Genomic DNA, 115,343 nt, shown 5'->3' with positions numbered 1-115,343 from the left:
CAACCATCGGTGGCCCCGGGTTAACAGCCGTCGGGCCACTGGCCAAATCAGTTGCCGCAGCCGGTGGTCGGCCGGGGCGTCGGCGGCACTCCTGTGCCAGTATAGATTTCAAATACGGGGGCTGCCGACCGTAATGGCAGCGGCGTGGCGGGCGTTAGTACTGATGGTACTATGAGGGGAATCAGAGTGACTGCGCCAGGTGGCCGCCGTCCACCGGCAGGGCCACGCCATTCACAAACGAGCCGGCGTCGCTCAGCAGCAACAGCAGTGGCCCGTCCAGTTCCGGCAGGTTACCCAGACGCTTGGGTGGAATGCGGTGCAAATACGCCTGACCCTTGTCCGAGGCGAAGTAGTCGCCGTTCATCTCGGTTTCAAAATAACCCGGGCAGAGGGCGTTGACGCGAATGCCATTGCCGATCAGCTCCAGCGCCATGTTGCGGGTCAGCTGCACCACTGCCGCCTTGGAGGTGGCATACAAGGATTCGCCGAAGCCTGGCTGGAGTCCAAGGATCGAGGCGATATTCACAATACTGCCGCCCTTGCCGGCAGCCACCAGCCGCTCACAGCAGCTGCGGGCTACCTGCCACACCGCTTTCAGGTTGGTATCCAGGACAAAATCCCAGTCCGCCTCGGCGGTTTTGATAAAGCGTTTGGAGGCGGCCACACCGGCGTTATTCACCAGCAGGTCGACTGTGCCGAGCTGCGCCTCAATAGCATCGAAGGCCTCTCCCACCTGTTGACCATTGGTAACGTCGAGACTGACGGCCATGGCGCGGCCGCCAGCGGCCTCAATTTCCGCCACCAGTGCCTGCAGGCGCTCGGCCCTTCGCGCCGCAACGGCTACCGCGGCGCCCTGGGCCGCAATCACCCTGGCGAAGTGAGCACCGAGACCGCTGGAGGCGCCGGTTACCAGCGCCGTATGGCTGGTCAGGTCGAACGGATTGTGCATGGCGAATTCTCTAGTCGTTATTGGTTGTCGCGTTGCGGTTTGCTTTCGGCTGGCTGGCGTCGGGTACCATCAGTGCCAGGGTGCGTTTGCAGTTTTCCAGCAGCTTGTGCAGGTCGATTTTCTCCGGGTTCACCAGCCACTGGTAAATGGCGCCAAACACCAGCGAACAGTACTGCTCCGCGTAGTCCTCGGGGGTGAAATCGGTCACCACCTGGCCGCTGTCCAGTCCCTCCTGTAGCCACTGGGCGGCGAGGGTACGCTGGATGGTCTGCAGTTCATCCAGTTTCTGGGTGGTTTCGGAGTGGTGGTCAATGGAGTCGTAGTAGAGCTTGTACATCGCGCGCAGGTGGTCCGGGTGGCTGCGCACAAAATTTTGCAGGGCGGTGACGGCGGCGGCGGTACGACCGATGCCTCGCAGCGGTTTTACCGTGCGGTCCAGCTCAGCCACCCACAGGTCGTTGAGGTGTTCGATCAATGCCTTGAAGAACACATCCTTGGTGCCATAGCGGTAGGCTGCGAGGCCACGGCTGTAGCCCGCCAGTACGCCGATATCGGTCAGCGTGGTCTTGCTGGGTCCCCGATCCACAATCAGCCGCACGGCGGTTTCGAACATCTGACTGTCGGATTGGGCTGATCGCTCCGCCTGGGTCTGGCGGACTTTTTTGGTTGGCGAATCGCCGTTCATCTCAAGAGCTCCCGCGTAGGGTGGTCAGTCCTGTAGCTGTTTCCTGTTGTTTATTTTCAATAAAAACAGCGTCTTATCACTATTTATTTGTCGTTTGTGAAGATTTGTTGAGCGCCATTGTCGCCGATGTCTGGCAGTTAATCAAAAAAACATGCTTGCAGCAAACAAGTTTATAGGTTTAGGATATTTCCAGCCTGAGCGGTTGCAGCTGTGCAGCCGCCACCCGCTCCAGCCGGGAGCGACACAACAATAAATCCAGACTCCGGAGTTGATGATTCATGCAGCGCAAGATTTTTGAAGAGGAGCACGAACTGTTCCGGGAATCGGTCAGGCGGTTCCTGCAGGCCGAGGCCGTGCCCCACATGGATGAGTGGCGGGAGCAGGGCGCGGTGGATCGCCAGCTGTTCCGCAAGGCCGGCGACAACGGTTTCCTGTTCATGTGGGCGGAAGAGGAGTACGGCGGTCTGGGCGTTAACGACTTCCGCTACGATCAGGTGATCCTGGAGGAGTTTTACAACGCCGGCTGCGGCGACATTTTCCTCACCACACACAACCGCCTGGTGGGTCGCTATCTGGGCAACTTCGCCAACGACGAGCAGAAGCGTCGTTTCTATCCCGGCTGTATCTCCGGCGAAACCATTCTCGGTGTGGCTATGACCGAGCCGGGCACCGGTTCCGACCTGGCGGCCATGCAGACCCGCGCGGTGGACTGCGGCGATCACTGGCTGCTGAACGGCTCCAAGACCTATATCTCCAACGGCATCATCGGCGACCTGTTTGTGGTAGCGGCCAAAACCGGTGAGCGGTCGCTGGGACTGTTCCTGGTGGAGCGGGGCATGCCCGGCTTCGAGCGCGGTCGCAACCTTAACAAGCTGGGCATGAAAGCCCAGGACACCGCCGAACTCTTTTTTGATGATGTCCGTGTTCCGAAAAGCAATGTGCTGGGCGAGGCGGACAAGGGTTTCTACTACCTGATGCAGAACCTGGCGGAAGAGCGTTTGCAGAGCGCCATCTGCTCACTGGCCAACGCCCGCGCGGCACTGGAAGAGACGCTTACCTTCACGCTGGAACGCAAGGTATTCGGCAAGCCGGTGGCGAGCTTTCAGAACAGTCGCTTCCAGCTGGCCACCATGCGCACCGAAACCGATGTGGCGCAGGCGTTTATCGATCGCTGTGTGCAGGACCATAACGACGGCCACCTGCCGGCGGAGGATGCGGCCAAGGCCAAACTCTATTGCAGCGAACTGGAAGGGCGGGTGGTGGACAGCTGCCTGCAGCTGCACGGCGGTGCCGGCTACATGGATGAGTACATGATCTGCCGTCGCTATGGGGATGCGCGTATCTCCCGTATCTACGCCGGTACCAGCGAAATCATGCGCGAAATTATCGCCCGCAGCATGGGGCTGGATTTTCGCGATTGAACGGCCGGGTAAATCACTCCGGCGTCTGTTCCCAAAACCTTTAAGAAGAACTCTTAACCATAAAAATCACAGAGGTGTGTCATGGATATAGCAGGAAAAACAGCAGTCATTACCGGCGGTGCGTCCGGTCTCGGTCGCGCCACCGCAGAGCGCTTTATTGCCGACGGTGCCAACGTTGCCATCTTCGACCTTAACGACAAGTTGGGTAACGAAGTGGCGGAGCTGCTGGGTGAGCGGGCCATGTATATCAACGTTAACGTGGCTGACGAAACGTCGGTGAGAAATGCCCTGGATGCCGTGATGGACAAGTGGGGTGCCCTGCACATTTGCTGCAACTACGCCGGCATTGGCGTGGCCATAAAAACCTATTCCAAAAACGGTCCGCACCCGCTGGACGATTACACCCGCGTACTCACCGTCAACCTGATTGGTACCTTTAATGTCAGTCGCCTTGCGGCAGAGAAAATGGCGTCCTGTGAGCCCTACAACGAAGACGGTGCCCGCGGGGTGATCATCAACACTGCCAGTGTGGCAGCGTACGAAGGTCAGATCGGCCAGGTGGCCTACTCCGCCAGTAAAGGCGGCGTGGTGGGTATGACTGTACCCATGTCCCGCGAACTGGCCAGCTTTGGCATTCGCGTCAACACCATTGTTCCCGGCCTGATTCACACGCCCATGTTCGAAATGCTGGACGAGAAAGTCTACAAGGCGCTGGAGCAGTCCGTGGTCTTTCCGCACCGTCTCGGTCACGCCGAAGAGATCGCCAAGCTGGCGGCCTATCTGGTGGACAACGATTACATGAATGGTGAGTGCATCCGTATGGATGGCGGCGTACGCATGTCGCCACGCTAATTGTCATTGCTCCTGAGGTAGTTATTAAAGTTGTCACGTTCTTTGTCACAACACGCGGTTTCAGTAAGAGGGTTTCGGGGCCACCGCGCCCCGCTTTTTTTCATAACTACCACAGCGCATGGTTACCGGAATGTTTACAGGAGTTGTAGCAGTGACTGTCTCAGCAGACACAACACAATACCAGACACTGACCGTCGCCACTGAAGGGGTAATCGGTCAGGTCCAGCTTAATCGTCCCGCCTCGCTCAATGCGTTTAACAGCGGCATGCGGCACGAGTTACTGCAGGCGCTGACCCGCCTGAGCGAAGACGACAATGTACGGGTGGTGGTGCTGGGTGCCGTTGGCAAGGCATTTTGCTCCGGAGCCGACCTGGCAGAAGGCCTGCCGGTGGAGATCACCGTTGAGCAGCAGATCCTCGATGAGTACGCCCCCATCCTGCAGCAGATTGCGCAGATGCAAAAGCCGGTGATCGCCGCGGTCAACGGAGTGATGGCCGGCATTGGTGCCTCCCTGGCCATGCAGTGTGACCTGATGGTGATGAGCGACAGCGCCCAATTGGGAATGGCGTTTACCAACATCGGACTGGTGCCCGACGGCGGTGCCTGCTGGCACCTGTTGCGCTACATGGGTTACCAGCGCGCCTACCAGTTGATTGCCGAAGGTGGCCGCCTGAGTGCGCAGGAGTGTCAGCAACTGGGTATCGCCAATCGCCTGGTGCCCGCCGACGATGTCAATCGTGTGGCACTGGAGTGGGCTGAATCACTGGCGCAGCGTGCGCCGGTTGCCCTGCGTGAAGTGAAGGCTCTGTTGCGCCGCGCCGCCAGCCAGTCGTGGGAGCAGACAGTAGTCCAAGAAGCGAAGGTGCAACAGCGTTGTGCCAGTACCGAGGATGCCCGCGAAGCGGTGACCGCCTTTATGCAAAAGCGCGCCCCGGTATTTGTCGGGCGTTGACCAAATAACAGAAACCAGATCAGACAAGAGAGAAGGTTATGCAACAGGAATCCCTGCAAGCCAATGCCGAACTGTTGGTGGATGTCGCAGATGGCATTATGACCATTACCATCAATCGCCCGGCAGCGAAAAACGCCATCAATGAAAATGTGGCCCAGGCCATTGCCAATGCGATGGATGAGCTGGACAGCAATCCCGCTATCCGGGTGGCGATCCTCACCGGCGCCGAAGGCACTTTCTGTTCCGGTATGGATTTAAAAGCGTTTGTGGCCGGAGAGAAGCCGGTGATCGAAGGGCGCGGTTTTGCCGGCATCTGTGAGGTACCACCGAAGAAGCCGATTATCGCAGCCATTGAAGGCTTTGCCCTGGCAGGTGGTTGTGAAATTGCCGGTGCCTGTGACATCGCCATCGCCGCCAACAACGCCCGCTTCGGCATTCCTGAAACCAAGCGCGGTCTGGTGGCCGCCGGAGGCGGCCTGATGCGTTTGCCGCGCCAGATTCCCCGCCGCATTGCCATGGAGATGGCGTTGACAGGTGACCTCTATCCGGCTGAACGCGTCTACGAACTGGGCTTTATCAATCGCCTCACCGAGCCCGGCCAGAGCCTGGCAGTGGCGCGGGAGATGGCGGCCACCATTGCTGCCAATGGACCGCTGGCGGTGGCGGAGAGCAAGCGCATTATCAATGAGTCTCAGGATTGGTCTTCGGATGAAATGTTCGCGAAGCAGGCGGCCATTACCGATCCGATTTTTGTCAGTGCGGATGCGTTGGAGGGGGCGAGGGCGTTTGCGGAGAAGCGGGCGCCGGTGTGGCAGGGAAAGTGAATTCTGGTTGAGGGGTCGAGTTAACTCGGCTCGGCAGATGGCTCCACACTAATGTCATTCCCGCGCACAAGGTGCATTGCAGCTCGGCTGCAAGAGAGGGCGCTCTGGGGTGGGCGGGAATCCAGAGGAGTACGAGAGACCGAGGGGTTGGTGTTAGTGGTCATTCCCGCGAAGGCGGGAATCCAGAGTGGTCTGGCTTTGAGGTTTGAATTTCGCCCTGCTGGGCGAGTCACTTTTCTTTGTTTGGCCAAAGAAATACCGATACAGCGGGCACACGTGAGTAACCAAAAGAAAGTCCACCCCGGGTTCGCTGGTCGGTTGGTAAAAAGCACCAACCGACTTCCCTCTCTCCGGACTGTCTGCGGGGGCCGGAGTCCGTGCCATACATCGGTAAACATCAGGGCGCCGATTTACTGTAGGAGCGCACTGGCCCAGACCACCCTCTCTTGCAACACGGTTGCAATTCACCTTGTCCCGTGCGCGAGCTTTTTTAACCCTGGCACCAAAGGTGGATCAGGAAACACAAATACAATTGCTGCGGTAAACAACCGGGCACCCAAAATGCAACAGAGGAATAAAGCCATGAACGAAGTCTGGATTGTTGACGCCTGCCGCACCCCGCGCGGCATCGGTAAACGCGGCAAGGGTGCGCTGTCATCCTTTCATCCGCAGCAGCTGGGCACGGCGGTGCTGAAGGCACTGGCGGAGCGCAACAGTATCGATACCCGCGACGTGGACGATGTGATTTGGGGTACCAGCTCCCAGCGCGGTGAGCAGAGCGGTTGTCTCGGTCGCATGGCGGCGCTGGGCGCCGGTTATGATATCCGCTCCAGCGCCGTCACCATTGATCGCTTCTGCGGCTCCGGTATCAGCACTGTGACCATGGCTGCCAACGCCATTGCCGGCGGTATGGAAGATCTGGTGATCGCCGGTGGCAGCGAGATGATGTCCAACTACGGCCACGCCGGTAACAATCCATCGCTGTTGATGGACAACGGTAACCTGCAGCTGCGTGCGCTGCACCCGCAACCGCACCAGGGCATCTGCGCCGATATGATTGCCACCATTGAGGGCATTGAACGGCAGGCGCTGGATGAGCTGGCGCTGGAGAGCCAGAAGCGCGCGGCGGCGGCCATTGCCAACGGCAACTTTAACCGCAGCCTGATTCCCGTTTATCACGCCGATGGCAGCCTGGCGCTGGCGGAAGAGGAGTTTCCCCGTCCAGGTACCACACTGGAAGGTTTGTCGCAGCTGGCGCCGGCGTTTGCCGAAGCTATCGACATGCCACTGGACGAAGCCGGTACCACTTACCGTCAGCTGGCGGAGCAGAAATTTCCCGGGCTGGTGATCAATCACGTGCACCACGCCGGTAACTCTTCCGGGGTGGTGGATGGTGCGGCAGCGCTGTTGATGTGTTCGCCGGAGTACGGCAAGCGCATGGGCTGGAAGCCCCGGGCGAAGGTGGTGGCCATGGCCAACATGGGCGACTGTCCCAGCCTGATGCTCAACGCGCCGGTGCCGGCGGCGAAGAAAGTGCTGCACAAAGCGGGGCTGACGCTGGCGGATATCGATCTGTTTGAAGTCAACGAAGCCTTCGCGGTGGTGACAGAAAAATTCATCCGCGACCTGGCTATCGATCGCGACCGCATCAACGTCAATGGCGGTGCCATGGCGCTGGGCCACCCCATCGGTGCCACCGGCTCCATCCTGATTGGCACCATGGTGGATGAGCTGGAGCGCCGCGACCTGCAGCGGGGTCTGGTGACCATGTGTGCGGCGGGTGGTATGGCGCCCGCCATTATTATCGAGCGTGTGTCCTGAGAGGGGAGGCGGCTATGAAAACTCGCATTACGGAAATGCTGGGTATCCGCTACCCCATTATCCAGGGTGGCATGCAGTGGGTGGGGCGGGCGGAGCTGGCCTCCGCTGTCTCCAATGCTGGAGGCCTGGGCATCCTGACCGCCCTGACCCAGCCGACGCCGGAGGACCTGGCGCGGGAGATCCGCCGCTGCCGGGAGATGACCGACCAGCCTTTCGGCGTCAATCTCACTATCCTGCCCACCATCAACCGGGTGCCTTACGCCGAGTACGCCCAGGCGGCGATTGAGGGAGGGGTGAAGGTGGTGGAGACCGCCGGTCGCAACCCGGAGGAGTTTATTCCGCTGTTCCGTGAGCACGGCGTCAAGGTGATCCACAAATGCACCTCCGTGCGCCATGCCCTTAAGGCGGAGGCGATCGGCTGTGACGCCGTCAGTGTTGACGGCTTTGAGTGTGCCGGTCATCCCGGTGAGGACGACGTCACCAATCTGATCCTGCTGCCGGCGGCGGCGGCCAAACTGACCATCCCCATGATCGCGTCCGGCGGTATCGGTACCGGCCAACAGCTGGCGGCGGCGCTGGTGCTGGGGGCCGAGGGGGTCAATATGGGCACCCGTTTTGTGGCCACCGCCGAGGCGCCCGTGCATCACAACGTCAAGCAGGCCATGGTAGAGGCCGATGAGCGCAACACCACCCTCATCTTTCGTACCCTGCGCAATACCGCGCGGGTGTTCAACAACTCCATCGCCAGTCAGGTGACCGCCATCGAAGCCAAACCCGGTGACACCGACTTTTCCGAGTTGCAGCCGCTGGTGGCCGGTGTCCGCGGGCGTGAGCAGGTGCTGGAGCAGGGGGATGTAGAGGGTGGTATCTGGACCGCCGGCCAGGTGATCGGCCTGATCAACGACATCCCCACCTGCGAGGTGCTGCTGCAGCGCATGGTGGCAGAGGCGCAGGAGATCCTGCAGCGTCGTGTGGCGGCCATGTTTGCCTGAATACAGGGGGCGGGGCGGGAGAGGGGTTGCCCTGCCCGATGCAGCTGAGGGCGTCTGCCGGTCGTCAGCGCAGATTTGCTGACAGACAGTTGACAGGAAATGTGGCTGCTCTAAGCTTGCTTGCAGGTAACAAGTAATGTGGTGCGGTTGCCGGTTCGATGCAGGCCCAGGTGGCTGGAGACAGGATCCGGGCCGCTGCACCACAGCGCCAATAACAACAATAAACAGCTATTCGACAGTTCCGTCGCCAGGCGCCTGCCACTGGTGGGTAATTCACGGGGGAACAGATCAGGGAGCGCAATGTGAGCCTGCCCGAAGTGACCACATCATCCGGCTTTTCCGGCCGCAGCCCTGCTGCATCGGAACTGGCGGGAAACGGTTGCCACAGCATACCGCAGCTGGCGAAGATGACACCGCCTGCGGCGGCTGAGGCTGTGCCCCGGCCGGAGTTGTGTGCAGAGCTCTGCAGCCTGTCGGCCCCACGGGTCACCCTGGTGCGCGCGCCGGCGGGTTTTGGCAAGTCCACGCTGATGCAGCAGGCGTGTCGTGAGCTGGCGGCGCAGGGGGTGCCGGTGGCGTGGTTGACGCTGGACTCGGCCGACAACGATGTCTCCCGCCTGCTGCAGTTCCTCTCCTATGCCATGGCCGTTGTCAGCGACCAGGACGGCGTACAGGATAACGGCTTTGGTGTCGGCAACCTGGCACTGGCCCTGCTGGATCAGGTGGCGGCCACGGCGGCGCCGTTTGCCATTTTTCTCGATGACCTGGAAGTGCTGCAGAGTGCGGCGGCGGTGGCCCTGTTGCAGCAGTTTATCGAGCGCCTGCCTGCCGGCGGGCGAGTGGTTATCGGCTCCCGGGTGCTGCCTAACCTTGGCCTCTCGCGCTGGCGTGGCCGTGGCCAGTTGCTGGAGCTGGATCCCGCCCGGCTGCGTTTTTCCATGGATGAATCCCACGCATTCCTGCAGCGGGTGTGCGGCAATCAGCTGGAACAGGATGAGCTGCAGCTGCTGCACGGTACTACCGAGGGGTGGCCCGTGGCGCTGCGACTGGCGTCGCTGCTGTTGCGGGACTGCCCCGACCGCTCCGCATTTGTGCGGGACTTCTCCGGTACCAACGCCCTGGTCGCCGACTACCTGACCGAAGAGGTACTGGCCCGGCTGCCAGAGGAAACCCTGGCGTTTATGCTGCAGACCAGCACCCTGCCGCAGCTGACCGCGCCGCTCTGTGATGCGGTCTGCGGCATCAGCAACAGCCGCGATATCCTGGAGTCGCTGGAGCGGGCCAACCTGTTTCTGGTGACCCTCGACAGTCAGCGCCAGAGCTATCGCTATCACGGGCTCTTTGCCACCTTCCTGCGCGCCGAGGCCGAGCGCCGTTTCCCCGAGCGCTTACCGCAGCTGCACCGCGCCGCCGCCCAATGGTATATCGATGCGGGTCGCCAGGTGCCGGCTATTGAACAGGCATTGCTCTCCCGCGACTGGGACTTTGCCTTGCCGCTGTTCCAGCGTCATGCCGAAAGCCTGTTGTGCCAGGGGCGTTCACGCCTGCTGGTGCGGTTGCTGGCGAGTGTGCCAGCGTCGCAGCTGAGCCAGTGGCCGCAATTGCAAATTGTGCACATGTGGGCTGTGGCCTTCACCCGTGGTGCCGAAGAGGCAATGGGCCTGCTGGCCCGTTACGAAAGTGACAGCCGCGCGGAAGTGGGCATGGTGGCCCATGTGCGGGCACTGCGGCCGATGCTGCTCTCTATCCTTGATCGTCACGACGAAGCTTACGAGTCCGCCGCCGGGCAGTTGCAGGCGGTGGCGGATGAGTATGTGTTCCCGAAAGCGATCCTGCGCACCTCACTGGCGTTTGTCGCCCTGGTAATGGGGCGCTACGGAGAGGCGCAACAGTTGCTGGATGAGGGGCGGGGCAGCAGCGAAACCGATGCCGGTCCCTTTACCCACATCTATGCCCAGTGTGTGGAGGGCGTGCTGGATCTGTTACAGGGGCGCTTGCGCCAGGCCAGCGCCCATTTTCGTCTGGCGGCCAATATCAATGTGCGGGGTATCAACAGCACCACAAACGGCAACACCATGGCTGCCATCCTGCTGTCGGAAGCCCTCTATGAGAGCGGCGACCTGGCGGCGGCCGGACGCCTGCTGCAGGTGTATGCGCCGCTGATGCGCGAACAGGGTGTGCCGGATCACACCATCAGCAGCCACCGTAACCTGGCCCGTATCCAGCATGCCGCAGGAGACCGGGAGGCGGCGCTGCAAACCCTCACCGAACTGGAGTACTGCGGTCACGTCAACGATCTGCCGCGCATGGTAGCCAGTGCCCATCTGGAGCGGGCCAGCCTGCTGATTCAGCAGGGTGATGCCCTTGCCGCGGGTGAGGAGATCAGCCGCGCGCGGCATTTGTGTGATTGGGACAAGCTGGAGAGCTGGTGGCTGCTGGGTAACGATACCGAATCCCTGCTGGTGACGGAGTTGCGCTGGCAAATCCATTTTGGCGAAGCGCAGCAGGCCCTTGCCCGGCTGCCACAGTTGGTGGCGCGCGCAGAGAGTGAACGACGTCAACGGCGCGCATTGAAGTTACGGGTCCTGCAGGCCCTGGCCCTGGCCGCGACGGATGAGCATGAGCAATCATTGGCCCTGCTTGGGCAGGTGTTGCAGAAGGTGGCCCAGGAGCCCTGTGTGCGCTGCGTGATGGACGAGGGTCGCCCGCTGCAGCAGTTGCTGGTGCGTTACGCGACCGCTTGCGCCACTGTCATTGACGATGCGGAATGGCAGCAGCCGGGACAACTGCTGTTGCGCCTTGCCGCCCTGCCGCTCATTGGCGGGGACGGTGCGGAGGAGGAAGCGCTGGCGGAGCTGAGTCAGCCACTTACCAAAAAAGAGTTGCAGGCGCTGCGCCTGCTGGCGGACGGACTTTCCAATGCGGCCATCGCGGCGCGTATGTTTGTGTCGGAAAACACCGTGCGTACGCATTTACGTAACATCAATAACAAACTGGAATCGGGCAATCGTACGGAGGCGGTTGCCATCGCCCGGCGTCACGGCCTGTTGTGCTGATTGTCCGGAGCCGGATTCCCTGACGTCAGAGTGGCGTGCTGCCACCTTTTGTATGCCCTTCATTACTGTCGCAATAACCGGTCGGTGAGAAAAAAGAGAATAAATTCATCGGTTCGGACGAGGTTTTCCCCCTGCCCAGTCCGTAGTATCCAAACCATCAGAAATTGTTGAGAGAGGCTGTGTTCGCCCACAGGCCTGCGTAAACAGATAACAATAAATCGCAAAGGAAATAAGAGATGATGCCTGCCCACCAAGACAAACGCCGTTCCATCCTGCGCCCGAGCGCGTTGGCGGCAGCGGTTATTGCCACCTTGCCGGTGGCGTCCATGGCCGCCACCGCCGAGCGCAAGCTGGCGCTGGAAGAAGTCATCGTAACTGCCCAGCGCCGCGAAGAGAGCCAGCAGGATGTACCGGTGGCGGTGACCGCCGCCAACTTCGATGACATGGTGGCGGCGCAGGTGGACAGCATCGCCAACATTGAGCAGATCTCCCCCAGTATCAAATTTGATGTCACCAACAGTGCCGCCAACAGCGCCAACATCCTGATCCGCGGTATCGGTACTGTGGGCAACAGTCGCGCCTTTGAAGGTGCGGTGGGTGTGTTTGTGGATGGTGTCTACCGTACCCGTGCCGGCCAGGCGATGCAGAACTGGCTCGATGTCGAAAGCCTGCAGATCCTGCGCGGCCCGCAGGGTACCCTGTTTGGTAAAAACACCTCTGCCGGTGCGCTGCTGCTGGAGAGCAAGCGCCCCGACAGCGAAGCCTTTGGCGGCGACTATGAAGCGACTATCGGCAACTACGGCAAGAAACTGGCACGGGTAGGAGTGAATGTGCCGGTCGCCGGTGTTGGTGCCTTCCGCATTGCGGGTCTCGTTGGTGAAGAGGATGGCTACATCGAAGATCCCAATGGTGGCGACTACAACGGTCGGGAGCCTCGCGCTGTGAAGGCGCAGTTCTTGCTGGACGGTATTGAGGATTTTACCGCGCGCCTGATCGTCGACTGGTCCAAGGAAGAAAATAACTGCTGTTACGGTCAGGTGGATGCCATTGATGGTCCTTTCCAGCCACTGATCGACAACGTGTTTATTCCCATGCGCGGTCTCAAGGCGCCATCGTCCGACTTTGACGATTACGAGCAGGTTCTGAGCAACGACACCGAGCAGACCATTGAGGACCAGGGAGCGGTTCTGCAACTGGAATGGGCGCTGAGCGACACCATGACCCTGAAGTCGGTCACCAGTTATCGCGACTGGGAAATTAACCAGCAGGGCATGGACGCCGACTTCAGTGGCGCCAACGTCCTCACCATCAACGAAGGGTTGAAAACCGAAACCATCTCCCAGGAGTTTACCCTCAGTGGTGAGCTGGATGAGTTTGCCTTCTTCCAGTCTGCCGACTACGTGTTGGGTCTCTATTACGCGGATGAAGAGATCGAAGCGCCACACCAGTTGTTGTGGGGTGACCAGGCGCAGATGTTCTTCGATATCCTGATCGGCGCTGCAGGCGTTGCGGATGCTTCTGAAGGTCTCTGGAGTGATGCCTTTATGCCCGCCTCCAGTGAAACCAAGGCGGCCTTTATGCACTGGAACCTGGAACTGACGGATCGCCTCGGCTTCTCGGTGGGTCTGCGTTACTCCAAAGATGAGAAAGAGGGGGCGCTGGAGCGCAACTATTTCAACCCTTCACCGGTTACCCCGTTCCGCCTGCTGGGTGTGCAGCCGGGCCCAACCTACAGCGACAGTTTCGAGGATGAGGCGCTCAGTGGCTCACTGGCGGCCCGTTATCACATCACCGATGACGTTATGGCCTACGCCTCCTACAGCCGCGGCTACAAGTCCGGTGGTGTGAACATCGACAACACCGCTGCCGGTACCGTGATGAATAACCCCGACGAAGTGCCGGGCGCGGTACCGCTGGATCCTACCTATAAGTCCGAATTTATTGACGGCTACGAGCTGGGTGTGAAGGCGGATTACTGGGATGGTCGTGCGCGTACCAACGTGGCGGCTTTCTACAACGATATTACCGACCTGCAGATCGCCCAGTTTATCGGTACCCAGTTCACCATTGATAACGCCGCTGATGCGGAAGTCTACGGACTGGAGATGGAAAACCAGCTGCTGCTGACGGAAGCCATCAAGCTGAACTTCGATGTCACCTACCTGGCGGAAGCGAAGTTTGGTGATGACCCTGCCCTTGGCGCGCTGGCGGATCGTGAATTTGCCCAGGCACCGGAGTTTACCGGCAACCTGGCGCTGTCGGCGGAAGAGGAGGTTATTCCCGGCCTGCTGTTGTCCGGGCGTATCGGTGTCAGCTATGCCGGTGAGGCCTACACCAACACCTCCAATGACTACACCCGTGACGCGCAGACAGAATACACCGCCAGTGTCGGCATCGGCTCGGTATCCGGGCTCTGGTCGGTCACCGCCTGGTGCCAGAACTGCTCCGACGAGCGCTATCCCACCCAGCATTTCAATTCCCCTCTGCAGGGGCCGGATGCCAATGCCTATGTGTCGGCGCCGCGTACCTATGGCCTGACGCTGCGGGGCTCTTTCTGAGCCCCCGGCAGTGGGCGTCCTGGGGTATGCCACGCCGTCGGGCAGGCAGTTTGTTCCTGACGGCGGCTCAACGCTTCTTCCCTGTCTTGCCGGCTTGATCGCCGGGACGGGTTGGCAGCGGTTACTGAAATGTGAGCAGGGATTGAATGATGAATCAGCACTGGCATAGCGGTACTTCCGTGGCGCAAAGCGCCTGCCGTGATGGTGGTGCCGGTGGCGTGCAGCCGGCGGCTCCCCTGCCGCTGCTGCGATCCGCTGCCGAACTGTCGCAGGCCTGGGTGCAGCGCGCACTCTGCTTCTACGACAACACCTTGCCGCCGGTCTCCGTCATGCAGCAACAGCGATTGGCAGCCGGTATCGACAATGCCACTGCAGGCAGCAGCACCCTGTTGCAGCTGCAGTTCAGTGGCAATGCCGGGCAGCCCATGATGATGCTTTTACGTATTGCTGAAGATCAGGCGCAGGAGGGGTTGGCGGAAGGTGACTGGCTGCACAGTGAGCGGGAGCTGGCTGCCTATCAGGAGCTGCACCAGCACCACAGCTGCCGTGTGCCGAGAGTGGTGTTTTCCATTGCCCGCGATCGTTTGCGCAATACCTTCCTGCAGTACGACGGCGGTTTGCCCGGCAGCTATGTGGTGGCTGCCCGTAACGATCTCGCCCAGGTGCGGGCGGTGCTGCGTGAACTCGCCGGCCTGCACGGCTGTTTTATTGGCGCTTCGCCGGCGGCGGCGCCGGAGTGGTTGCTGCGCCTGCGCAGCGTCGCGGAGGACGCCGAAACAAAGTACCAGCGGGGCCTGCAGGTACTGCTGGCGCCTGCCGCCCGCCACTGGCAGCAGGATGAGATTGAGCTGCTGCAACAGCTGCAGCCGCTGGTGGCGGCCTGGCACTGCTACGAGCGACATACGCTGACCTTCAGTCACGGAGCTGCCAGCGTTGACAGTGCACTGCTGCTGCAGCAGGGCGATAAATTCCACGCTGCATTGATCAATTGGCAGCGTTGCGGTTTGCGCAACCCGATGTACGACGTTGCCAGCCTGCTGCTCCGCAGTCTGGAGGGCAGCGTCAGGCGTCGCAACGAGCGCTTGTTGCTGGATGAATACCGGCGCCTGTTCGAGCAGGCGGGACGCCACTACAGCCTGGAAGAGCTGGAACAGGACTACCGCTTCAATTTGTGTGGCCCGCTGATCGATGCGGTGATTGCCGCCGGCGAAGGCGCCGGGGCGCCGGACGATGGCGCACTGGAGTTGATCGGACGCTGTCTGCAGGCCGTCAGTGACTGGCGCTCCGTGGCGCTGGCAGCCGCCAGATTGCAGCAGGCCAGGCCCCGATAGTTTTATGCAAAAGACAAAATTTTAACCGGAGGTAAATATGTTACCGCGTACATTGTTCAACTCGGATCACGACGAGTTCCGCCGCATGGTACGACGTTTTATAGAGCAGGAGATTTCGCCGCATCACGAGCGCTGGGAAGAGCAGCAGCACATTGATCGTGAGGTGTGGAACCGTGCCGGGGAGCTGGGCCTGTTGTGCATGACCATTCCTGAAGAATACGGCGGCCTGGGTGTAGATCGCACCTACAGCACCGTACTGATGGAAGAGCAGAGCTACGCCGGAGCCACAGGCCCGGGCTTTGCCGTGCACTCGGATATCGTTGCCAACTATATCTATAACTTCGGCACCGAGGCGCAGAAACAGGAATGGTTGCCAAAAATGGCCAGCGGCGAAGCCGTAGGTGCTGTGGCGATGACCGAGCCAGGCACCGGTTCCGACCTGCAGTCCATTACCGCCCGGGCGGTGAAGGAGGGCGACGAGTACGTCATCAACGGCTCCAAGATCTTTATCACCAACGGCTACCTCTCCGACATTGTGGTGGTGGTGGTGAAAACCGGGGACAGCGGTGTCGGCGCCAACGATCTTTCCCTGGTGCTGGTGGAGACCAGCCGGGAAGGATTTTCCAAGGCCAGGCCGCTGAAGAAAGTGGGCATGAAGGCACAGGACACCTGTGAGCTCTATTTTGACAACGTGCGGGTACCCTGCAGCAACCTGCTCGGAGAGCAGGAGGGGCTCGGCTTCAAACAGTTGATGAAAGAGCTGGCCTGGGAGCGGTTGATTATTGCCATCCTGTCGGTGGCCACTGCCCAGGGGGCGTTTGATACCACCCTCGCCTACACCCAGGATCGCAAGGTGTTTGGCAAGTCAGTCGCCACCTACCAGAACACCCGCTTCAAGCTGGCTGAGATGAAAACCGAAATCGCCGTGGGCCAGCAGTTTGTCGATCGTTGCATCGAATTGATGTTGCGTGGCGAGCTGAGCCAGGAAGCCGCTGCTGCTGCCAAGTTGTGGACCTCCGAACTGGTTTGCCGGGTGGTGGATGAAGGCGTGCAGCTGCACGGTGGTTACGGTTATATGCTCGAGTACCCCATCGCCAAGGCGTGGATCGATTCCCGCGCAGGTCGTATTTATGGCGGCACCAACGAGATTATGAAAGAGATTATTGCGCGCGGCTTCTGAAGCCGGCCGCAGGCAGAAGGCAACGCTATGAACGAGATGGCCAACTCAGGTGCAGCGCTGACACAGGTGCAGGGAAAGGAGTACAGCAGAACCATGCAACAGTTGTTTGACAACTGCCGTGCAGCATTCTGTTCGCGGCAGGAGCCGTCCTCCTGTGCAGAGCGACTGCAGGCGCTGGATAAACTCTCTCAGGCGCTGTTGCGACAGCGGCAGCAGTTGGTGCGGGCGGTGGACGAAGACTTTGGCGGGCGCTCGGTGGCCGAGACCCTGCAGCTGGAGCTCTACGGTCTACTGGATGAAATTCGCTATATGAAAAAGAACCTGCGCAAGTGGATGAAGCCACAGCGGGTTGCCACCAATGCGCTGTTCCGTCCCAGCCGTTGCGAAATTCGTCACCAGCCGTTGGGTGTGATCGGTATCATGGGGGCATACAACTACCCGTTACTGTTGACCCTGAGTCCGTTAATCGGCGCACTGGCCGCCGGCAATCACGCCCTGATCCGCCCTTCGGCCAATACCCCGCACACGGCAAAAGCATTGGCGAACCTGGTGCGCGGTATTTTTCCTGAAGAGTTCGTGTCGGTGGTAGAGCCTGATGCCGGTGCATCGCGGGAGTTCTCGGCCTTGCCTTTTGATCACCTGATCTTCACCGGCTCGGCGCCGGTGGGTCGCAAGATCATGGCGCAGGCAGCCGCCAACCTGACACCGGTGACGCTGGAGCTGGGTGGCAAGTCGCCGGCCATCATTGCACCGGGGTACGACTTGCAGAAAGCCGCCTCCGAGATTGTATTCGCCAAGTTTATCAATGCCGGACAAACCTGTGTGGCGCCGGACTATGTACTGGTGCCCGAGGCCCTGCTGCCGGCGCTGGTGGAGCAGATGCAGTTGTGTTTGTCACAGAGCTATCCAGCGCTGGTTGACAACAATGACTACAGCCGAATAATCAATGCCAAAGAGTATCAGCGCCTGCAGGACTGGGTTGACCAGGCAGAGCAGGGTGGCGCAGGTGTGTTGCGCTTTAATCCCCGGGAAGAATCGTGCGGCGTGGACAACGGTGTGTTTCCCCCTACCCTTGTGTGGGGTTGCGGGCAGGACTGCTCACTGTTGCAGGAGGAGATCTTTGGGCCGGTGTTGCCACTGGTGGGATACCGCGACCTGCAGGATGCTATCGAGCGGGTAAACCAACTCGATCGCCCCCTGGCGCTGTACTATTTTGATAATGATAAAAAACGTATCGACACTCTGCTGGCGGCCACTTTATCGGGTGGCGTGACCATCAATGGCTGTGTCTATCACGTGGCGCAACACAACTTGCCCTTTGGCGGTGTGGGCGCCAGTGGGATCGGTCACTATCACGGCGTTTACAGTTTTGAAGCTTTCTCCAAGAAACGGCCGGTGTTTTTTGCCAGCCGCTGGATGAATACCAAATTGATGAAGCCACCTTATGGGCGGGCGTTTGCCTGGTTGATAGGCACATTGCTGAAGCGCAAGGTCTCCCGCGAGCAGTTGGACGGTTACCGGACATGAACCAGATGATGAACAGCACAGCGATTAATTATCAGATCTCTCCGCTGGAACGCCTCACCTACTGGGCGGAAGTGAAGGGTAACGATGTTTACCTGACGCAGCCGTTAGCGGACGGCAGTGTGGAGGAGCTGACATGGGCCCAGGTGGATGACCAGGCGCGGCGCATGGCACAGTACCTGCGCTCCCTCAATCTGCCTGAGCACAGCAATATTATCCTGCTGGGTAAAAACAGTGCCCACTGGATCGTGGCGGACCTGGCCATCTGGATGGCGGGCCATGTGAGTGTGCCCCTGTACGCGACGCTGAGTGCAGAGAGCGCGCGTTACGTCATGGATCACTGCGAAGCGCAGTTGCTGATTGTCGGCAAGATGGGTGGCCAGGATGACAACTGGCAGCAGATCCGGGCGGTATTGCCAGAGGGCTTGCCGGCAGTGGCATTGCCGTTTGCACCGCAGGGAGATGACTTCCAATACCAGCAGCAGTGGTCCGAGATCATGACACACTGCTCGCCCCTGCAGCAGGTCGACGAGCGCGATCCGGAAGCACTGGCCACCATCATCTACACCTCCGGTACCACCGGCAAACCCAAGGGTGTAATGCACTGCTTCCGCTCCCTGTGCGCACCGTCCATGGTTACCCAGGAGTTGTGGCACACCGGCAGTGATGATCGCATGCTCTCCTATCTGCCCCTGGCCCATATTGCCGAGCGGGTAGCGGTGGAGATCCCGTCATTGATGTTCGGCTTCCAGCTGTTCTTCAACCACTCGCTGGAAACCTTTCCGCAGGACCTGCAGCGTGCGCGGCCAACGCGGTTTTTCACCGTGCCGAGGCTGTGGGGCAAATTCTACCAGGCTGTGTGCGCGAAAATTTCTCCGGCGAAACAGAAAGTACTCTTCGCACTGCCGGTAATAGGCAAGCAGTTGAAGCAGAAAATCCTGCGTCAACTGGGACTGGATTGTGTGCGTGCCGGACTCACCGGCGCGGCACCACTGGCCGCTGATATTATCAATTGGTACCGCACCCTGGGCCTGGACCTGCTGGAGGTGTTTGGCATGACAGAAAACGCCGCCACCTCTCACAGTACCCGCCCCGGTGACTACGTCTCAGGCTATGTGGGCACGCCGCTGCCCGGAGTGACCTGCGTCATTGCCGACAACGGTGAAGTACTGACACACAGCCCCGGACAGATGCTGGGCTATTACAAAAATCCCCAGGCCACCGCCGAGAGCTACACCGCCGATGGCCTGTTCCACACCGGTGATCGCGGCGAGCTGGACAGTGAGGGACGTTTGCGGATTACCGGTCGCGTGAAGGAGCTGTTCAAGACCAGCAAGGGAAAATACATCGCGCCGGTACCCATCGAGAATCGTCTCGCCAGCTCACCGCTACTGGAAGTGGTGTGCGTTACCGGGCCGGGGCAACCGCAACCGTTTGTGCTGGCGATGTTGTCTCCGGGGGTGAGCCAGGATGAACAAGCGCTGTCGGCGGAGCTGGGTAAATTACTGGATTCGGTAAACGCACAGCTGGAAGAGCACGAACGCCTGGACTACATGGTGGTGACCCGCGATCCCTGGACTATCGAGAGTGGCATGTTGACCCCCACCATGAAACTGCGTCGCGACAAAATCGAAGAGGTGTATCTCGGTTTTGCGGATCAATGGCGTGAACAGGGCCGCAAGGTTATCTGGCATTAAAGCGATCTGGGATTAAAGCAATCTGGCACTGAGGTTGTCTGGCACCAGGGCTATCTGACACTGATAACGGATTCATTATGAAAATTCACGCTGCGGTCACTACCCGCGACAATCCCTTCACCATTGCACCGGTAGAGATCGGTGAGCCACAGGCCGGTGAATGCCTGGTGGAACTGGAGGCCTGTGGTATCTGCCACACGGACCTCACCGCCGCCAGCGGCGCACTGGGAACGCCCCAGCCCATTGTGCTCGGGCATGAAGGGGTCGGTCATATCGTGGCTACCGGTCCCGGTGAGCATGAGTTTGCCGTGGGCGACCGTGTGGTGCTGAGTTTTGGGGCCTGTGGTCAGTGCTCTCCCTGTCAGCACCATACCCCGTCTTACTGTGAACAGGCGGCGCTGCTGAATCTGGCCGGTTGCCGCGCCGATGGCAGTACCGCGTTAAGCCGCAGCGGCGAACCGCTGGCGGCACACTTTTTTTCCCAGTCCTCGTTCGCTACCCATGCGGTTGCCCGCACCACCAATATGGTGAAAGTCGGCAGTGACCTGCCCGCCGAACTGTTGGCGCCACTGGGGTGCGGGGTGATGACCGGCATGTCATCGGTGATGAATGTACTGGCACCGGCACCGGGTTCGCGCATCGCCATTTTTGGCTGCGGCACCGTTGGCCTGGCGGCAGTGATGGCCGCCAGACTCAGTGGCTGCGGGGAGATCATTGCCGTGGACCTCAACCCTCAGCGCACAGAACTGGCCTGCGAGTTGGGCGCTACGCGGGGTGTCGTGCCTGGCCGCGATGACCTGGCAGCGCTGGTAACGGAACTGGGCGGCTTGCACTACGCGTTCGATTGCACCAGTCACCCGGCGGTGATTGAACAGGCCCTGGGACTCTTGTCCCAGAGGGGCGTGTTGGTGTGTGCCGGCTTGCCGGGGACCCATGCGCCGCTGCAGGTGGACCCGCTGGCACTGGTGTTCAAGGGGCTGACCATTCGCGGCACCGTGGAAGGGGATGCGGATCCGCGCCAGTTTATTCCGCGGATGCTGGATTGGTATCGCCAGGGTGAGCTGCCACTGGAGAAGCTGGTCAGTCGCTACGATTTTGCCGATATAGAAAATGCTGTTGCCGCCATGAAGGCCGGTGACGCAATCAAGCCGGTACTGATGATGCCGGATCAGAATTGAGGAGAGGGTCATGAGTACAGCCAACAGCGCCAACCCCCTGCTGGACAGCAGCCAGCGTCACGACGCCGGGGAACTGCTGGCGTTTTTCGATACGCTGGAGCCCATCCCCGCTGAATTTATGTTGGGCCAGTGGCGCGGCGAGGTGTTGCTCAGCGGACACCCTGGTGAGCCACAACTGCAGGGACTGAACTGGGTGGGCAAACACTTCCATTCCGTCAACCATGTGGACCCGATCATCAGCGCCGATGCCAGTGGTGCACGGGTTGTGAATCCGGTACTGGGTACCGCCAGCTTGCGGGAAGTGGTGTTTCGCGGCCAGCCCACCGCCACCATGGTCTATGACCAGCACCCGGTGTTCGATCACTTCCGCAAGATCGATGACGAGCGGGTACTGGGTGTGATGGACCGCAAGGGCGATAACGCACTGCTGTTTTTCTGTCTGCAACGGCTGGATTAACGCGTTGCTGTCAGCCGCCGGTGAGGGCCTGGAAAATATAGAGGGTGCCGCCCTCCGGCACCCTGTCCGAGAGAGTCCGGCGATCAATCACCAGTGCATCATTGATGGCAGCGAATACATGGCGTCGTAAAGCACCACGTTCGTCCAGGACATAGTCCGTAAACCCTGCCGCCAACTGCTCCACCTGCTGCAGCACTTCTGCCACAGACCCGGACTGCACCTGCACCACGCGATTCTCCAGCTGCGGGAAAAAGCGGTACAGGTGCGAAGTCATCTCCACCGTTACCATGACCTCTGTTCCCCGCCTTCAACCGCGACCAAAGCGCACCGAATAAATCGGTGGGAAGTTGTTGCCGAGGCACTGCCAGCTTTCGCCCCGGTCTTCGGACAGATAGACATTGCCGGTGGTGCTGCCAAAGCAGAGCCGGTCACCGCTGATATCCAGTGCATGGCGCAGGACGATGTCGTAGGCGTTCTCCTGCGGCAGGCCATTGCGGAACGCCTGCCACGACTCTCCGCCATCGCTGGTGCGGGCCACAAACAGGCCGCCGCCGATGGTCATGCGTTCCATGTCGGAGCGGGCAGGCACTACCCAGGCGGTGCGGCCGTCCTGCTCATCGGCAGCGATGGGAAAGCCGAAATGCACGCCGGCCCCGGGTACACTCACCTTCTTCCAGCTGGCGGCGCCGTCACTGCTGTAGAAAACACCGCAGTGGTTCTGCTGCCAAAGGTGATCCGGTTGGCCGGGGCAGTGGGTGATAAAGTGCGGGTCGTGACCCCACGGAGCCTCCGGGTTGGGCAGGTAGTCCATGCGCATGCCGCGATTGCTGCCGCTCCAGCTGCGGCCGCCATCGGCGGAGCTAATCACCCCGGCAGAGGAGGCGGCCACATGGATGCGATCCGGATCGCGGGGATCCACCACAATGGAGTGGATCCCGGGTTCGAACACGCCGTAATCGATACTGGCCGGGGTGCCGCCCCAGCAGTTGTCGCTGGTGGCATCACCGGCAAACAGGTCACCACCGCGGCTGTCGTGGTTCCACAGCGGGCGGTTCAGTTCCCAGCTGTCGCCACCATCATCGCTGACAAACAGGCCGCCTGGGATGGTGCCGGCGTAGAGGCGGCCGGGCTGGGTGTGGCTGCCAAAGCCTATGTTCCAGATCTTGTACACCGTGGCGTCGGTGTACTCCGGCGCTCCGCTGGGGGCGTCAGGATCGAAGTCCGGTGTGGGCAGGTACTTGGTGATATAGCGAGCCCCGGCCGGGTACTTGATGGGCGGTGTCTCCTCCCAGCTGCTGCCACCGTCGCGGGAGCGGGACAGTTTGGGACCCCAATGGCCGTGATCCAGCGATGCCCACAGGGTGCCGTCGCGGGGATCGCAGGCGGCGTAGCAGACCGGGATGCCATCGTGGGCCATGGGGCGCGGGCGCCAGCCGCTGGTGGTACGGTCCACCAGCACCGTACCCTTGCGGGTGCCCAGTAATAGCAGGTTGTTCATGCGCACTCCCTCGCGTCACAGACCAGAACTGAAACCTGAGTATAGGCTTCAGGCATCCCCCCTGCAGTGGTGTCTCACGCCAGTGGCTGTTCGGTCTCAGCCGCCTGGGTAACCTCGAGAATAGAGAGCTTCCTGAGCTTGCCGGAGGGCAGGGGCCACTCAATATAACCATTGGTTTTGAGTCCCAGCAGGGCGCTGCCCACCGGCGACAGGACGGAGATCCTGCCGTCCTGCACACTGGCGTCCGCCGGCAACACCAGCTGCACCCGGGTCTGCTGCCCGCTCTCCTCATCCACATAGGTGACGGTGGCGTTGAGGCAGGCAACGTCCTTGCCCAGCTTGCGGCCGGGTACAACTTTCGCCCGGCTCAGCTCCTCCTCCAGGGCGGCGACAGAATCGGTGTACTCCATCCGCTCCAGCAGTTTCAGCAGCAGGTTGTATTCCGACTCTTTCAGGTAAATCTGGCTGTTACGACGCTTGCGCATATCCGTTACTCCACACAGGCAACGCTGAGCCGCTGGCGGGTGCTATGCGGCAGCAGGCCCGGGATGGCGACTCAGAACAATAGGTTCAGAAATGTGATTCAGAAATAAAAAACGAACGGGTTCGGGCGGTTAAGCGCAGGGAGACTTAACCGCCACAGACGGGAAAGGCGCAGCAGCGGCTGACCAGCTCAGCCGTGGCGCGGGAAAGATGTTTGTTCAGGACAGTGTTCATGGCGGCAATATAGCAGGATGTTGCGGGAGTGCAATATGGTGGTCCCGCAGGAGCGCAGTCCCCTGCGCGATCTTTTGAAAGCGGGAGAAAGCGGTGGCTCTCTCAAAAGCCTCGCCCGGAGGACCGGGCTCCTACATCCGGGGCCAGGCTTCCGCGCATGGGACCGGGTTTCCGCGATTGGAGTCATGATCCCACGTCGGGGGAATTCACCTTATCCCCTGCGCGCTCTTTGGGGAAGGGGGCCAAGCCTGAATCGGTAGCTGGTCTCAAGCCTCAGCCATCAGCCATCCTGCCCCAAGCTCTTGATTAGCGCCTCCATATCCGACTTCTCCCACAGGTTGAGGAACACCGTCAGGATCAGCAGCTGGGAGCGGGCGCGCTCGCTCTGCTGCACCAGCGGGTCAAAGCGGTTGCGGGCAGCGGCCACGTCCGGTGCGTATTTGAGGATCAGGTAGGGGGCATCCAGCATCCACGCCAGTCCCATCATGGCGACATAGGCGAGCAGGTGCTGGTGCAGCTGCCCGATATCAAGCCGGGGACCGCCTGCATCGGCAAACTCGTCAGTAAACAGTTGCAGCAGGTGTTGCAGGTGGTCGTCCCACAGCTCCGGTTCTGCGGCGCTCAGGCAGCCCCACAGGGCCATGGCCACGTTCATCTGGCTCACATTGCCCCAATCCATCAGGCCGCACTGCAGCAGCTGTTGGTCGTCCTTCCAGAACCAGGCGTTGTCCACGTGGGCGTTCCAGTGGCACAGCGCAATCATGGATGGCTGGCTGCGCAGCAGTTGGTGTATCCGGGCCAGCCGGGCCTGAAAGCGCGGAGCCTCGTCAGCGAGGCGGGCGAGAAACGCCGCTGAGCCCAGGTGCGGGGGCATCAATTGCGGATGCTGTTGCACAAACTCGGCGTAGCGAGCGACTTTTTTGCTGATCTCTGCCGGGGTGTAGGGCGCCCGTTGGCTGACCACCAGTTTGTCCGGCTCAAAGGGGAAATAGTCTTCCACCAGAGGCGGCAGTCTGCCGGCCTTGTGGCTGCCCGCCAGTCGCGCCAGCGCCCGGATCAGCGCCTCGTAGTGGGCCAGGGGCTCCGGCATCAGGAAGTCCTGGCTTTTGGGGTAGTGGGGCTCTACACCATCGCAATCATAGGGAATGCGCTGTGTGATCAGGATGCCGGTGCCACTGTCGTGATGAAAATCGGAGAAGTAGCAGACCGGTACCTCGATGGGGAAGTCCGGGTCGCGGGAGAGCAGGGCAAAGTGTACCTCCAGCTCCATCTGCACCCGCGCGGCGTCGCGATGGGTGTCGTCAAAATCGCGGGAGAACTTTACAAACAGCTGCTGGTGCAGGTGGGGCAGGGGCTGCTGGTAGTTCACCGCCAGCAGCAGTTTGCGTCCGGTACTGCCGCCCTCAATCTCGCGGCATTCGGTGATGGTTGTGACGGCATTGTCGCTGTCGATAATACCGCTGGCGCGGAAGGCGCGGGTGAGAAAGTCGCAGCCACCAGCGGCCAGGGCGTCACTGTGGGCGGGAATGTCGAGGCCAAGGCTGTCGCCCCGTACCCAATCGAGTCTGGTCATGCAGGCTGCCCTGTTATCTGTTTTTTGATATAGCCGCCGCTGTGGGGTGTCCGGGAGCGTGGCGCAATGTCTTGCCGTCTTTATAACATGGCTTGGGCCGAGAGAATGGTCAGGCTATGGTTGTAATGTGACAGGCAGGCAGAATAATCGGCGGGTGTTACAGCTGGTAGAGCTCCAGTGGCAGGCCGTCGGGATCAGCGATAAAGGTAAAGCGCTTGCCGGTGTACTCATCCACCCGTACCGGCTCCGCAAGGCAGCCATGGGTGGCCAGCGAGTCGATGGTGGCATCAAGATCAGTGACGCTGAAGGCCAGGTGGCGCAAGCCGCAGGCCTCCGGCCTTGAGGGCCTCGCCGGTGGTGCCGGAAAGGAGAAGAGTTCTATCCGGCTACCATCCGCTAATCCCAGGTCCAGTTTCCAGGAATCCCGCAGGGGGCGATAATTTTCGGCAATCACCTCCAGCCCCAGTACGCTGGTGTAGAAGTATCTCGACACTGTGTAGTCCGAGCAGATGATGGCGGTGTGGTGAATGCCCTGCAGCATGGGTTTGGTCATGGTGACAGCACTGTCCGTGAGCGGTTGGAATCGGTTGCGGTGCAGGCGCGAGGCTTACAGCAGGCGCGGCGGTTTCTGTTTCAGGGGCGGCAGGTCTTCCAGTTCGAAGCCCTGCTCCAGGGTCTCCTGCAGTTCGATAATGTTGCCCTCGGGATCGCGACCGTAGATGGATTTTACCGGTCCCATATTGACCGGTTGCGGTTGGCCGAAACTCATGCCCAGTACCCGCAAACGTTCCATCTCCCCTTCGATGCCCACCACATCGACACAGAAGTGGGTGTAGCCTTTGTCGTTCGGTCCCTTGGGGTGGCGATTGTCGGGTGCCGGTTGCGCGTACTCAAACAGCTCCATATAGCAATTGCCGGAACGCAGCAGGCAACAGCGGCCGGCGGTGTTATCCAGGTTAACGGCGGCGTCGAAGTTGGCGTCCTGTTGCCAGCGGTAGGGATCACTGAAGCAGGTAAAGCCGAAGGCATTGCGGTAGAAGCGTGTCATGCGCTCGAGATCGTGTACATGTACCGCAATGTGGTGAATGCCGCGTATCATCATCTGCTTCCCTGGATGGTTGCAAAACCGTGTTGCATTAATGCAACAGATTCGGACGGTTTCTGTTTTTATATTGAAGGTCACCGTTTTTATACTAGCAGTTGCCGATGATTTTACCGCCCCGGCCACTGACCATAACGCTAATAATAAAACAGGAACTGCAGCATGAAGTTTTGTCTCTACATTCCCGTTGGCAATGTTACCCCCGGAGAGTTCCAGTCGCTGGATGCGGTGCAGGAGATGACAGCCGCACTGGAAACGGCCGGGATTGACGGCTGCTGTGTCACTGATCACCCGGCACCGGCATCGGCGTGGCTGCACGCCAACGGTCACGATGCGCTGGACCCGTTTACGGCGCTGGCCTTTGTTGCCGCCCACAGTCGCACCCTGCAGCTGCTGACTAATATCGTGGTATTGCCCTACCGCAACCCGTTTATTACTGCCAAGGCGGCGACTACGCTGCAGGTGCTCTCCGGCGGGCGTTTTATCATGGGGATCGGCTCCGGTTACCAGAAGGCGGAGTTCGAAGCGCTGGGGGTGGACTTCCACAAGCGTGGCAAACTCACTGACGAGGCGCTGGAGACCATTCGCGAGATCTGGCGCGGTGGCAGAATTGTAAAACGCGGCATGGGCTTTGAGGCCCATGGCAACGAGCCGAGGCCGGCACCCGAGCCGGCACCGAAGATCTGGATTGGTGGCAGCAGTGACAAGGCGCTGCAACGTGCCGTGGTGCAGGGAGATGGCTGGTGTCCGTTTTTTGCGATCTCCCATCACAGCAAGTTGAATCAGGACTCCGGTATTCAGTCGGTGGCGGACCTGCAACAGAAGATTGCGTGGATAGCAGAGCAGCGCGAGGCGCAACAGAGACCGGCGGCGTTTGATGTAAACATTGCGATCAGTTCCACCGATAACTTCACCAATCGCAGCCGCGCCGAGGCGGAACGTTTTCTCGATGAAGTGGCGCAACTGCAGGAGGCCGGCGTGAACTGGGTGACGGTCAAACTGTTACATCCGGATCGCCGCGCGTATCTTGATAACGTGCAGTGGTTCAGTGAAGAGGTGGTACGCAAACTCTGATCCTGCTTTACAGCCTTTGTTTTACAAGTACCGGGGCAGGTCGGCGACAGAGTCCAGCAGCAGGTCCGGCTTCACGGCAGAGGCTTCGGCCTGCGCCTGCCGGTACTTGCCGGTCTTCACCAGTGCGCCGCGCATGCCACAGCGCTGCGCGCCGCCCACATCTGACTCAATATCGTCACCAATCATCAGCACCTGTTGCGGGCCGCACTGCAGCGCTTGCAGGGCCGTGTCAAAAAACGCCGCTGAAGGCTTGCCGATCACCGTTGCAGTGACCCCGGTGACATACTCGATGCCGGCCACAAAGGCCCCGATATCCACCTGCAAGCCCTCTTCCGTCTGCCAGAAGCGCCCCTTGTGCAGGGCGATCAGTTCGGCGCCTTCCATCACCTGGCGCGCGAGGCGATTGATCAGCGCGTAGCTCCAGTTGGGGCCTATATCGCCAATCACAATGGCATCCGGTGTCTCGGTGTCACTGTCAAAGCCGGCAAACTCCGGGCGGATGGCATCGCCAACCACGCAGTGGCAGGTGTGGTGGTGTTGCTGTTGCAGGTAGGCCGCGGCCGCCGCCGGGGTGCTGAGGATTTCCGCCGCCTGAATGTTGAAGCCCATGGCTTGCAGCCCGGCAGCCATCTGTTCCCGGGAGCGGGTGGTGGTGTTGGTGACAAAGCGATGGGGAAGGCCGCGATCCGTGAGCAGCTGGATGGTGTCGGCAGCACCGTCAATGGCGCGGTCACCCACATACAGTACACCATCAATATCGATCAGCAGTCCGTGCAGATTGGGCAGGCAGTTCATGCAGGGTGTTTCCTCCGGGTGGACAGCAAAAGGCGGTTTGCAGCAAAAAGGAGTTAACCGAAAATGGCGTCGGCCAGCGCGTATAAAGCTTTGCCAATACGCTCAAACAGGCTCGGTTTGACGGGGGGGTTGTTGGCGTGCTCCTCAATCTCCCGGGCTGCAGCTTTGGCCTTGCGTACGCCGGAGCCGTCCTGTCGCTCTATCTCCTCGCTCACACCTTCCAGTGCCCGTGTTGAGGATTCGAACATATCCCGTGTCCAGAGGATGTTATCCACTACGCGGCGGTGTTTATCCGGTAGTGGGACGCGACGCAGGGCGTCCGGCAGGGTGTCGCGCTCCTGTGCCCAGATGGCAGGCCCACGGCTGCTGGCGCCGAGGGCAGCTAACTGGTTTGAGAGGTCAAGCAGGGGTGCCAGCTGCTCAGCCGTGCCGGCGTCTATCTGCATCGCTGGTGCAGCCAGGGACTCTGCTGCGTGCAGGCTTTCACACTCCGGCAGCAGCCCCAGACCACTGAGCAATGTCTGTAACAGTGCTGTACCTTCGGCCTGCAGGGCGGGCACCGCAGCGTCCTCCAGTGCCTGGAGGCGCTCCGCATGACTGGCAAGTTGGCTGGCAAACCGGTGGCTGGCAGTAATCCATTCATCGGTGAGGCTCATATGTCCCTCCTGACTGGGGGCCGGCGACGACTACCATTAAGCATAGTCAAGCGAGGGCGGGGAGCCAGAGACTCTGTGGTGACTGGCCTGCCTGCCGGTCACTGGCGGCGGGTTGAAGGTGTATATGCTTCCGGACATCGGTATTGGATATTGGTCAGGGTTGTGGTGGCAGGCCTGGTGTTGGTGTTCTACTGTGCTGTGATAATCCGCCTATAAAAACTCAATAATCAGGACAAGAGTCATGGGAAATTTCCGCGTTTTCCGCACCCCCCGCGCGTCGATTCGGGCGTGTATCCAGTCAGCAGCCTCTGCTGCCGCAGTCATGGCGGTCTGTGCCACCGGTTCATTGGCGACCGCTGCTGATCCTGAAAGCAGCCTGGTGGCTCCCGGTGCGGTGACCGATGAGGCCTTCTCCCCGCCGCTGCGTGTACCTGCGGAAAACAATCTCTACTGGGGTGACCTGCACCTCCATACCCGCCTCTCGGCCGACGCCTACATCAATGGCGCCCGTCGTATCGGTCAGGAAGAGGCCTACCGCTTTGCTATGGGTGAAACCGTAACTGCTGACAATGGCGTCGAGGCCAAACTGCATCGCCCGCTGGATTTCCTCGCGGTTGCGGATCACGGCGAAAACCTGGGGCTCTACGCCCGCATCGAAGCGAAGGACCCGCTGGTGGTGGGGCAGCCGGTGGGAGACCGTTTCGGTGAAGTGCTGGACCTGTATGAGAAGGTAGGTCTGCGCAACGCGTTTATGCAGGTGATTCGCAAGTATGGCCCCATGCCGGAAATGCCGAAGGAGGTGCAGCAAACCATCTGGAGCGACGTGACCAAAACGGCGGATGAGTACAACCAGCCGGGCCGCTTTACCACCCTGATCGGCTATGAGTGGACTTCCATGATCAACGGCGACAACCTCCATCGTGTGGTGCTGTTCCGGGATAGCGCCGACAAGGCCAGCCAGATGCTGCCGATCAACGCCAACGAAGACCCGGATCCCGAGGCCCTGTGGGCCGGGCTGGCGGCCTACGAGGAGAAAACCGGTGGCAAGGTCATGGCCATCGCCCACAACGGTAACCTCTCCAATGGCCGCATGTTTTCGCCACAGCGGGTCAACGGTGACCCCATGGATCGCCAGTACGCCGAGACCCGTATGCGCTGGGAACACGTCTACGAAGTTACCCAGATGAAAGGCGATGGCGAGAGTCATCCGGCGCTGTCACCGACCGATGAGTTTGCCAACTTTGAAACCTGGGACAAAACCAACGTCGCTTTCAGCACCCCGAAAGAACCCTGGATGCTGCAGTATGAGTACGCCCGCTCGGCACTGCTGGACGGGCTGGCCCACCAGCAGAAACTGGGCGCCAACCCTTTCAAAATCGGCCTGGTTGGCGGTACCGACTCCCACACCGGCATGGTGACCACCGAGGAGAACAACTTCTTCGGTAAATTCCGCGGTTCCAACCCGTCGCCGGATCGGTCTCACAACAAGATGGGCGGCCAGTTTGAGGCCAACGTCGACCTGGTCTCCTCCGGCCTCACTGCGGTATGGGCCAGTGAGAACAGTCGCGAAGCTATCTTTGATGCCCTGCGTCGTCGCGAGGTCTATGCCACCACCGGCAGTCGTATTCGCCTGCGCTTCTTCGGCGGCTGGAATTTTGCCAGTGATGATATCGCCCGCCCCGATTACGCCCGCTACGCCTATAGCCACGGTGTTCCCATGGGCAGCGACCTGCCGGCCCGTGACAGGGGCGCAGAGGCGCCCACCTTCCTGATTCACGCCGTACATGATCCGGACTCTGCCAACCTGGACCGGGTGCAGGTGGTCAAGGGCTGGGTCGATGCCGAGGGAAAAACCCACGAGAAAATCTTCGACGTGGCGCTCTCTGACAATCGCAAGCCGGACTGGAGGGGACGTGTGAAGCCTCTGAAATCCACCGTGGATGTGGAGAAGGCAACCTATCGCAATTCCATCGGTGACCCGGAGCTGGCCACCTGGTGGCAGGACCCGGATTTCGACCCCGCCCGGCAGGCGTTCTACTATGTGCGTGTGCTGGAGATCCCCACACCCCGCTGGAGCACCTACGACTCGGCTTACTTTGGCGGTGAGTTGTCAGCTGATGTGCCTGCCGAGCTGCAGGATCGCGCCTACAGTTCACCCATCTGGTACCAGCCATGAAGCCTTTGAGTCCTCTGCTAAACGGGTTAGTGAAAGACCCCTTGGTGCTGTTCCTGCTGGCGGGCCTCGCGATCTACGTGGCGATGGATGTGGCCGGGCTCAACCGGGGTGATGAGCGTGTGATCGTGGTGGATGAGCAGGCACTGTCTGTCTACCTGACCGATCGCAGTGGTCAGTTCAGTGACGCCACACTGGCCAGTCTTTCGCCACAGGAGCGGCAGGCACTGGTGGATCAGTATGTACGCGATGAAGCGCTGTTCCGCGAGGCGCTGGCGCTGGGTCTGGACCGGGATGATGCTGCCATACGCCGGCGCCTGATCCAGTCGCTCAGGTTCAGTCTCAGTGCGGCGGGTTCAGAGGAGACCGGCGACGCGGCTGTCTCCGAAGAGGAGTTACGGAGCTACTACGACGCCAATCGCCAGCGCTATGTGCAAAGCGCCAGCATCAGCTATTCGCAGATCTTTTTTGACAGCGACCGGCGTGGTCGCGATGCGGCGCTGGCGGCGGCCCGTGATGCCCTCACTGTCGCTGACGGCAGTGATTGGCTGGCCATGGGCGATCGCTACCCGTACCAGCGCAACCGCTCCGCCGTGACCGAGTCGTCGCTGCAGTCCGAGTGGGGTGAGGCGGCAGCGCGGTTGTTTGCGCTGCCTGCCGACGGTCACTGGCAGGGCCCGATTGAATCGCCCCATGGTATCCATCTGGTACGTATTGACCAGCAGCAGCCGCGGCAGGAACCGGACTTTGAACAGTTGCGGGCTAGCCTGACCCGCGGGGTACTGCAGCAGCGTGAAGAGCAGGCGCAGGCACAGGCGGTGGCGCGTATCGCCGAGGGCTATCGGATCGAAGTGGCACCGGCGCTGGTGGATATGTGATGGCGCGGTTTGCAAATCGACGCCTGTCGGCGCTGGTGGCTGTTCTGCTCCAGGTGCTGCTGGCACAGTTGCTGGCGTTACCAGCCCGGGCGCATGAGTCACTGCCCATTGTATTCAGCCTGACCCAGCTCAGTTCTACCGGCTACAGCCTGTCGGCACAGTACCCGCCCACCTGGCCGCAGGGCGCGCTACCGCAGGTGGGTGTGACCGCACCCTGTACGGTCACCGCAGCCAAAGGTACGTTGCTGCACATTGGCTGCCCTGCTGATATGGCTCCCGGCCGCCTGACACTGGCCTATCAGGGCTATACCGGCAGTTCTCCTATCCTCCTGCGCAGCAGCTATATCAGCGGACAGCGCAATACGGTGGTCGCTTCATCCGGAGCGACAGAGCTTCAGTTGCACGGACAGCAGACACCGCTGGGTATCTTCACCGGCTACGTGAGCGCCGGTGTGCATCATATCCTTATCGGCTTCGACCACCTGCTGTTCCTGATCTGCCTGCTGCTGATTGCGCGTGCACCGCGCAGTATTGTTATGACCGTCACCGGCTTTACGCTCGGACACGCGCTCACCATCAGCCTGGCGACCCTCAACCTGCTGGTGCTGGACAGCGGAGTAGTGGAGGTACTGATCGCGTTAAGCATCGTGTTTGTGGCGGCGGAGATTGCCCGTGGCCAGAGCAACAGCCTGATGTGGCGCCGTCCCTGGCAGGTAGCAACCCTGTTTGGTCTGCTGCACGGCCTGGGGTTCGCCGGTGCGTTGCGGGAGATCGGTCTACCGGAGCATGAACTGCCGCTGTCGCTGCTGGCTTTCAACCTCGGCATTGAGGCGGGTCAGTTGTTGTTTGTGCTGGCGATGGTGTTGCTGGCGTGGGGTGTGCGTCGTGCGGCGGACAAGCTGTCGGCGGGCATTCCTGCCGGCGTCACCAGTGGCCGCTGGCTGTCATGGCCCATCGGTGTGATTGCCAGCGTCTGGTTTGTGGGGCGGTTGCTGAGTCTGTAGGCAACTCCACGTTTCAGTGTTTTCCGCAGCCGCGCCATAAATTCGTTTGGCTGCGGGTTACATTGAAATCAGCTGGTCCCGCTACACGCTAAGCAGCAAATGCTGTCGCTCCCACGGGGAAATCTCGCGGTGGAACTGCCGCAACTCCTCTTTCTTGATCTCGCCATACAGCTGGCAGAAATCCTCGCCCAGCAGCTGGCGAATCTCCTGCGCCTCGGCAAAATTGCTCAGGGCTTCGTTGAAGGTGGTGGGGATAGAGACTTGCGCCTTCTGTTCCTCGTCCACTTCCCCGGCCAGGGCCTCGCTGGGTTCCACCTTATTGATCATGCCCAGGTAGCCACAGGCGAGACTGGCGGCTATCGCCAGATAGGGATTGGTGTCCACGCCGATAACCCGGTTTTCCAGCCTGCGATCCTGGGCGCCGGAGTTGGGGATACGTAAACCGGTGGCCCGGTTGTCGTGTCCCCAGGCGATGTTGGTGGGGGCGCTGGAGTTGGCTTCCGATTCGAAGCGGCGGTAGGAGTTTACGTTCGGCGCGATCAACGGCATCACCTCGACCAGATGTTTCTGGGTGCCGCCGATAAAATAGCGGAACAGGTCAGTGGCATCACCGTTGGCGTCGGAGAAAATATTTTTGCCAGTGTGAATGTCCACCACGCTCTGGTGCACATGCATGGCACTGCCGGGTTGGTCACGCATGGGTTTGGCCATAAAGGTGGCAAACAGGCCGTTGTTGAGGGCGGCCTCCTTGATAATGCGTTTGAAATAGAAAACCTGATCGGCCAGCAGCAATGGGTCGCCATGGCTGAGGTTGAATTCCACCTGGCCGGCGCCATCCTCCTGGATTACCGAGTCGATGTGCAGGCCGGCGTCTTCGGCGTAGTCGTAGATGGCGTCGATTACCGGACCATACTCATCGACGGCGGACATGGAGTAGGACTGCAACGCCGTGCCGGAGCGTCCGGTACGCCCCACCGGCGGTTGAATCGGTTCATTGGGGTCGATGTTGGGCTGGATCAGGTAAAACTCCAGCTCCGGCGCTACCACCGGTTGCCAGTCGGACTGGCGGTACAACTCAATAACCCGCTTGAGGATATTGCGTGGTGCGCAGGCGATGGGATTACCCTCGTGGTCCTGCAGGTCGTGAATAATCTGCAGGGTGGCTTCCTTGGCCCAGGGTACCGCCATGGCCGTGGACATGTCCGGCACCAGCACCATATCGGTTTCCGCCCACTGGTTACTGATCTCCATATCCACATCCTGGCCGGTAATGGTCTGGTAGAAGATGGAGATGGGCAGGAAGATGGGGGTGTCCGGTGAAAATTTGTTCAGTGGCATGGCCTTGCCGCGGGACATGCCGTTCAGGTCGGGGACAATGCATTCCACTTCATCGATCTTGCGACCGTTGCGATATTTCTGGAACGCCTGTGGCAGTGCGTCCAGCCAGGATTGTTCTTTGGTGCGGCTCATGGGTACTCCGGTGCCTGAAAGCAGAGGAGTCAGTGTAGCGAAATGCGTGCAGGTCGCCCAGACTGGATGCCGTCGGGTAGTTTCGACTGCATCATGGATCGTCAAGCTCCATTGCCTGATCCGTTCAGGATGGGGGCTGTCCAGCAAACATGGTTGCCAGCTGCACGAAAAGTGGAACCCGTGACAGCAGTTCTATCACTATACCCATTGAGACCAGCGTGGCAGCGCCCCAGTAGTAGGCCGGGTGTACGCGTTTGTTGATCAGGCGATCGGCCAGCATGGCGATCACAACATAGCCGAGCAAGGCGCCCACATCATTCAGTGTGGTCATCATATAGCCCGCCAGTACAATCAGTCTTCCCCACGCGGGAGCGATCAGGCTGATGGTGGCGCACAGCATCAGGCGTCGGTGCCAGTCGGTGCGCTTGCGGTTAATAATTGCGGCATAGAACAGCACGGCGAAAACCGTGATGTTGGTCCAGTCCAGCGCCAGAAAGTAGGCAGATGTGAAAAAGGGCGGCACCCGACCCACGGCGAGGGTGACTGGCGTCAGCACCAGTCCCACCAATATTACCCACGCTGCATAGACCGCACCCAGACGCCCGAGCTTGCGGTGGTATGTCAGGTTGTCCCTGTAGACGAAGATATTCTGTGTCAGGTAGAGGCCGATCCAACCCATAAAAGAGACCGCGTGCAGGTGCACCCACCAGGGTGCGCTGAAACTGGAGTAACCGGCTTTAAAGAACAGGCCAAACGCTGATGCGACGGTAACTGTAATAAACAGTGCCATGCCGAGGAAAAAGAGGCGCTCTCTCTGTTCCTGACCGGAACGGCTTTGTGCGGATGTGTTCATGACCATGCCCCCAATGATTGCCAGCCGCGACTGGTCGTCGCGACACGCTCACAGGATTCAGGCCGGCTGATCCGACCCTTGCCTGTACCATTTAACCTCGCCGGTGAGCAGGCGCCGGGACCGAATCACTCCTGTATGAAGCGCTATTGGGCTTGTTGCAGGATATTAAGCATAGATGATTCAACCTCTTCCGCAATGGCAACCAGTGCCGGGTCGCTGGACAGTGAACTGAGCATGGCACCCGGATCAATGTAGCCGATTTTTACGCTTCCCCGGTCGGTATACACGGAGATCCGGCAGGGCAGGGCCATATTCAGGCGTACATCGATGGCCAGTACTTTCGAAGCCTGGACCGGGTTGCAAACCTCAAACACCTTGCACTCTTCGCTGTAGGTGAGTCCCTTGCTTCTCAAGGTGTCACCCAGGTTGTGGATGTGCAGAACCCCAAAGCCGTTGTTTTTGACAGCCTCTTCCAGGTCCTGACACAAGCTATCGAATGTCTTGCTGCTGTCAGCGATGGTGTACATGGTGACTCCCTTGGTGGTGGTGTTAATCCTGACTGTCTGGCTGCATGCCCAGGCGGGATTTTGCCGCATGAATCAGTGCTTCCCAGGCGCCGTCGGGTTGCCAGATTTCTGACATGGGATAGGCAGCCCGCTCTTCCGGAAGCCCGAGCACCATGGATTGATAGAGATAGACGAAACATGAAACCCGCATGTTGAGGGCGCAGTGCACCCAGACCTTCTGCGCCTGTGCTGCCTGCATAACGTCAAAGAACCGGTACAGGTCTTCCAGTTGGGGCTCTTCCCAACTGACGGGAATGTGTGCGTATTCCATTCCCAGGGATTCAACAATTTCCTGCTCGTTGGCAACCGCGTGGCTGCTGGTAGGCAGGGCCAGGTTGATGACCAGGGAATAGCCGGCAGCGGCGATCCCGGCAAATTGTTCTGCGGTTGGCTGCCCGGAGGTGGCCAGATGTTCGTCGACTCTGAAATAGGCCCTGATGTCATCCATGTTGGAATTACCGATTGTTTACTGGTTGTTGCCGGTAGCGGAGCGAGATCAGGAATTGCTGAAACTCTCAGCTGCTTCACTCCCCGGACCTCAGAAGGTATCGTCTTCGGTCTGCACCACGACCTCTATGTTTTCCCCGGGGTTGCCCCAAAGGTGAAACACAATTGGCCGGCAGCAGACCTGACAATCCTCAATATACTCCTGGCCAACTTCCTGGGTATCTATCAGCACACTGATCTGCTCGCCGCAATAGGGGCAGCTGATCGCTTTTTCGAATATCTGCTCCACGGGTAGCCTGCCTTGTGGTTGTCATTGCAAGGGATTGCCCTGTGCGTGGTGGGGCTTTGCTGCCGTTAACGCAGTGCCCTGATCAGGGCGTTGGCCACCGCTTCAGATGAAGCTGGGTTTTGTCCGGTGATGATCAGGCCATCGACCACTGCCAACGGGTTCCAGTCATCGACCTTCTGGTACAGGCCTCCAAGGCTGCTCAGTTGCTCTTCAAGAAGGTATGGTACGACGTCGGTCAGACCTACTGCCGCTTCTTCGGCATTGCTGAAGCCGGTTACCTTTACCCCTTTCACCAGCGGATCACCGTTGGCTTGTTTGGCTTGCAGCAATACCGCCGGCGCATGGCATACGGCGGCAACCGGTTTGCCGGCGGCCAGGAAGGCTTCGATCAGGGCTATGGAGTGCGAGTCACTGTGCAGGTCCCACAGCGGCCCATGCCCGCCGGGGTAGAAGATGCCGTCGAACGCTTCCGCCTTCATGTCTGCCAGTTTATGGGTATTGGCCAGTTGTTGCTGTGCCGCCGGGTCATTATCAAAACGACGGGTATCATCGGTCTGGAAGTCTGGCGCGTGGCTCTTGGGGTCCAGTGGCGGTTGTCCGCCGTTGGGTGAGGCGAGGGTGATCTCCGCGCCGGCGTCCAGCAGGCGGTAGTAAGGGCAGGCGAACTCTTCCAGCCAGAATCCGGTTTTTTCACCGCTATTTCCCAGTTGGTCGTGAGAGGTCAGGACTATCAGTACTTTCATTGCCGGGCTCCTTTGTAAGTCTGTTGTCTTGTAACTGTCGTTTTCAGTCGCTCAGCCTGGCAGGCCAGGCACTCGTTAGCAGAGTGTTCGTAGTCTATGGGCAGCGGTCTACATAAATCGTTCCGCGCGCACATCTGCGTAGCTGGATCTTGGAAACCAGCGGGCGATAGTGCGGGTCAGGTGGCTGGAGCCGCTGACCAGCAGCGTCTTATCGCGAATCGCCTCCCCGACGCCGGAGTCTCCCATCCACAGTTCGGCCAGTACCGGCAGCGATCCGGTCAGGTAAATATCCACTTCCCGGCCCGGGTCTTCGTTACACAGGTCGACCACTTCCTGGCCTGCGATCAGCCACCATTTCACGCCATCCAGAATGACACAGAAAATGGTTTCACCTTCCGGTAGCTCATCCGTCTTGAGCGTGCGGTGAAAATCCCACATAAAACTGCCCGCATCGAGATCGGCGTTGCACATGTGATCCCGCGCCCAGCGCAGCCCCCAGCGGGCCAGTCCGTCCACTACCGGGCCCAACTCCCGGCCACACTTGGTGAGACGGTACTCCACATTTTTCTGACCGGCAGCGGATTTGCGCACGATAAGACCGCTGTTCTCCAGGTGCTTCAAGCGCTTGCTGAGCACCGTGGGGGATATGCGTGGCATGGCACGCTGAAACTGGTTGTAACGGTATGAGCCAAAAAAGAGCTCACGCAGGATCAGCAGCGTCCACTTGTCGCCGACAATATCCAGCGCCTTGACCGTAGGGCACAGGCTGCCAGGGGTATTCATGATGGGGGTTCCCGGGTTACTACGTTTTACGTAGCGCTTTGCTACGTGTGGAAGATCCGTTTGCTACTGATGGTGCACTGCTTCGGGCGCAGTCCCGGCGATATTCTGCCAATGACACTTTCCTTTGGAGATTAACGCCATGAACCTTACGAATAACGTTATAGCACTTGCCTGTGATTCCACCACCGAGTGCATGAACAAGCGCCAGGCTCCCCTGACGCAAGCCTACCGCTCCGGGCCGGAGGGAGCGGCCGGCGCCATGGTGGTGGACTACGCCAGCACCTCCAGTGAGAGGGTACCCGCGGCGTCGCCACTCTATGCCGAAGTCCGGCTTACCCGACACCTGCCGCATTCCGTTCCCGTGGGGGTACACACTGCGGTGGGTGGCGAGTGCGACTTCCCCACCCCCGGTGACCTGCTGTGTGGTGCGCTGGCTGCATGCCTGGACAGTACCCTGCGCATCATCGCCAACAAACTGGGGTTGGTGCTGCGGTCATTGGCCGTGCAGGTAGAGGGACGGGTGGATGTGCGTGGCACCTTGCGGGTGGACAAGGAGACCCCGGTAGCGTTCCAGGGCTTTGACGTCTGTGTGGATATTGATGCCGGTGACGGGGACGGCAAGTTGGTTGAGCTGCTGATAAACGCGGCGGAGCAGAGTTGCATCGTTTTGCAGACCTTGCGTAACCCCGCCGCCTGCACCCTGACCACCCGGGTTGCAGGCGGCCTGGCTCCCGCGAATACCCTTGAAGTCAGGCAGCAGCAACCGGCGTAAACCCACTGCACCCGATGGCCGACTGGTCATCGGGTGTCGGCGCCGGTGGGGAGGTGTTGGCTTCCCGGGGTTTACACGGCACTGCCATGTGGTTAATATAGTTGTATATACAACTAAATGGCAGCAGGAGGCGCTGGTGTATGTCCGGATATACGCACACGCAATCGCTGGGGCACCAGACAGGACTGGCGAGCCGGTTATTCAATAAGCTCCTTACCCGGCGTTTCCGGGAGGCGGGTATTGAAATGACCGCTGAGCAGTGGGGCGTGATCCAGGTGCTGATCAATGGTGGTGCGATGTCCCAGGGGCAGTTGGGCGAGATGCTCTATCTGGAGAAGTCGACCATCAGCCGTTCGGTCAGCGGGCTGGAAAAGCGGGGCTGGGTAGCCTGGCAGAAGAGCGCCGAAGACGCCCGGCAAAAACTTATTGTGCTGACGCCTAACGCCGAAAACGTGGCGAGGCAGTGCTACGACATCGCCAGGGGTGTGCTGCGTGATGCGCAGGCAGGCCTGGATCCTGAGGCGCTGACCCTCAGCCAGCTGCAGCTCGCGGACGTGATCAATAACCTCAGGACATTGAATCAATCCTGAGTCCGGATGCTTCAATCCGGCAGTGGCTTAACCAAAGACAGGCTTAACCAAAGAAAGACTCAACCCCAGATGAACGCTTCAGGAGGTAACATGACAAAACGCAATGCTCTTATCACAGGCGGTGCACGCGGTATTGGGGCAGCTTCTGCCAGGGCTCTGGCCGCAGACGGCTATCGGGTGTTTATTAACTATGTAAACAGTGCCCAGGTCGCAGAGGATCTGGCGGCAGAAATTAACAGCAGTGATGGCGAAGCCTATCCAGTGCAGGCGGATGTGCGCAACGACGACCAGCTGCAGACGATGTTTGCCGGCATTACTGAGCAGTACGGCGGTGTGGATGTGCTGGTTTCCAATGCCAACATGAATTTTGTTCCCAAGCCGTTTATGGAGCAGACGTGGGACGAGTTCGCGCAGAAGCTGAACGACGAGATGCACGCGGCTTTCGCCACAGCCAAGCTGGCCACTGTGAGCATGAAAGAGAAAGGCTTTGGTCGTCTGGTGTTTATCTCCAGCACCCTGTCAGAGATGCCGGCCCCCAGCTTTATCTCCCACGGCTCGGCCAAGGGCGCGCTGGACAGCTTCAGCAAGTACCTGGCCCAGGAGCTGGGTCCGTTGGGAATCACGTCGAACATAGTTGCCCCTGGACTGGTAGCCACCGATGCGACTAAAGACGCGCCGGAAGAGTTCAAGGAGTACATTCGCATGAGTACCCCAACCCAGAAAATTGCCACCCCGGAAGACGTGGCCAACACCGTACGCTACCTGGCCAGTGAAGCCAGCGCGCACATTACCGGAACCTACAATCCGGTCTGTGGTGGCGCCTACATCCAGTAAGACGCTGTCAGTGGCAACGATATGGCGGCAGCTGTGCCGTATCGTTGTCATGTTCCGTTCTACCCCCCCCTCGTGCAATTAGCGGTGCCCTGTGTCACCGGCGGCGCAAAAAGTATTCCCGGATATCCGGTAACTCTTCATCTGTATACCAGTAGGTATTCTCGTCGATGAAGTGGGCTTTTACCTCGGTGCCTTCAAACTCCGAGTCCTGAATCCTTATGGTTACAGAGGCATCGTCGCAGGCGATCATCTCGTAGTTTGCCGATCTCTCTTCCGACCTGAGTATGCCTGTCTGGCCGTATATCTCGACCTCCACCGGTTCCTTGCCATGGTTGCGGATGGTGCTGTCGGTGTAGGTGATCTCTGTACGTCCCAGAATCTGTTCTAAAAAATGTCGCACTTCTGCAATGGCGTCGGGTGTGCTGTCGTAATACTGCAGGCTGATCTCTTTTGAAGATTTCCAGGTTCCAATAAGGTCAGGGCAGGCGAGAGTGGCTTGGCTCAGTGTGAGTGAGCCGATAAGCAGGGGCAGGAGAGCAAGGGTATGGGGTGGTGAGAGCCGGATAATCATAAACAGCCTTTTTCCTCTGGTTGCCGGTTCGATGCAGGTTAACGTACTTCTTCTGCATATATTGGACGGACAAGCGAGTAAGGTGCCTGCGGTGAACGAGGCTGTCGGGGCTACACAACAGGCTGGCTAGTTGGAAACGATATCCCAGCGGGTATGCCACATATCGCAAATGGCGGTGACCTGCTCCAGTACCACGCTGGCGGTGCTGGCGGTAATAGTGAGTTGGATCCTGCTGCCAACGGTGGTGATGTGATCAGCCCCGTCGATATCGGTGAGACGCTGGTAGAAGATATCCTCTTCAGTTTGGCACCGGGAAACTGGTTTAATGATTTCGATAATCATAAATGCACCTGCCAGATCGATTCGGAAGAGGAATTATCTGCCAGCTATGGGTAACGTGATGAGCTGATTCAGGTTCTGTCCCTTCCTGTATAGACCAGGAGGTTGCGCAGAAGGCTTCCATGATCTTGCGTGTTTCTGCAATAAACTGTTGGTTATCGTGTGCCAGCACAACGGTTCCGGGAAGGAAGCTGTCGTAAAAGCCGCGACTGAACCCGTCCCTCGTACTGTTCCGCTGACTGGCGCTTAGGCAGGCAGCTTGTCAGCTTCAAGCTCGAACGCGTTATATAGAGTGCTTGCATCCTGCGGGGTTGAGGCAGAGGCCAGTGATTGCCCCATGGTCTCGATTTCCGCATGTATCTGTTCAAATTCGTTATCGTCGATGGGGCGGGCATGATTGCCCATGTACTGCATGGCTTCCACAAACGTCTCTTCCCATTTCTGGCCGCAGGAGCATTGGTACCAGGCATCCTCGTACCAGCTGCCGCCGCCGGCGATAAGGGTGAACTGGCAACCCTGGCGTTCGAGGTCCTTTATGCTCCTGGGGTAACCCTTGTGGCGCCCGGATGCCCTGAGTCCCTCAAATGTACAACGGCATCTCAGGAGGGAAGTGTTTACCTGGTCGAAATTGTAGTCCCAGAGCTCATCCCACTCCCATTCACCCGACAGGTAGAGATCCAGGTCAGTGATGTCTGATCTGGTGGTTTCCTTAAAGCGCTGGATGTGACCTTTATCCCTGGGTGTTAGCTCTTTCATCGTGTCCTCCATGATCTTTTCAAGACAGGTCGCATGTCGATTATGCCTCGCTCCCTGTGGCGCTTTCTTTTCAATCTGATTGGGGTGGGTATGTCACCCCTTCCGCTTCACTGCGCCGCGGTGCGAGAGGGCCATCCATGGACCTGTGCCTGGATGCTCGTTATTAAAATTTCAAATCCCGGATCTCTGTTCCACAAGCTCCGCAATGGCGAACAAAAAAGGGCATAAAAGCACTGCAGGTCGGGCAGCTAAAGCCAGTATTCAACCTTGTTGGAGCGGGGTGCTTCTTTTGGCAGTTGTCACAATAGTAATAATCTGATTCGGGAATGTTATCAGCGCTGTCCTCTGCTGGAAATAGTCCGGACCGATAGACGTGAGTGTATTCCATGGATGAGTAGCGGTATGGCTCAACACCTTCGCCGCAGTGGGTACAGTGGTTCAGGGTTTTTGCCGGCGACCTGGCTGGTGGAATTTGGTTCGGGTCAACAGGTGGCGGTACGTGAGGAAAGACCGTCGTTGGGGCGTCTGTCCCGGCGTCGAATGGAAATGCTGTATGATCCTTAACAGTCTGCGCTGGACTCCGGCGGGAATCGCTGGTCATGGGCAGGAGATGGGTCGCGTTAGCGTTGCAGGCGGAGCAGCTGAGGAGCACCCAGGAGGAAGGCCCGGAGTCATCCCTGTCTCCGGGCATATCCAGGACAAGGCGTGAGAGGGTAAAGGTGTTGTGACCACATTCATCGCAGTGGTAATTGTGTCGTGCAACCAATTTTAAACTCCTGTTGTTGTCTGGCAGGGGGCGGATCATCAATGTAAGAGTAATGGGAAAAGTTGATAAGGTATTGTTGCTGTTCCTGCGGGAATAAGCTCCTCTGTTTCAAAGGGGCATGAATCCATAGGTCCTGATTGGACGGACTAACTAACAGCTTGCCTCACCGTCGGGCGCGCGGACTCATGGATGCGGTTGTCTCGATATCCGGCAGCTCTTTTACCAGCTTCGCGTAAGCCAGGGACATACTGGATTCCTCAATGGCTGCAACCTTCCATTGTCCGTCTTCCAATGTAAATGACCAGACGGTTTCCACATCTTTATAGCGCTTGCTACCTTCAACAATCTTCCCGGTTCTGCGGTCCTGCAGGTAGTCCTGCATAGTCGCGGATATGGAGATTACCACCATGGAGTCCTCATGCTCTGCGCCCTGGTTTCTGTGCACAAAGAGCAGCGGCTTGATATTGGTGATCTTCTTTACGTTGCAGATGTTCTGCAGCCCTGCCTTCTGCCACCTGTCCAGATGTGCCAGCTGTTGATTCTGCCAATACCAGTCGGTCATCCATCCGGAGGTATCAGACAGGTCTTCGGTCCCCCAGCCGGAGTGAACGCGGTAGAAGCACTCCACTGCCCGCCCCTGCACCCTTAACCATTCAAAGTTCGGGCTGTATGTGGACATAAACCGCAGGTCCTTTCTTGCGCGACGCTCAGCCACCTTTTCCCGCCACAGCACGCTGACAATCAAGGGCATAAAGACTACGAACAACACTGCGAGTATGATTTTCCCCCAAACGGTTTCAAACGCTGCACTGGCAATCTTCCCGCCCGGGCCCGCCAGCGCGGGGTCTGCGATCAAGAATATAGCCGCCGTGGTAAGGGCTAGAAATGAGAGTTTCTTGCTGATCATGCTGTGTGTCCCTGCTGGTGTTATCCATAATGGGGTGGATGATCTGGTTAGACGGCCAAAAAGCAGATTTGAATGATTCCGGGGATTAATGGGATCTGGGTGAGTGATGGCCATTTCAACCCTATTGGTCGATTTTTCCACCCCATGGGCCCTGTATTGGCCCATGGATCTTTTATCCAATTCCCAGTCTTCGTAGTACAGAGCGAACCGGGCTCTCTGCTGAGTAGTTATCTTTAGAAGTTAGAGTTTGGTTGTCGGCATAGGAGTTAACGCCAGCTTCAACTTCTGCATGCTTTTCGAAGCCAATAGCTTCTAGAAATGCAGGAATAATATTGTTCCTGCACCTCATCTGTTCGTCATAGTCAATAATATGAATGTTGTCTTTCCCGAATTCATCCTCGTATACCTTCAGAAGACTGTCGTAATCAGTAAGCCAGGTATCATCTTCAACATAGAGTGCTGACCAATAATCCTTTGAGGGCTTTCTTCCTTTTTTCTTTTTTAGCTGGAGCCGGTAGGAATTAAGGTAGTCCGCTCGGTTTCTTAGGGCGACAATAACTGTTGCCGATTCATAATTGGTTCCTAAGATCTGGCGTAACCGCTTGATCTCGTCCTGATGTCTCAGAAGCGAAAGGCCTTCCGTGGATAATAATACCTTCTGGCATTCAGACTCTTCCAGGAATCTTTTCACTCGAGAGGATGTAGAGTTCGTGTAATCTTCATCAAAAATGACGCCGTCCATTGACTGTTTTCCGAACGAGTCCCGGTCATATCGCATGGCAGCCAAGTACAGCTCAACATGGTTGTTGCGGATGTGCTGCCCATGATAAAAGCTGTAGCCGTTATCCTGTAACAGAGGCTCATGTTCTAGCAGCCATCTTTGCAGCGATGTGGAGCCGGTTTTGTGTGTTCCTATGTGGAGATATATTTTTTTCAAATGGTCTTCCATTTTGGCTAAAGCCCTGATCTCGTTGATATGCATGGGGCTATCATTGGTTCAGATAACGTTTATGATTTGTCTCGTGACGATCTCAGTTTCCTGGAAAAGTCTATGAACCCACTTTTGGCTGCGGAGCTACTGCTGTCACTAAAAACACCTTCTAAGTAGGTGTTCTCCAGGTCAATCCGTACGCGGACGTCTTTGGCGCTCACGATGGAGTTTAGAAGCTCTTCGGTAATCAAAAAGTATTGAGCATGCATCTGATTTATCACATTTGGGGAGAAGTATGTGTCTGAATGGGTGCTGGGATGGAAGTTGGGTATGCTTTCTTTCATTACTGCTGCATAAGTATTAATGTTGCCGTTTATGTTGAAGCTTAATTTTGCTCCAGTCATCGGTGGGGTGTCTTTGTGCGGTAGCACGATCAAAATTACGCTTGATCCACCCAGAGATGAGCTCCAGTATGCTCCCATTCTCAAGTCGCTACCGGAAATTCCCGTGTTGCTCCTGTAAACAAATCCCGGAGTAAGTAGTACTTCTTTTTCACCATTAAAGGTCGATTCATGCTCTGATGCGCAATTTATTGAACAAAATGGAGAGGTGGAGCATCCGGAAATTAGAATCGATGACACTATTGCAAATATAATTGCTCTCATTTTTCTAGCTTTTAATTGGATTGATGAATTCTCGAAACTTGGCCGAGAGTTGTAATTTTTTAGACAGGACTGACGGGGTCTGAGTCTTTGTGTGTTCTGGAAAGATATGGTGGCTGCATCTGCAGGATTCTGTTGCTCTATTTTAAGTGACGCTGATCCCATTGATCCGCGGCTTGTTTGACCTCTCGAAGGTCTATCGGCTTGTGTCCTTTAAAATTTCCCATTTGGCATAGTTAATAGAATTAGGGCTGTCGCGCCCGGATGGTGTTCCAAGTGCTGAGGTCAGCAAATGCTCCGACTTTGGGTGCGCCGTTATTACCAATCCTCTTTGCAGTGGTTTTATATAAATACTGCCGCCACCTACTTTTATAGAGTAGTCGTCAGATGTTTCTCTGTAATGGCCGCTGAATGTGCCCGGTTGAGGTGTGTTTTCTGTCTCCGAAAAGCTACTCGCCTCTTCATTCAGGCCGCTACACCTGTGAGGTTCTGGTGTGGTCTGATCTGTTTTGTCTTTCTGTGAAGCCAGTGCATTCTTAAAGTCAGTGTAGATCTGATATACAAATTTCTCACTTCCTTCAACTTCAAGTATTCCTTTGGAAATATCTAGTGTAAGTTTGGTTGTCACTTGAAGCTCCTCTCTACAGGTGTACAAGCCCAGCTTCTGGGGTTGAACTGACTAAGTTGAATGGGCCGGGAACGGAATTTTCCATCCTTAAGGTTGCCCCCAATTCTGATGGCGGTTGCAGAAAAAGTAGCCCTGCACCCAAAAGTTACTGCACCTCCCCCATAGTCCGCAACGCCACACTGGCCGCCGCCGTCCGGTTCTCCACCCCAATCTTCTGATAAACCTGCTCCAGGTGTTTGTTTACAGTGCGCGGGCTGATGCTGAGAATCTCGCCAATTTCACGGTTGGTTTTGCCGCAGGCGATCCAGTGCAGGACTTCGGCTTCGCGGCCGGTGAGGTTGAGTTTTTTCTGGAACAGTTGCTGTTGCGAGAGTTCGTCGTTGCCAGAGAGACGCAGCAGGTACTCTTCGCGGCCCCGTTGTTCCACAAAGGCCAGCACCATGGTTTCCGGCAGTTCCGGCAGGCGCATTTTCTGTTGCGGGGTGGGGTGGTTGGCGAGCCATTCGGCAATGCGCTGGCTCTGTGCCTCGCTCAGGGGAGGCTGGCCGGGGGCGTCGGTGATGGCCAGTTGTTGTCTTACCTGAGGGGTGGACCACAGCAGCTGGCCGCGGGTGTCGACGGTGAGCAGGTATTGGCCGGCGGAGTCGAGGGCGGAGTGGGCGCTGCTGGTGAGGCGGGCGTTGGAGAGGTGTACTTTCATGCGCGCCAGCAGTTCGGCGGGCTTGATGGGTTTGGTGAGGTAGTCGACGCCGCCGGCTTCCAGTCCCTTGACGATGTTGTCGGTGTCGGCGAGGCCGGTCATAAAGATGACCGGGATGGAGGCCAGGTCGGGATCGGCTTTGAGGGTGCGGCAGGCTTCGAAGCCGTCCATCTTTGGCATTACCGCGTCCATGAGGATCATGTCGGGGCGCAGGCGGCGGGCGATGGTGATGGCCTGCTGGCCGTCGAGGGCTACCAGCACGCTGATGCCGGCCTCTTCCAGCGCGTCACTGATGAGGCTGAGGGAGTCCGGGGAGTCGTCCACTACCAGGATGATGTCTTGTCGGTCCATGTCGCTCATGCGTGGTTTGCCTCCAGCAGTTGTTCCAGCTCCTCAAAACGCAGGGCGTAGGCGTACTGGCGCAGCAGTTCCAGTTGCGGCTCGCTCAGTAGCGCGGCCGATTGTATCTCATCCAGCGTATCGAGCACGCCTTTGCGGTGGCCCACCTGCACTTTGCGCAGCAGTTGCTGCAGCAGCGGGTGTTCCGGCAGCTCGAGGGCGGTGGGTTCCTGCGGGGGGAGGGCGGATTCGCTATCGTCGCTGTCGGACCAGTAGAGCCACTCCAGCTGCAGCAGTTGGCCCAGCCTGTCGAGGAACAGCTGGTTGCGGATGGGCTTCACCATATAGTCGTCGTGGGCTAGCCCATCGTCGTCTGGCAGTGGGGCGCCCTGGCGCTGGTAGGGCGGGGTGCGGTGTTTTTCGTTGGCCTCGGCGGACATCATCATGATGGGACCACTGAAACCCTTGTCGCGGATCAGTCGTGCCAGGTCCAGGCCGCTGAGGTCCGGCATGTTGACGTCCAGCACAAAGGCGTCGGGCATCTGCTGGTCGCGCTGCAGTTGCTTCAGTTGTTCCAGGCAGTCGCTGCCGTGCTGCGCTTCGATCACGGTAAAGCCCAGCGGGGCGAGGATGTCGGTGAGCAGGCCGCGGTGCAGGGGTTCGTCGTCCGCCACCATGACGGTGCGGCGGGGGCCGGAGTAGCCACGGATCACCTTGTTGGGCGGGATTTCGGTGGCGTCGCCGGTGACCCAGGAGAGCATCATGGAGACGGTAAAGCAGCTGCCCTTGCCGGGGGTGCTGCGAATGTCCAGGTTGCCGCCCATGATTTCGGTCAGCAGGCGCACGATGGTGAGGCCCAGGCCGGTGCCGGGAATGTGCGACGAGTGGCGGTTACGCACCCGCTCAAAGGGGGTAAAGATGCGCTCGATGTCGCGGCTGTGAATGCCGATGCCGGTGTCGATAACGGCGAATTCGGCCACCTGGTTGCGGTAGTAAACGTGAAAATCGACGCGGCCTTTTTCGGTGTATTTGACGGCGTTGGAGAGCAGGTTGGTGAGGATCTGGCGCAGTCGCTTCTCATCGGTGATCACCACCTGTGGCAGGCGGTGGTGCTGGTGGAAGTGGAACTCGATCCCTTTCAGTTGCGCCTGCTGGCGGAACATCTCCACCAGCTGCTCCAGCAGTTCCGGTAGCCGTACCTGGTTGCGGTAGATGTCGAGGCGGCCGGCTTCAATCTTGGAGATGTCCAGCAGGCCCTCGATCAGACCGGCCAGGTACTCGCCGCTGTTGCGGATGATGTTGAGGGCGTTGTTGTGTTGGCGGGGGATATCCTGTTTCACGGAGAGCAGCTGGGCGTAGCCGAGGATCGATTGCAGCGGCGTGCGCAGCTCATGGCTGATGCCGGAGAGGTAGCGGCTCTTGGCGTCGTTGGCGCGTTCGGCCTGCTCCTTGGCAGCCTGCAGCGCCTTGTCGGTCTCTTTGTGGGCCTCGATCTCGTCCATCAGCAGTTGCGTCTGGCGGTTGGATTCCTGCTGGGCTACCAGGCGGCTCTCGTGGGCCAGCAGGATCAGCCAGGAGATCACCCCGGAGATAATCATCAGGGCGTAGAAGATCATCCAGATGGTGGTGCGCAGCAGCTCTGCCTCGGCGGCGTTGTCCGGTCGCAGGTGGCTGTAGATGGCGGACAGGAAGGCGGCGTTAATCAGGCCCACCGCTGCCAGGATGCCCATAAAGCGGATGATGCGGGAGTTAAACAGGCGCATCACTGATGGCGGCGCAAAGCCTTCCAGCCACTGGTTGAGTTGTGCCCGCAGGCCGGCGTCCGGTTTGCAGGCGTCCAGGCAGCGGGCGTCCAGTGAGCAGCAGAGGGAGCAGATCGCGCCCTGATAAGCGGGGCAGTGGCTGATGTCCTCCAGCTCAAACTCGCTCTCGCAGATACAGCACTGAGCCTTGCCGTTGGCGGCAATGTCGCTGTCGCCCAGCAGCAACTGGGCAGTGGTGGCATCGTCGCTGGAGTCGGCGGGTTGCCACTCGGAGACCGGGATCAGCGCTGGCGAACGGGCCAGGTAGAAGCGGCCGCCGGTGACCCAGGCGATGGCGGGGGCCAGCACAAAGCAGGCGCCAAGGCTGATGAAGTGGGCCAGGTAGCTGGCGTTCTGGCCGAAGTAGCCGAGGTAGCAGACCAGCCCCAGCGCCGAGGCCAGCAACATGGAGCCGACACCCACCGGGTTGATGTCGTAAAGGTGGGCGCGGCGGAATTCGGTCACCGGCGGGCTCAGTCCCAGCGGCTTGTTGATCAGCAGGTCGGCGGCGAGGCTGGCCAGCCAGCTGATGGCGACAATGGCAAAGATCCCCAGCACCGCTTCCAGCACCTGGTAGATGCCCACCTCCATCAGGATCAGGGCGATGCTGACATTGAACACCAGCCACACCACCCTGCCGGGGTGGCTGTGGGTGAGGCGGGAGAAGAAGTTGGACCAGGCGATGGAGCCGGCGTAGGCGTTGGTGACGTTAATCTTCATCTGCGACAGGATCACCATCACCCCGGAGAGGATCAGTGACAGGTGCGGCATGTCGGTGATGTAGCTGAAGGCCATCTGGTAGAGGTGCACCGGGTCAGTGGCCTTCTCGATGGGCATGGCCTGGGTAATGGCCAGGTAGGCGAGGAAGGAGCCCAGCAGCATTTTGATGATGCCGATAAAGATCCAGCCGGGGCCGGAGAGAATCAGCCAGAACCACCAGCTGACCCGGTTCTCCTTTGTCTTCGGCGGCATAAAACGAAGGTAGTCCACCTGCTCGCCGATCTGGGCAATCATGGCGAAGAAGATCGCCACACAGGCACCGAACAGCATCAGGTTAAAGCCCTGGTGCTGGGGGTATTCCCGCGCGGTGTACTGGGTCCAGTTCTCCAGCCGCGGCGCCTCGAACCACACTACCGCCGCCAGCGCCACAATCTGCAGTAGCAGCCACATGGGTTGGCTGCCCACCTGGAAGCGGCTGATGGCCTTGATGCCGTGGGTGACGATGGGCACCACCATCAGGGCGCTGATGATGTAGCCCAGCCACAGGGGGATAGCGAAGAGGGCTTTTAGTGCCGAGGCAAAGATCGCCGCCTCGATGGCGAAAAAGATAAAGGTAAACGAGGCGTAGATAAGCGAGGTGATAGTGGAGCCCAGGTAGCCAAAACCGCCGCCGCGGGTGAGCAGGTCGATATCGAGGCCGTGGCGGGCGGAGTAGTAGCTGATGGGAAAGCCGACGATAAAGATCGCCAGCGATACTGCCAGCATGGCCCACAGCATATTGATAAAGCCGTACTGGATGGTGGCCGCTGCCGCCAATGCCTCCAGCGCCAGGAACGCAGTGGCGCCGAGAGCGGTGGAGCCGATATGAAAAATGCTCCAGCGGCGCGCGCCCTTAGCGGTAAATCGCAGGGCGTAATCTTCCAGGGTTTCGTCGCCGACCCATTTATTGTACTGGCGCCGGACGCGGAAGATGGATTGTGTGGCCCGCATAGTATTTCCTGTTTTATGGACGGGTACCGGCGAGGTATCCCTGTCCGGCTTGCCCTGCATTTCACGCAAAAGTCGCGCCATTCTACCAGTGTGCTTACAGGGATAGGAGGCGCCAATGGGGCGGTTTGGTCAGCATTCCCCGTGTGAAGGAGTCATCTGCGGCCATAAGCGTGTGTAGTGATGCTGTTTACCGCCTGCCCGGGCTATTTACTGCCTGCTCCCGCCCGTTGCGGCGTTTCCCGCCAGCTGGTGGTTGTTAATGCCAGTTAACACCTGCAGTGACAGGCTAAGTATCTGATTCGGCAAGGCTTGTCCGTCGCCGTCGCCGAATGTTGTCTCTCGCTTAACAGCTTTCCGCCCTCGCTGGCGCCGCTCACCTTATTCATTGCCCCGGGCTTTGTGGGCCGGCTGCGTAACCTGTTGGCAAATTACTTGTAAATCAGGCGCTTGCCAACTCTCTTCCGGTGAGTGGTACACATTCTGCTCTTCCCTATGCCGGGTCGTTGTAACGCGAGAGCAAGACACCGGCGTGGCAGCGACACAAAGGTGCGACCGCAGGAACGCGGTATCTAAAAAATCTGGTTAGATTTAAGGAGAATTAAGATGATGGACTTCAAACGTAATCTTCTGGCTGCTGCCATTGCGGTAGGTATGTGTTCCGCAGTGCCTGTATGGGCAGATGCGGACAACAACAATGTGGCGGGCTATGGTTCAGTCGCTCAGGATGACGGTACTTTCGACGCCTCTGACAACTCGGATAATTCCGACAACTCGGACAACAGTGCCAACGCCAGCGACTCTTTCAAAACCTCGGATTCGTTCCAGGACAATTCCGACAACTCCGATAATTCGGATAACAGTGACAACTCCGATAACAGTGATCAGGGCAATACTGACCTGGCGGTGAATGAGTCCTTCCAGGATAACTCCGCGGAAGATAACTCAGACAACTCAGACAACAGTGACCAGGGCAACACTGATCTGGCAGTGAATGAGTCCTTCCAGGATAACTCAATGGAAGATAACTCAGACAACTCAGACAACAGTGACCAGGGCAATACTGATCTGGCAGTGAATGAGTCCTTCCAGGATAACTCCATGGAGGATAACTCCGACAACTCCGACAACAGCGATCAAGGCAATACCGATGTTGGTATCAACGATTCGTTCAAGGCGGACAATTCAGACAACTCGGACAACTCTGATAACAGCGACAACAGTGATCAGGGCAATACCGATGTAGATCTCGCTGTCAGTGACTCCTTCCAGGACAACGATAATACCGACAACTCTGATAACAGTGACAACAGTGATCAGGGCAATACCGATGTTGACCTTGCTGTCAGTGACTCCTTCCAGGATAACGACAACACCGACAACTCTGATAACTCTGATAACAGCGATCAGGGCAATGTTGATCTGGCGGTGAGTGATTCCTTCCAGGATAACTCCATGGAAGACAACTCCGATAACTCCGACAACTCTGATAATTCCGATAATTCAGACAACTCGGACAACAGCGTAGCAATCAACGATTCGTTTAAAGCTGACAACTCAGACAACTCAGATAACTCGGACAATTCAGATAACTCCGATAATTCCGACAATTCTGATAACTCTGACAACAGTGTTGCCATCAACGACTCGTTCAAGATGGACAACAGCGACAACTCCATGACTGATAACAGCACCAATATCGGCGATATCGATATCTCCATGGCGCTGAATGAGTCCGAGTTGAGCGGGTCTGTCTCTGGTAACACCTACATCGGTTCTGCCGCTAACAACGGTGGCGTAGTGAATAACCAGAACACCATTAATGGTGGAGTCAGCCACACCGGTATTGCGGTTATCAACCAGAACAGCGGCGCCGGAGCCCTTACCCAGGGTAGTGTGACTGTGCAGTCCAACCTGTCGTTGTAACAACCCTGTGACGCGCAAGCGTCATTGCCGGCCAGTGGCTACACCGCTGGCCGGCCTTGCAACACGACAGCCAGGGAAAGGAGCCCGTTATGTGTAGACTAATGAATTCCAACTGCACATCGGCTGACATCAGTGAGCGGAAACCTCGTCAATCTCTGTGGGCGGCCGTACTGCTGCTGGGTTTTCTCGGACAGTTGCCGTTGGCAAATGCTGACGGTCAGTTGCTGCAGCTGGATGCTGAGGCACTGGATGGTGATCAGCTGGCCGGTCAAAGTGCCGCAGCCGGTGTGTCATTGGACATGACGTTTCAACTCAATAAATCAGAGCAGAACGCTCTGTTGCGGGATAACCACATCAGCGACTCGGTCACCGGTGACAACACCATCTCGGATAATGCCTTTTCCGGTGCTTCGGGAATTACCTCGGTAATCCAGAACAGTGGCAATGGTGTTGTTATCCAGAAATCCACCATGGTAAATGTGATATTCCAGCAGTGACAGGTGATGATGTGCACGGACGACTTGTTAAAGCAGGTGGCAATCCGGGGAGGCAAATAGTTGGTTGTTGCCTGCTTTTTTTCTGTCTTGCAGGTAATGCCGCCGCCGGCGGGGTATTGCTGCCGGGTATCGGAGGTTCCTATCAGTTCCCCGTAGAGAGCTACAAGGAGCGGCGTTTTCGGGATGTGATCAAGCAGCAGTACGATTTCAGTTGTGGTTCCGCCGCGCTGGCGACGCTGCTGACCTATCACTACCAGTTCAGGGTCAACGAGCAGGAAGTGTTTGAAGGCATGCTGGAGCATGCCGATGCAGAAAAGGTCCGGCGTGAAGGGTTTTCCATGCTGGACATGAAGCGCTACCTGCAGGCCCGTGGCTACAAGGCCGACGGCTTCCGCCTGACCCTGGATCAGCTGAACGGCACGGTGAAGGTGCCGGCGGTCACGATTATCAACACCAACGGTTACAACCATTTTGTGGTAGTGCGTGGCGTGCGGGAGGACCGGGTGCTGGTGGCCGACCCCGCCGTGGGTGCGCGGGTGTTTACCCGCGAAGAGTTCGAAGCGGGCTGGAACGGCTTGGTGTTCCTGATCCGCAGTCACGCCGATGCCGGGCGCAGCAGCTATAACACCGACCTGGCCTGGCAGGGACACAATGAATTTCGCTATGGCAATTTTTTACGACGTCAGAGTGTTTCGCAGTTCCTGGTCGGCTTGCCCGGCCAGGGTAACTACTGAGTTGCGAAGGGAAGGGGGCTGTGCCCCGTAACAGAAACACCGTTTATAAAGTGTGAGGAGCGTTGCGCCAGGAGGCATTCCATGAACCGCGCATTACGAAATACCGGCTGGGGAATTTGCCTGTTACTGGGCACCCATAGCCTGCAGTCACTGACGGCGGAGCTGTCGACCGGGCGTGCCCATGCCCTGTTGCAGAATTTGCCCCGACCTCTGGCAGAGGCTGAACTCAATGAGCAGCGTGGCGGCTTTCTGACCGCCGAAGGCTTTAACGTGCGTATCGGTTTCGAGCGGGTAACCCTGATTGATGGCGTAGTGGTGGCCCGCTCCACGCTGACGCTGCCTGATATGAACAATCGCATGCAGGCAATGGATCAACAGATGCAGGCCATGAGCCAGGATATGGAGGCCATGAAAAACACCATGCAGGAGAATATGGCCACCAGCATGAATGCCATGGAGTCCGCCCTGTCCAATCCGCAGGTACAGAATCATCCCGGGCTGGATGCCAGGGGCCAGCAGGCACTGGCCACCACAGCACAGGCGCTGCAGGCGAACCCGGCCGTGGATACCAGCGGTAGTGGCTTCGACCTGCAAGTGGATTCCAATGCACAGGCAGGTGTGAAGCGTGATACCGCAACCCTGAGTCTGGTGGATGCGACGCAGGTACAATCGGCGTCGAGTCTCACCCCTGCCAGGGCGTTGTCGGCAGACGCCGGTCAAGCGGTCAGTATGGCGTTGAATACGCCGGTGCATGTCAGCCAGTCGATGACCAATATTGCCCAGACGGCCACCACCACTCTGATCCAGAATGCCGCCGACAATCGCATGATCCAGACACTGGAGACCCTGAACATCGAACTGTCGGGACTTGGTCCTCGCGGTGTGCCGGGGCTGGGACGTCACATGTTGCCCAGCCTCCAGTACTACAGTCGTTGATGACCGGGGGTGTGCTGGCGGGCGGAGAGAATTTCAGAATTGCAGTGGCGCCTTGAGGGTGATCTGTACATCAGGGCTCTGCTCGGTGACGCCCACCGCCAGTGACAGGTTGATGGTTTGCTTGCGGGTCACCTGTTGGGTGAGGCCAAACAGCAGGCTGCCGGCGTGGAAGCGATCGAACTCCGCGTCGGTCACGTCGGAGTGCACCTCAACGGTGGTGCGATCTATGATGTTATGTTCGTAGCCCAGGCTGAAGGAGGTGCGTTCGTTGACCGCAAAGCCCATGCCGAAACTGAAGCCGATAATGTCACCCGGGTTAACGGTGCCGCCAAACTCCGGACCCTTGTCGTCCTTGATATTCCACAGGTAACTGATGCTGCCGTAGACCACCGCCGGATCCGACGGGTAGAGCAGCGTCAGTCCCGGCTGCACCGCCCAGAAGCCGGAGCCGGTGGGCTGCTCATCAAAGATCACTCCTACAATTGCGCCCTGGTCGTTTACCAGTGTGCGGCGATCGAGGTCGAAAATGCTGGTGCCGCTGTCGCTCTTGATGCGCAGATTGCCGATAAAGTAGGGCAGGCCATAACCGCCGTCGTTGAGCTGGTAGTTAATGCTCATCTCCAGGTCACCCCAGCCGTCACCGCTGGTATCACTGATGAGGTCTATCGGCGTACCGTCCAGCGCCTGGCGCTCACGGATGCTCTCGTCAATATCGAGATAGGGCGCGCGCAGGCTCACCTCCAGTCGCGAGGTGATGCCATAGCGAAAGGTCAGCGCGTAAGTGAGGATGTCCCTCTCCGCCTGACTGATGTTGATCAGGCCGATGATCAGCGCCGGCAACACGGTAAAGCCTTCGATGGCGACAACCGTTGAGGAGCTGTGGGTGTAGCTGAAAGAGGGTTCCACAATCAGTGAGCCCTGGGTGGTGAGAATGCCGCGGCTGGTGACACTGGAAACCACCTCACTCACCTGTTGTTCGCGGGCTTTGTTCTCCGTGCCAACGCTGGAGCCGCTGGATGCTTGCTGTGCGGCGAGCGGGCAGCTGATTGACAGGATGCCCAGCGCCAGCAGCAGGGGGGCAGGACCGGGTGGTTGTATACGGTCGGTAAGGGCAGAGAACATCAAGGCCTCCTTGCCGTTAAGGATTGCAGTCAGGAATTTTTTTTATCTGCGGGTTCACCCGGCGCGGCGGCTGTGCTCCATGCCGGGGGTGATCGGCTGGCGCCCGGGGTACTCCTCGTGGTCGGGCGAAATGTTGTGCCGGCTCATGAGTTTGTAGAGCGTCGGTCGCGAGATCTGTAACAGCCGCGAGGCTTCGGAGACGTTGTTGTTAGTGTAGCGCAGGGAGGCGAGGATGCTGTCGGCCTCGGCCTGTTCCCGGGCCTGGTTAAGGGTGCCGGGGCGGGGCAGCTGTGGTGCCTGCTCCAGGTCCAGGTCAGCGGTGGTGATCACCTGCCCCTCGGCCATCACCGCCGCCTTGAAGATGCGATTCTTCAGCTCCCGCACATTGCCGGGCCAGGGGTACAGGCGAATGGCTTTGGTCGCCTGGGGTGAAAAGCGCAGCGGCCGGATGCCGGGCAGCTGCTCCTGCAGGAACTGTTCGGCCAGCATGACACAGTCGTCATCACGTTCGCGCAGGGGCGGCATGTGGATGTGCAGTACATTGAGCCGGTAGTAGAGGTCTTCGCGGAACAGTTGTTCACTGATGGCACTTTCCAGGTCGGCGTTGGTGGCGGCAATGATGCGCAGGTCCACATCAATGCTCTGCCGCCCGCCCACACGCTGGATCACGCCGTCCTGCAAAAAGCGCAGGAAGTTCACCTGCTGCTCCAGTGGCAGTTCGCCGATCTCATCGAGAAACAGGCTGCCCTGGTGGGCGGACTCCACTTTGCCGATCTGACGTTCGGTGGCGTTGGTAAACGCCCCTTTCTCATGGCCGAACAGTTCTGACTGTGTCAGCCCCTGGGGAATGGCGCCGCAATTGACGGCAACAAAGGGATTGTTGCGCCGCGGTGATAAGCGATGCAGCTCCCGCGCCACCAACTCCTTGCCGGTGCCGCTTTCGCCGGTGATCAGTACCGGAGCATCCACCGCCGCGGCCCGTTCAATCAGATGATGAATGTGCTGGATGGCGCTGCTGTTGCCGCCCAGCAGTGAGCTGCCGTTGTGGCTCGCCTGGAAACGGGTGTGGTGATAGCGGCTGGGTTGCCGCAACTGGTGCATGGCGTGGGCGTGGCGCAGCATGTGGTCCAGGGCGCCGGCGTCCACCGGATGTAACTGGAAGCCAAGCGTGAAATCCGTGACCAGCTGTCGCAGCCGCGGTTGCTGCAGTCCATCGCTGTTAAGCAGGGCTACCCAGGGAAGCTGGGGATTGTTCTGTAGGGTATCGGTCAGGTCATGGAGTTGCGCCTCAGTCATTGCGGACGAGAGACAGACAATGGCGGCTGCCATGGGCCGATGGGAGAGGTTAATGGGCAGTGAGTGAGGCAGGTGTACCGGAACAAGACGCCAGTGTGGCAGCTGCTGTGCCAATGCGCGGGTCTCTTCCGGTTTACAAAACCCCACATGCCAAACGCCGAGGTTTTTGCTGAACATAGGAATCCCTTCTTCTGTAAACCACTACATATGACCGGCATCCTGCGGTCAGTAACTATCGGTTTTCAGCCGGTCTGGTTAGAACTTTTTACAAGTGCTCCGAAGCATAGTAGTGGTCAAACTAAAGTGAAAAGACGAATTCAGTATAAAAACATGGCTGCATAACCGGATGGCAGCGCGCTCGACATTTTACGGAGAAAGAGTGGATTGGCGTGTCAGTGAGGGGCGGGGTGTACGGCAAGGCGGCTGCGTGTGACCGCTCGCGGTGGTCACACGCAAGGATGATCAAGCGCCGAACAGGCCCTTGAAGAAGAAGAAAAACAGGATTGCCAGGCCGGCGCCGGCGGGCAGGGTGATGAGCCAGCTGGTGAAGATGGTGCCGATCACACCCAGGTTCAGCGCGCCGATACCGCGGGCCAGGCCCACGCCCAGAACCGCACCAACGAGTGTGTGGGTGGTGGAGATGGGCAGGCCGGTACCTGAGGCCAGCACCACGGTGGCGGCGGCACCCAGCTCGGCAGCGAAGCCGCGACTCGGGGTCAGCTCGGTGATCTTCTTGCCGATGGTGGCGATCACTTTCCAGCCGTAGGTGGCCAGACCGACGACGATACCGATACCACCCAGCAGCAGGATCCAGCTGGGCATGACAGATTTGGAGGCTACTGCGCCGGTGGCGATGACGCCGTAAACCGCGGCCAGTGGGCCAACGGCATTGGCCACGTCGTTGGAGCCGTGGGCAAAGGCCATGGCACAGGCGGTAAAGATCATCAGTACGCCGAAGACACGCTCAACGCTGGCAAAGCGGTTGCCCTTGTTGCCCTCGTCCTTGATGTTGCGCAGCAGCAGCATACCGATACCCATCACCAGCAGGCCGATCAAGAACGCGATGCCGGCGTCCTGGGCAAAGCTCAGCTCCACGCCCATGTCCTTGAACACGTGCTTGAGGCCCTTGAGCATGGTGACCATGGCCATCAGGAAGCCCACGGCGAACATGTACAGCGGGATGTAGCGCTTGGCGTTGGCGAAGGGGTTTTCGGTGTTGAGAATCAGTTTCTGCACCGTGCGGAAGAGGAAGAAACTGATGGTGCCGGCCAGCAGTGGCGACACTACCCAGCTGGCGACAATGGTGCCCACCTTGCCCCAGGCCACGGCGTCTACCGAGATGCCCACGGCGGCGAAACCAACGATGGCGCCGACGATGGAGTGGGTGGTGGAGACCGGCCAACCGAGCAAACTGGCGATCAGCAGCCAGGTGCCCGCCGCCAGCAGCGACGACATCATGCCGAACACCAGCAGTTCCGGTGTGTCCGTGAGCGTTGCAGGGTCGATGATGCCCTTGCGGATGGTGGAGGTCACTTCACCACCGGCCAGGTAGGCACCGAGGAATTCGAAGATCATGGCGATGACGATCGCCTGTTTGATGGTGAGGGCTCGTGAGCCGACGGAGGTGCCCATGGCGTTGGCCACATCGTTGGCACCTACGCCCCAGGCCATGAAGACACCAAAAATACAGGCCAGGATAAGTAGGGTCTGGCCGTGCTCTGCAAGAATAGACATGGTGAGTCGTACCTATTTGAGTCGTTATCGTTCTCTGGCTGATCCCGCGTCAGCGGGCCAGCAACAGTTGCAGGCGGGATCCGACCTTTTGTGCCCGGTCGGCCACGTCTCCTACCCACTCAATGACCCGGTAGAGGAAAATCACATCCACCGGTGGTAGTTCCTTCTCGATTTTGAACAGTGTGCTGCGGACAGTGACTTCAAGGTCGTCCGTCAGGCTCTCCAGGTTGTCCAGCTCCTGGATCAGGTTTTCCACGATCTGCAGTTCGCGGCCGGCAAAACCGGTCTCCAGCAGTTCGTCGAGTTCGTTAATGGCCGTCAGTGCCTGGGCACTGGTGGCGATGCAGGTCTCGACAAACTTGAGCATGTCGGCTTCGATCGCCGTGGGCAGGGACATTTCACGGCCGAGCATGATGCCGGCGATATCCTTGGCGCGGTTGGCGATACTGTCCTGCATGGAGAGCAGTTCCAGCAGGTCCGAGCGGGGCACGGGCAGGAACAGGCTTTTGGGAAGGTGACGGCGGATTTCACGCTTGAGCGTATCGCCTTTGTTTTCCAGCTCGCCGATGTCTTTCTGAACCTTGCCGGCGGCTTGCCAGTCGTTTTTGGTGACGGCGTCGAAAAACGGCGTCAGCAGCTGTACTGCCTGGTGGGCCACTTCCATATGCTCCTGAATGGGCTTGATGGGTGACTTACCAAACAGGTTGCTCAGGGGGTTGGAGATGGGCATGACTAGGCTCCCTCTGTTTGCTGGCGCGGAGTATAAAGAGTGCTGCGCCAGAACTCATTAAAAAAATGACATTTTTCTTACGCCGCCGCCGACCCCGCCAAAGGCGGGTTGTGGACGTGAGAACTGCCTCCCGCTGCGGTCGGGCATCGCTGCCGCAGGACTGGAATTGAGACTACAATGGCTGTCATCATGCAGATTACAAATAAAGAAGCATAGCGCTTACTGAATATCAGGGTGTTACAGGGCAATCTATGAATAAAGCGGTCATGATCGGGCGCGTACTGGAACTGCGCAATCTGTTGGATGATCTGGTGGCGGACGGGCGTCTCAGCGCCACTGACGCCAACTTTGTCGCCGGCCAGAGCCGCACCCGCGAACAGGCCACCATGCACCCGGTCAGCTATGTGGCCAGCCAGCGCCTCGAAGACCGCTCCCAGCCTGGCCGCACCCTGGACGAGCAGCGTATTTGCCAGTGGCTGGCGGAGCGGGCAGGGCTGGCGCTGGTGCACATTGACCCCCTCAAGATTGACGTGGCGAAGGCCTCCGAAGTGATGTCCTACGCCTTTGCCAAGCGCCACGGCATCCTCTGCGTCAACAGCAACAGTGACGAGATCCAGGTGGCCTGCAAGCAGCCCTACCTGGATGACTGGGTACCGCAGCTGGAGCATGTCTCGCGCCGTCGGGTCAAGCGGGTGTTTGCCCTGCCGTCCGATATCGACCGCTACATGGTGGAGTTCTATACCCTGTCCCGCTCCATCAGTGGTGCCGCCGGCATGGCGGGCCCCTCGGCGGTCACCAACTTCGAGCAGTTGCTGGAGCTGGGTACCAGCAAGGACCCGGAAGCCAACGACCAGCACATCGTCAATATCGTAGATTGGCTGCTGCAATATGCCTTTGACCAGCGTGCCAGTGATATCCACCTCGAGCCCCGTCGCGATATTGGCCGCGTGCGCTTCCGCATTGATGGTGTGCTGCACCAGGTGTACGAGCTGCCTGCGTCCATTACCGCGGCGGTCACCAGTCGCCTGAAGATCCTCGGTCGCATGAACGTGGCCGAGAAGCGCAAGCCCCAGGATGGCCGTATCAAGACCAAGCGCCCCGATGGCACCGAGGTGGAGTTGCGTCTGTCCACCCTGCCCACCGCCTTCGGCGAGAAGCTGGTGATGCGGATCTTTGACCCGGATGTGTTGCTGCGCAGCTTTACCGAGCTGGGCCTCACCGGCGAAGACTATGAGCGCTGGCAATCCATGCTCGGGAGTCCCCACGGTATCGTGCTGGTTACCGGCCCCACCGGTTCCGGTAAAACCACCACCCTCTATTCCTCCCTCAAGCGGCTGGCCACCAGCGAGGTGAACGTCAGCACCATTGAGGACCCCATCGAGATGGTGGAGGAGGCCTTTAACCAGACCCAGGTGCAGCACAATATCGGCCTCGATTTTGCCACTGGCCTGCGCACCCTGATGCGCCAGGACCCGGACATCATCATGGTGGGGGAGATCCGCGACCTGGAGACGGCGCAGATGGCGGTGCAGGCGGCCCTCACCGGCCACCTGGTGATCTCCACCCTGCACACCAACGATGCCCCCACCGGTATCACCCGCCTGCTGGACCTGGGTGTGCCCTCATATCTGCTGCGCTCCACGGTGCTGGGTATTATGGCGCAGCGACTGGTGCGTACCCTCTGTCCCCACTGTAAGGCGCAGGGTGAGGTGGACAGCGACGCCTGGCAGCAGCTGGTGTCACCCTGGCGGGCGCCGGCGCCAAAGGCGTTCTACAAACCGGTAGGGTGCCTGGAGTGCCGCAATACCGGCTACCTCGGCCGTCAGGGCATCTACGAAATCATGCCGTTAAGTGAGTCGTTGCAGGGGCTGGTAGAAGCTCCCTGCGACCTGTCGGAGCTGCGCAAGCTGGCCATGCGTGAAGGCATGCGTACCCTGCGTTTGTCCGGTGCCCAGAAAGTGGCACAGGGCATTACCACCATTGAAGAGGTTATGCGGGTGGCGCCACCGGTGGAGTACTGATCCCCGGCCCGGCCCGGCCCCGGTGGCCGGGTGATAGCCCTGACTGCCCACCCCAGACCCGTAATTGAACCCTGCCAACAGGATCATCATGCTTCCCGTCGATTCCATTCCCCCGTTTCTTCATTCCCGCCTGCAGCAGAGCCAGGAACTCTGGCAGCACCGTGCCCCGGCGGATCAGCAGCAACAGTTAGAACAGCTCTTGCAGCAGCACCCGCAGCTGCCGCCACAGCTGGCACGTGTGTTTGTCGCCAGTGATTTTGTGCTGCAGTCCGCCTGCGACCGGCCGCAGGCGTTTGTGGAGTGGGTGGCCAGCGGCCTGTGGGAGGCGCCACTGACCCAGGACGGGATGCAGGCCCTGCTGGGCCAGCGGCTGGCCAGCGTCGGCGACGACGACAAGGCCTTCGACCGGGCCCTGCGCCAGTTCCGCCGCGACATGATGCTGCGCATTGTCTGGCGGGATTTCTGTCGCCTGGCGCCCATGACCGAAACCACCGCCGATATGACTGCCCTGGCCGAGGTGGTGATCCAGGCCTCCATGGCCTTCCACGACCGCTTGCTGCAGGCGCGCTACGGCCAGCCCATAGGCCGCTACAGCAAGCAGCCGCAGCCGCTGGTGGTGCTGGGCATGGGCAAAATGGGGGGCTATGAACTCAATGTCTCCTCCGATATCGACCTGATCTTCTCCTACCCCGAGAGCGGCGAGACCGAAGGTGGTCGCAAGTCCATCTCCAACCAGGAGTACTTCATCAAGCTGGGGCAGAAGATCATTACCAGCATCGACAGCACCACCGTGGACGGCTTTGTCTTCCGGGTGGACATGCGCCTGCGCCCCTACGGCCAGAGCGGCCCGCTGGTGGCCAACTTTGATTCGCTGGAGGAGTACTACCAGACCCAGGGGCGGGAGTGGGAACGCTACGCCATGATCAAGGCACGGGTGGTCTCCGGGGACCAGCGCACCGGCGACGTGATGCCCGGCGGCGTCAAGGCCGGAGAGCAGCTGATGGAGATGCTGCGGCCGTTTACCTACCGCCGCTACCTGGATTACAGCGCCATCGAGTCCATGCGTGACATGAAGGCGCTGATCAATCGTGAGGTGCAGCGCAAGGGCATCAACAGCGATGTGAAGCTGGGGGCCGGCGGCATCCGCGAGGTGGAATTTATCGTGCAGGTGTTCCAGATGATCCGCGGTGGTCGCGATGTGCGCCTGCGCGAGCGTCAGGTACTGAAGCTGTTGCCGCTGCTGGAAGAAGAGGGCTTCCTGCCGGAGGGGGCGGCCGATGAGCTGGCACAGGCCTATACCTTCCTGCGCAATACCGAACACGCCATCCAGGGCTATCAGGACAAGCAGACCCAGTCGCTGCCGGTGGACAAGGCGGATCTGGAGCGGCTGGCCTGGGTGATGGGCTTTGGGGCCGCGAACGATTTCCTGGCCGAGCTGGATCGCCACCGGGCGTTGGTCAACGACCACTTCCAGAAGGTGATCGCCGAGCCGGAGCGCGAGCAGCAGCAGGGCGATGAGCTCAAAGAGTGGGAGAGCCTGTGGCCCAAGGGTGTGGGGCCGCAGCTGGAGGTGACCGACCTGGAGGGCTGGGCCCGTCACCTGGAGCAGGCCGGACTGCAGGATGCCATGGACGTTGCCGGTGTGCTGCAGACCCTGGCCACCAGCCGTGCGGTCTCCGTGATGCAGCCGGAGGGGCGGACGCGACTGGACGCGCTGATGCCGCGCCTGCTGAAACTGTTGGCCGAGCGCCAGGAGCCGGTGGAAACCCTGCGCCGGGTACTGTCGATGGTGGAGGCGGTCACCCGACGCACAGCCTATCTGCTGTTGCTGGTGGAGAACCCCGGCGCCCTGCAGCAGCTGGTGCGCCTCTGCAGTGTCAGCAGCATGATTGCCGACCAGCTGGCCAAGCACCCGGCCCTGCTGGATGAACTGCTGGACCCCCGCGCCCTCTACCAGCCGCCGGACAAGGCCCAGCTGCGGGACGAGCTGCGCCAGCAGATGCTGCGCATCAGCTGGGAAGACCTGGAGAGCCAGATGGAGACCCTGCGCTACTTCCGCATGGCTCATGGCCTGCGGGTAGCTGCCAGCGAAGTCGCGGACATGCTGCCGTTGATGAAAGTAAGTGATTACTTAACGTGGTTGGCGGAAGTGATCCTTGAGCATGTGGTAGAGCTTGGCTGGCAGCAGATGCAGGTTCGTCACGGCCGCCCCACTGCCGGCGAGGGCGAACCGGAACCGGAGTTTGTGGTGGTTGGCTACGGCAAGCTGGGAGGCATTGAGCTGGGGCACGGTTCCGACCTGGACCTGGTGTTTATCCATAACGCACCGGCCAATCGCTACAGCGATGGCGACAAGGAGCTGGATAACCAGACCTACTTCACCCGCCTTGGGCAGAAGGTCATCCACATCCTCAATACCCAGACCGTCTCCGGTCAGCTCTACGAGGTGGATATGCGCCTGCGCCCCTCCGGCAACTCAGGATTGCTGGTGTCGTCGCTGACCGCGTTCGAGAAATACCAGCGGGAAGAAGCCTGGACCTGGGAGCATCAGGCCCTGACCCGCGCGCGGGTGGTGGCCGGTGGTGGCGGTTTGGCGGAGCAGTTCGAGCAGCTGCGGGCAGACCTGTTGGCCCAACCCCGGGAGCTGGACAAGCTGCGACAGGAGGTGGTGGAGATGCGCGAGAAGATGCGCAGCCACCTGGGTACCAAGGGTGGCGAGGAGGAGAAGGCTGCCCAGTTCCACCTCAAGCAGGACGCCGGTGGCATCGTCGATATTGAATTTCTAGTGCAGTACTCGGTACTGGCCTGGGCCCATCAGGACCGCAGCCTGACCCGCTGGAGCGACAACATCCGCGTTCTGGAGAGCCTGCAGGCGGCCGGTTTGATGGAGGCCGGGGATGCGGAACAGTTGATTGAGGCCTACAAGGCCTATCGCTCCGCCGGCCACCTGCTGGCGCTGCAGCGCCAGCCCGGGGTGGTGGCGGGGGATCAGTTTGTGGTGGAGCGGGCTAATGTGACCCGGATTTGGGGGAAGTATTTGGGGGCTGAGTGAGTTGCCGGGCCCGGAGGCAGAGCCACGTTCTGCTTCGATATTGAGACCAAAAGATCGCGCGGTGGACCGCGCTCCTACGGCGCACGATCTGATTCTTGTAGGAGCCCAGTCCCCTGGGCGAGCCTTTTAATTCCACAAAGTGGAGATTGCTGAGGAGTAATCGAACCCGGTACGCCCTTGAACCTGTGGACAAGTCAGCAGCTGGAAACGCAGGTCAGCCAGCCGTGGGTATCCTCGGCACGCCCCCACTGGATGTCGTTCAACGCCTTGCGCAGCTTGTTGGTGGTCGCACCGGCCTTGCCGTCACCCACCTGATACTCCTTGCCCTTGTGCAGCAGGGTGCCCACAGAGGTCAGTACCGCCGCGGTGCCGGAGAGGGCCGCCTCGCAACCGGGCTTCTGGCTGCGCTCCAGCAGTTCGCTGACGCTCAGGTCGCGCTCTTCCACGTTCATGCCCAGGTCCCGGGCGATGGTGAGGATGGAGTCACGGGTGATGCCGTGCAGGAAGCTGTCGTCCAGCGCCTTGGTGATCAGGGTGTTGCCGTCGATCAGCAGGAAGTTGGCGGCGCCGGTCTCCTGTACATCACCATCTGGGCAGAAGAGGATCTGGTCTACCTTCAGATCGCGCTTGGCGTTGAGGGTCGGGCGCAGGGCACTGGCGTAGTTACCGCCGCTCTTGATACGGCCCATATGCGGCGCGCAGCGCATGCCGTCCTCTTCCAGCAGCAGTCGCAGGGCGACATCAGAGCCGCCGGCAAAGTAGTCGCCCACCGGTGACAGCAGCACGTACTGCATGGAGGTGAGAGAGGGGCCCGCGGCCTTGCCCACGGCAGGTTCGGTGCCGATATGGGTAGGGCGGATATAGAGAGAGCCCGGTACTTCAGGCACCTCACCGGCAAAGCTCTTCACCGCCATAACGATCATGTCGCGGGTCTGGGCGGTGTCGATGGCAGGCAGGGCCAGCAGTTCGCTGCTCTGGGCAAAGCGGGCGATATTGGCGTCCATACGGAAGATCTTGACGCTGCCATCGGCGTGACGGAAGGCTTTCAGGCCCTCGAAACAGGTGCTGGCGTAGTGCAGGACATGGGCGCCGGGGTGCAGGCTGATGCTGTCACTGGGCACCATGGCGGCTTCGCTCCACTTTTCTCCGTCAAATACGGTCAGGGCCATTTCTGGCATGAAAACACTACCGAAGGCGGTCATAGGGCGAAACCTCGAAAACTGGGTGCGGCGGGGGACAGATCAAAATCAGACCGCGAATTGTAATTAGACCCCGGCAAAATTGGAATACTGGGCTCCGTTCATTAGAACGCTTTCAATGGCATTTCCCGGGGCGTCGCCCCGGCATTTCAGGGCGATCAGCCTGGTCCGCCCGGTGTTGACGGGGCGTGGCCGTGTGGTTGGGGGCTGGCGTCGTTCAGCCTGCAATGCCCGCAAACAGCTCTGCATACTGCCGGCTGATGCTGGCTGTGCTGTGGTGCTTGCTGTATTCGACACGAGCGTTGTCGGCGAGACAGGTGGCTTGCCGGGGGTTCTGCAGCAGTTGATTGATGGTGTCCGCCAGTGCGGCATACTCGTCAACGGGCGTCAAAAGGCCGGTGTGGCCGTTCTGGATCAGCTCGGAGGGGCCCTGGGAGTTGGTGGCGATCACCGGGCACCCGTGTAGCCAGGATTCAAGCACGATACCGCCGAGCCCTTCATGGCGTGACGGGCAGATAAACAGGTCGGCGGTTTGCATCAGGCTGGCCACGTCGTTACGCCAGCCGAGGAAGCGAACCCTTTCGCTGATGTGCAGCTCTTGGCTGAGGGTCTCAAGGTTGCTCCTTTCGGGACCGTCTCCGGCCAGCCACAGGGTTGCTTCAGGCACCCTGGCCAGGGCTCGCAACAATGTGTCAAAGGCCTTATTGGTGTGCAGGCGCCCGGCAGCCAGTAGCAGCGGGCGATCAGGCGGGGTGCCGAAACTGTCCCGGGGCAGCGGGGCGGCCGGGGCTTCGTCGGCGAAGTTGGAGATGTGTACCACCCGTTCAGCAGGCATGCCGCCTTTGACCAGATAGTCACAGATACCGAGGGTGTTGCCAATCCAGTAGTCGGCGTGCCGGTAATACTTCAGGTTGTAGAAGTGGCCCAGGCGACAAACCATTCTGTAATTACCCGCAGGCGTAATGTCGCTGGCACGGCTCATGTAGGTGAGTACAACATCCGGGTCCAGTGCTCGCAGGGTCTTGCGATACGAGTGACGATCGAGCAGATCCAGCGGGCTGCCAAAACGGAAGGTTTGTACGGACACGCCGGCGGCCTGCAATTGCGAGATCCGCTGGGGGTTGGCGCGGGTTAAGGCGGTCTGCTGCAGTGCGGGGTTTTGTGCGAGGGCGCACACCAGCCGGGTGTAGAAACTTTCCGCCCCGCCAAAGGGGGCGCCCGCCAGGCTCTGTACAACTCTGATGGTATTAGCCATGGGCCTCCCGTGCGGCGGGGAGGCTGCTGTGCATGACTGGAGGGGCCAGCCGTTCTCTGTTCTGTGTGATATTGGCGTCCATGCGAAATATCTTTGCGTTGTGGTTGGCGTGACAGGAGGCTTGCTGGCCTTCCTTTCAACTGCTGGTTCTGTGCTGGCGTGAACCGGATCTGGACTCAGGCTGTTGCTAACTGCCACCTTTCGCTGCCAGTCCCGATCCGTGGGTACATCTGCTGCCAAGCGGCTGCAGCAAAGCACCGTTGCGCAGGGCCAGGTGTACAGCGCGTTGCAGGGAGGCAACTCACGACCGGACTGGAAAGTGTAATCAGGCCCTGTTGGAATTGGAATAGTGGTCGGCGTCCGGCAGCGTGCTTTCACTGGCGTTTCCTCTGGTCTTCGGTATCATCCGCTCCTGATTTCACAGGCTTTCAGACCGGTTTTCTCCCGCATGAGTAACAGAATACTTGTTGTCGCGCCCGAGAGCCTGGAGCAGCTGCTCTGGTGCCATGGGTTGCTGCGCCAATTGCGGTTGCAGGCTCCCCGAGCCGAGATTGATTTGCTGGCGGCCGGGCGCTTTCAGGCACTGGTTACACTGATGCCTGAGGTGACAAATTTCATTGCCCGGCCGGTGCCAGCAGGGCAATGGCGCCCGGAGGCGCGCTGGCAGCTGGCGCAACACATCCGCCAGCGCGGTTATCAGCAGGCGTTTGTCTGCCCGGATGACCTGCCCTCGGCGCTGGTGCCCTGGCTGGCGGGCATACCGCTGCGCACCGGCTGGCTGGGTCGGATGCGATACTTCCTGTTAAACGATCCGCGCCGCTTTGACAGTCGGCGTATGGCCCTGCACCAGCGCTATACCGCATTAGCGGCAGATGCGGGGACTGTGAGCCCGGCGGGTCTGCTGCCGCAATTGCAATGGTCTGGGGAGCAACGTCAGGCACTGTTGCGGGAATGTGGGTTGCAACCAGAGAAGCTGGTGGCGCTGTGTCCTAGAGCTGACAGCGATGATTGGCCGGAAGAGAGCGTGACCGAGACAGCACTGTTGCTGCTGGAGGCCGGTTGGCAGGTGATCTACCTCGGTTGCGCCGAGGATGCCGAAGTTATTGCCTCCGAGCTGGATGAACCATTGGCCGCGCACTTCTGTGACCTGAGTGGCCGTCACCAGGATAATCGTCACCTGAGCAATACGGATATGCTTTGGACGCAGGCGCTATTGCTCTCTGCCTGCGAGGTGGCCTGCGGCGATGACCCAGACAGTATGTTGCTGGCGGCCAGTGTTGGCATTGCCTGCCTGCCCTGTAGCGACACGACCGCAGAGCAGTTATCGTTCTTTGGGGCGGGTGACAAAGCAACAGCCGCACCGGACGGGCTGACCGGCAGCAGTGACTGTGATGACGGGTGGGTAGATCGCCGGGCATTTCATACCTTGACCCCGTCACAGCTGGCAGATCATGTGCAGCGGGTTTGGGGCTAGGCCGTGGGCAGCAGGGGAGGGCGATGCTGCGGTTACGGCAGGCCTCACCCGGAGGTGCCCGAGACGATATCAAATGCAGACAGGAAGGATCTGAGTGTTGCGCACTGCAATTAGTGATGCCCACAACGTGAGCAAATTGGATAGTTGGGCGCGCTGGTGGTCTTTGTTGGCCGTCTGTGGATTTGTTATCGCGTTCTTTGTCATCCCTGACGAGGGGGCACAGCGGGAGCTGTTTCAGGGCTTGCTGGCCGTACCCTGGCTGATATCCCTGTTTCTGGTGAGCTACCGGCCGATATGGTCAGAACGGTTGATACAGCTGATGTTGGTCACCGTCCTGTACCTGGGTGTGACAGCGCTGTGGTTTGATATCAGTGATTCACGGCACCTGCTGAGAGCACTGCGTGAAGTGTGCTATGTCATCTGCTGGCTGTTACTGGTCGGTTTTGCATGCACCCGCAATCCGGGGCTGGTGCAGAAGCTGTTGCTGCCCTTGTATCTTGTCGCCTCACTGGCTGCCATTGTTTTCATCCTGCAATATGGCCTGCACAACGACTGGAGCATTGATGAGCCCATGGTGCCCGGGTGGAAATTTGGCAACCAGAACCGGTTGGCGAAAACCTACGGTGTGATGCTGTTTCTCGGGGTGGGCGGTCTCTACCTGTTACAGGGTGCCTGGCGCAAAGGTCTTGCGCTGTTCAACATTTATTTGGCGGTTGCTGTGATACTGTTGACCCGCTCAAAAGGCGCCGCTTATGCCGTGGTACTGACGCTGCCTTTCCTGCTGTTGATGGATGAGCATATCAAGAGTGTTTTGAAGCGCCATTGGCGCAGTCTGTCGGTACTGCTGCTGATTGCGGCCGGTTTGGTACTGGCCCTCGGTGTGGTGTCAGACTTTTCCGGCGATGGCTGGTCGAATCGGAATTTTATCTGGCCGGCGGCGCTGCAGGAGTGGCTGCAACACCCCTGGTTTGGTTATGGCTACATGCGTGATGCTGAAATTGTGGGTACCAATGGCGAGATATTCTCCCATGAGCACAACCTGCCCCTGGCCTTGCTGAGGCAATCAGGCCTGGTGGGCTTTGCGCTGTTCCTGGGGCCGCTGCTATGGCTGGTGGTTTTGTGTTTTCGCGGCCCGACAGTCATGCAACGGATGTGGGGGGTGGTGCTGGTGTACTGCCTGTTTGCTTCCTTGTCCGGTGGTAAATTTCCATTGGTGCGTCCGGAGGATTCCTGGTTCTGGACCTGGGTTCCCATTGCCTTTGCGCTCGCCGCCAATATGCAAAAGAAAGATCTGGAGAATCGCTTAGGATGACTTCCGTAGGTGACAAGAGGGTGCGGATCAATATCTGTATCCTCACTTACCGCCGCCCCGACCTGCTGGGTAATTGCCTGCAATCACTCACCGGCTTGCGTGAGATTGACGGTGTCGAATTACTGGTGACGGTGATTGAAAATGATACTGAGCAGCTCTCCAGGGCGCTGGTTGAGCAGTTTGACACCCAGGGTCGGTTCGGAATCCACTACCGTTGCGAGCCGCAGCGGGGCATCCCCGTGGCTCGTAACAATGCGCTGGAATTCTGCCTGGCTGAAGCCTGTGACTATGTGGTCTTTATTGACGATGATGAATGGGTCGATGCTGACTGGCTGTCCGAGCTGTACGGCTACTGCCAGCAGCAGGGTGGCGATATCGTTGTTTCCGGTAAAGTGATCCCGATTTTTCCGGAAAACACTCCTCCTGAGATCAGTGGACTGATCAAGGCGAAGGAGCGGCCTACCGGTACTGACCTTACCGCCTGTGCCACCAATAACGTGATACTTCCCATACGCCTGGCGCGGGAGCTGGGGCTGCGCTTTGATATCTCTGTGCCCCTGGCTGGCGGCACAGACACCAAGTTTTTCTTCGCCGCACATCAGCTTGGTGTGCAGATTAAAAAATGCGATGAGGCGGTTGTTTTCGAACGTATTCCCGAGTCCCGTGCACGCATCAAGTGGATGCAGGGGCGCAAGTACCGGGCTGGTATTACTGAAACCTGGCGGCGACGCCAGCAGGGACAGGGGGTGGTAAAAATACTAACCTCCGCGCTGTTCTCGATTATCAGCAATCTGATAAAAACATTGGTATTTACATGCGTTGGACGCAAACTGAAACGCAACCAGGCGTGGTTGCGTGTGCACAAGGCGCTGGGTGCCTGTGCCGGTCTGAGAGGCAAGGAAGTAGAAAGTTATAAGGTAACCGACTGAGCGTCATGGCTATAAAGAACCTGATTGTCTTCTCCAAAAATCTGCCTCCGGCGCACGTGGGTGGTATTGAAACCAGTGCCCACTACATGATTCGCAACCTGGCCAGGGCGGCAGCCTACAACCTTCTGGTGGTGACTGTGGGCAGGGCTTTCTGGAGGTCCCGGCGGCCGCGCCTGCGTGATTTCGACGGTGAGCAAGTGTCAACGGTTTACCTCAGGAAAAGCGAAATGAAAGATCAGTCCGTGATGGAGCGGGTTTTCCGCAGTGCCGGCTTCAAACCGGAGGAAACCCTTATCTACCACAATACGCTCGATCTGTTCCCCTTTTACGCGAGTTATAAATCGGCGGGATACCGCCAGGTTGCCCGCTCCGGTGGCAACGACATATTTTTTATGGATCGTACCAGCGGTGCGTTTATCGACGCTGTCAATCAGCTCGACTTTCTCATAGTCAACAGCGTCTTTAGTCTGCGCCGTTCCGCGGAGCTGGGTATTGAGGAGAAACGCCTGAGGGTGATCAAGGGCGGTTGTGAAGCGGCGCCTGATCAAACCCCCGCCCTTGAGCTTGCAGACGATCGGCCGGTCATTCTCAATTGTGGCCGGCTGGTGGATTTCAAGGGGCTTGAGGATGCCTTGCATGCGCTGGCTGAGGTGAAGCGCCAGGGCTTGAGTTTTCTTTTTGTGATTGTCGGCGAGGGGGAACTGGAAAAGGATCTCAGAAATCTGGCTGGTGAACTGGGCCTCGCTGATGATGTCTGCTTTTATGGCAAGGTCAGTCCATTGATGGTGCAGGGCTTTTATAAGCACAGCGCGCTGTATCTGTCGACATCAAAAGATGTGATGCGGGAGTCGAAAGGGCGTCGCTACCTTCATACTGAAACCATGGGACGCAGTATCTGTGAGGCTCAGGCCAACGGCGTGCCGCTGGTAGCAACCGATGCCGGCGGTGTCCCGGAGATGCTGCAGGATGGTACAACCGGGTTGCTGGTGCCGCAGGGCGATGTCGGAGCCATTGCCGGGGCTGTTGGACAGCTGCTCGCTGATGAGCCTTTACGCCGGCGGATGGGTGACAAAGCCCGCGAGTTCGCCGAGACCGAGTTTGGCTGGGACAGGGTGGTTTCACAATCCATTGATCTGGTGGCGAGCATAAAGCTGGATGAAAAATAATCCTGTTCCCGTAGCCGGTTCGCAGTCAGCGGAGCCACCCGTCTTCGTGGTAGGAGCTTCCCGCTCCGGTAGCAGCTTGCTGGCGGCCATGTTGAACGCCCACAGTCGTATCGCCTGTGGGCCGGAGTCACAGCTGCTGAATAAACTGAAGCCGGCGGTGCTGAAGAGGATGTTTCGGGACCGTAACTGGCCGGCTCTGGCTGTGGAGCGGGTCAGTAGGGTGGTTCTGGCAGAGCAGCGGGTAATTGATCTTTTTGGTGTCAGCGAACAGGAGTTGTTTGCCGCGCTTAAAGATCGGGAGCCGTCGGTGGCGGCGCTGTTTGATGCGCTGGTCGGTACCTATGCCGCGAAGAAAGGTAAGCCTCGCTGGGCGGAGAAAACACCGCGTCATTTGCTGCACCTGGATACCTTAAGGGCCGCCTACCCGGAGGCAAAAATTATCAGGATAGTGCGGGATTTTCGCGATTCCGCGATTTCCATGAGGCAACTCCCCTGGGCCAGTCGCCAGGAATTGGTCAATTGCTATATTTGTAGCGAGTGGTTCGAAAGGACAGGTGACTTCTTCCTTCAGGACGACAAAAGCCTGACCGTGAAGTATGAAACCCTGGTGCGGGAGCCAGAAAAGGTGCTGACGGAGATTTGCAGTTTTATTGGCGAGTCTTTCGAGAGCGGAATGCTTGATACCAGCTCCTCGGGGATGGATGTCATGTCCCGCAACGAATCCTGGAAACAGCAGGTGACTGGAGAGTTGGATGAAAGTCGCCTTTATCGTTGGAAAGGCCTGTTTACACAGGAGCAAAAGGTGGCTTTCGACCTGTGTGCAGGCGGCTTGTTGGCCGAATTCGGTTATGAGGTCGAGAGCCGGCCGAGGAAAAAAGTTAGCCTGTTGTCAATTGATCGGGCCTTTCTGGAAGAGCTCGGCGGACAGATCGTCAGGGTCGCGAATAAAGGTGTGGCGATTGAGTATTGCCCAAATTCGGCGTTGGCGGGTCCTGCCCTGGTTGATTTGCGTAAAGGCAAGTCCGTGTCCAAATACTTGCGGACATTGAAGGTTGTTTTGAGTCGTGTGATCAGGGGTAAAACAACATTTGGCTATCTGGGCGACGCCCCTGGCGGGAGTGCTGTATGGCTTAGGCTCTGCTTTGGTGTCACCGTGATTAAGAGCCTCGATGATCTGGTGTGACAGGTGATTGTGGGCAGGATAGCTGGATGCGCTGCGTTTTGATTCGTTGGCTCGTCCCGGTGCCGTCATCTTCTGCACCTGATGGATTTTATGCCGGCCCTACTCCGTCGGGACATTGATTAGGGGTTCACGTATGATTACGCTCCTTCCGGGTCAGATGGCCCGCCAACATTAAGCTGGTCTGAGCAGCTGATCGCTAAATTAGGTTGATTGATATGAAAGCTACTGAGTCCGGGAATGCTTTTCGCACTTACCTGCGACTATTGAAGTACCTGCGACCGCTGATCATACCCTTTGTGGTCAGCATTGTGGGCTTCACCATGTTCGCCTCCAGTCAGGCCATGATGGCCAAGATGATGGAGCTGATTATCGAGGCCCTGAACCAGAAAAACAGCGACGCGCGTCTCTACCTGCCGGCGGCAGCGGTTGGCATCTTTATGGTTCGTGGCCTGGGTACCTTTCTCGGTACTTACTACAACGAGTATGTGGGCGCGAAGATTATTCACTCCTTGCGCGAGGATATTTTCGCCAAGCTGCTGGTGCTGCCCGCGGAGTATTACGATCGCACCAGCCATGGGCAGATTATGCACAGGGTCAGCTCCGGGGTTGGACAGGTAAAAGCCGCGGTTACCAATGCGCTGAAAAAGCTGATTCAGGAAGGCCTTTCGGTAATCGTGCTGTTGGGTTATGCCTTTTACCTCAATTGGGAGCTGTCCCTGGTGTTTCTGGTGGCCGCTCCCATTTTGGGATTGCTGGTTTCCCGTACCGGCAAATACTTCCGCAAGTACGCCCGCAGGAATGAAGCGGCCCTGAGTCAGGGGTTGCAGATTCTTAAGGAAACACTCAGCAACTTTATGGTGGTCAGAACCTTTGGTGCGGAAGGCTACGAGTCCAAGCGTTACAACAAGGCTTTGAGTGCGGCCTTCAAGACGCAGATGAAGATCCGCCTGGTGCAGGCTTGTTACTCGCCAATTTCCCAAACCATTATTGCGATGGCCGTGGCGGCAATTGTGGCCCTGTTATTGGATCCGGCCATTCTGGAGAAGTACACCACCGGTGAGTTGGTCGGCTACCTGACGGCAATTGCCCTGATTCCCAAGCCAATGCGTCAGTTGAGTGGTGTGGGTGTGATTATCCAGCGGGGTATTATCGGTGCCGAGCTGGTGTTCGAGGTGCTGGACGCTGACAAGGAGCGCGATACCGGTACCCATGAGAGCGAGCGGGTTAAGGGAGAGATTGAGATCCGCAACCTCACCTTCAGCTATCCGTCACTGGATAAGCCGGTTCTCAATAGCATAAGCCTGAATGTCAAAGCCGGTGAGATGGTGGCTCTGGTGGGGCGTTCCGGGAGTGGCAAGACCACCCTGGCGAGCCTGCTCTACCGCCACTATCAGGTACAGTCCGGGGCCATTTTTGTGGATGGCGTGGATGTAAATGACTACCGCCTCGGCAATCTTCGCCAACAGTTTTCTGTGGTCGGCCAGGGGGTCACCCTGTTTGACGATACGGTATTCAATAATATTGGTTACGGTATGGCGCAGTATGGCGAGGAGGAGATTCGCCAGGCTCTGGCCAGGGCCGAGGCGCTGGATTTTGTGGAGCAGCTGCCGGATGGTATCCACAGTGTGGTGGGGGAGAACGGTTCCAAACTGTCCGGGGGCCAGCGTCAGCGGCTGGCGATAGCCAGGGCCTTCCTGAAAGATGCTCCTATCCTGATTCTCGACGAGGCGACGTCGGCACTGGACAACGAATCGGAAGCGAAGATTACCGCCGCTATTGAAGAGCTGGCGAAGTCGCGCACCACCATTGTGATCGCGCACCGCCTCTCGACCATTCAGCGTGCGGACCGGTTGATCGTGATGGAAGACGGCGTGGTCAAGGAGGAGGGCAGCCATCAGCAGTTGTTGCAGAATGGCGAATACTACAAGCGGCTCTATTCAGCCGAGTATCTGCAGCAGGGCAGCGACTGAGGTCGCTGTCAGTGCCCCTGTACATTTTTGTAGGCGTCTACCTTGACGCCCAGGGATCCCAGTCCACAGCCAATAGTTTTGCAGGCTTTGAACCAATAGCGAATATTCTTTTCCTTCCGCTGCAGCAGCAGGGTGCGGGCGAGGTACTTGGTGAGGCATGAGGTGGCCTTGCCGGATTGCCGCAGAAAGTGTGTGACCTGGTTGGCGTCGGCTCCTTGTGAGGCCTGCTCTCCCATAGTCAGCCCGATGCGGAAGTTGCGGTGGGAGAGCCATCTGACGTTAGCTCTCTCCAGTGGTATGTCCTCGTAGATGACTGCCTCGGCACAGCTTTTGATAGGAACGCCCAATGCATGGGCTGCCCGAAACAGCTTGCTATCGGTGCCTCCTGCCAGGGGTTTGGATTCATCAAACCAGAGCCCATGGCGGGTCAGTACCGTGAGCGGCAGGATCACATTGTTGGTGCGGCAAAAATCCAGCGCGGTGTCAGTGGGTTCGATCTGGCGCTGAAAAAAAGCCTCGTAGTATGTGGGGGCCGATGGCGGCAGCACGGAATAGACGGCGCCGTGCACGACGGTCTCCTCGGGCTGGCTATTGAGGTAGGCCCAGATGTTCACCAGCCAATCAGGGTCAAAGCGCTCATCATCATCGACGAAAGCAATGTGGCTGGCTTGCCTGCTCAGTGCTGCATGGATACTGGTATTGCGGGCGCAGGGAATGCCGAGCTTGGGCTGGTGATGATAATAGGCCGGGTGGGAGGTGGTGCCCGCGCTGGTGACCAACCCTTGCATATGCTGTTGCTGGTCGTTTTCTACCACCTCGAGACTGATACTGAGCCCCGCCGGCAACTTCAGTTGCAGGTAGCTTTCGATAAACCTGGAGAGCATCTGTGGACGTTCCCTGGTGCAGACACAAATGCACAGGTGAGGGACGTGGGCTCTTTCTGTTGCCATCTGGCTTTTTACCTCGGTGTCGCTGGCCGTGGGACATGGCCGGCCTGAACAGGATGTATAACGGGAGTTAATAGCTGTTATTACCTCTGGTCATTATAGGAAGTGGGGGCAATTAACAGAAGGGCTGCGATCCCATTATTTGCCGAAACTGCCACGGCGGCCACAAGCTGGCTGCTCCGGAGCGCCAGTGGCAGCTAGTCGAAGGGGGGACTGGGGGGGTTAGCTATCCTGCGGGGGGCTGGCAGCCTCACTGCGAGCCTCATCCGTCAGCCAGCCGTGATAGCCGTATTTAAGGTTATGAGCCTTTTTGTACAGCAGCTGGTCGATAGCCTTGTGGATCAGGCGCACCTTTCTGGCGGCCTTGCGGCGGGCCAGGGCCTTGATCCAGTAGGCAACAGGGATGGTGTCCGACCAGCCCAGTCCATCAATGACGATCAGCTTTTGAGGCTGACCCTGCTGGCACTGTACAACCACATTGTGCAGCAGCAGGTTGCGGGAGGGCATGCCCAGCTCGCTCCAGCGCTGGGCAAAGCGTTGCAGGCAGGCACTGATGGCCGGGGTCTCCCCCTGTTGCCAGAGGTATTGCTTGAGGGTAATGGAGATCTGGCCGTCGTCATCCCGTATCAGTTCGCTGCTGAGGCCCTCACCCAGATTGGTGTCGACCATGCCGTAGCAGCGCGGCACCAGCTCAAAAGCGGCTTCGCCCACGTGCCTTTCAATCAGCTGATAGGTGCGCAGCTCCTGCAGGTTGTCGTTGAAGTTGTCCAATGGCTTGAGCCGTTTCAGCAGGGATTTCTCCCGCCGCTTCTTCTCCGGGCTGCGATCCGGTCTCAGCACCTTGATGCAGCGTCCCTTGTTGCCCGGATCGACAAAGCAGAGGCGGTTACCGCCTTTGGAGAAGGCGTCACTGCTGTCACCAAGGTGCAGGGTGGGCTGCATGGGGGTGGACTCCATTCGGGTCAGCTGGTGATGCGCTCAAAAAGCTCGGCGTACTGCCTGGCAATGGTGGCCTTGCTGTAGTGCTGGTCGTAATGGGCCTTCGCATTGCTGGCCAGGGTGGACGCCAGTTGTGGATCCTGCAGCAGACTGTTAATGGCTGCCGCCAGTGCCCCGGCATCATCAATGGGGGTGATAAGACCGGTACGTCCGTCCTCGATCAGTTCACCGGGCCCCTGTGAGTTGGCGGCAACAATCGGGCACTCGTGAAACCAGGACTCCACCACAATACTGCCGAGGCCTTCGTGGCGCGAAGGGCAGATAAACATGTCTGCGGTTTGCATCAGGCTGGCGACGTCGTCCCGCCAGCCCAGGAAGCGCACACGCTCCTGCAGGCCCAGCCGGGCGCTTTGCTTCTCCAGCGCTTTTCGCTCCGGGCCGTCACCAGCCAGCCACAGTATGGCGTCGGGAATCTGCGGCAGGGCCTGCAGCAGCACATCAAACGCCTTGTTGGTGTGCAGGCGCCCGGCTGCCAGCAGCAGTGGCCGGTCGGTGGGAGTATTGAAGCTGTCGCGTGGCACCGCCTCCACAGGGCTTTCATCGGCGAAGTTGGGAATCTGCACCACGCGCTCGGCAGGTATGCCACCCTTGATCAGGTGGTTGCAGATACCCTGGGTAATGCCCACCCAGTAATCGGCATGACGGTAGTACTTGAGGTCGTAGTAGTGCCCCAGGCGGCACACCAGCTGGTAATCACCTGACGGTGTAATCTCGCTGGCGCGGTTCATATAGGTGAGTACAACATCCGGTGCCAGCTCCCGCAGGGCGTGGCGGTAGGCGGCGCGATCCAGCGGATCCAGCTTGTTGCCAAAACGGAAGGTTTGGACCGGCACGCCGGCGGCCTCAAGTTGCGGCACCCGGTGGGGATTGGCGCGGGTAAACGCCGTTTGTTCCAGGCGCGGGTTCTCCGCCAGTGCGCACACCAGCCGGGTGTAGAAATTTTCCGCGCCGCCAAAGGGGGCGCCGGCCAGGCTCTGTACGATTTTGATGGTGTCAGCCATGGTTCTCCTGCCAGACATAAGGGTGACTGAAGGGCAGTTGCATACTGGCCTCGACGATGTACTGGGCGTAGAGCTTGTTGTTGATCTCGCGGTGGAAGTACTGGCGGCAGTTGCCGGCCCAGTGGCGGCGCATGTCATCGTCGTGGTGGAAGGCCAGCAGTTTTTCTTTCAGCTCTTCCACGGAATCAAAGTAGACCAGTGTCTCTGCCGGGAACATCGAGGCAAAGTCTGCGCTGCCGTCGGTAAAGGTAAGAACGCCGTTGCCCGCCATCTGCGCCATGCGCGCGGAAGAGTACCAGTGCAGGCCCTCCTGACGATTGAGGTTCAGTCCCATGGCGCTGTCGGCCAGGGCCAGGTCGTAGTCACGGCCCCAGACTCCGGGTACGCCGAAACTGCCGGGAGTGTGGAAGCGAATCCGGTTTGCAAGATTATCGTGGATATCCTGCACGATGCGGCCGCGCTCGGTGTATGCCTCGGATTTGCTGCAGAAGATCAGGTCGTGCTTCAGCTCGGCTGCCGGCCTGGCGCTGGCGTCGTAGAACTCGACGGAGGGGTCAACCGGATTCGGCATGTGCAGCAGGCGGGCGCGGGCGCCGGCATAGCGCTGCAGCTCCCGCTCGCCGGTGGAGACAAACATGGCATCCACAACGTCGCAGCGGTGGCGGATTTTGGCGTCATTCTCTGGCACAAACAGGGGATCATTGTTACAGCCCACAATCACCACGCCGGGGCAGAGGCGGCGAACCTCTTCCAGGGTGTCGTTGCTGATGATGTCGCAGTGGCCGACGATCACCAGTTCCGGCTGGTAGGCTTCCACCGTCTGTAGCAGGCGTTTGTTGGACTTTTTCACGCCCAGGTCGCGGATGCCAAAAGGCGCTTCGAAGGCCGCTACGTCACGGTCACTGAAGGGCTGTACATGGTGGTCGTTTTTGATCAGGCCGTAGAAGAGTTTCTGCGCCCAGTTGACCCGGGTGTAGCCGTACTTGCGGTACTGCTGGTGGGCGACGTGAACGATGCGCATGAGGGAAAACCGGCTGCAAAATAAAGCCGCGATGATAGCCCAGATGCCGCGGCCAAGTACAGCCGGCCCCGGGCTGCAGCCCCGCAATGGTGCGTCGGTCACAGAGGTTGTTGCGGAGCCGGTGTCAGCTCCGCTGGTGCTGATAGCGGGGATTCCCCTGCAGCGCCTTGTCATACACCGCCAGTGTGGCGCGGGCCTGGTGTTGCAGGGTGAATTGCGGGTCGAGGGTAATGGCCGGACGACTGGCCAGGCAGCGGGCGACGGCGTCACAGAGGGCCTGTTGGTCTCCTACCGGTACCAGTCCGTCGGGGAAGCTGTTGCCGAGGGATTCCGCTGGCCCGCCGTAGTCGTAGCTCACCACCGGGGTGCCAATGGCCAGGGCTTCAATAACGGTGCGGCCAAAAGGCTCGGCGTGCTGGGAGAGATTGCACACCGCCGAGGAGATGGCGTAGAGGTTGGCCATCTGGTCGCTGTAGCCGAGAAAGGTAATGTGATCCTGCAGTTGTGCGCTGGTCACCATCTGTTGCAGCTCTGTCAGGTACTCTTCCTTACCGGGGTTGGGACTGCCCACAATGAGCCCGTGGCAGGATACCCCCTGGCTAACCAGCTGGCCAATCATGCGGATAAACTCAATCTGCCCTTTCCAGCGGCTGAGGCGCCCCGGCATCAGCACGATGTTGCCGGCGCGCAATTGCGGGAAGCTCTGGTAGAGCTGCCCCTGCCAATCGGCATCCACTTGATGGGCGGGGCTGAATTGGTCGGTGTCCACGCCGCGATGGATCAGGTCAATCTTGCCCGGATCAATCTTCGGGTAGTTTTCCAGGATGTAATCCTTGACGCACTGGCTGATGGCAATCACCCGGTCGCCGCAGCCCATAATGGCGCTGTAGGCGCTGACGGAGTAGAGCCCGTGGAAGGTGGAAACCAGAGCAGGACGCTTCTCCATGGGGATCTTTTTCAGGGCCAGCCACACCATCCACGCCGGTATGCGCGAACGCACATGAATCACGTCCGGTTCCAGCTCCAGCAGGCGACGGCGCAATTCGCGCACGCGGAGCAGCGAGCTGAGTGACTTTTTATGTACCGGAAAGGCGATATGGCGACTGCCTTCCTGCTCCAGCAGTGTCACCATGCGACCGCCGGCTGACATCACCAGCGACTCGTGCCCCTGGCTCACCAGGTAGCGGGCAAAGTCGACGGTGCCGCGCTCCACGCCACCACTGTTCAGCTCCGGCAGTACTTGTAACACTTTCATGGTTTATTCCTGTTCGGCGGGCCAGCGGGCCAGCAGAAGTTTGGCGATGCGGTCGGCTTCCTGCAGGGGCGCAAATTGCCGTGTCGGATCGGCACTGCCAATCTGCATCAGGCGACCGGCTTCTGCCAGGTGTCTGAAGCTGTCGCTTAAGCGATTGGCCTTCAGCAGCGGCATTTGCAGCAGGCCGACCCGGGCGCCGCTGCTGAGGGCTTCATAGACCATGGAGACGCTGTCCTCGGTAACCCAGATCACGCCGCACTGCCGGAAGTGATCCAGCAGCCATTGGTGATCTGTCTCCTCCAGCGGGACAACGTCAATGCCGGCGGCGCGCAATTGCGGTATGGCGGCAGGGAAAGTGTCCGGTGTACGTCGTGAGGTGGTCAGTGTCCAGCGTATCTGCGGCTGGCTCGCCTGCAGCTGCAGCAGCTGCTGCACCAGCGAGTCAGTGTCCCAGCCATAATAGTTGGAAGGGCCTCCAATCAGCAGCAGGCCGCGGTCCGGATCCGCCTCTGTCGAGGGCAGTATGGGATTGAGGGCCCCCTCGGTATTGACCACCCGGCGGCTCTCCTGCTGGCCATCGTGACGAGGCAGTACGCAGAGGTCAAACAGCCATTGGGGCAGGGTGGGCTTGGAGAGCAGCACCACTCTTCCGCCGCGGCGGAGTTTCATCTTCAGTGCCGGCCAATGGGTACGGCGACCAGCGCCGAGAATCAGGTCGGGCCGGAAAGACGGGTCCAGCCCGGAGGGTTGGTAAATGCTCTGCCAGCGGGTGTCCGTTGGCGTCAGCCGGCCCAGTGCTTCCGCCAGTCCGCGCAATTGGCTGACGTGACCGGATTTGTCATCGGTGACACAGAGTATATTCATTAACGCTTCTGGCAGTCCTGTTCGTTAGCGGGGCATATTACCCTGAAATGGACGGATACTCGATTGGCGTGTGGTAGTATGAGCGCCTTTCCGGAGCCGGTTCACCTTTCAACACCTGACCGATAGCTGACGCGGCCCGAGTGGCCACCAATGGCACCAGCAGCCGAAGACACTCCCAGATGCTCGCACGAATTCTCTATACCACTGTTTTCTACCTGATCCTGCCGCTGGTGCTGTTGCGGCTGCTGTGGCGTGCCCGTAAGGCGCCGGCCTATGCCCGCCGTTGGCGCGAGCGCTTTGGCTGGGTGCCACCGCTGGCGGCCCCTGTTGCCCCGCGTGTCTGGGTGCATGCGGTATCGGTTGGTGAGACCCTCGCCGCGCTGCCGCTGATGCACCGCTTGCTGGACAGTGGCTATGACCTGGTGGTGACCACCACCACGCCTACCGGCTCTGAACGGGTGCGGGCGGCGCTGGGGGATTCGGTCTATCACGTCTATGCGCCATACGACCTGCCAGACTGTCTGGGCCGCTTTCTGCGCCGCACCCGGCCACAGCTGGCAATCATTATGGAGACCGAGCTCTGGCCCAACACCATCGCCGCCTGTGCCTCCCGGGAGATCCCGGTGCTGGTGGCCAATGCCCGTTTGTCGGCCCGCTCGGCGGCGGGCTATGGGCGCTTTGCCAGTCTCGCCTCGCACATGCTGCAGCAGCTCACCTGTGTGGCTGCGCAACACGCAGAGGATGGTGAGCGGTTTGTGGCCCTGGGGTTGCCGCCGGAGCGGCTGGCCATCACCGGCAATATCAAGTTTGACCTCACGCTCAATGATGCGGTGCGCAACAAAAGCAGTCAGATACGTGAGCGCTGGCTGTGCAGCGGTGAAAGGCTGGTGCTGTTGGCGGCCAGTACCCATCCCGGTGAGGACGAGTTGCTGTTGCAGGTGTTTGCAGCCTTGCGGGCCGAATGCCCGCAATTGCTACTGGTGCTGGTGCCGCGTCACCCCGAGCGCTTTGATGCGGTGGCGCAGATGGCGGCGAGGGAGTTTGTGGTTGCCCGCCACAGCGGTGGCGAGGCTATCACCGCGGATACCCAGGTGATCATTGGCGATACCATGGGTGAATTGATGGCCCTGCTGGGCGCCAGTGACCTGGTGTTTATGGGGGGCACGCTGATTCAGCACGGCGGCCACAACTTCATTGAGCCGGCAGCATGGGGGAAACCCCTGGTGAGTGGCGATTCACTCTACAATTTTGCCGAGGTATCGCGCCTGCTGATGGCGGCGGAAGGGTTGCTGGTGGCCAGTGATGTGGACGAGCTTACCCGTCACGTGCGCGATCTGTTGCAGTCGCCGCAGCGGCGCTTGCAGGTTGGGGAGGCTGCCCGGGGGGTGGCGGAGGCTAACCGCGGTGCCCTGCAGCGCCTGCTGCAGGAAGTGGAGCGCCTGCTGCCTCACGCCTGAACGGTGTGAGGCAGCAGGCCCCGTCTCTTACTGGTACTTCTGTTACTGGTATTTGCTGCGCTGGACCTGATTGCCGGCGTCCAGCCACTGGTTCAGCTTCAGCACATCTTCCGGTGACAGGTTACCGGCCACCTGTTTCAGGCGCAGCATATTGATAACGTAGTCGTAGCGGCTGTTATCGTAGTTACGCTGTGCCTGATAGAGGTTGCGCTGGGCTACCAGCACATCCACCAGGTTGCGGGTTCCCACTTCGTAGCCCGCCTGTGTCGCTTCCAGGGCGCTGCTACCGGAAATGATCGCCTGTTTGCGGGCGCGAACCTGAGCCACATCGGTCACCACCTGCAGGTGCAGGGAGCGGGCATTCTGGATCAGGTTGCGCTGGGTCAGGTTGTAGATCTCTTCCGCCTGCATCTGCTGCTCGTAGGCCTGGCGACGTTCGCCGGAGACCCGCAGACCACTGAAGATGGGCACATTCAGCTCAACCGCAATGGTGTTTTGCTCGTCCAGACGGTTGTCGGTCGGGGTGGTAATGCCACCGGCGATAATGTCGGTATTAGTATCGTCGCGGTGAACATAATTGTAACTGGCGGTCAGGGTTGGCAGGTGGTTGGAGGCCTTGGCCCGGGCGTTACTTTGCGCGGCGTCCGCCTGGAAGCGGGCGACTTTCAGCTGGTAGTTGTTCTCCAGGGCAAAGTCGACCCACTCGCTGCGGGTAGCGGGTTGTGGGTTGACCACCGCAAACTGCGCCACCAGTGGCGCTACCTCGGTGTGTTCGCTGCCGGTCAGTACCTCCAGTTGCTCAAACGCAATCCCGAGGTTGCCCTGTGCTTCCAGGGTAGAGGCGGTGGCGGTGTCGTAGGCGGCCTGGGCTTCGTGCACGTCGGTAATGGCGGTCAGTCCCACTTCAAAACGCTGCTTGGTCTGCTCCAGCTGATGGCCGTAGGCGGTCTCTTCGGCGCGTGCGGTTTCGGTCGCATCGATAGCGCGCAGCACATTAAAGTAGGCTTCGGTAACCCGCACAATAAAGCTCTGCTGGTCGGCGCTGAACTGGGCTTCCGCCTGTGCGCTCAGGGTCTTGCTCTGCTTGTAGCCAAACCAGGCGGCCATGTTGAACAGCGGCTGGGTCAGGGTCAGGGCGTACTGCTCGTTCTCGGTATCCAGCTCGTAGGCTGAGGAGCTGCCCAGTGATGACTGGTAGCCGATGGCATCGCCGTCGGTTTCGCTGTAACGGGCCGAGCCATTAATCTGCGGCAGCAGGCCGGCGCGGCCAATGGTGATATTTTCCTGGGCGGCACGGAAGGCGGCTTCGTCGGCTTTCAGCTGGTGGTCGTACTCCAGAGCCAGCTGGTAGATATCCTGCAGCGTATCGGCGTGCAGGTTGGCTGCAGACAAACCCAGAATTCCGGCAATCGCCAGAGAGAGACGTCTTTTGAGCATGGAAAAATCCTGTTTTTTGCGAAAAATGGTCTTTTCGGCGGGGTGGCGGCAGTTTACCCCTTTGCTATGGGGGCGTCGACAGGGGGGCTGGAGCAGGGGGTTAATTAGTGTTAACTCCGCTGCCCGGGCGCGGGGCTTGGCTGACGCGGAGTGGCTCCCGGATGGCACCTGCAATTTGTGATTGGTGCCGCGATGTTTATGATAGGGGCTGCGATTGAAGCCGGCATCGGGCCGGTTTGCCTGGAGAGTTGAGTGAGCAGAGTGTTACCCGAGGTACTGCAGCCGGTGTACCGGGACGGGGATGTTGAAGAGCTGGCCCCCGATATCCTGCACCGCGGTTTTTTTTCCATGATCCGCCGCCGCTATCGTCATCGTCGCTACGACGGCAGCTGGAGCGGGGTGGTGGAGCGGGAGCTGCTGCTGCGCGGCCAGGCTGTGGGGGTGGTGTTATACGATCCTGACCAGGACCTGATCGGCCTGGTGGAGCAAATTCGCCCGGGGGCCTTTGGTGATGTCAACGGTCCCTGGTGTATCGAAGTGGTGGCCGGGATGGTGGAGCCGGACGAGCCGCTGGAGTCGGTGGTGTGGCGCGAGCTGCAGGAAGAGGCCGACCTGGTACCGCGACAGGTGGAGTATATCTGCGAATACATGGCCTCCCCCGGTGGCTGCGACGAGCGGCTGCACATCTTCTGCGCTCTGGCGGACCTGCAGGGGTTGGACGGCGGCGTCAACGGCTTGCCGGAAGAGGGTGAAGACATTCGCCTGTTGATTTTACCGGCGCCACTGGTGTTCGATAACCTCTACGGTGGCCGCTTTAACAACGCGGCGACCCTTATCGGGTTACAGTGGTTGCAGCTCAACCGGGAGCGGATTCGCGCTGCGTCAGGTGCGGGTAGCTGACAGGTGATAAACAGTTTGGCAGGGTGGTAAACGGTTTGGGGACTCAGAAGCACAGGTATCGGGTAAATCTCAGTGAGCAGATGGCGCACTGCGAAGCCAATTACGCGCGTCTGCTCAAGCTGATGCCCACCTTTGACGAGTGTGAGCACTGGCACTACGACGTGCAGGCCGGTAGCCAGACCTGGCAGATCCACCTGCGGGTGACGGAAAGGGCACCCTATACCACCACCCTGGAGGTGTGTCAGCAGGATACGCTGCACCACTGGGGCAGCTCGCCGACCCTGCAGGTACGTCTCTACCACGATGCGCGGATGGCGGAAGTGGTCTCCTGCCAGGGGCATCGACGGGTGCTGCCGCGCTACGATTACCCCAACCGCCAGATGTACCAGCAGGACGAGAAAGCCCAGTTCAACCGCTTCCTCAGTGACTGGCTCAGCCACAGCCTGGCCCACGGCCAGAGCCGTTCACGGGTATCACAATCCTCGGGCACATGAATGTTACAGCGCCGGGAAGCGAGATCTTCCGCACACACTTTGGCCTTACCCATTGCTATACTTGCGCCCAATCTGCCCCCCAATCCGGGGTGGCGATCCCCGGATGACAGGAAGCGAAGGATCGACCTGCACCTGCCAGCCTCCAAAAGGTGCGCCGACCGCGCACTGTGGCATAAACCCGATTAACGAACGCAGACATGGACCTACGGCCGGCACCACAGCGCGTGCTACAGATATCCGACAGTCATCTGGGCGGCAGGCCCGGAGAGACCCTGTTGGGCCTCGATACGGACGAGAGTCTGCAGGATGTCCTGCAGCGCCTGCGGCAGCGTGAGCAGCACGCCGACTATGTAGTGGCAACCGGGGATATCAGCAGCAACGGCCAGATGGCTGCCTACGAGCGCTTCCTGCGATCCATGGAGAGCGGTTACGGTCGCCCGTTGGCGTGGCTGGCCGGCAACCATGATCGTGACCAGTCCATGTGCACGTTTCCCCGGGAGAGAGTGGCACGAGAGCTGGTGGAGCTGGACCACTGGCAGCTGATCCTGCTCAACTCCAGCCTGCCCGGCCATGAACACGGTTTAATTGGCGATCAGGAGCTGCAGCGCCTGGAGCAGCAGCTGCAAGGCTGCGACAAGCACGCCCTGGTGTTTGTTCACCACCAGCCGGTACTGGTGGGCAGTCGCTGGATCGACCAGTATGTGATCCGCAACGCCGGCGCCCTTCTTGGGTTGCTCAGCCGTTACCCCCACGTACGGGCTCTCTGCTGGGGCCACGTGCACCAGGATTTCTCCTCCCGCTGGGGGCACTTCGGGCTCTACAGCGCTCCCTCCACCTGTATCCAGTTCAAGCCCCGCTGTGACGATTTTGCGCTCGACACCGCCATGCCGGGCTACCGCTGGTTCGACCTGCACGCCAACGGTGAACTGCAGACCGGGGTGGAGAGAACGGCTGAAAAGTCCTACGCTATAGACTTCGCCTCCGGCGGTTATTGACCTGACGCAGGCAGCCGCAAAGGTCTGCGCACATCGTTAGTCCGCCCAACGCACAGGCTCCGGTATGGCTACCCTGATTTACATCCATGGCTTCCTCAGTTCACCGCAATCGGTCAAGGCCGAGCTCACGGCGCGCTGGCTGGCGGAGCATGCCCCCGACATCGACTATCGCTGCCCCTACCTCTGCCCCTATCCGCTGGAAACCCAGCACCAGTTACGGGAGTTGATGGCGGAGCTGGAGGGCGAGCCGGATATCGGTTTTGTCGGCAGCTCGCTGGGGGGCTTCTGGAGTACCTGGCTGGTGGAGCACTTCGGTCACCGGGCGGTGCTGATCAACCCTTCGGTGCGTCCTTTCGAGCTGGTGCACCGTGTATGTGGCGTGCCACAGCACAATTTCCACACCGATGACGTCTACACCATGACCGAGGTGCACGCCGGCCAGTTCCGGGATGCCTACTGCCAGCCGCTGCGGGACCTGAGCCGCTACTGGCTGCTGGCCCAGACCGGTGACGAGACCCTCGACTACCGCGAGGCCGAAGCCCGCTATGCCGGTTGCCGGCAGACCATTGAAGAGGGCGGCGACCACGGTTTCCAGGGTTTCGAGCGTTTTCTGCCGGATATCGTCCAGTTCCTTTTCCCCGGGCGCTCCTGATTCCCGATCCCCCAATTCGAGGTTCCGCAGGTGCCACTGGCGAGGTGATTGTGGTACAACTGCCTCCTCGTCATGCACCAATTCCATAAAGACATTCACGCAGTAATACAGACACCACTCTATGTCGAACTATACCGCTCAGGATATTGAAGTTTTAACGGGGCTGGATCCGGTCAAAAAACGCCCCGGTATGTACACCGAAACCACCCGCCCCAACCACCTGGCTCAGGAAGTGATCGACAACAGCGTCGATGAGGCACTGGCGGGGCACGCCAGAAATATCGAAGTGATCCTGCACAAGGACCACTCCCTCACCTGCTCCGATGACGGCCGCGGTATGCCGGTGGATATCCATCCTGAGCAGGGCAAGCCGGGTGTGGAAGTGATCCTCTCCACCCTCCATGCCGGCGGTAAATTCTCCAATAAAAACTATCAGTTCTCCGGCGGCCTGCACGGTGTGGGCGTGTCCGTGGTCAATGCCCTCTCCAAGGCGCTGGAAGTGACCATCAAGCGCGACGGCCAGGTGCACCGCATCGGTTTCAAGGATGGTAACAAGGCCAGTGACCTGGCGGTGATCGACAGCTGTGGCAAGCGCAATACCGGTACCAGCGTGCGCTTCCTGCCGGATCCTCAATACTTCGACTCCAACAAGTTCTCTGTGTCACGGCTGCGCCACGTACTGCGCGCCAAGGCGGTGCTGTGTCCAGGCCTGAGGGTGGTGTTCAAGGATGAGCAGAGCGGCGAAACCGACGAGTGGTACTACGAGGATGGTCTCAAGGACTACCTCTCCGCCTCCACCAACGGCTGGGAGAACCTGCCCGCGGAACCCTTTGTGGGCAGTTTCAGCGCCGATACCGAAGCCGCCGACTGGGCGGTACAGTGGCTGCCGGAAGGCGGTGAGCTGATCCAGGAGAGCTACGTTAACCTGATTCCTACCGCCCAGGGCGGTACCCACGTCAACGGCCTGCGTACCGGTCTGCTGGACGCGCTGCGGGAGTTTTGTGAATTCCGCAACCTGCTGCCCCGTGGTGTCAAACTGGCACCGGAGGATATCTGGGCCAACTGCTGTTTTGTGCTCTCTTCCAAATTGGCGGACCCACAGTTTTCCGGCCAGACCAAGGAGCGCCTCTCCTCCCGCGAGGCGGCGGCGTTTGTCTCCGGGGTAGTGAAAGACTCCTTCAGCCTGTGGCTCAACCAGCACACCGAGGACGGTGACAAGCTGGCAGAGTACTGCATCAGCAACGCCCAGAAGCGGGTGCGTTCCAGCAAGAAAGTGGCGCGCAAGAAGATTACCCAGGGGCCGGCACTGCCGGGCAAACTGGCGGACTGCTCCAGTGGCGAGCCGGAGCGCAGTGAGCTGTTCCTGGTGGAGGGTGACTCCGCCGGCGGCTCCGCCAAGCAGGCCCGCGACCGCGAGTTCCAGGCCATCCTGCCGCTGCGGGGCAAGATCCTCAACAGTTGGGAAGTGGACAGCCAGGAGGTGCTGGGGTCACAGGAGATTCACGACATCTCGGTGGCTCTGGGGATTGATCCCGGCTCCGACGATCTCTCCAACCTGCGCTACCACAAGGTCTGTATCCTCGCCGATGCCGACTCCGACGGGTTGCACATCGCCACCCTGATCTGCGCCCTGTTTGTGCGTCACTTCAAGGCCATGGTAGCCGCCGGTCACGTCTATGTGGCCATGCCGCCGCTCTACCGCATCGATATCGGCAAGGAGGTCTACTACGCCCTCGACGATGCCGAGAAGGAGGGTGTGATCCACCGTATCAAGGCGGAGAAGAAAAAAGGCAGCATCGGCGTACAGCGCTTTAAGGGCCTGGGTGAAATGAATCCGCTGCAATTGCGGGAGACCACCATGGATCCGGATACCCGCAGGCTGGTGCAGCTGCGCATTGAGCCGGGCGACGATACCAATCAGGTGCTGGACATGCTGCTGGGTAAGAAGCGCGCTTCGGATCGCAAGGTGTGGCTGGAAGAGAAGGGCAACCTGGCAGATACCGGAATGGAAGTGGCGGTGAACAACTGAGTTGAATGCCGGGTTATCGTGCAATAAAAAAGGCGGGTAGCAGTACCCGCCTTTTTTATTGCACGGCATTATTACCTTACAGCAATCCCATTAACTGATGTGTAAGTTCCGTAGCAGAGACTTCCCGGCAACCAGCCCTGTTCTCACCTGACCACAGCGGGGAAAAATCGGCGCTGCCGTTTTGCTCTGCCGCTGCTCGCAGCGCGTTCACCAGATTCGCCGCCAGTGGAAAAGCCGGCGCCTTGTCGCAGAGGGGACCAATTTCTTTCATCAAGCGATTGACGATGCCCCGCGCAGGACGCCCGGTAAAGACGTTGGTGATCTCAGTCTGCAAGCCTGGTTCTGACATCAGAGCCAGACGGTGCAATGGACTGATCATGGATTCCGTGCACAGCAGGTAAGCGGTGCCAATCTGCACACCGGCGGCGCCCAGTGCCATAACGGCGGCAATCTCTGCCTGACTGGCGATGCCGCCGGCGGCGATCACCGGAATCTCCAGTTGCGCGACGACTTTGGGCAACAGCGACAGCGTGCTCTCCTGCACATGCAAATCGTGGCTGAGGAAATGGCCGCGATGTCCGCCTGCTTCGGTGCCCTGCACAATGACGGCATCCGCGCCCCGGGCTTGCAGCCACAGCGCCTCGTCTGTGGTGGTGGCGCTGGCAATAACCCTTGCCCCACTGGCCCGAACACGTTGCAACAGCCCGGGCTCGGGCAGGCCGAAATGAAAGCTCACCACTTCCGGTTGCAGCTCTTCCACCACGTCGGTCAGGTCGCTGTTGAAGGGATGACGGGCTGGCGTTGTACTGATCCGGCTTACGTCCACATCCAGCTCTGCGCAGTAAGGCGCCAGCAGTGCATACCATTCCTGCAGGTCGTTGTGATTAACAGCAGGGGGCTGGTGACAGAAAAAATTCAGATTAAGAGGATGTTCGCTTTGCGCGCGAAAGGCGGACACTTCACGCTTTATGGCATCGGCATCCAGTGTTGCACAGGGGATGGATCCCAATCCCCCCGCCTGGCTCACCGCAACCGCCAGGCGGTGGTCCTGGGCGCCTGCCATGGGTGCCTGGATCAGTGGGTATTCAACACCGAACAGGTCGGTAAATTGTGGGCCGATCATAGCAGTAACGCTCCCTCTGTTAGTGGTCGGCTGTTGGTTGTTGCCGCAGAAGGCTTACCGGCTTTCCGCCAACGCCCCAATTATCCGTAGGAACCACATCGATCACCACATGGGTGGTGGCCGGGTCCTTGTTGAGGATGTCGACCAGCAATTGAGTCACGCCGTGAATCAGCTGCGTTTTTTGTGTGCGACTCACCTCTTCGTCGGTGATCCTGATATTGATATAGGGCATAACTACACCTCCTCCCTGACCGCATACATCTTGTTGACGATAAGCCATTTACCCTCTTCACGGAGCAGACCCAGGTAATCGATGAAATGTCCGTGTGGCAGCGGGCAATTGATTTTTGCCATGGCCTGCTCGCCGTCAATGTCCAGCTTCAACAAGCGGTAGTGCCATGGGTGATTGCTGGCTGCCGGTACCGGTCGCTGGCGCACCTGTTGCAGCCATTGTGACAGATCCCGGCGCAGCCCCGGTGCCTTGAGCACACAATCCGGGTGAAACAGGGCGGAGAGTACATCAGCCTCACCATAATGCAGCCCGTAAAAGTATTGCTCCACCAGGGTCGTAATCAGCGCCTTGTCATCCATGGCCCCGTTCCTCAAGCCGCGCTGGTAGCGTAGTTGGCTTCCCGTTGCAGGGCGAGCTGAAAACTGTCTCGCTGTATGACCCGGTTGATCATGGCACGGGTGCGGGGGCCGATGACAATGTCTACGGGGAAGAGTCCGCCCCAGCGGGAATACACCGTCAGCATGATGTCAGCCGGCGAGAGAGTGTCGCCCCCAAGAAAAGCCTGCTTCCCCAGTTTGGTTTCCACCACCGACCAGAGGTGGTTGATGGCGCTGGCTGCAGCTTGAAACGCCTGTTGCTTATGCGCTGTTGCATTCAGGTTGTTCTCAAGAAAAAAGAGGCGCCCATAGGCCGGGTGCATGGACGCATTGGCGAACATCATGTCTTCAATGGCGCGCTGCTTTTCTGTTGATCCGGAAGGCAGCAAGGGGTTGTCATGCTGTTGCAGCAGCTGGAGCAAGATGGCGACGCCCTCGTTGAGTACCTGCCCGTCGTGCTTCAGTACCGGTACGGTGCCAGCGGGGTTGAGTTCCTGAAAGTTTTCCGCATCCTGTTTGTGAATCAGGCGTACCGGTTGCGCGAGTTCATTCAGAACAACCTGGGTGGCCAGTGAGCAGGCGCCGGGCAGGAAATAGAGTGTGTACATGCGGGGTTCTCCTGGGTGGGGTTAGTCAGCAATGGTTCCCAGTGTGCGACTTTTCCCGCTATCAAAAAACGGCAATAATGTTTAATCACTGTTAACAATATGGAAATAATGGAGCGCCGTATGGATAAGCTACGCGCTATGGAACTGTTTGTGAGGGTGGTGGATGCGGGCAGCTTCACCAGCGTGGCGGAGGAGATGAATGTCACGACTTCCATGATCAGCAAGGAGCTGAGGCGGCTGGAGGAGGAGCTGGGATCGCGCCTGCTGCACCGCTCCACCCGCAGCCAGCAATTGACGCCGATAGGGGAGGGCTACCTGCAACGCGCACGCGCGCTGTTGCTGCAGATGAAAGATGCCGATGCCTGGGTGCAGGATATGCAGTCCAGCCCGCGTGGCAAGTTGCGTATTAACGCGCCTATGGCGCTGGGTATCACCGATCTGTCACGGATGTTTGCCGAATACATGCAAGCCTATCCGGATATCGAGCTGGACATACAGCTCAGCGATGAGAGTCTGGATCTGGTGGAGCACGGTTTCGACCTGGGGTTCCGGGCGGTGAGTCGCCTGCTGGATTCCAATTACGTGGGGCGGCCGCTGAAATCCTTTCGCTACCTGGTGTGCGCAGCACCGGAGTATTTGCTATCCCGCCCGCGAATTCGCACTGTGGCTGATCTGCAAAACCATAACTGTTTTGTGTACAGCTATTTTCGCGGTGGCAGTGAGTGGCCACTGAACGAGGGCGTACACATCAGCGGCTCACTGCGGGTTAATAACACCCTGTTTATGCGGCAGGTGCTGGAGGATGGCCTCGGGATTGGCTTTTTGCCGGATTTCGTGGCTCGCGAAGCCATTGCGAAGGGAGCGCTGCGGGAGATACTGCCGCGGGCGGAGCGGCCATTATTAACTCTCTATGCCATGTATCCCAATCGACAATTTGTTCCGCCAACCTTGAGAAGTTGCATTGATTTTATGAATGATTGGTTTCAGCGCCAGTAATTCCGCATGACCTGCAAAAGAGCTGTAGCAGAAGCTTGCAGGTGAAAGCCGGTTCTGTCTGGTAGCCCTGCTCCTTGTAAGTTACACCCATTGGGCCCATAGTGGGGGATATCTGCTGTCTAGCCTGATAATGGTAACAGGCATCTTGCCGGGCGTTGGCGCTATCGACCCTTGATGGCGGGGAGTCCACCCCACATGTTCTCCCGGATCAGTTGGACCGTTCATGGTGATTCGCTGTGACTGGTTATCTACCAAATCTGCTGTTCGTTTCCGGGTATTAACTCGAATAATAAGTGCTGCCACGTGTGCCTGTCAGGCCACGCATGAAAGTCGCCGACCCGGTGCAGGAAGTTGCAGTACACGTCGCCTGACGCAGACGTTATGACGGCACTGGAGCCGCTATCAATCCCATGAAAATGATCCGGAACATTCAAACCCCGCTGCGGCGGTTTCTGCTGGGCTTATGCCTCGTCGTCGGCAGCTGTCTGACGGCTGGTCCCGCGTTGGCTGATGAGGCGCCGCTGGACTTACCCGAACACGCTTACCAGCGCGCCTACAGCAGCGGCTGGAGTTGCGTGCGTGGATATGAGCGGGTGCAGAACCGTTGCGAAGTCATGGCGCTTCCCGCCCACGCTTATCTGAATTCCAGTGGCAGTGGCTGGGATTGTGAGCGGGGTTATGTGAAGGGGCGGGATCAGTGTGACCCGGTGCAGCTGCCGGACAATGCCTACCTGCTGGATTCCCAGTACGGCCTGGGTTGGTTGTGCCAGCGGGGTTATCGACTCAGCAGTGGTTACGGCGATCGCCAGCCGTCCTGTGACAGGATCGAAGTGCCGCAAAACGCGTTTTTAACAGAAGCGCGTTATGGCAACGGCTGGGAGTGCGAGCCGGGTTACCTATTGAAGGATGACCGGTGCGAGGCCATTGTGGTTCCCGCCAATGCTATCGCGGAACACTCCCGCTCCGGCAAGGGCTGGCGTTGTATGCGGGGTTTCAATGAAACGCGGGAGGGGTGTGAGCCGATGTCGCTGCCGGAGTTCGCCTATCTGAATCATTCCGGCAGTGGCTGGCAGTGTCAGCGCGGCTACCGCAAGACGCAAAGCCGTTGCGAGGCGGTGCGGATACCAGAGCACGCTTTTCTTTCAGCTGCCGGCGATGACTGGCGTTGCTTGCGGGGTTACGGCAAGTCGCAGAATCGCTGTGCTTTCATAGAGCTGCCGCAGCATGCGCATCTGGATGCGGGGGGGAACGGCTGGGAGTGCGACGAGCCCTATATCAAGTCAGGCCGTGTCTGCAGGCTCAGGCCGCAGCCTTAATGGTGTGCGTGGGTGAAAGCGTGGTGAAAGGGCAGGCTGCAGCATGAAACGTTACCGGATAGTCCATCAGACCTTGTACCAGTTTCCCGGGCCAGTACAGCTGTTACCGCATACATTGAGGATACGCCCCCGTGAAGGGCATGAGCTGCGTATTGAAAGTTCAACCCTGGCCATAGTGCCGGAAGCCAGGCTGCGTTGGCACAGGGATGTGGAGGGCAACTGTGTGGCAACAGCCAACTTTATCTTTATGGGTGCGGCGCAGTCGCTTAATATCAACAGCCAGATTATTATCCAGCAATACGATCAGCTGCCCCATGATTTTCTGGTGGCGGATTACGCGGTCAGCTACCCGTTTGCTTATCAGCCCGAAGACAGCATTTTATTGGCTGGCTATCTCGGTACCACTGAAGAGCTGGACTATGCTCTGCTGGATCAGTGGTTGAGCGGTATCTGGCAGCCGGGTACACCGGTGCAGACCGCGGCGCTGTTGCTGCGCCTGAACGAAAAAATCCACACCACATTTCGCTACCAGAGGCGGGAAGAAGAGGGTGTGCAAACCGCCGCCCAAACCCTGCTCAGCGGCTCGGGTTCCTGTCGTGACTTTGCCAACCTGATGATGATTGCGGCGCGCCGGCTGGGGCTGGCGGCGCGCTTTGTCAGTGGCTACCTTTATACCGCCGCAACCACCGCACAGTCCGGCTCTACCCATGCCTGGACGGAAGTTTTTATCCCCGGCGCTGGCTGGAAAGGTTTCGATCCCACCATCGGCAAGCTGGCCGGGCCTGCACACATAGCCGTGGCCGTGGCGCGTACACCGCGGTCGGTGCCACCGGTAGCCGGGGCCTATCACGGCGCGCCCGGCGCAAGCATGACGGTGGATGTGCGGGTATCGTTATTGGATTGAATGGCCTGACTGCGGGAGATCAGGGATGAAATTACAGACCCATTGTGAACTGCAATTTGTCACCGATATACCGACGCCGTTTGTGTTGATGCTGCGACCACGCAGCGGGGCCCAGCAGTGGGTGGCCAGTGAAGAGTACCTGCTGCAACCGGCGGTGCCGGCGTTTGAGTTTACCGATGAGTACGGCAACTTGTGCCAGCGGTTGATGTCCCCGGTGGGTAACTTCACCATCTCCACCTCAGCCTGTATTGAGACTGCCGATCAGGTGGACCAGACGCCGGGTGGTGTGTTTGTGGAAATCCAGAACCTGCCCGACCGGGTGCTGCGCTACCTGCTGCCCAGTCGCTTTTGTGAGTCGGATCGATTCGGTGATCTGGCGCGCCAGATTACTGCAGGTCATTTACCGGGCTACGACCAGGTGGTGGCGATTGAACGCTGGTTGCAGGGCAATGTGCCGTTCGCACCGGGCAGCAGTTTTTCATCCCTCTCAGCGGTGGAGGTTTATCAACAGCGTTCCGGGGTTTGTCGTGATCTCTCTCACCTGGGAGTGGCGCTCTGTCGCAGTCTCAGTATTCCTGCGCGTCTGGTGGTGGGTTACCTGCACGGGTTACAGCCCATGGATCTGCACGCCTGGTTCGAAGCCTACGTCAATCACCGTTGGTATATCTTCGATGCCACCCAGGCTCAGAAACGGGGTGGCTATGTAGCGGTTGGCTATGGTCGTGATGCGGCGGATGTGGCCATCTACAATCAGTTCGGACCGGCCTTGACGCCGGTGCGTCAGCAGGTGTCGGTGGTACAGGTGTGACGGCCAGCTGGCAGCCGGGAATCAGCGGGTGCTGGCGGCCTCAATGGCTTGCACAATGGCGTCTTCCTGCCATTGATAGAACGGGTTGTAGCGCAGCCGTTGCAGTCGTGCGAGGTCGTTGTTGAGCAGGGCGCTCTCGCCGCGGGCGGGGATGCGGCCGAGGTTGACCATGCCTGCCTGGCGCTGGCTGCCATCGCCGTAGATCGGGTCCCCCGGGGCAAACGGAACGGCAGTGTGGGAGAGGGAGTAGATCTCCAGTGGCCACTTCAGGTCAGTGGCTTCGGTGGTCACCTCGTCGCTGCCCTGGAAGCGAGTCTGGAGTACCACATCGCGGCTGTCGACGTCGGCGTTGGTCACCAGGGTGACATCAAAGGGGTGATTGCGCTTTAACAGGTCATCCGGGAACTGGCGGAAATCCCGGTCAAACAGCAGCTCGGACCAGGCGCTGCGGTTGATGTCATACAGATAGAGATGGTGACGACCGGGGTTAAGTCGCTCCAGCAGTGCAGTGACGCTGGCGGTACTGTCGACCGTGGCGTCGGCGATGGAGGCAAATACCTGGGTGGGGGGGAAGGGAACGCCCCCGGCGGGGGTTTGCTGCTTGCGGATACGCTGTTTGACGTCATCGATCAGATCGTGAATCTGGGTGGCAGCGTTCATGGTGAAGGAGCTGTATTTATAGGGGTCGTAGGGCGGCAGCAGGCTCTGCCACGCGAGCTTCTGCAATCCCGGCAGGCCGGAGAGCTGGTTGGGCAACCAGGCATAACCGGCTGCCGGAGTGACCCCCAGTGCCGGCGCCAGCAGCGTCAGGCCTGCGGGTACTACCGGCTGGTCGCCCACCATGGCCGCGAGGGCGTAGTCCACGGCCAGCAAGCCGCCATTGGAATAGCCCACCATATAGATGGAGGCGTCGGCCCCCAGCTGCGTGCGCAAGTGTTGCATCGCCAGGGCTACCACCTTCTGCCAATCCTCGTGCTCCACCTGCAGCAGCGACGATGGCGTGGTGCCGTGCCCGGGCAGGCGCAGGGCCACGACCCACAGTTGCTCCTTGCTCAACCGCTCTGCCAGCCCGCGCATGGTGTAGGGCGAGTCACTGAGACCGTGCAGCAGCAGTACACCGGCCCGGGCTTCGGGTTGGGGCAGCTCATGGGTGCGGTTCCAGTTGTCCGGGTAGGCGGTAGGGGCCATGGTGCTGCCGGCCTTGAAGCGTCCCTGACCGGCGCCCTCTGTTTCACCCAGACGGTCGTAAATACGGCTGGTGAGTTCACGGAACAGGCGTCCTTCCAGCTCCTGATAGTCGGCCAGGGTCATGTCCGCCGGCGCGCTGTCGGCATCAAATTCGTAGCTGAGGGTGGTGTTGTGCCAGAGACTCAGCGACGGCAGGGTAAATTGATACAGCCAGAGGCCCGCATAGATCAGCAGCAGTGTGATGGCCACACCGACAGAAATACGAAGGTAGGGGATCTGGCGTTTCTTTGCGGGAGCGGAGTCTGTCGGCGTTTCCATGTCTGGCAGAGTATTCCCAATAGTTAACGAAAGGTGTCAGTGGTCGTCTTGGCGGTATGTCATCGGTGCCAGTGGCGCGGTTGCGGGTACAGGTACAGGTGACCCGCTCACTATACCCTGATAAAGGTTGAGACTGATGACAGTGTAGCGTGTTAGCCGGGCGTGCGGGGTAGTGGCGCGGATCCACCTGCACCCATGCCCGGCTTGTACCGGTATCAGCCCGGCGCCTTGCCGGTAGCCGCCCGGGGTGCGGAGACAGTCGCGGCCTGCCCCACAAACAGTGACAGCACCACACCGGCAGGCAGCATAAACCAGAGCCAGGTGAAGGCGGTGGCATAGGTGCCGGTGGAGTCCCGCAAGTAGCCCCCCAGCGGACCTGGCAGGAAGGTAAACGCCACCAGCGCCAGGCTCATGATGCCCCGCACGCGGCCAAAGTTCTCCAGGCCGAACAGCTGTGCGATCAACGCTGCCCACGCCGGGATCATACCGCCCATGGCGAAGCCCACCATGGCGGCGGCGATGAGGAAGGCGGGGACGCTGTTGGAGAGCAGCAGTGGAAACCAGCCGATGGCGGCCAGCGCCATGGTGACACTCAGCATGCGCCGTGGTTGCAGGTGATCGCAGAGCCAGCCGAGGGCAAATTTGCCGCTGATGCCACAGATGGAATAGAGCGAAATCATCAGTGCCGCGTTCTGCAGGCTGAGGCCGGATTCCCGGGCGTAGGGGGCGATATAGGTGACGCACAGCAGGCCGAGGAAACTGAGGAAGCCGATACAGAGGGCCACCAGCCAGAAGTTGCGGTCCGTCAGCAGGGTACCGGTACTGATGGTGCCACTTGCAGCGTCATTGGGGCTTTGCTCTTCCGCGGTGGCAATACCGTCCGGGTACTGATTCACATCCGCGGGTCGATTGACGGCAAACAGGGCGATGCCGGGGATCAGCAGCAGGGCGATGCCACAGCCGATAATGCGCAGTGCGGCACTCCACTCCAGGTGGGCCAGTAACTGTGCCGCAATCATCGGCATGATAAAACCGCCGATGGAGATGCCGGCAGCGGTAATGCCGATAGCCAGCCCCCGGCGTTTCGAGAACCACTGCGCCACCATCACAGTGGTGGGAATGGCCCCGAGCATGGCGGTACCGGGTGCCAGCAGGAAGACGCAGATCAGCGCCGCTTGCCACAGGCTCTGGGCCAGCGACAGGGCGATAAAGCCGAGGCTGATGACCACGCTGCCCGCCAGCATAATGCGTTTGGTCCAGCCCTTGTCTGCCAGGTGACCGAGTAGCGGGCCTAACAGTGCCCCGCCGACAGCAAACATGGCGGAGGCGGAGCCGATCTGGCCGGGGGTGGCGGACCAGGCGAGGGAGAGGGGCTCAATAAACAGGCCCAGCAGGTACATGGTGCAGCCGATAGCAACAAACTGGCAGAAGGTGCAGACAGCGAGAACTCGCCAACCGTAAAAAGCGCCTGATGACGCAGGTACAGCAGTAGACATGATGTTGTGCATCTCATTGTTATGTGGTGCAGGCCGGTACCACCCTGGCCTTTGCGCCTGTATTTCCGCCTTTAACGGCTGCTGACCAGTCGTGTGCGGGTAGCGTGCCAGTGTATCGCCTCCGCCGGCCATGATCACCTTGCGCCAACATTTCCTTACGCTTGTGGCTGCTGGCGGGAGCGGGCGTTGCAGCTGAAATTATGGCGCCACTGGGCGATAATGACGCTTTTTTTCAGCTGGCGCACTGTTTGGCCGGCCGCAGTCCGAGAGGTACCCCGTGAGCAATAACCCCAATGAGATGATCCCGGCGGGATTTGAACCCTACGACCTGAGCAGCATGCCCTACCTGTCCGGTTTCGGGGATGTCTATGTGCACACCGGTGTCGATCATCTGCTGTTGGGATTGCGGGTCCAGCCCAACCACAGCAACTCCCTGGGAGTGGCCCACGGTGGCATGTTGGCCACCATCGTCGATGTCGCTTGCGGTCGTGCCCTGCGCCAGCAGTCCGAGACCAACCGGCCGGTGGTCACCATCAGCCTGGACCTGAAGTACCTCAGCAGCGCCCAGCTGGGTGATTGGCTGGAGGTCCACACCTCGGTGCGCAAGGGTACCGGCAATATTGTCTTCTGTAACTGCGAGGTGCGGGTGGGCGAGCGGGTGGTTATTACCTCGGCCAACGTCTTCAAGTTTATCCGCGCCTGATTCAGTGCCGCTCTGGCGGCCTCAGCCCACCACAATCAGCGGGCAGTTGAGTTGCGCCAGTTGCGGCGCCAGTTCCGCCAGCCAGTGACGGCGTGACACCACCACGTAATCGAACCGCTGGCCGGCCTGCTGCAGCGCTTGTGGCAGCTGTTGCCGTGACAGGTGGTGCAGGCGGGTACCGGCGGGCAGCAGTTCTGCCAGTGGAGGCTCCTGCCCCAGGTCACTGGTGTGCACCAGCGTGACCTGCAGTGCCTGGCCGCTGAAGGGGGCCAGCAGTGCCGTCAGGTTGTTGTAGAAGGCGGCTCCGGCGCCGTCGATCACCAGCAGGTGTTTACCGGTGCGCACCTCGTGGTGCGGAGGCTGGTTGCTGCCGTAAACGCAGCTGTCGTAGATACAATAATCGGCTTCACCCAGGTGTTCGAAGTGAAAGTCGCGGCGACGGCCGCGGATGCTGCTGACACTCCAGTGCAGTGCAAGGGGGTCCGCCCTCTGTGCCAGGCGCTGCCGCAAGCGACGGCTCATGTCGCTGAAGCCTGCCAGCAGGGTGCGGGTATCCAGCAGGCGCGGTTGGCCTGTAAACAGGCAGATCTCGCGACTGAAGGGCAGGGTGGAGCTGTTAAGCAGGTCCGTATCTTCAATCAGTAACCCCACCACCGGCAGTTGCTGTCGTGCCGCCATGGCAAGTGCGTATTCCAGCACCGCGTCGGAAATGCGTTCGCTGTCGGTGGTAATGACTACCCGGGGCTGGCCGGCCTGCGCCTGTTCACTCATCCTTGTTACCCCGATCGTGATCCGGCGCGGGTTTGTCTGCGCCATCTCCTTCATCAGTGTCGCGGCGGGCGAATTTTTTCTGCAGTTGCTGCCAGGCTTCAATGCGGGCGCTGATACGGCCATTGATGCTGTCGGGCGGATAGTTGCCATCGGCATCGACTGCACCCGGGGCGAGGCCGCTGAGGGCGCCCATCACGTCGTCCACCTGTTCCGCGGTGTAGATGTGAAACTGTCCGGCGGAGACGGCTTCGCGCACGTCGTGGCGCAACATCAGGTGTACCTGGTTGCTGGCCGGGATAATCACCCCCTGGTCGCCGCTGAGCCCCGCCGCCTGGCAGATATCGAAGAAGCCTTCGATCTTTTCATTGACGCCACCAATGGCCTGGATCTGGCCATGCTGGTTCATGGAGCCAGTGACAGCCAGGTTCTGCGCCAGCGGGATTTCGCCAATGGCGGAGAGCAGGGCACAGAGTTCGGCGGCGGTGGCGCTGTCGCCATCCACGCCGCCATAAGACTGTTCAAACACCAGCGTCGCCGCCAGTGGCAAGGGGCGGTCACGGGCAAAACGGTTGGCGAGATAGGCGCTGAGTATCATCACTCCCTTGGAGTGAATCTCGCCGCCGAGTTTGGCCTCCCGTTCAATGTCGATCACCTTGCCGCTGCCCAGCCGGGCTGTGGCGGTGATACGTGACGGGCTGCCGAAGGCCTGGTCGGCCAGGGCAATCACTGTCAAGCCGTTGACCTGGGCCACGGCGCTGCCACGGGTGGCAATCATGCTGATGCCGCGAGTGATCTGTTCGTGGTAGAGCTCGCGGATACGGTCGTGGCGATAGCGGCGTTTCTCCAGCGCCTGCTCCACATGCTCCAGGGTGATACTGACGCTGCCGGCCTTGCCGGCCCAGTAATCCGCCTCTTTGAGTACATCGCTGACAAAATCCACCTGCAGGCTCAGCTTGGTGCTGTCGTCGCTCTGGCGCGAGGCCGCTTCGATGATACGGGCCACCGCGTCGCTGGTGAGCGGCAGCAGTTCTTCATGCTGCTGGCGGGTGGCGATCATGCGCGCGTAGAGCAGTTGACTTCCCGTCGAGCGGTCAGTGCTGTGGGCGAAGTCCGCCACCACCTTGAAGAGTTTGCTGAACTCATTGTCGTAACGCTTGAGCAGGTAGTAGAGCAGCCGCTCGCCGGTGAGAATCACCTTCACGTCGATGGGCATGGCCTCCGGTTCCAGCGAGATGGTGCTTACCAGGCTCAACACCTCTTCCAGTGAGGAGATGGTGACCTGGCGGGATTTCAGCGAGCGCTTGAGTCCCTCCCAGGCGTACATGTGGGTCAGCACCTTCTGCGCATCGAGAATCAGGTAGCCGCCGTTGGCGCGGTGCAGGGCGCCGGGTTTGATGAGGGTAAAATCGGTGACCAGCGTGCCCATGTGGGATACGTGCTCGATGCGTCCCACCAGATTCTGGTAGGTGGGGTTGTCCTCGGTAATGATCGGCGCCGTCTGCTGACGGGTGTTGTCTACCAGCAGGTTGACCTGGTAGCGGTGAAAACCCTGTGCCCGGTTTTCCACCTGTTCATCGTCGCTTCCCTCGCCGTCAGGCAGAAAATCGCTGGCATTTTCGGTAGCGTTTTTCTGCACTGCCGCCAGATAGGCCAGCACGTTGTCCTGTTGCTCGTAGCGTTTCTCGATGCTGTCGATGAATTGCTCCACCGTCAGCTGGGTAATCTCCTGATTGAGCTTTTTCAGTTGCCGGCTCACTTCGCGGCGGATCAGCGGCATCTCGCGCACATGGGCCTGCAGTTTCTTCTGCATCTCCTCGATCTTCTTCTCGATGGCTTTTTGCTGCTCCTCCGGCAGTGCCTCGAACTCCTCGGCGGTGAGCACCTTGTCATCCGCCATAGGTGCCATGGTGTAGCCGGAAGGGGTGCGCATCATGGCGACGCCACTCTCCTGCGCCTCGTCGGCGAGGGCGCGGAAGTCGCTTTCATAGTGCTCGTGGGAGCGCGAGCGAATCTCCTCGCGGCGGCGCTGGTAATCATCGCTCTGGAAGGCGGCGGGAATGGCGGTGAGCAGGTCTTCCACCAGCTGCTGCATATCGTTGCGCAGCTCCTGACCCATGCCCACCGGCAGGCGCAGCAGTTGCGGCCGCTGCGGGTCGTCGAAGTTATTGACGTAACACCAGTCGAACAGTTCGGTACGGGGCTGCTCCTGGCGGGACAGGATCTGCTTCACCAGTTCGTGTTTGCCCAGCCCCGGCGCGCCCAGTACGAACAGGTTAAAACCCTCGCGGGTGATCTCCACACCAAACTCAATAGCTTCCAGTGCCCGTTCCTGCCCGAGGGGGATATCCAGCGGTTCCAGTTCACTGCTGAGGGTAAAACCGAACCCCTGTGGGTCGCAGCTGTTGTAGAGCTGCCCGGCGCTGAGTTGTGTGATCATTCTGCCGTCCTTGCCCGCGGCTGTTGCCTTTTGAGCATAGGATAAAACCCCCGGTCCCTCTATTGATGAGGGTCAATCGGTCAGCGCAGGGTGACTTCCGACAGCAGCAGGCGACAGGGCTGTGTTGCCGACAGCAGCAGTTGCTGGTGGGCCGGCAGCAGGCGGGTGGCACTGCCCAATGGTTCGCCGCTGCCGGGGTTACGGGCGTAGCGGGGGTGGGCGCCGCTGGTCACGATCAGGCGCAGGCGGTGACCGGCCTTGAAACGCCAGGCGGTGGGCCAGCAATCGATGCGGATATGGCGTTTGCCGTCCGCGTCAGCGACCGGACTTCCCGGGCGCAGCCGCAGGTAACCGTCGCTCACCTGAATGGGACGGCCCCTGCGATCCACATCGCACAGGCAGACAAAAAAGTCGGTGTGCTCGCGATCCGAGTGGACTGTCAGCTCTACGCTCACCGGACCGATGATGTCCAGGTCATGGCCCAGTATTGAACCGGTAAAACTGACGCTGTCGTCACGGGCTTCCAGGGCCGACATATCCCTCACCCGGGAGTGCCCCATGGGGGTGGGGCCGTGCATGGAGGGGGTGGGGTCGGCGGGATCGTAGGTATAGCTTACGGAGCCTTCATCGAGGGCTGCGGCCGAGTGCGACAGGGCCTGTCCCTGGCGCAGGTAGAGCTGCAGGGGCTGTGCCTGTGGCGGTGGCCAGCAGGGAAACTCCAGCCAGCGTTTGGCCTGCTGCAGGTAGAGGCGCACCGGCTGGCGATCAGCGCAAGGCGCGCGGCCATTACCGAGATCGCCGAAAAAGCCGATGGCTTCCTGCAGCCCCCTCACCATGCCGGCGGGGGAGGAGTGATACCAGGGGCCGATGGTAATCCACACCGGTTTGCCCGCTTGCTGGCGGTTGCTGAAGTCCTGCAGCTGGTAGGGCAGGAAGGCGTCCTGCCAGCCGGCGATCATATTGACCGGTGCCTCCAGCGAGGTGGCTGCCGCGGAGTAATTCATGGCCTGCCACCAGGCGTCGTCAGGCTCGTGGCGGAGCCACTGTTGCCACCAGGGCACGGTTTTGCCGAACGCCTGCTGATCCAGTTGTGCCAGTGGCAGCTGGTTGTGGAAGGGTTTGAGCCGCTCCGGTTGCGGCCGCTGCATGCTGTTGAGTGCCTGGCTGCCCACCAGCTGCTGCATCAGCTGGGTCCAGCCCAGGGTGCCCTCCAGGGTGTAACCGCCACCGGCGCGCAGCTCATCGCCAAAATTGGAGAGCGTCATCATCAGCAGCATACCCTGCAGTTTTTCACCGCTGCCGGCGGCCATGGCCCACTGGGTATTACCCAGGTAGCTGGGGCCAAAGGTGTAGATCTGGCCACTGTACCAGGGCTGGCACCGGATCCAGTCGAGGGTATCGGCGCCGTCATCCCGCTCCTGCCGCATAGGGTCGAGCTGCCCGCCGGAGCCAGCGGTACCGCGCACGCTCTGGGCGATCACCTGCAGGCCGCGCTCGGCCATCAGCGCTGCCATCAAACCGAACATGCCGCCGCGGCCGTAACTGCTGCGGATCAGCACCAGCGGCCCCCGGGGTTGGTCGCCACTCCAGTAGTGATCGGTCAGCAGCTCCACGCCATCGCGCATGACCACACGGATACCGGCTTCCAGCTGGATATTACCGGTGCGCCGGGGAGGCAGGCGCAGGAGTTTACCGGCCAGCCAGCGCAGCAGAGGGTTAGCGGACATGGTGGTGGAGAACCGTGGGGAGGATGGGCATTAGGCGATACTCCATTATCGTTTGCTGGTACAGGGCTGTGCCTCCCGGGGCGTTGTGGTTATCGGGAGAGCAGACGTATACGGCGCGGTGATGGCCGGGAGCCATGATGTTACACACACCGCTATTGTTCAATGCGCGGCACAGTGGGTGCCGATGTGCTGTGCGCCTGAGCGTTCAGGTGAGCCAGCCGGCTGGTAGCGGCGTACCCAGTGATGTCACTGTTGCGGGTTGCCGGGTTACGGCGGGAGAGAAAACATGCATTGGCTGAAAGTCACTTTACCGGGGATGCTTGCCCTGTTGTGCGGTTGCAGCGCGGTAGTGCCGGGAGATTATGCCGACAACCAGCCGCAGCTGCAGCCGGAGACGTTTTTCGACGGCACTCTCAGTGCCCACGGTGTGATCAAGAACCGCAGCGGCAAAGTGATCCGCTATTTCAATGCCAGTATCGATGCCAGCTGGAGTGGCGATACCGGCACGCTGGAGGAGTCCTTCCTGTTTGACGACGGCGAGCAGCAGCAGCGCATCTGGACTCTCAAGCGTAATGGGGACGGAAGCTATACAGGTACCGCTGGCGACGTGATTGGTCCGGCGCAGATTGAAGTGGCAGGCAATAGCATGTTCCTCAACTACGTGCTGCGCATCCCCTATAACGACGGTACCCTGGATATCCGGGTTGATGACCGCATGTACCTGGTGTCGGAGTCGGTACTACTGAACGAATCGGACTTGAGCAAGTTCGGTATCGACGTCGGCTCCATGTTGCTGGTGATCGAAAAACGCTGACCTGGATCAGCCCAGCAAATAGCGGTGTGCCAGCATGGCGGCCACCAGCACCGCCAGCACAGAGAAGCTCAGTTGCAAAGCCTTGGCCGGCAGCCGCGGCGCCAGCGCGCGGCCGCCGATCAGGCCGACAATAGTGGCGCCAATAAACCACCAGCCGGAGACAGGAATCACCGCCCCGTGCCAGAGAGACTGTGCCACGGTGCCGGCGGAGATCAGGGTGATCACTGCCAGTGAGGTGGCCACTACACTGTGCATCCCCAGCAGGCTGAAGTGACGAATACCGGGAACAATCAGAAAGCCGCCACCAACACCCAGCAGTCCACTGGTGAGCCCGGCGCCACCGCCAATGGCGAAAACAGTGGAGAAACAACGCAGGTTCCACTGGAAGCGGCCGGTGTCTTCATCCAACAGGCAGTTACCCTGGCTGCCGAGGGGCAGGCTGGCGTCAGCCGGTGGTTGCAGTGCCTGGTGGATCATGCGGCCGGCAATAAACAGCAGCAGGGCAATAAACACCACCATGATCCAGTGGGTGGGCAGCTGGTGTGACAGCCAGATGCCGAGTGGCGCGCAGGCTGTGCCCGCCAGCGCCATCAACAGCGCGGCGCGGTAGCGGACGATACCCTGGCGCAGGCCATCCAGGCTGCCTATCAGGGAGGCGATACCAATGGCGATCAGCGATACGGGAGCGGCTTGTTGCAAGCTGAAACCCAGTCCCAGCATCAGTGCCGGCACCGCCAGTACCCCGCCACTACCGGTCAATCCCAGGGCCAGTCCCACGCCGGTTCCGAGCAGTAGTTCGGTCATCATAATTCGTATGTCTTCTACACAGGTTCCCGGAAAGCTTCATTGTGGCGGCAACTATGGCAGTCCCGCAACGAGACTTTGTGGTTGATATGGCTCACGGCTGCCGGTGTGGCATTCCCTGGGCCCTGTTGTGGTTGGTGGCGCTGAAGGGTCGGGATCAGGGCGTGTCAGGCCCTGTTGTGGCTGCCGGACCCGCGCTGGGCCAGGTAAACGCTGATTTTTTCCTGCAGGGTATCCAGCTCCACCGGCTTGCCGATAAAGTCATTGGCACCGGACTGCAGGTACTCGGCTTTCTCGTCTTCCTGGGCACTGGCGGTCATGGCAATGATCCACGGGTGAGAGCCAGAAGCCAGCAGCTTGCGGATACGGCGGGTGGTATCGAGTCCGTCCATTCCCGGCATCTGCCGATCCATAAAGATCAGGTCGTAGTTGTTGTGGCGCACGGCTTCAATGGCTTCGCCGCCGTCGCTGACGCAATCGGCGCCGTAGCCGAGACTCTCCAGCATCATGCGGGCAATGTCGCGGTTCATCTCCACGTCATCCACCACCAGTATGCGCAACGGGCTGGCAGTATTGGTAGCAGGGGAAGTTGCCGTGGTGGCAGGGGAGGTTGCCGTGCTGGTGTCGACCAATTCCAGCGGCAGGTAAAAACTGAAGGTGGAGCCCTGGCCGAGGGTGCTGCTGACGGTGATCTCGCCGCCCATCTGGTGGGTCAGCTGCTGCGAGATCACCAGTCCCAGGCCGGTACCGTCACGGCGGAAATTGACGCCGGCTTCCATCTGCTCAAATGGGCGGAAGAGGCGTTTGCGTTCGGCTGCACTGAGGCCGCTGCCGGTGTCGGTAACGGCGTAGCAGATGTACTGGCCGGCGTTGGCCCGCAGCGAACTGACACTGACGGTGATGCTGCCGCGCTCGGTGAACTTGATGGCGTTGCCGAGCAGGTTGAGAAGCACCTGTTCAATGCGGATCTCGTCTCCCATCAGCGCCTGCGGCAGGTTGCCCTGGAAATGGGTATAGATTTGCAGCCCTTTGACCAGGGCCTCCACTTCCATCAGTGCCACGCTGTTCTCCACCACCTCGCGGGGATTGTAGGGAGCATTGCTGAAGCGCATGGCGCCGGCATCAATCTTGGAAAAATCGAGTACGTCATTCACCAGCCGCAACAACAGTTTGCTGTTTACCAGGATGCGATTGAGCAGGTCCTTTTGACGCGGATCCAGCTGGCTCTGTTCGAGCAATTGCGCCACCCCGATAATGCCGTTCATGGGGGTGCGGATCTCGTGGCTCATGGCGGCCAGGAAACGGCTGCGGGAAGCGCCTTCGGCGCGGGCGGCTGCGCTGCGTGCCAGCAGGCGGGCGATGCGCATGGCGATGATGGTAAGCAGCAGGCCGGTGACGCCAAGTACCAGTGGGCGCACCCACAGCGGCGTCTGCCGATCCTGGATGGCCAGGCTCCAGCGGCCGTGAGGCAGCTGGATGGTGGTGATCATATCGGCGTTGTTAAAAATGGCGGCGTCGTTCCAGTAGACCTTGCTGGTACTGCTTTCGTCACGCAGGGCCAGGCGGTAGTAGGGTGGCAGCTCCAGCAGTCGCAGGTCTTCCTGCAGGGAGTCGACCCCCACCAGCAGGGTGGCAAAGCCCCAGAAGTCTCCGGCAATATCATCGGGCCAGCGATCATCCGGCCCCAGTTGCTGCCGCGCCCGTAACGCCTGGCGATCCAGCGCCCCCGGGTGTGTGAAAATCGCCTTGCGTATGATCAGGGCCTGGCCACCCTGAATCAGCTTGACCGGTCCTTCCGCCACAATGCTGCGCTTGCGGATGATCTCCAGCATGCGCAGGCGCTGGTCCCGGTCCGACAGCAGGTCGAGGCCAAGGGCGGCGTGGTTGCGGCGCAGCTGGGTCATGTAGGTGACCACACCGGCCGGTGCCAGTTGCAGGCTCTGTACGTAGGGGTTGCTCAGCTCCAGGAATTCGGCGAACTCGAGAAAGCGAGCCCCGAAGGCGTCGCGGTCGGGCTGTGACTGCTCGGCGTTGGCTTGCACAAACGCCTCCAGCGCCAGCACCAGGGTGAGGTAGCGCTGCAGGGTGATCTCGATATTGTCCTTGACGTTCTCCAGCTCGCGGCTCAACAGTGCCGTGCGCTGGTCGCGGGAGTGGTTGTAGTCGACAGCGGCAAAAAGGGTCGTCAATAACAGCCCGATCAGCGCGATCAGCGGCTGGAGTCTGGGGGTATTCATGGCAGGCTGGCGGTTCCTGTCTCCTGGGGCAGCGGTCTGCGGTTAATCCTTCGCTATTGTACCTGCGTCAGTGCCGGCATTGTGCTGTTGCAGCAGCAGCTCTGTAAAGGCGTGGCCACTGCCCTGCTGCAGGCGTTGCCGGATCTGTTGGCACACCTCGTCAGGAGGGCAGTTTGAAGTATCTATGCTGAGGTCGCAGCGGGTGTTCTGGTAAATCGCCTGGTAAAACCAGGGGCGTAACCGGTCGAGACGCTGCCGCGAAAGGCTTTTCTGCTGTTCCGAGTAGCTGGAGTTGGTGAAGCGGTTGCCGATCTCGCGACTGGCAACCCGCTCTGCCAGTACCTCATAGGGGGGCTGCAGGTTGACCAGCAATACCGGCAGGCCGGCCAGTCGCTGCACGCAATCCTGTAGCAGTGGTGGATCGCACATCAGCAGGTGGTCGACGATGATATTGCAGCCTTGCCGCGAGGCGGCCGCAATCCATTCATGGAAAACGCTCATGGCCCTGAGCCCCTGGGGGCTGAATTGCCAGCGCAAGGCCCCGTCGGGTTGGTTACTGTCGACCGGTACAGCGCTGAAGCCGTCACCGGCGCGGTCGCCGTGATGCCCGAAGCGGCGCGGGAAGGTGGATGCAAAAAAGTGATCCACGCCGTAGTGCAGCCAGAAGTCGTCGGCATCACGCACAAACTGTTCGCAAGTGGTTGATTTGCCGGAACCGGAGGTGCCGTTTACCAGAATGATCTGTCCTGCCATGGCCACTATTCCACGCTGTGGGAGGGTTGGCCGGGCTTCAATTGCCCGCGGGCGATACGGCGGAAGCGGCGGGTGTTGCAGAACTCCTGGTTGTCACCCCAGTGGGTAACGCCGTTGCACTGCCACTGCAGCAGGGACCAGACCACGGTACGGTCACTGTAGCCGGTAAAAATCAGTCCCTCGTCTATCTGGCCGTGGGCGCGAATATTACGGCCGTGCTCGTCGGTGGCTTCAAACAGCACTTCCCGCGGGCCGACACGGCCGTAGTGCAGCACTTGCCGTTTGCCGGAGACCAGGCTGCCCATCTTGCCGTCACGCCAGATAAAGCCACCAATCACATCCTGCTCTGCTGTCTCACCCTTGGCGATGGCGTGAAAGGCGCTGCCGTCAGCAATACCCCAGAAGTAGCCGCCGCAGGAGGACTTGTCATAGACCCGTGGACCGTAGGAGGTGTCGCGCATGGAGTAGCAGTCAATGGCCCACTCGTCACCTTCGCAGCGGATTACCCCGGTCATGCGTCCCGGCTGCTCCATGTGGTATTTCTGCGCCGCCTGCTGGGCCGCAGTTTTACTTTTGAGCTGGTGCAGTGGCGCTATGGCCTGCCACTCCAGGTCCATGAAAAAGCCATCGTTGTCGTAGTGGATGGCGTAGCGGGTGAGCGGCTCCAGTACTTTGACCGACAGCGAGTTGTTGGCGGTCATGTTGAATTTCTCGGCGCCTTCGGGGCAGGCCTGCAGCTGGCTCCAGTTGTAGTAGAGGCAGTTCCAGGGTTGTGTGCCGCTGGGATCCCACAGCACCGGGCCGCCATTAAGCAGGCCCATGTTGGGGCGGAAGTAGTACTGGATAAAACCGTGTTTGCGCTGTTCGGGGATGGAGATGGAGAACCAGACGCTCTCGTTCCAGTAGGGATTGGCGTCCGGCTGCTCACAGAAGCGGTCCGGTTGCGGCAGCGTGTTCAGGAGCTGTGTGTCCATAGGCGGGAATCTGAATTATTGTCAGTGGTCTGACATCGTTATTTTGGTTCCAACTCTCGCACAGCAGACTGCGGATAACAACTGCGGGTGGGCGCCAGGCACCCCCCGCAGGCAGGATTTTACTTGATCGGGAAAACGTAGTTCAGCCACCCCATCATGCGCAGCAGAATGCGGCGGATAAGGGAGACGTGCAGGGGATCGTGGTCGGAGATGATGGCGATCTTGCCCTGTACGCCCCGGGGTAACAGGTAGTCATCCAGGTTTTCGTCCAGTTCAATCACGGCAATGGCCTGGCCATGCACGGCCAGCTGGCTGGCGGCTACCAGGTTGCCGGAGGACTGCATGTCGCCTTCCGCCAGTGCCGGCAGCACGCGGCTGACCCGGCCACTGAAGACGTGCCCCGGCACGCCATCAAGAATCACCTCTGCCTTATAGCCCGGCTGCATGCGCTGCAGGGAGTTCTGCCAGAAGCTGCCGGCGATCATGCGTTGCTGGTTGGGGATAAACACCATGGTGGGTCGCAGCGGCAGGGTGACCGCCATGGTGCCGGGCTGCAACGCCAGCTGCGTTACCATGCCGTCGGCAGGGGCCCGCACCTCGGTGTGTTCCAGGTCGTAGTTGGCGCTGGCCAGCTGGGCTTTAAGGCTGCCCACCTGCGCGGTGGCCAGATCCACATCGCGCTTGTTACCCGCCTGGCGTCGCACCAGTTCCTGTGCCCGTTGCAGGTCGATCTCGGCAGACTGCAGGGCCGCTTCGATTTCGGCAACACGGGCCTGGTAGGGCACCGGATCAATACGGAACAGGATGTCGCCCTCACGCATGGGTTGGTTGGCCACCGCATCCACCTCGACCACCAGTCCGGCGACCGCGGGAATGACCGGTACGCTGAAAAAGATTTCGCGGGCGTTCTTGCTGTAGGGGTGGTTGTAGTTCATGACGATCAGCAGGGCGCCGATCAGTGCAATGCCGCCCAGTACGGCGGTGGGTACTGTCCACTTGGTGAGGGGGATCCTGAAGACCTTGAAGACGACAGTGCAGAGTGCGGTGTAGGTCAGAATCAGCAACAGGTCCATATTCAGTCCTCCCGCGTCTGGCGCAGTTGCTGCAACTCGGCCTGCAACTGTGTCACCTGTTGTGCCAGGCTTTCCAGTTGGGCGCGGCTATCGGCATCGATATCACTATCCGGTCTGTTGCTGTGATTGAAGCCCCAGCCGCGATCCTCGCGGTAGAGGGTGGCCCAGATCCACAGGAAGGGCCAGATCAGGTGCAGGGTGAAGAGGCTGATCCAGCCCGCCACATGGATGGAATCCTGGTGCGGATGGTTACGGTGTCGGGCAATGTCGTAGGGGATATCGTGGATGGCGATGATGGCGTAGAAAATAAAGATCGCCACAAAGAAAACCATGAACAGCGCGAAGTAATCCAGAAACATCAAACACTCCTTTTGTTTGCATGCCGGAGAGCGATAAAACCACCGTTGTTGGCGGTGGCCAGAGGGCTGATGCCCTCCAGTTCGTCATCGCGAGCGCAGCGTGGCGATCCATGTCTGTCACCGGGCAGGTGACAGTGTGCCAGATATGGATTGCTTCGGCGCTTGAAACACGCGCCTCGCAATGACGGGGCAGCCCTGGTCAATGGTCGTCCATGACATTGGCTAAGGCAAGTAATGTGTCAGCGGCGCAGGCGGATCAGCGACAGCTTGCGGCACAGCACATAGAACACCGGTGTGAAGATGAGTCCGAAGAAGGTCACGCCCAGCATGCCGGAGAACACGGCTACACCCAGTGCTCTTCGCATTTCGGCACCGGCGCCTTCCGCCAGTACCAGCGGCAGTACACCGAGAATAAAGGCGAAGGAGGTCATCAGGATCGGGCGCAGGCGCAGGCGCGCGGCCTGGACTGCGGCTTCCCACAGCTCCTTGCCCTGCTGCTCCAGTTCGCGGGCAAACTCGACGATGAGGATGGCGTTTTTCGACGCCAGCCCCACCAGTACCACAAAACCGATCTGGGTGAGGATGTTGTTGTCCATGCCTGCCAGCCAGACGCCGGTGATGGCCGACAGCAGACACATGGGCACAATCAGGATTACCGACAGCGGCAGGGTCCAGCTCTCGTACTGGGCCGCCAGTAACAGGAACACAAAGATCACCGCCAGCACAAAGGCGATGGCAGCGGTGTCACTGCTGCTGCGCTCCTGATAGGCGAGGTCGGTCCACTCGTAGCTGATGCCGTCGGGTAGCAGCTCGGCCGCCAGCCGTTCCATGGTGTCCAGGGCATCGCCGGAGCTGTAACCGGGGCTGTAGTCCCCCAGCATGTCAGCGGACGGATAGAGGTTGTAGCGGGGCACGCGGGACGGGCCCGCCTTGTCTTCCACCGTGGCGATGGAGCCCAGTGGCACCATGGCGCCGCTGTCGCTGCGCACCCGGATACGCATAACGTCTTCGGTGCTCAGGCGATAGGGAGCATCGGCCTGGGCGGTGACACGGAAGGTGCGGCCCAGGTAGTTGAAGTCGTTAACGAAGGCGGAGCCGATGTAGACCTCCAGCGCTTCGAACACCCGCGATACCGGTACGTTCAGGCGCTCGGCTTTCTCACGATCAATATCGAGGTAGATCTGCGGAGTACCGATTTCAAAAAAGCTGCGGGCGAAAGTCACCGCTGGCGCATCGGGGCTGTTGGCGGCATTGACCATGGTGTGCAGCGCTTCGTTCAGTACTTCCAGGCCGCGACCGCCACGATCCTCCAGCATCATTTTGAAACCACCGGCACTACCGATGCCCCGTACTGGTGGGGGCGTCAGTACTACCACAAAGGCTTCCTTGACCTGGCCTGCCTGCTGCCACAGCTGGCCTTTAAGCCCGTCGAAGGTGATGCCTTTGGCCTTGCGCTCCTCAAAGTCTTCCAGGGTGACGAAAATTGCTGCGGCGTTGGAGGCGATGGAGAAGGTTCCGCCGTGAAAGCCTGAGAAGGCCACGGTGTTGGCGACGCCATCCACCGACAGTAACTTTTCAGTGACCTGCTGTACTACCTGATCGGTTTCCGACAGCGCCGTGCCCGGCGCCATCTGGATGGCAACGACGAAATAACCCTGGTCCTGCGCGGGGATAAAGCCACCGGGAACACGGTTGAATTGCCAGGCGGTGAGCAGCATCAGGCAGGCGTAGATCAGCACTGCAAGGCCGCTGGCGCGTATCAGCCAGCCGGTAAAACGTCCGTAACCATTGGAGAGCTTGTCCATGCCATTGTTAAAGCGATCAAAGGCGTGGTGCAGCTTGGCCATCAGGCCGTGACCCTTATCCTCGACGTGAGGTTTCATGAGGATACGTGCCAGCGCCGGTGACAGAATCAGGGAGACGGCCACCGAGATAACTGTCGCTACGGCGATGGTGATACCAAAGGCCTGGTAGAACTTGCCGGCGATACCGCCGAGGAAGGTAGTGGGCAAAAACACTGCCACCAGGACCAGCCCCATGGCTATCAGCGCTGCCCCCACTTCGTCCATGGTTTTACGTGCGGCTTCACGGGGAGACAGGCCGTTGCGCAAGTTACGCTCCATGTTCTCCACCACCACAATGGCGTCATCCACCACGATCCCGATCGCCAATACCAGCCCGAACAGGGTGAGGTTGTTGAGTGAATAGCCCAGCGCCGCCATGACGGCGAAGGTGCCGATCAGCGAGATAGGGATGGCGACAATGGGAATGATCGCCGCGCGCCAGGTCTGCAAAAACACCACGATCACCAGCACCACCAGGATGATGGCTTCGTAGACCGTCGCCTCCACCGCATCCACTGACTGCTGGATAAACTCGGTGGGGTTGTAGCCGATCTTGTATTCCAGGCCGGGGGGGAAATCCGCGGCCGCACGTTCCATCTCCGCCAGCACCGCGCGGGAGGTTTCCAGGGCGTTGGCGCCAGGCTGCTGGTAGACCGGGAGGGCGACGGCAGGGTACTTGCCCAGGTAGCCGCGGGTAATGTAATCCTGTGCCCCCAGCTCGATCCGGGCCACATCCCGCAGGCGCACGATGCGACCATCGTCGCCCGCTTTCACTACCACATTGCCAAACTCTTCCGGTGCCCGCAGGCGGCCCTGAGTCTGTACCGAGTACTCAAAATAGTTCTGCTGTGGCTGCGGTGAGCGGTTGAGGGTACCACCGGCCACCTGCACGTTTTGCGCTTGCAGCGCTCTCACCACATCGCCGGCGGTCATGCCGTAGGACTGGATCAGGTCCGGGTCGAGCCATACCCGCATGGCGTACTCGGAGGCCCCGAACATGCGGGTATCACCAATACCATTGATGCGACGGATGCGGTCCCGCAGTTTCAGTACCGCGTAGTTGCCGATGTAGGTCTGGTCGTAGCGGCCGTCCGGTGAGTAGAGGTTAATCACCAGCATCAGGTCCGGCATGCTCTTGGCCGTGGTGATACCCAGTCGGCGCACAGCCTCCGGTAACTTGGCTTCGGCGATGGCGACCCGGTTCTGCACCAGCACCTGGGCGGCGTCCAGGTCGGTACCGGTTTCAAAGGTAACCGTGAGGCGCATGCTGCCATCGGCGGTGGACTGGGAGAACATGTAGATCATGCCCTCCACTCCGTTCAGCTCCTGCTCAATGGGAGTGGCTACCGTATCGGCCACCGTTTCTGCGCTGGCGCCCGGGAAGTTGGCGGTTACCTGGATGGTGGGCGGTGCCAGGCGAGGGTACTGCTCCACCGGCAGGGTGGTATAAGCGAGACCACCCACCAGCATGATGATGATGGCGATGACCGTGGCAAAAATGGGCCGGTCGATAAAAAACTTGGCAAAGTTCATGGGCCGGATCCTTATTGCGCCGCCGCGGCGTTATTCTCACTCTCTCCGGCGGCACGCTGGCCACCAGCAATGATCTCCTCCAGCGAGGGCACCATGTTGATATCCGGCATGGTGTCAGTCTCCTGCCACTCCAGCGTTACCGCATTGGGGGTGACCGGTTGCTGCGGGGCGCGAATACGCTGGATACCATTGATGACTACCCGCTCATCGCCACTGAGGCCGGAACGGATGATCACCAGGCCGTTGTCCTGCACCGGGCCTGGCTCAACGTAAATGCGGGTCGCCTGATTGTTGGCATTCACGGCGTAGACGTATTTGCGGTTCTGGTCGGTGTTGATGGCCTTTTCCGGCAGCAGCAGGGCTTCGTATTCACCGCTGCTGGAGAGGCGGGCGCGACCAAACAGGCCGGGATAGATGATGGCCTGCGGGTTGGAGACCAGCGCGCGGGCCTTGACGGTACCGGTGCCGGCGTCCACCACGTTATCGATAAATTCCATCCGTCCGGAGTGGTCGTAGTGCTTTTCGTCCAGCAGCTTGATGAAAATCGGGTTGGGGCTGTAGTCACTGCTGGGGCGTTTGCCGGCACGGTCGAGGCGCAGGGCATTGAGCAGGTCACCCTGCGATCCCTCAAACTCAAAATGGATAGGGTCGACGCTGACAATGCGCGTGAGGACAGTACTGTTGGCGCTGACCAGGTTGCCGCTATCGATGAAGCTGTCACTGATCTTGCCGTCAATGGGCGCGGTTACGCGGGTAAAATCCAGGTTCAGGCGCGCCTCATTAAGCGCCGCTTCTGCCACCTTCAGTTCCTGCTGCCGCTGGTCGAACTGCTCCTGGGAGATGGATTTGCTGCGCATCAGGTCGGCGGCGCGTTTGTAGGCTTTCTGGGCCAGGGAGTACTGGGCGTCAGCGCGCTGCATCTCGTATTCGAAGGGGCGCGGGTCGATTACAAACAGCAG

General features: G+C 59.7%; 101 protein-coding genes (1 of these 101 cut by a window edge). 45 read left to right on the top strand and 56 right to left on the bottom strand.

The features are described 5' to 3' along the window. Positions 1-181: 181 nt before the first annotated feature. Both GSF27_RS08765 and GSF27_RS08760 read right to left on the bottom strand, forming a co-directional pair. Positions 182-949, bottom strand: a complete 768-nt coding sequence (locus tag GSF27_RS08765; RefSeq protein ID WP_160967992.1) for an SDR family NAD(P)-dependent oxidoreductase — start codon at positions 947-949, stop codon at positions 182-184. Between the two features lie 10 nt (positions 950-959). Next, on the bottom strand, positions 960-1,634 hold the full coding sequence (locus GSF27_RS08760) for a TetR/AcrR family transcriptional regulator (protein ID WP_160967990.1): 675 nt from the start codon (positions 1,632-1,634) through the stop codon (positions 960-962). Between the two features lie 278 nt (positions 1,635-1,912). Here GSF27_RS08760 and GSF27_RS08755 point away from each other — a divergent pair, with 278 nt between their 5' ends. From GSF27_RS08755 to GSF27_RS08690, 14 genes are all read left to right on the top strand, one after another. Beyond that, the gene (locus GSF27_RS08755) at positions 1,913-3,055 is read left to right on the top strand and encodes an acyl-CoA dehydrogenase family protein (protein WP_160967988.1); all 1,143 of its coding nucleotides are present in this window, start codon (positions 1,913-1,915) and stop codon (positions 3,053-3,055) included. 81 nt (positions 3,056-3,136) lie between these two features. After that, a complete protein-coding gene (locus GSF27_RS08750; RefSeq protein WP_160967986.1) occupies positions 3,137-3,907 on the top strand; it encodes an SDR family NAD(P)-dependent oxidoreductase in 771 nt (256 codons plus the stop codon). Positions 3,908-4,058: 151 nt separating this feature from the next. Next, positions 4,059-4,859, top strand: a complete 801-nt coding sequence (locus GSF27_RS08745; RefSeq protein ID WP_160967984.1) for an enoyl-CoA hydratase-related protein — start codon at positions 4,059-4,061, stop codon at positions 4,857-4,859. Positions 4,860-4,897: 38 nt separating this feature from the next. Next, positions 4,898-5,683: a crotonase/enoyl-CoA hydratase family protein gene (locus GSF27_RS08740; protein ID WP_160967982.1), complete on the top strand. Its 786-nt coding sequence runs from the start codon at positions 4,898-4,900 to the stop codon at positions 5,681-5,683. Between the two features lie 582 nt (positions 5,684-6,265). After that, positions 6,266-7,504: an acetyl-CoA C-acetyltransferase gene (locus tag GSF27_RS08735; protein ID WP_160967980.1), complete on the top strand. Its 1,239-nt coding sequence runs from the start codon at positions 6,266-6,268 to the stop codon at positions 7,502-7,504. 14 nt (positions 7,505-7,518) lie between these two features. Beyond that, a complete protein-coding gene (locus tag GSF27_RS08730) occupies positions 7,519-8,496 on the top strand; it encodes a nitronate monooxygenase family protein (RefSeq protein ID WP_160967978.1) in 978 nt (325 codons plus the stop codon). Between the two features lie 302 nt (positions 8,497-8,798). After that, positions 8,799-11,552 (top strand): LuxR C-terminal-related transcriptional regulator, encoded by a 2,754-nt coding sequence (locus GSF27_RS08725; RefSeq protein ID WP_160967976.1) that lies wholly within the window; start codon positions 8,799-8,801, stop codon positions 11,550-11,552. A 236-nt stretch (positions 11,553-11,788) separates the two neighbouring features. Next, positions 11,789-14,110 (top strand): TonB-dependent receptor, encoded by a 2,322-nt coding sequence (locus GSF27_RS08720; RefSeq protein WP_160967974.1) that lies wholly within the window; start codon positions 11,789-11,791, stop codon positions 14,108-14,110. Between the two features lie 146 nt (positions 14,111-14,256). Continuing rightward, the gene (locus GSF27_RS08715) at positions 14,257-15,441 is read left to right on the top strand and encodes a phosphotransferase (protein ID WP_160967972.1); all 1,185 of its coding nucleotides are present in this window, start codon (positions 14,257-14,259) and stop codon (positions 15,439-15,441) included. 37 nt (positions 15,442-15,478) lie between these two features. Further along, entirely contained in the window at positions 15,479-16,621 is a 1,143-nt protein-coding gene (locus GSF27_RS08710) for an acyl-CoA dehydrogenase family protein (protein WP_160967970.1), read from the top strand. A 27-nt stretch (positions 16,622-16,648) separates the two neighbouring features. Further along, entirely contained in the window at positions 16,649-18,148 is a 1,500-nt protein-coding gene (locus GSF27_RS08705) for a coniferyl aldehyde dehydrogenase (protein WP_160967968.1), read from the top strand. Beyond that, positions 18,145-19,842, top strand: a complete 1,698-nt coding sequence (locus GSF27_RS08700) for an AMP-binding protein (protein WP_202410364.1) — start codon at positions 18,145-18,147, stop codon at positions 19,840-19,842. The genes GSF27_RS08705 and GSF27_RS08700 overlap by 4 nt, the downstream gene beginning before the upstream one ends. A gap of 77 nt (positions 19,843-19,919) precedes the next feature. Next, on the top strand, positions 19,920-21,020 hold the full coding sequence (locus tag GSF27_RS08695) for an NAD(P)-dependent alcohol dehydrogenase (protein ID WP_160967966.1): 1,101 nt from the start codon (positions 19,920-19,922) through the stop codon (positions 21,018-21,020). A gap of 10 nt (positions 21,021-21,030) precedes the next feature. Next, positions 21,031-21,477, top strand: a complete 447-nt coding sequence (locus tag GSF27_RS08690; RefSeq protein WP_160967964.1) for a DUF4334 domain-containing protein — start codon at positions 21,031-21,033, stop codon at positions 21,475-21,477. 10 nt (positions 21,478-21,487) lie between these two features. Here the strand turns inward: GSF27_RS08690 and GSF27_RS08685 are convergent, their stop codons facing one another. The 6 genes from GSF27_RS08685 to GSF27_RS08660 all read right to left on the bottom strand — a co-directional run bounded on the left by GSF27_RS08685 (position 21,488) and on the right by GSF27_RS08660 (position 26,367). Then, on the bottom strand, positions 21,488-21,751 hold the full coding sequence (locus tag GSF27_RS08685) for a MoaD/ThiS family protein (protein ID WP_202410363.1): 264 nt from the start codon (positions 21,749-21,751) through the stop codon (positions 21,488-21,490). Positions 21,752-21,784: 33 nt separating this feature from the next. Then, a complete protein-coding gene (locus GSF27_RS08680; RefSeq protein ID WP_160967960.1) occupies positions 21,785-22,975 on the bottom strand; it encodes a sialidase family protein in 1,191 nt (396 codons plus the stop codon). A gap of 74 nt (positions 22,976-23,049) precedes the next feature. Continuing rightward, positions 23,050-23,460 carry a nucleoside diphosphate kinase regulator gene (gene rnk / locus GSF27_RS08675; RefSeq protein ID WP_160967958.1) on the bottom strand — a complete coding sequence of 137 codons (411 nt, stop codon included), beginning with the start codon at positions 23,458-23,460 and terminating at the stop codon, positions 23,050-23,052. A gap of 512 nt (positions 23,461-23,972) precedes the next feature. Beyond that, the gene (locus GSF27_RS08670; RefSeq protein ID WP_160967956.1) at positions 23,973-25,265 is read right to left on the bottom strand and encodes a hypothetical protein; all 1,293 of its coding nucleotides are present in this window, start codon (positions 25,263-25,265) and stop codon (positions 23,973-23,975) included. Between the two features lie 157 nt (positions 25,266-25,422). Beyond that, positions 25,423-25,806 (bottom strand): VOC family protein, encoded by a 384-nt coding sequence (locus GSF27_RS08665; RefSeq protein WP_202410385.1) that lies wholly within the window; start codon positions 25,804-25,806, stop codon positions 25,423-25,425. Between the two features lie 66 nt (positions 25,807-25,872). Continuing rightward, positions 25,873-26,367, bottom strand: coding sequence for a VOC family protein (locus GSF27_RS08660; RefSeq protein WP_160967952.1), 495 nt, complete (start codon positions 26,365-26,367; stop codon positions 25,873-25,875). Between the two features lie 162 nt (positions 26,368-26,529). Here GSF27_RS08660 and GSF27_RS08655 point away from each other — a divergent pair, with 162 nt between their 5' ends. Next, entirely contained in the window at positions 26,530-27,441 is a 912-nt protein-coding gene (locus GSF27_RS08655; RefSeq protein ID WP_160967950.1) for a TIGR03619 family F420-dependent LLM class oxidoreductase, read from the top strand. Positions 27,442-27,462: 21 nt separating this feature from the next. Here GSF27_RS08655 and GSF27_RS08650 read toward each other — a convergent pair whose 3' ends face one another. Together GSF27_RS08650 and GSF27_RS08645 are read right to left on the bottom strand one after the other, a co-directional pair. Further along, the gene (locus tag GSF27_RS08650) at positions 27,463-28,236 is read right to left on the bottom strand and encodes a TIGR01458 family HAD-type hydrolase (protein WP_160967948.1); all 774 of its coding nucleotides are present in this window, start codon (positions 28,234-28,236) and stop codon (positions 27,463-27,465) included. Between the two features lie 53 nt (positions 28,237-28,289). Then, entirely contained in the window at positions 28,290-28,892 is a 603-nt protein-coding gene (locus GSF27_RS08645; RefSeq protein ID WP_160967946.1) for a hypothetical protein, read from the bottom strand. Between the two features lie 241 nt (positions 28,893-29,133). Here GSF27_RS08645 and GSF27_RS08640 point away from each other — a divergent pair, with 241 nt between their 5' ends. Genes GSF27_RS08640 through GSF27_RS08630 form a run of 3 tightly spaced genes read left to right on the top strand, consistent with a single transcriptional unit; the run spans position 29,134 to position 32,947 of the window. Then, positions 29,134-31,068, top strand: coding sequence for a DUF3604 domain-containing protein (locus GSF27_RS08640; RefSeq protein ID WP_237457463.1), 1,935 nt, complete (start codon positions 29,134-29,136; stop codon positions 31,066-31,068). Between the two features lie 29 nt (positions 31,069-31,097). After that, positions 31,098-31,943, top strand: a complete 846-nt coding sequence (locus tag GSF27_RS08635; RefSeq protein WP_160967944.1) for a peptidyl-prolyl cis-trans isomerase — start codon at positions 31,098-31,100, stop codon at positions 31,941-31,943. Further along, on the top strand, positions 31,943-32,947 hold the full coding sequence (locus GSF27_RS08630; protein WP_160967942.1) for a HupE/UreJ family protein: 1,005 nt from the start codon (positions 31,943-31,945) through the stop codon (positions 32,945-32,947). The genes GSF27_RS08635 and GSF27_RS08630 overlap by 1 nt, the downstream gene beginning before the upstream one ends. Before the next feature lie 81 nt (positions 32,948-33,028). Here GSF27_RS08630 and GSF27_RS08625 read toward each other — a convergent pair whose 3' ends face one another. The 7 genes from GSF27_RS08625 to GSF27_RS08595 form a co-directional block, all read right to left on the bottom strand. Beyond that, on the bottom strand, positions 33,029-34,417 hold the full coding sequence (locus GSF27_RS08625) for a glutamine synthetase family protein (protein WP_160967940.1): 1,389 nt from the start codon (positions 34,415-34,417) through the stop codon (positions 33,029-33,031). A gap of 124 nt (positions 34,418-34,541) precedes the next feature. Further along, positions 34,542-35,270 carry a hypothetical protein gene (locus GSF27_RS08620; RefSeq protein ID WP_160967938.1) on the bottom strand — a complete coding sequence of 243 codons (729 nt, stop codon included), beginning with the start codon at positions 35,268-35,270 and terminating at the stop codon, positions 34,542-34,544. Positions 35,271-35,413: 143 nt separating this feature from the next. After that, positions 35,414-35,797 (bottom strand): DUF302 domain-containing protein, encoded by a 384-nt coding sequence (locus tag GSF27_RS08615; RefSeq protein ID WP_160967936.1) that lies wholly within the window; start codon positions 35,795-35,797, stop codon positions 35,414-35,416. Between the two features lie 22 nt (positions 35,798-35,819). After that, a complete protein-coding gene (locus GSF27_RS08610; RefSeq protein WP_160967934.1) occupies positions 35,820-36,284 on the bottom strand; it encodes a protein tyrosine phosphatase family protein in 465 nt (154 codons plus the stop codon). 90 nt (positions 36,285-36,374) lie between these two features. Continuing rightward, positions 36,375-36,572, bottom strand: a complete 198-nt coding sequence (locus GSF27_RS08605) for a CPXCG motif-containing cysteine-rich protein (protein WP_160967932.1) — start codon at positions 36,570-36,572, stop codon at positions 36,375-36,377. Positions 36,573-36,637: 65 nt separating this feature from the next. Continuing rightward, positions 36,638-37,315 (bottom strand): type 1 glutamine amidotransferase domain-containing protein, encoded by a 678-nt coding sequence (locus tag GSF27_RS08600; RefSeq protein ID WP_160967930.1) that lies wholly within the window; start codon positions 37,313-37,315, stop codon positions 36,638-36,640. A gap of 108 nt (positions 37,316-37,423) precedes the next feature. Further along, positions 37,424-38,098: a helix-turn-helix domain-containing protein gene (locus GSF27_RS08595; RefSeq protein ID WP_160967928.1), complete on the bottom strand. Its 675-nt coding sequence runs from the start codon at positions 38,096-38,098 to the stop codon at positions 37,424-37,426. A 139-nt stretch (positions 38,099-38,237) separates the two neighbouring features. On the opposite strand from GSF27_RS08595, the gene GSF27_RS08590 reads away from it, so the two are divergent. The 3 genes from GSF27_RS08590 to GSF27_RS08580 all read left to right on the top strand — a co-directional run bounded on the left by GSF27_RS08590 (position 38,238) and on the right by GSF27_RS08580 (position 40,294). Then, a complete protein-coding gene (locus tag GSF27_RS08590) occupies positions 38,238-38,870 on the top strand; it encodes an OsmC family protein (protein ID WP_160967926.1) in 633 nt (210 codons plus the stop codon). Positions 38,871-39,010: 140 nt separating this feature from the next. Beyond that, positions 39,011-39,460 (top strand): MarR family winged helix-turn-helix transcriptional regulator, encoded by a 450-nt coding sequence (locus GSF27_RS08585; protein WP_160967924.1) that lies wholly within the window; start codon positions 39,011-39,013, stop codon positions 39,458-39,460. 90 nt (positions 39,461-39,550) lie between these two features. After that, on the top strand, positions 39,551-40,294 hold the full coding sequence (locus GSF27_RS08580) for an SDR family NAD(P)-dependent oxidoreductase (RefSeq protein ID WP_160967922.1): 744 nt from the start codon (positions 39,551-39,553) through the stop codon (positions 40,292-40,294). 94 nt (positions 40,295-40,388) lie between these two features. Here the strand turns inward: GSF27_RS08580 and GSF27_RS08575 are convergent, their stop codons facing one another. From GSF27_RS08575 to GSF27_RS08535, 9 genes are all read right to left on the bottom strand, one after another. After that, positions 40,389-40,865, bottom strand: coding sequence for a hypothetical protein (locus GSF27_RS08575; protein WP_160967920.1), 477 nt, complete (start codon positions 40,863-40,865; stop codon positions 40,389-40,391). Positions 40,866-40,991: 126 nt separating this feature from the next. Then, positions 40,992-41,207 (bottom strand): hypothetical protein, encoded by a 216-nt coding sequence (locus GSF27_RS08570; RefSeq protein WP_160967918.1) that lies wholly within the window; start codon positions 41,205-41,207, stop codon positions 40,992-40,994. A 243-nt stretch (positions 41,208-41,450) separates the two neighbouring features. Next, a complete protein-coding gene (locus tag GSF27_RS08565) occupies positions 41,451-41,960 on the bottom strand; it encodes a hypothetical protein (RefSeq protein WP_160967916.1) in 510 nt (169 codons plus the stop codon). 929 nt (positions 41,961-42,889) lie between these two features. Beyond that, positions 42,890-43,633: a Tim44-like domain-containing protein gene (locus tag GSF27_RS08560; protein WP_202410362.1), complete on the bottom strand. Its 744-nt coding sequence runs from the start codon at positions 43,631-43,633 to the stop codon at positions 42,890-42,892. 172 nt (positions 43,634-43,805) lie between these two features. After that, on the bottom strand, positions 43,806-44,615 hold the full coding sequence (locus GSF27_RS08555) for a hypothetical protein (protein WP_160967914.1): 810 nt from the start codon (positions 44,613-44,615) through the stop codon (positions 43,806-43,808). A gap of 26 nt (positions 44,616-44,641) precedes the next feature. Continuing rightward, positions 44,642-45,229 (bottom strand): hypothetical protein, encoded by a 588-nt coding sequence (locus GSF27_RS08550; RefSeq protein WP_160967912.1) that lies wholly within the window; start codon positions 45,227-45,229, stop codon positions 44,642-44,644. A gap of 193 nt (positions 45,230-45,422) precedes the next feature. Beyond that, positions 45,423-45,854 carry a hypothetical protein gene (locus GSF27_RS08545; protein WP_160967910.1) on the bottom strand — a complete coding sequence of 144 codons (432 nt, stop codon included), beginning with the start codon at positions 45,852-45,854 and terminating at the stop codon, positions 45,423-45,425. A 145-nt stretch (positions 45,855-45,999) separates the two neighbouring features. Next, entirely contained in the window at positions 46,000-46,914 is a 915-nt protein-coding gene (locus tag GSF27_RS08540; protein WP_160967908.1) for a response regulator transcription factor, read from the bottom strand. Then, positions 46,911-50,405 carry an ATP-binding protein gene (locus tag GSF27_RS08535; protein ID WP_160967906.1) on the bottom strand — a complete coding sequence of 1,165 codons (3,495 nt, stop codon included), beginning with the start codon at positions 50,403-50,405 and terminating at the stop codon, positions 46,911-46,913. The genes GSF27_RS08540 and GSF27_RS08535 overlap by 4 nt, the downstream gene beginning before the upstream one ends. A 603-nt stretch (positions 50,406-51,008) precedes the next feature. Between GSF27_RS08535 and GSF27_RS08530 the strand changes: the two genes are divergently transcribed. From GSF27_RS08530 to GSF27_RS08515, 4 genes are all read left to right on the top strand, one after another. Further along, on the top strand, positions 51,009-52,328 hold the full coding sequence (locus tag GSF27_RS08530; RefSeq protein WP_160967903.1) for a hypothetical protein: 1,320 nt from the start codon (positions 51,009-51,011) through the stop codon (positions 52,326-52,328). 89 nt (positions 52,329-52,417) lie between these two features. Continuing rightward, positions 52,418-52,825, top strand: coding sequence for a hypothetical protein (locus GSF27_RS08525; protein WP_160967900.1), 408 nt, complete (start codon positions 52,418-52,420; stop codon positions 52,823-52,825). A 116-nt stretch (positions 52,826-52,941) separates the two neighbouring features. Further along, entirely contained in the window at positions 52,942-53,559 is a 618-nt protein-coding gene (locus tag GSF27_RS08520) for a C39 family peptidase (RefSeq protein ID WP_202410361.1), read from the top strand. 81 nt (positions 53,560-53,640) lie between these two features. Continuing rightward, the gene (locus tag GSF27_RS08515) at positions 53,641-54,495 is read left to right on the top strand and encodes a hypothetical protein (RefSeq protein WP_160967898.1); all 855 of its coding nucleotides are present in this window, start codon (positions 53,641-53,643) and stop codon (positions 54,493-54,495) included. 33 nt (positions 54,496-54,528) lie between these two features. Here the strand turns inward: GSF27_RS08515 and GSF27_RS08510 are convergent, their stop codons facing one another. From GSF27_RS08510 to GSF27_RS08495, 4 genes are all read right to left on the bottom strand, one after another. Further along, positions 54,529-55,617 (bottom strand): transporter, encoded by a 1,089-nt coding sequence (locus tag GSF27_RS08510; protein WP_160967896.1) that lies wholly within the window; start codon positions 55,615-55,617, stop codon positions 54,529-54,531. A gap of 54 nt (positions 55,618-55,671) precedes the next feature. After that, positions 55,672-57,090, bottom strand: a complete 1,419-nt coding sequence (locus GSF27_RS08505; protein WP_160967893.1) for a sigma-54 dependent transcriptional regulator — start codon at positions 57,088-57,090, stop codon at positions 55,672-55,674. 285 nt (positions 57,091-57,375) lie between these two features. Beyond that, entirely contained in the window at positions 57,376-58,647 is a 1,272-nt protein-coding gene (locus tag GSF27_RS08500) for an inorganic phosphate transporter (protein ID WP_160967891.1), read from the bottom strand. 49 nt (positions 58,648-58,696) lie between these two features. Further along, complete coding sequence (locus tag GSF27_RS08495; protein ID WP_160967889.1) at positions 58,697-59,377, bottom strand: TIGR00153 family protein; 681 nt, start codon at positions 59,375-59,377, stop codon at positions 58,697-58,699. 251 nt (positions 59,378-59,628) lie between these two features. Between GSF27_RS08495 and GSF27_RS08490 the strand changes: the two genes are divergently transcribed. Beyond that, positions 59,629-61,398, top strand: a complete 1,770-nt coding sequence (locus GSF27_RS08490; protein WP_160967887.1) for a GspE/PulE family protein — start codon at positions 59,629-59,631, stop codon at positions 61,396-61,398. Between the two features lie 88 nt (positions 61,399-61,486). After that, positions 61,487-64,450 (top strand): bifunctional [glutamate--ammonia ligase]-adenylyl-L-tyrosine phosphorylase/[glutamate--ammonia-ligase] adenylyltransferase, encoded by a 2,964-nt coding sequence (glnE, locus tag GSF27_RS08485; protein ID WP_202410360.1) that lies wholly within the window; start codon positions 61,487-61,489, stop codon positions 64,448-64,450. 194 nt (positions 64,451-64,644) lie between these two features. Here glnE and GSF27_RS08480 read toward each other — a convergent pair whose 3' ends face one another. Both GSF27_RS08480 and GSF27_RS08475 read right to left on the bottom strand, forming a co-directional pair. Beyond that, a complete protein-coding gene (locus tag GSF27_RS08480) occupies positions 64,645-65,652 on the bottom strand; it encodes a branched-chain amino acid aminotransferase (protein WP_160967885.1) in 1,008 nt (335 codons plus the stop codon). Between the two features lie 214 nt (positions 65,653-65,866). Further along, positions 65,867-66,904 (bottom strand): glycosyltransferase, encoded by a 1,038-nt coding sequence (locus tag GSF27_RS08475; RefSeq protein WP_160967883.1) that lies wholly within the window; start codon positions 66,902-66,904, stop codon positions 65,867-65,869. Positions 66,905-67,352: 448 nt separating this feature from the next. Here GSF27_RS08475 and waaF point away from each other — a divergent pair, with 448 nt between their 5' ends. The 6 genes from waaF to msbA all read left to right on the top strand — a co-directional run bounded on the left by waaF (position 67,353) and on the right by msbA (position 74,938). Further along, positions 67,353-68,378, top strand: coding sequence for a lipopolysaccharide heptosyltransferase II (gene waaF, locus GSF27_RS08470; protein ID WP_160967881.1), 1,026 nt, complete (start codon positions 67,353-67,355; stop codon positions 68,376-68,378). A 97-nt stretch (positions 68,379-68,475) separates the two neighbouring features. After that, a complete protein-coding gene (locus tag GSF27_RS08465) occupies positions 68,476-69,690 on the top strand; it encodes an O-antigen ligase (protein WP_160967879.1) in 1,215 nt (404 codons plus the stop codon). Further along, entirely contained in the window at positions 69,687-70,619 is a 933-nt protein-coding gene (locus GSF27_RS08460) for a glycosyltransferase family 2 protein (protein WP_160967877.1), read from the top strand. The genes GSF27_RS08465 and GSF27_RS08460 overlap by 4 nt, the downstream gene beginning before the upstream one ends. 245 nt (positions 70,620-70,864) lie before the next feature. Continuing rightward, entirely contained in the window at positions 70,865-71,785 is a 921-nt protein-coding gene (locus GSF27_RS08455) for a glycosyltransferase family 4 protein (RefSeq protein ID WP_237457486.1), read from the top strand. Beyond that, positions 71,775-72,968, top strand: coding sequence for a sulfotransferase (locus GSF27_RS08450; RefSeq protein ID WP_160967873.1), 1,194 nt, complete (start codon positions 71,775-71,777; stop codon positions 72,966-72,968). The genes GSF27_RS08455 and GSF27_RS08450 overlap by 11 nt, the downstream gene beginning before the upstream one ends. 215 nt (positions 72,969-73,183) lie before the next feature. Continuing rightward, entirely contained in the window at positions 73,184-74,938 is a 1,755-nt protein-coding gene (gene msbA, locus GSF27_RS08445; protein WP_160967871.1) for a lipid A export permease/ATP-binding protein MsbA, read from the top strand. Positions 74,939-74,946: 8 nt separating this feature from the next. On the opposite strand, the gene GSF27_RS08440 is transcribed toward msbA, so the two are convergent. The 6 genes from GSF27_RS08440 to GSF27_RS08415 all read right to left on the bottom strand — a co-directional run bounded on the left by GSF27_RS08440 (position 74,947) and on the right by GSF27_RS08415 (position 81,025). Then, the gene (locus tag GSF27_RS08440) at positions 74,947-75,888 is read right to left on the bottom strand and encodes a glycosyltransferase family 2 protein (protein ID WP_255493769.1); all 942 of its coding nucleotides are present in this window, start codon (positions 75,886-75,888) and stop codon (positions 74,947-74,949) included. A gap of 219 nt (positions 75,889-76,107) precedes the next feature. Next, positions 76,108-76,842, bottom strand: a complete 735-nt coding sequence (locus GSF27_RS08435) for a YrbL family protein (RefSeq protein WP_160967867.1) — start codon at positions 76,840-76,842, stop codon at positions 76,108-76,110. Positions 76,843-76,847: 5 nt separating this feature from the next. Further along, a complete protein-coding gene (locus tag GSF27_RS08430; RefSeq protein WP_160967865.1) occupies positions 76,848-77,885 on the bottom strand; it encodes a glycosyltransferase in 1,038 nt (345 codons plus the stop codon). After that, complete coding sequence (locus tag GSF27_RS08425; RefSeq protein ID WP_160967863.1) at positions 77,878-78,906, bottom strand: glycosyltransferase; 1,029 nt, start codon at positions 78,904-78,906, stop codon at positions 77,878-77,880. Before GSF27_RS08425 ends, GSF27_RS08430 begins: the two co-directional genes overlap by 8 nt. Before the next feature lie 124 nt (positions 78,907-79,030). Beyond that, a complete protein-coding gene (locus GSF27_RS08420; RefSeq protein ID WP_160967861.1) occupies positions 79,031-80,161 on the bottom strand; it encodes a glycosyltransferase family 4 protein in 1,131 nt (376 codons plus the stop codon). A gap of 3 nt (positions 80,162-80,164) precedes the next feature. Continuing rightward, the gene (locus tag GSF27_RS08415; protein WP_160967859.1) at positions 80,165-81,025 is read right to left on the bottom strand and encodes a mitochondrial fission ELM1 family protein; all 861 of its coding nucleotides are present in this window, start codon (positions 81,023-81,025) and stop codon (positions 80,165-80,167) included. 179 nt (positions 81,026-81,204) lie between these two features. On the opposite strand from GSF27_RS08415, the gene waaA reads away from it, so the two are divergent. Continuing rightward, the gene (gene waaA, locus GSF27_RS08410; RefSeq protein WP_160967857.1) at positions 81,205-82,482 is read left to right on the top strand and encodes a lipid IV(A) 3-deoxy-D-manno-octulosonic acid transferase; all 1,278 of its coding nucleotides are present in this window, start codon (positions 81,205-81,207) and stop codon (positions 82,480-82,482) included. A gap of 42 nt (positions 82,483-82,524) precedes the next feature. Here waaA and GSF27_RS08405 read toward each other — a convergent pair whose 3' ends face one another. After that, a complete protein-coding gene (locus tag GSF27_RS08405) occupies positions 82,525-83,919 on the bottom strand; it encodes a TolC family outer membrane protein (protein WP_160967855.1) in 1,395 nt (464 codons plus the stop codon). A gap of 252 nt (positions 83,920-84,171) precedes the next feature. Between GSF27_RS08405 and GSF27_RS08400 the strand changes: the two genes are divergently transcribed. The 5 genes from GSF27_RS08400 to parE all read left to right on the top strand — a co-directional run bounded on the left by GSF27_RS08400 (position 84,172) and on the right by parE (position 88,989). Further along, positions 84,172-84,819 (top strand): NUDIX domain-containing protein, encoded by a 648-nt coding sequence (locus GSF27_RS08400; RefSeq protein ID WP_370462584.1) that lies wholly within the window; start codon positions 84,172-84,174, stop codon positions 84,817-84,819. An 80-nt stretch (positions 84,820-84,899) separates the two neighbouring features. Continuing rightward, positions 84,900-85,313 carry a DUF1249 domain-containing protein gene (locus GSF27_RS08395; RefSeq protein ID WP_160967853.1) on the top strand — a complete coding sequence of 138 codons (414 nt, stop codon included), beginning with the start codon at positions 84,900-84,902 and terminating at the stop codon, positions 85,311-85,313. Positions 85,314-85,537: 224 nt separating this feature from the next. Next, positions 85,538-86,308, top strand: a complete 771-nt coding sequence (cpdA, locus tag GSF27_RS08390; RefSeq protein WP_370462583.1) for a 3',5'-cyclic-AMP phosphodiesterase — start codon at positions 85,538-85,540, stop codon at positions 86,306-86,308. Positions 86,309-86,372: 64 nt separating this feature from the next. Further along, the gene (locus GSF27_RS08385) at positions 86,373-86,960 is read left to right on the top strand and encodes a YqiA/YcfP family alpha/beta fold hydrolase (protein WP_160967849.1); all 588 of its coding nucleotides are present in this window, start codon (positions 86,373-86,375) and stop codon (positions 86,958-86,960) included. Between the two features lie 121 nt (positions 86,961-87,081). Further along, positions 87,082-88,989 carry a DNA topoisomerase IV subunit B gene (gene parE, locus GSF27_RS08380; RefSeq protein WP_160967847.1) on the top strand — a complete coding sequence of 636 codons (1,908 nt, stop codon included), beginning with the start codon at positions 87,082-87,084 and terminating at the stop codon, positions 88,987-88,989. A gap of 76 nt (positions 88,990-89,065) precedes the next feature. Here parE and GSF27_RS08375 read toward each other — a convergent pair whose 3' ends face one another. Genes GSF27_RS08375 through GSF27_RS08360 form a run of 4 tightly spaced genes read right to left on the bottom strand, consistent with a single transcriptional unit; the run spans position 89,066 to position 91,329 of the window. After that, the gene (locus tag GSF27_RS08375) at positions 89,066-90,112 is read right to left on the bottom strand and encodes a nitronate monooxygenase family protein (RefSeq protein WP_160967845.1); all 1,047 of its coding nucleotides are present in this window, start codon (positions 90,110-90,112) and stop codon (positions 89,066-89,068) included. Positions 90,113-90,131: 19 nt separating this feature from the next. After that, entirely contained in the window at positions 90,132-90,344 is a 213-nt protein-coding gene (locus GSF27_RS08370) for a 2-hydroxymuconate tautomerase family protein (protein ID WP_160967843.1), read from the bottom strand. Positions 90,345-90,346: 2 nt separating this feature from the next. Beyond that, entirely contained in the window at positions 90,347-90,703 is a 357-nt protein-coding gene (locus GSF27_RS08365) for a nuclear transport factor 2 family protein (RefSeq protein ID WP_160967841.1), read from the bottom strand. 11 nt (positions 90,704-90,714) lie between these two features. Further along, positions 90,715-91,329 carry a glutathione S-transferase family protein gene (locus GSF27_RS08360; protein WP_160967839.1) on the bottom strand — a complete coding sequence of 205 codons (615 nt, stop codon included), beginning with the start codon at positions 91,327-91,329 and terminating at the stop codon, positions 90,715-90,717. A 120-nt stretch (positions 91,330-91,449) separates the two neighbouring features. On the opposite strand from GSF27_RS08360, the gene GSF27_RS08355 reads away from it, so the two are divergent. The 4 genes from GSF27_RS08355 (at position 91,450) to GSF27_RS08340 (ending at position 95,353) form a co-directional block, all read left to right on the top strand. After that, positions 91,450-92,325: a LysR family transcriptional regulator gene (locus GSF27_RS08355; RefSeq protein WP_160967837.1), complete on the top strand. Its 876-nt coding sequence runs from the start codon at positions 91,450-91,452 to the stop codon at positions 92,323-92,325. 410 nt (positions 92,326-92,735) lie between these two features. Then, the gene (locus tag GSF27_RS08350) at positions 92,736-93,641 is read left to right on the top strand and encodes a hypothetical protein (RefSeq protein WP_160967835.1); all 906 of its coding nucleotides are present in this window, start codon (positions 92,736-92,738) and stop codon (positions 93,639-93,641) included. 43 nt (positions 93,642-93,684) lie between these two features. Then, on the top strand, positions 93,685-94,545 hold the full coding sequence (locus GSF27_RS08345) for a transglutaminase family protein (protein WP_160967833.1): 861 nt from the start codon (positions 93,685-93,687) through the stop codon (positions 94,543-94,545). 25 nt (positions 94,546-94,570) lie between these two features. Beyond that, positions 94,571-95,353 (top strand): transglutaminase family protein, encoded by a 783-nt coding sequence (locus tag GSF27_RS08340; protein ID WP_160967831.1) that lies wholly within the window; start codon positions 94,571-94,573, stop codon positions 95,351-95,353. A 21-nt stretch (positions 95,354-95,374) separates the two neighbouring features. Here GSF27_RS08340 and GSF27_RS08335 read toward each other — a convergent pair whose 3' ends face one another. Both GSF27_RS08335 and GSF27_RS08330 read right to left on the bottom strand, forming a co-directional pair. Beyond that, positions 95,375-96,859, bottom strand: coding sequence for a carboxylesterase (locus tag GSF27_RS08335; RefSeq protein ID WP_160967829.1), 1,485 nt, complete (start codon positions 96,857-96,859; stop codon positions 95,375-95,377). A gap of 215 nt (positions 96,860-97,074) precedes the next feature. Next, the gene (locus GSF27_RS08330; protein ID WP_160967827.1) at positions 97,075-98,355 is read right to left on the bottom strand and encodes an MFS transporter; all 1,281 of its coding nucleotides are present in this window, start codon (positions 98,353-98,355) and stop codon (positions 97,075-97,077) included. Between the two features lie 277 nt (positions 98,356-98,632). Between GSF27_RS08330 and GSF27_RS17875 the strand changes: the two genes are divergently transcribed. Then, positions 98,633-99,058, top strand: a complete 426-nt coding sequence (locus tag GSF27_RS17875) for a PaaI family thioesterase (RefSeq protein ID WP_160967825.1) — start codon at positions 98,633-98,635, stop codon at positions 99,056-99,058. Positions 99,059-99,079: 21 nt separating this feature from the next. On the opposite strand, the gene GSF27_RS08320 is transcribed toward GSF27_RS17875, so the two are convergent. The 3 genes from GSF27_RS08320 to GSF27_RS08310 all read right to left on the bottom strand — a co-directional run bounded on the left by GSF27_RS08320 (position 99,080) and on the right by GSF27_RS08310 (position 103,993). Next, positions 99,080-99,829, bottom strand: coding sequence for a hypothetical protein (locus GSF27_RS08320; protein ID WP_160967823.1), 750 nt, complete (start codon positions 99,827-99,829; stop codon positions 99,080-99,082). Continuing rightward, on the bottom strand, positions 99,822-102,266 hold the full coding sequence (locus GSF27_RS08315) for a Lon protease family protein (protein ID WP_160967821.1): 2,445 nt from the start codon (positions 102,264-102,266) through the stop codon (positions 99,822-99,824). The genes GSF27_RS08320 and GSF27_RS08315 overlap by 8 nt, the downstream gene beginning before the upstream one ends. 80 nt (positions 102,267-102,346) lie before the next feature. Beyond that, entirely contained in the window at positions 102,347-103,993 is a 1,647-nt protein-coding gene (locus GSF27_RS08310; protein WP_160967819.1) for a CocE/NonD family hydrolase, read from the bottom strand. Between the two features lie 286 nt (positions 103,994-104,279). On the opposite strand from GSF27_RS08310, the gene GSF27_RS08305 reads away from it, so the two are divergent. Next, complete coding sequence (locus GSF27_RS08305) at positions 104,280-104,807, top strand: DUF3833 domain-containing protein (protein ID WP_160967817.1); 528 nt, start codon at positions 104,280-104,282, stop codon at positions 104,805-104,807. A gap of 6 nt (positions 104,808-104,813) precedes the next feature. Here the strand turns inward: GSF27_RS08305 and GSF27_RS08300 are convergent, their stop codons facing one another. The 8 genes from GSF27_RS08300 to GSF27_RS08265 all read right to left on the bottom strand — a co-directional run. Continuing rightward, a complete protein-coding gene (locus GSF27_RS08300) occupies positions 104,814-105,614 on the bottom strand; it encodes a sulfite exporter TauE/SafE family protein (RefSeq protein WP_202410359.1) in 801 nt (266 codons plus the stop codon). 164 nt (positions 105,615-105,778) lie between these two features. Continuing rightward, positions 105,779-107,848, bottom strand: a complete 2,070-nt coding sequence (locus GSF27_RS08295; protein WP_160967815.1) for a response regulator — start codon at positions 107,846-107,848, stop codon at positions 105,779-105,781. Positions 107,849-107,890: 42 nt separating this feature from the next. Continuing rightward, positions 107,891-108,601: an AAA family ATPase gene (locus GSF27_RS08290; RefSeq protein WP_160967813.1), complete on the bottom strand. Its 711-nt coding sequence runs from the start codon at positions 108,599-108,601 to the stop codon at positions 107,891-107,893. 5 nt (positions 108,602-108,606) lie between these two features. Then, positions 108,607-109,575 (bottom strand): hypothetical protein, encoded by a 969-nt coding sequence (locus tag GSF27_RS08285; RefSeq protein ID WP_202410358.1) that lies wholly within the window; start codon positions 109,573-109,575, stop codon positions 108,607-108,609. 119 nt (positions 109,576-109,694) lie between these two features. Then, on the bottom strand, positions 109,695-110,648 hold the full coding sequence (locus tag GSF27_RS08280) for an HlyD family secretion protein (protein ID WP_160967811.1): 954 nt from the start codon (positions 110,646-110,648) through the stop codon (positions 109,695-109,697). 2 nt (positions 110,649-110,650) lie between these two features. Beyond that, complete coding sequence (locus GSF27_RS18090; protein ID WP_160967809.1) at positions 110,651-111,007, bottom strand: DUF3302 domain-containing protein; 357 nt, start codon at positions 111,005-111,007, stop codon at positions 110,651-110,653. A gap of 239 nt (positions 111,008-111,246) precedes the next feature. Next, on the bottom strand, positions 111,247-114,384 hold the full coding sequence (locus tag GSF27_RS08270; RefSeq protein WP_160967806.1) for an efflux RND transporter permease subunit: 3,138 nt from the start codon (positions 114,382-114,384) through the stop codon (positions 111,247-111,249). Between the two features lie 11 nt (positions 114,385-114,395). Next, positions 114,396-115,343, bottom strand: the 3' portion of a protein-coding gene (locus tag GSF27_RS08265; RefSeq protein ID WP_202410357.1) for an efflux RND transporter periplasmic adaptor subunit. Its footprint extends 255 nt past the window's final position; 948 of the gene's 1,203 nt are visible here — the last part of the coding sequence; the start codon falls outside the window, past its right edge; it ends in the stop codon at positions 114,396-114,398.

The sequence above is a fragment of the Pseudomaricurvus sp. HS19 genome (genome assembly GCF_009857815.1).
GTDB lineage: Bacteria > Pseudomonadota > Gammaproteobacteria > Pseudomonadales > Cellvibrionaceae > Pseudomaricurvus.
This window is presented reverse-complemented; position numbering and strand designations above follow the sequence as displayed.

Excerpts from the sequence above, each read along its gene's own strand:
- GSF27_RS08765 (WP_160967992.1), bottom strand. The coding sequence starts at position 949 with ATGCACAATCCGTTCGACCTGACCAGCCATACGGCGCTGGTAACCGGC.
- GSF27_RS08760 (WP_160967990.1), bottom strand. The coding sequence starts at position 1,634 with ATGAACGGCGATTCGCCAACCAAAAAAGTCCGCCAGACCCAGGCGGAG.
- GSF27_RS08755 (WP_160967988.1), top strand. The coding sequence starts at position 1,913 with ATGCAGCGCAAGATTTTTGAAGAGGAGCACGAACTGTTCCGGGAATCG.
- GSF27_RS08750 (WP_160967986.1), top strand. The coding sequence starts at position 3,137 with ATGGATATAGCAGGAAAAACAGCAGTCATTACCGGCGGTGCGTCCGGT.
- GSF27_RS08740 (WP_160967982.1), top strand. The coding sequence starts at position 4,898 with ATGCAACAGGAATCCCTGCAAGCCAATGCCGAACTGTTGGTGGATGTC.
- GSF27_RS08735 (WP_160967980.1), top strand. The coding sequence starts at position 6,266 with ATGAACGAAGTCTGGATTGTTGACGCCTGCCGCACCCCGCGCGGCATC.
- GSF27_RS08730 (WP_160967978.1), top strand. The coding sequence starts at position 7,519 with ATGAAAACTCGCATTACGGAAATGCTGGGTATCCGCTACCCCATTATC.
- GSF27_RS08720 (WP_160967974.1), top strand. The coding sequence starts at position 11,789 with ATGATGCCTGCCCACCAAGACAAACGCCGTTCCATCCTGCGCCCGAGC.
- GSF27_RS08715 (WP_160967972.1), top strand. The coding sequence starts at position 14,257 with ATGATGAATCAGCACTGGCATAGCGGTACTTCCGTGGCGCAAAGCGCC.
- GSF27_RS08710 (WP_160967970.1), top strand. The coding sequence starts at position 15,479 with ATGTTACCGCGTACATTGTTCAACTCGGATCACGACGAGTTCCGCCGC.
- GSF27_RS08705 (WP_160967968.1), top strand. The coding sequence starts at position 16,649 with ATGAACGAGATGGCCAACTCAGGTGCAGCGCTGACACAGGTGCAGGGA.
- GSF27_RS08700 (WP_202410364.1), top strand. The coding sequence starts at position 18,145 with ATGAACCAGATGATGAACAGCACAGCGATTAATTATCAGATCTCTCCG.
- GSF27_RS08695 (WP_160967966.1), top strand. The coding sequence starts at position 19,920 with ATGAAAATTCACGCTGCGGTCACTACCCGCGACAATCCCTTCACCATT.
- GSF27_RS08690 (WP_160967964.1), top strand. The coding sequence starts at position 21,031 with ATGAGTACAGCCAACAGCGCCAACCCCCTGCTGGACAGCAGCCAGCGT.
- GSF27_RS08685 (WP_202410363.1), bottom strand. The coding sequence starts at position 21,751 with ATGACTTCGCACCTGTACCGCTTTTTCCCGCAGCTGGAGAATCGCGTG.
- GSF27_RS08680 (WP_160967960.1), bottom strand. The coding sequence starts at position 22,975 with ATGAACAACCTGCTATTACTGGGCACCCGCAAGGGTACGGTGCTGGTG.
- rnk (WP_160967958.1), bottom strand. The coding sequence starts at position 23,460 with ATGCGCAAGCGTCGTAACAGCCAGATTTACCTGAAAGAGTCGGAATAC.
- GSF27_RS08670 (WP_160967956.1), bottom strand. The coding sequence starts at position 25,265 with ATGACCAGACTCGATTGGGTACGGGGCGACAGCCTTGGCCTCGACATT.
- GSF27_RS08665 (WP_202410385.1), bottom strand. The coding sequence starts at position 25,806 with ATGCTGCAGGGCATTCACCACACCGCCATCATCTGCTCGGACTACACA.
- GSF27_RS08660 (WP_160967952.1), bottom strand. The coding sequence starts at position 26,367 with ATGATGATACGCGGCATTCACCACATTGCGGTACATGTACACGATCTC.
- GSF27_RS08655 (WP_160967950.1), top strand. The coding sequence starts at position 26,530 with ATGAAGTTTTGTCTCTACATTCCCGTTGGCAATGTTACCCCCGGAGAG.
- GSF27_RS08650 (WP_160967948.1), bottom strand. The coding sequence starts at position 28,236 with ATGAACTGCCTGCCCAATCTGCACGGACTGCTGATCGATATTGATGGT.
- GSF27_RS08645 (WP_160967946.1), bottom strand. The coding sequence starts at position 28,892 with ATGAGCCTCACCGATGAATGGATTACTGCCAGCCACCGGTTTGCCAGC.
- GSF27_RS08640 (WP_237457463.1), top strand. The coding sequence starts at position 29,134 with ATGGGAAATTTCCGCGTTTTCCGCACCCCCCGCGCGTCGATTCGGGCG.
- GSF27_RS08630 (WP_160967942.1), top strand. The coding sequence starts at position 31,943 with ATGGCGCGGTTTGCAAATCGACGCCTGTCGGCGCTGGTGGCTGTTCTG.
- GSF27_RS08625 (WP_160967940.1), bottom strand. The coding sequence starts at position 34,417 with ATGAGCCGCACCAAAGAACAATCCTGGCTGGACGCACTGCCACAGGCG.
- GSF27_RS08620 (WP_160967938.1), bottom strand. The coding sequence starts at position 35,270 with ATGAACACATCCGCACAAAGCCGTTCCGGTCAGGAACAGAGAGAGCGC.
- GSF27_RS08615 (WP_160967936.1), bottom strand. The coding sequence starts at position 35,797 with ATGTACACCATCGCTGACAGCAGCAAGACATTCGATAGCTTGTGTCAG.
- GSF27_RS08610 (WP_160967934.1), bottom strand. The coding sequence starts at position 36,284 with ATGGATGACATCAGGGCCTATTTCAGAGTCGACGAACATCTGGCCACC.
- GSF27_RS08600 (WP_160967930.1), bottom strand. The coding sequence starts at position 37,315 with ATGAAAGTACTGATAGTCCTGACCTCTCACGACCAACTGGGAAATAGC.
- GSF27_RS08595 (WP_160967928.1), bottom strand. The coding sequence starts at position 38,098 with ATGAATACCCCTGGCAGCCTGTGCCCTACGGTCAAGGCGCTGGATATT.
- GSF27_RS08590 (WP_160967926.1), top strand. The coding sequence starts at position 38,238 with ATGAACCTTACGAATAACGTTATAGCACTTGCCTGTGATTCCACCACC.
- GSF27_RS08585 (WP_160967924.1), top strand. The coding sequence starts at position 39,011 with ATGTCCGGATATACGCACACGCAATCGCTGGGGCACCAGACAGGACTG.
- GSF27_RS08580 (WP_160967922.1), top strand. The coding sequence starts at position 39,551 with ATGACAAAACGCAATGCTCTTATCACAGGCGGTGCACGCGGTATTGGG.
- GSF27_RS08575 (WP_160967920.1), bottom strand. The coding sequence starts at position 40,865 with ATGATTATCCGGCTCTCACCACCCCATACCCTTGCTCTCCTGCCCCTG.
- GSF27_RS08570 (WP_160967918.1), bottom strand. The coding sequence starts at position 41,207 with ATGATTATCGAAATCATTAAACCAGTTTCCCGGTGCCAAACTGAAGAG.
- GSF27_RS08565 (WP_160967916.1), bottom strand. The coding sequence starts at position 41,960 with ATGAAAGAGCTAACACCCAGGGATAAAGGTCACATCCAGCGCTTTAAG.
- GSF27_RS08560 (WP_202410362.1), bottom strand. The coding sequence starts at position 43,633 with ATGATCAGCAAGAAACTCTCATTTCTAGCCCTTACCACGGCGGCTATA.
- GSF27_RS08555 (WP_160967914.1), bottom strand. The coding sequence starts at position 44,615 with ATGCATATCAACGAGATCAGGGCTTTAGCCAAAATGGAAGACCATTTG.
- GSF27_RS08550 (WP_160967912.1), bottom strand. The coding sequence starts at position 45,229 with ATGAGAGCAATTATATTTGCAATAGTGTCATCGATTCTAATTTCCGGA.
- GSF27_RS08540 (WP_160967908.1), bottom strand. The coding sequence starts at position 46,914 with ATGAGCGACATGGACCGACAAGACATCATCCTGGTAGTGGACGACTCC.
- GSF27_RS08535 (WP_160967906.1), bottom strand. The coding sequence starts at position 50,405 with ATGCGGGCCACACAATCCATCTTCCGCGTCCGGCGCCAGTACAATAAA.
- GSF27_RS08530 (WP_160967903.1), top strand. The coding sequence starts at position 51,009 with ATGATGGACTTCAAACGTAATCTTCTGGCTGCTGCCATTGCGGTAGGT.
- GSF27_RS08525 (WP_160967900.1), top strand. The coding sequence starts at position 52,418 with ATGTGTAGACTAATGAATTCCAACTGCACATCGGCTGACATCAGTGAG.
- GSF27_RS08515 (WP_160967898.1), top strand. The coding sequence starts at position 53,641 with ATGAACCGCGCATTACGAAATACCGGCTGGGGAATTTGCCTGTTACTG.
- GSF27_RS08510 (WP_160967896.1), bottom strand. The coding sequence starts at position 55,617 with ATGTTCTCTGCCCTTACCGACCGTATACAACCACCCGGTCCTGCCCCC.
- GSF27_RS08505 (WP_160967893.1), bottom strand. The coding sequence starts at position 57,090 with ATGTTCAGCAAAAACCTCGGCGTTTGGCATGTGGGGTTTTGTAAACCG.
- GSF27_RS08500 (WP_160967891.1), bottom strand. The coding sequence starts at position 58,647 with ATGTCTATTCTTGCAGAGCACGGCCAGACCCTACTTATCCTGGCCTGT.
- GSF27_RS08495 (WP_160967889.1), bottom strand. The coding sequence starts at position 59,377 with ATGCCCATCTCCAACCCCCTGAGCAACCTGTTTGGTAAGTCACCCATC.
- GSF27_RS08490 (WP_160967887.1), top strand. The coding sequence starts at position 59,629 with ATGAATAAAGCGGTCATGATCGGGCGCGTACTGGAACTGCGCAATCTG.
- glnE (WP_202410360.1), top strand. The coding sequence starts at position 61,487 with ATGCTTCCCGTCGATTCCATTCCCCCGTTTCTTCATTCCCGCCTGCAG.
- GSF27_RS08480 (WP_160967885.1), bottom strand. The coding sequence starts at position 65,652 with ATGACCGCCTTCGGTAGTGTTTTCATGCCAGAAATGGCCCTGACCGTA.
- GSF27_RS08475 (WP_160967883.1), bottom strand. The coding sequence starts at position 66,904 with ATGGCTAATACCATCAGAGTTGTACAGAGCCTGGCGGGCGCCCCCTTT.
- waaF (WP_160967881.1), top strand. The coding sequence starts at position 67,353 with ATGAGTAACAGAATACTTGTTGTCGCGCCCGAGAGCCTGGAGCAGCTG.
- GSF27_RS08460 (WP_160967877.1), top strand. The coding sequence starts at position 69,687 with ATGACTTCCGTAGGTGACAAGAGGGTGCGGATCAATATCTGTATCCTC.
- GSF27_RS08455 (WP_237457486.1), top strand. The coding sequence starts at position 70,865 with ATGGAGCGGGTTTTCCGCAGTGCCGGCTTCAAACCGGAGGAAACCCTT.
- GSF27_RS08450 (WP_160967873.1), top strand. The coding sequence starts at position 71,775 with ATGAAAAATAATCCTGTTCCCGTAGCCGGTTCGCAGTCAGCGGAGCCA.
- msbA (WP_160967871.1), top strand. The coding sequence starts at position 73,184 with ATGAAAGCTACTGAGTCCGGGAATGCTTTTCGCACTTACCTGCGACTA.
- GSF27_RS08440 (WP_255493769.1), bottom strand. The coding sequence starts at position 75,888 with ATGGCAACAGAAAGAGCCCACGTCCCTCACCTGTGCATTTGTGTCTGC.
- GSF27_RS08435 (WP_160967867.1), bottom strand. The coding sequence starts at position 76,842 with ATGGAGTCCACCCCCATGCAGCCCACCCTGCACCTTGGTGACAGCAGT.
- GSF27_RS08430 (WP_160967865.1), bottom strand. The coding sequence starts at position 77,885 with ATGGCTGACACCATCAAAATCGTACAGAGCCTGGCCGGCGCCCCCTTT.
- GSF27_RS08425 (WP_160967863.1), bottom strand. The coding sequence starts at position 78,906 with ATGCGCATCGTTCACGTCGCCCACCAGCAGTACCGCAAGTACGGCTAC.
- GSF27_RS08420 (WP_160967861.1), bottom strand. The coding sequence starts at position 80,161 with ATGAAAGTGTTACAAGTACTGCCGGAGCTGAACAGTGGTGGCGTGGAG.
- GSF27_RS08415 (WP_160967859.1), bottom strand. The coding sequence starts at position 81,025 with ATGAATATACTCTGTGTCACCGATGACAAATCCGGTCACGTCAGCCAA.
- waaA (WP_160967857.1), top strand. The coding sequence starts at position 81,205 with ATGCTCGCACGAATTCTCTATACCACTGTTTTCTACCTGATCCTGCCG.
- GSF27_RS08405 (WP_160967855.1), bottom strand. The coding sequence starts at position 83,919 with ATGCTCAAAAGACGTCTCTCTCTGGCGATTGCCGGAATTCTGGGTTTG.
- GSF27_RS08395 (WP_160967853.1), top strand. The coding sequence starts at position 84,900 with ATGGCGCACTGCGAAGCCAATTACGCGCGTCTGCTCAAGCTGATGCCC.
- GSF27_RS08385 (WP_160967849.1), top strand. The coding sequence starts at position 86,373 with ATGGCTACCCTGATTTACATCCATGGCTTCCTCAGTTCACCGCAATCG.
- parE (WP_160967847.1), top strand. The coding sequence starts at position 87,082 with ATGTCGAACTATACCGCTCAGGATATTGAAGTTTTAACGGGGCTGGAT.
- GSF27_RS08375 (WP_160967845.1), bottom strand. The coding sequence starts at position 90,112 with ATGATCGGCCCACAATTTACCGACCTGTTCGGTGTTGAATACCCACTG.
- GSF27_RS08370 (WP_160967843.1), bottom strand. The coding sequence starts at position 90,344 with ATGCCCTATATCAATATCAGGATCACCGACGAAGAGGTGAGTCGCACA.
- GSF27_RS08365 (WP_160967841.1), bottom strand. The coding sequence starts at position 90,703 with ATGGATGACAAGGCGCTGATTACGACCCTGGTGGAGCAATACTTTTAC.
- GSF27_RS08360 (WP_160967839.1), bottom strand. The coding sequence starts at position 91,329 with ATGTACACACTCTATTTCCTGCCCGGCGCCTGCTCACTGGCCACCCAG.
- GSF27_RS08355 (WP_160967837.1), top strand. The coding sequence starts at position 91,450 with ATGGATAAGCTACGCGCTATGGAACTGTTTGTGAGGGTGGTGGATGCG.
- GSF27_RS08350 (WP_160967835.1), top strand. The coding sequence starts at position 92,736 with ATGAAAATGATCCGGAACATTCAAACCCCGCTGCGGCGGTTTCTGCTG.
- GSF27_RS08345 (WP_160967833.1), top strand. The coding sequence starts at position 93,685 with ATGAAACGTTACCGGATAGTCCATCAGACCTTGTACCAGTTTCCCGGG.
- GSF27_RS08340 (WP_160967831.1), top strand. The coding sequence starts at position 94,571 with ATGAAATTACAGACCCATTGTGAACTGCAATTTGTCACCGATATACCG.
- GSF27_RS08335 (WP_160967829.1), bottom strand. The coding sequence starts at position 96,859 with ATGGAAACGCCGACAGACTCCGCTCCCGCAAAGAAACGCCAGATCCCC.
- GSF27_RS08330 (WP_160967827.1), bottom strand. The coding sequence starts at position 98,355 with ATGTCTACTGCTGTACCTGCGTCATCAGGCGCTTTTTACGGTTGGCGA.
- GSF27_RS08320 (WP_160967823.1), bottom strand. The coding sequence starts at position 99,829 with ATGAGTGAACAGGCGCAGGCCGGCCAGCCCCGGGTAGTCATTACCACC.
- GSF27_RS08315 (WP_160967821.1), bottom strand. The coding sequence starts at position 102,266 with ATGATCACACAACTCAGCGCCGGGCAGCTCTACAACAGCTGCGACCCA.
- GSF27_RS08310 (WP_160967819.1), bottom strand. The coding sequence starts at position 103,993 with ATGTCCGCTAACCCTCTGCTGCGCTGGCTGGCCGGTAAACTCCTGCGC.
- GSF27_RS08305 (WP_160967817.1), top strand. The coding sequence starts at position 104,280 with ATGCATTGGCTGAAAGTCACTTTACCGGGGATGCTTGCCCTGTTGTGC.
- GSF27_RS08300 (WP_202410359.1), bottom strand. The coding sequence starts at position 105,614 with ATGATGACCGAACTACTGCTCGGAACCGGCGTGGGACTGGCCCTGGGA.
- GSF27_RS08295 (WP_160967815.1), bottom strand. The coding sequence starts at position 107,848 with ATGAATACCCCCAGACTCCAGCCGCTGATCGCGCTGATCGGGCTGTTA.
- GSF27_RS08290 (WP_160967813.1), bottom strand. The coding sequence starts at position 108,601 with ATGGCAGGACAGATCATTCTGGTAAACGGCACCTCCGGTTCCGGCAAA.
- GSF27_RS08285 (WP_202410358.1), bottom strand. The coding sequence starts at position 109,575 with ATGGACACACAGCTCCTGAACACGCTGCCGCAACCGGACCGCTTCTGT.
- GSF27_RS08280 (WP_160967811.1), bottom strand. The coding sequence starts at position 110,648 with ATGGACCTGTTGCTGATTCTGACCTACACCGCACTCTGCACTGTCGTC.
- GSF27_RS18090 (WP_160967809.1), bottom strand. The coding sequence starts at position 111,007 with ATGTTTCTGGATTACTTCGCGCTGTTCATGGTTTTCTTTGTGGCGATC.
- GSF27_RS08270 (WP_160967806.1), bottom strand. The coding sequence starts at position 114,384 with ATGAACTTTGCCAAGTTTTTTATCGACCGGCCCATTTTTGCCACGGTC.